Source organism: Trueperella sp. LYQ141 (assembly GCF_046599555.1).
In the GTDB taxonomy this organism is placed as follows: domain Bacteria; phylum Actinomycetota; class Actinomycetes; order Actinomycetales; family Actinomycetaceae; genus Trueperella.
Genome location: NZ_JBKIWQ010000007.1, coordinates 57,672 through 173,014, shown reverse-complemented (window position 1 = coordinate 173,014; position 115,343 = coordinate 57,672). Strand labels below are relative to the sequence as shown.

Annotated in this window: 83 protein-coding genes and 1 tRNA gene (2 of these 84 cut by a window edge); 46 read left to right on the top strand and 38 right to left on the bottom strand. The window is 55.0% G+C overall.

Going from position 1 to position 115,343, the window contains the following annotated elements; genetic code table 11:
- Positions 1-2,825 carry the 5' portion of a beta-N-acetylglucosaminidase domain-containing protein gene (locus ACLHIJ_RS06980; RefSeq protein WP_411298798.1) on the bottom strand. Its footprint begins 2,806 nt before the window's first position, so 2,825 of the gene's 5,631 nt are visible here — the first part of the coding sequence; it begins with the start codon at positions 2,823-2,825; the stop codon falls past the left edge of the window.
- 484 nt (positions 2,826-3,309) lie between these two features.
- Between ACLHIJ_RS06980 and ACLHIJ_RS06975 the strand changes: the two genes are divergently transcribed.
- The 6 genes from ACLHIJ_RS06975 to ACLHIJ_RS06950 all read left to right on the top strand — a co-directional run bounded on the left by ACLHIJ_RS06975 (position 3,310) and on the right by ACLHIJ_RS06950 (position 11,990).
- Positions 3,310-4,269 (top strand): sugar-binding transcriptional regulator, encoded by a 960-nt coding sequence (locus ACLHIJ_RS06975; RefSeq protein WP_411297556.1) that lies wholly within the window; start codon positions 3,310-3,312, stop codon positions 4,267-4,269.
- A gap of 518 nt (positions 4,270-4,787) precedes the next feature.
- Complete coding sequence (gene deoC, locus ACLHIJ_RS06970; RefSeq protein WP_411297555.1) at positions 4,788-5,429, top strand: deoxyribose-phosphate aldolase; 642 nt, start codon at positions 4,788-4,790, stop codon at positions 5,427-5,429.
- A 1-nt stretch (position 5,430) separates the two neighbouring features.
- Positions 5,431-6,816 (top strand): L-fucose:H+ symporter permease, encoded by a 1,386-nt coding sequence (gene fucP / locus ACLHIJ_RS06965; protein ID WP_411297554.1) that lies wholly within the window; start codon positions 5,431-5,433, stop codon positions 6,814-6,816.
- Between the two features lie 16 nt (positions 6,817-6,832).
- Positions 6,833-7,849 (top strand): aldose 1-epimerase family protein, encoded by a 1,017-nt coding sequence (locus tag ACLHIJ_RS06960; protein WP_411298797.1) that lies wholly within the window; start codon positions 6,833-6,835, stop codon positions 7,847-7,849.
- A 4-nt stretch (positions 7,850-7,853) separates the two neighbouring features.
- Positions 7,854-8,780, top strand: a complete 927-nt coding sequence (rbsK, locus tag ACLHIJ_RS06955) for a ribokinase (RefSeq protein ID WP_411297552.1) — start codon at positions 7,854-7,856, stop codon at positions 8,778-8,780.
- Between the two features lie 438 nt (positions 8,781-9,218).
- Positions 9,219-11,990 (top strand): DEAD/DEAH box helicase family protein, encoded by a 2,772-nt coding sequence (locus ACLHIJ_RS06950; protein ID WP_411298796.1) that lies wholly within the window; start codon positions 9,219-9,221, stop codon positions 11,988-11,990.
- A 211-nt stretch (positions 11,991-12,201) separates the two neighbouring features.
- On the opposite strand, the gene ACLHIJ_RS06945 is transcribed toward ACLHIJ_RS06950, so the two are convergent.
- Positions 12,202-13,410 carry an MFS transporter gene (locus ACLHIJ_RS06945; RefSeq protein WP_411298795.1) on the bottom strand — a complete coding sequence of 403 codons (1,209 nt, stop codon included), beginning with the start codon at positions 13,408-13,410 and terminating at the stop codon, positions 12,202-12,204.
- 71 nt (positions 13,411-13,481) lie between these two features.
- Here ACLHIJ_RS06945 and ACLHIJ_RS06940 point away from each other — a divergent pair, with 71 nt between their 5' ends.
- The gene (locus ACLHIJ_RS06940) at positions 13,482-13,697 is read left to right on the top strand and encodes a hypothetical protein (RefSeq protein ID WP_411298794.1); all 216 of its coding nucleotides are present in this window, start codon (positions 13,482-13,484) and stop codon (positions 13,695-13,697) included.
- Positions 13,698-14,658: 961 nt separating this feature from the next.
- Here ACLHIJ_RS06940 and ACLHIJ_RS06935 read toward each other — a convergent pair.
- On the bottom strand, positions 14,659-16,002 hold the full coding sequence (locus tag ACLHIJ_RS06935; RefSeq protein WP_411298793.1) for a hypothetical protein: 1,344 nt from the start codon (positions 16,000-16,002) through the stop codon (positions 14,659-14,661).
- Positions 16,003-16,250: 248 nt separating this feature from the next.
- Between ACLHIJ_RS06935 and ACLHIJ_RS06930 the strand changes: the two genes are divergently transcribed.
- Positions 16,251-16,781, top strand: coding sequence for a phosphoribosyltransferase (locus ACLHIJ_RS06930; protein ID WP_411298792.1), 531 nt, complete (start codon positions 16,251-16,253; stop codon positions 16,779-16,781).
- 422 nt (positions 16,782-17,203) lie between these two features.
- Here ACLHIJ_RS06930 and ACLHIJ_RS06925 read toward each other — a convergent pair whose 3' ends face one another.
- Entirely contained in the window at positions 17,204-18,298 is a 1,095-nt protein-coding gene (locus ACLHIJ_RS06925) for a TDT family transporter (RefSeq protein ID WP_411298791.1), read from the bottom strand.
- 2,076 nt (positions 18,299-20,374) lie between these two features.
- Positions 20,375-23,026 (bottom strand): helix-turn-helix domain-containing protein, encoded by a 2,652-nt coding sequence (locus ACLHIJ_RS06920; RefSeq protein ID WP_411298790.1) that lies wholly within the window; start codon positions 23,024-23,026, stop codon positions 20,375-20,377.
- A 326-nt stretch (positions 23,027-23,352) separates the two neighbouring features.
- Here ACLHIJ_RS06920 and ACLHIJ_RS06915 point away from each other — a divergent pair, with 326 nt between their 5' ends.
- Positions 23,353-23,673, top strand: coding sequence for an antibiotic biosynthesis monooxygenase family protein (locus ACLHIJ_RS06915; RefSeq protein ID WP_411296842.1), 321 nt, complete (start codon positions 23,353-23,355; stop codon positions 23,671-23,673).
- A gap of 470 nt (positions 23,674-24,143) precedes the next feature.
- On the opposite strand, the gene ACLHIJ_RS06910 is transcribed toward ACLHIJ_RS06915, so the two are convergent.
- Complete coding sequence (locus ACLHIJ_RS06910; RefSeq protein WP_411298789.1) at positions 24,144-24,293, bottom strand: hypothetical protein; 150 nt, start codon at positions 24,291-24,293, stop codon at positions 24,144-24,146.
- A gap of 197 nt (positions 24,294-24,490) precedes the next feature.
- Between ACLHIJ_RS06910 and ACLHIJ_RS06905 the strand changes: the two genes are divergently transcribed.
- Positions 24,491-25,105, top strand: a complete 615-nt coding sequence (locus ACLHIJ_RS06905) for a hypothetical protein (protein WP_411298788.1) — start codon at positions 24,491-24,493, stop codon at positions 25,103-25,105.
- Between the two features lie 425 nt (positions 25,106-25,530).
- Here the strand turns inward: ACLHIJ_RS06905 and ACLHIJ_RS06900 are convergent, their stop codons facing one another.
- Both ACLHIJ_RS06900 and murQ read right to left on the bottom strand, forming a co-directional pair.
- Positions 25,531-26,949 carry an alanine/glycine:cation symporter family protein gene (locus ACLHIJ_RS06900; RefSeq protein ID WP_411296845.1) on the bottom strand — a complete coding sequence of 473 codons (1,419 nt, stop codon included), beginning with the start codon at positions 26,947-26,949 and terminating at the stop codon, positions 25,531-25,533.
- A 522-nt stretch (positions 26,950-27,471) separates the two neighbouring features.
- Positions 27,472-28,392 (bottom strand): N-acetylmuramic acid 6-phosphate etherase, encoded by a 921-nt coding sequence (gene murQ, locus ACLHIJ_RS06895; protein ID WP_411296846.1) that lies wholly within the window; start codon positions 28,390-28,392, stop codon positions 27,472-27,474.
- 449 nt (positions 28,393-28,841) lie between these two features.
- Between murQ and ACLHIJ_RS06890 the strand changes: the two genes are divergently transcribed.
- The 10 genes from ACLHIJ_RS06890 to ACLHIJ_RS06845 all read left to right on the top strand — a co-directional run bounded on the left by ACLHIJ_RS06890 (position 28,842) and on the right by ACLHIJ_RS06845 (position 40,609).
- Complete coding sequence (locus ACLHIJ_RS06890; protein WP_411296847.1) at positions 28,842-30,521, top strand: ABC transporter substrate-binding protein; 1,680 nt, start codon at positions 28,842-28,844, stop codon at positions 30,519-30,521.
- Positions 30,522-30,594: 73 nt separating this feature from the next.
- Positions 30,595-31,590: an ABC transporter permease gene (locus ACLHIJ_RS06885; protein ID WP_411296848.1), complete on the top strand. Its 996-nt coding sequence runs from the start codon at positions 30,595-30,597 to the stop codon at positions 31,588-31,590.
- On the top strand, positions 31,583-32,665 hold the full coding sequence (locus ACLHIJ_RS06880) for an ABC transporter permease (protein WP_411298787.1): 1,083 nt from the start codon (positions 31,583-31,585) through the stop codon (positions 32,663-32,665). The genes ACLHIJ_RS06885 and ACLHIJ_RS06880 overlap by 8 nt, the downstream gene beginning before the upstream one ends.
- On the top strand, positions 32,662-33,564 hold the full coding sequence (locus tag ACLHIJ_RS06875; RefSeq protein ID WP_411298786.1) for an ABC transporter ATP-binding protein: 903 nt from the start codon (positions 32,662-32,664) through the stop codon (positions 33,562-33,564). The genes ACLHIJ_RS06880 and ACLHIJ_RS06875 overlap by 4 nt, the downstream gene beginning before the upstream one ends.
- Positions 33,554-34,384 carry an ABC transporter ATP-binding protein gene (locus ACLHIJ_RS06870; protein WP_411296851.1) on the top strand — a complete coding sequence of 277 codons (831 nt, stop codon included), beginning with the start codon at positions 33,554-33,556 and terminating at the stop codon, positions 34,382-34,384. Before ACLHIJ_RS06875 ends, ACLHIJ_RS06870 begins: the two co-directional genes overlap by 11 nt.
- A complete protein-coding gene (locus ACLHIJ_RS06865; RefSeq protein WP_411298785.1) occupies positions 34,381-37,056 on the top strand; it encodes a glycoside hydrolase family 3 N-terminal domain-containing protein in 2,676 nt (891 codons plus the stop codon). Before ACLHIJ_RS06870 ends, ACLHIJ_RS06865 begins: the two co-directional genes overlap by 4 nt.
- Positions 37,053-38,258, top strand: a complete 1,206-nt coding sequence (locus ACLHIJ_RS06860; RefSeq protein ID WP_411298784.1) for an exo-beta-N-acetylmuramidase NamZ domain-containing protein — start codon at positions 37,053-37,055, stop codon at positions 38,256-38,258. The genes ACLHIJ_RS06865 and ACLHIJ_RS06860 overlap by 4 nt, the downstream gene beginning before the upstream one ends.
- A gap of 103 nt (positions 38,259-38,361) precedes the next feature.
- Positions 38,362-39,273, top strand: a complete 912-nt coding sequence (locus ACLHIJ_RS06855) for a MurR/RpiR family transcriptional regulator (protein WP_411296854.1) — start codon at positions 38,362-38,364, stop codon at positions 39,271-39,273.
- Positions 39,274-39,431: 158 nt separating this feature from the next.
- Positions 39,432-39,641, top strand: coding sequence for a hypothetical protein (locus ACLHIJ_RS06850; protein ID WP_411296855.1), 210 nt, complete (start codon positions 39,432-39,434; stop codon positions 39,639-39,641).
- Positions 39,638-40,609 (top strand): acetylxylan esterase, encoded by a 972-nt coding sequence (locus tag ACLHIJ_RS06845; RefSeq protein ID WP_411296856.1) that lies wholly within the window; start codon positions 39,638-39,640, stop codon positions 40,607-40,609. The genes ACLHIJ_RS06850 and ACLHIJ_RS06845 overlap by 4 nt, the downstream gene beginning before the upstream one ends.
- 30 nt (positions 40,610-40,639) lie before the next feature.
- Here ACLHIJ_RS06845 and ACLHIJ_RS06840 read toward each other — a convergent pair whose 3' ends face one another.
- Positions 40,640-41,803 carry an N-acetylglucosamine kinase gene (locus ACLHIJ_RS06840; protein ID WP_411298783.1) on the bottom strand — a complete coding sequence of 388 codons (1,164 nt, stop codon included), beginning with the start codon at positions 41,801-41,803 and terminating at the stop codon, positions 40,640-40,642.
- Between the two features lie 259 nt (positions 41,804-42,062).
- Complete coding sequence (locus tag ACLHIJ_RS06835) at positions 42,063-43,382, bottom strand: SOS response-associated peptidase family protein (protein ID WP_411298782.1); 1,320 nt, start codon at positions 43,380-43,382, stop codon at positions 42,063-42,065.
- Positions 43,383-43,535: 153 nt separating this feature from the next.
- Here ACLHIJ_RS06835 and ACLHIJ_RS06830 point away from each other — a divergent pair, with 153 nt between their 5' ends.
- The 4 genes from ACLHIJ_RS06830 (at position 43,536) to ACLHIJ_RS06815 (ending at position 49,156) form a co-directional block, all read left to right on the top strand.
- Positions 43,536-44,258 (top strand): ABC transporter ATP-binding protein, encoded by a 723-nt coding sequence (locus ACLHIJ_RS06830; RefSeq protein ID WP_411298781.1) that lies wholly within the window; start codon positions 43,536-43,538, stop codon positions 44,256-44,258.
- A gap of 6 nt (positions 44,259-44,264) precedes the next feature.
- Positions 44,265-46,805: an ABC transporter permease gene (locus ACLHIJ_RS06825; protein ID WP_411298780.1), complete on the top strand. Its 2,541-nt coding sequence runs from the start codon at positions 44,265-44,267 to the stop codon at positions 46,803-46,805.
- A gap of 585 nt (positions 46,806-47,390) precedes the next feature.
- The gene (locus ACLHIJ_RS06820; RefSeq protein ID WP_411296861.1) at positions 47,391-48,464 is read left to right on the top strand and encodes an ABC transporter permease; all 1,074 of its coding nucleotides are present in this window, start codon (positions 47,391-47,393) and stop codon (positions 48,462-48,464) included.
- Positions 48,461-49,156: an ABC transporter ATP-binding protein gene (locus ACLHIJ_RS06815; protein WP_411296862.1), complete on the top strand. Its 696-nt coding sequence runs from the start codon at positions 48,461-48,463 to the stop codon at positions 49,154-49,156. Before ACLHIJ_RS06820 ends, ACLHIJ_RS06815 begins: the two co-directional genes overlap by 4 nt.
- A 75-nt stretch (positions 49,157-49,231) precedes the next feature.
- Here the strand turns inward: ACLHIJ_RS06815 and ACLHIJ_RS06810 are convergent, their stop codons facing one another.
- The 5 genes from ACLHIJ_RS06810 to ACLHIJ_RS06790 all read right to left on the bottom strand — a co-directional run bounded on the left by ACLHIJ_RS06810 (position 49,232) and on the right by ACLHIJ_RS06790 (position 55,636).
- Complete coding sequence (locus ACLHIJ_RS06810) at positions 49,232-49,666, bottom strand: hypothetical protein (protein WP_411298779.1); 435 nt, start codon at positions 49,664-49,666, stop codon at positions 49,232-49,234.
- Positions 49,667-49,820: 154 nt separating this feature from the next.
- Complete coding sequence (locus tag ACLHIJ_RS06805; RefSeq protein ID WP_411296864.1) at positions 49,821-50,204, bottom strand: lipocalin family protein; 384 nt, start codon at positions 50,202-50,204, stop codon at positions 49,821-49,823.
- Between the two features lie 770 nt (positions 50,205-50,974).
- Entirely contained in the window at positions 50,975-51,709 is a 735-nt protein-coding gene (locus ACLHIJ_RS06800; RefSeq protein WP_411298778.1) for a hypothetical protein, read from the bottom strand.
- 219 nt (positions 51,710-51,928) lie between these two features.
- A complete protein-coding gene (galE, locus tag ACLHIJ_RS06795) occupies positions 51,929-52,975 on the bottom strand; it encodes a UDP-glucose 4-epimerase GalE (protein ID WP_411298777.1) in 1,047 nt (348 codons plus the stop codon).
- 198 nt (positions 52,976-53,173) lie between these two features.
- Positions 53,174-55,636, bottom strand: coding sequence for a bifunctional metallophosphatase/5'-nucleotidase (locus ACLHIJ_RS06790; protein ID WP_411296867.1), 2,463 nt, complete (start codon positions 55,634-55,636; stop codon positions 53,174-53,176).
- An 823-nt stretch (positions 55,637-56,459) separates the two neighbouring features.
- Here ACLHIJ_RS06790 and ACLHIJ_RS06785 point away from each other — a divergent pair.
- The 8 genes from ACLHIJ_RS06785 (at position 56,460) to ACLHIJ_RS06750 (ending at position 74,864) form a co-directional block, all read left to right on the top strand.
- Positions 56,460-57,719, top strand: coding sequence for an MFS transporter (locus ACLHIJ_RS06785; protein WP_411296868.1), 1,260 nt, complete (start codon positions 56,460-56,462; stop codon positions 57,717-57,719).
- A 33-nt stretch (positions 57,720-57,752) separates the two neighbouring features.
- Positions 57,753-58,634, top strand: coding sequence for a TetR/AcrR family transcriptional regulator (locus ACLHIJ_RS06780; protein WP_411296869.1), 882 nt, complete (start codon positions 57,753-57,755; stop codon positions 58,632-58,634).
- Between the two features lie 390 nt (positions 58,635-59,024).
- Positions 59,025-60,038, top strand: coding sequence for a biotin--[acetyl-CoA-carboxylase] ligase (locus tag ACLHIJ_RS06775; RefSeq protein ID WP_411296870.1), 1,014 nt, complete (start codon positions 59,025-59,027; stop codon positions 60,036-60,038).
- Between the two features lie 2 nt (positions 60,039-60,040).
- Positions 60,041-62,053, top strand: a complete 2,013-nt coding sequence (locus tag ACLHIJ_RS06770; RefSeq protein WP_411298776.1) for a biotin carboxylase N-terminal domain-containing protein — start codon at positions 60,041-60,043, stop codon at positions 62,051-62,053.
- A complete protein-coding gene (locus tag ACLHIJ_RS06765) occupies positions 62,050-63,618 on the top strand; it encodes an acyl-CoA carboxylase subunit beta (RefSeq protein WP_411298775.1) in 1,569 nt (522 codons plus the stop codon). Before ACLHIJ_RS06770 ends, ACLHIJ_RS06765 begins: the two co-directional genes overlap by 4 nt.
- A 141-nt stretch (positions 63,619-63,759) precedes the next feature.
- Positions 63,760-73,644: a fatty acid synthase subunit beta domain-containing protein gene (locus ACLHIJ_RS06760; protein WP_411298774.1), complete on the top strand. Its 9,885-nt coding sequence runs from the start codon at positions 63,760-63,762 to the stop codon at positions 73,642-73,644.
- A 59-nt stretch (positions 73,645-73,703) separates the two neighbouring features.
- Positions 73,704-74,198, top strand: coding sequence for a holo-ACP synthase (locus ACLHIJ_RS06755; RefSeq protein WP_411296874.1), 495 nt, complete (start codon positions 73,704-73,706; stop codon positions 74,196-74,198).
- Between the two features lie 63 nt (positions 74,199-74,261).
- Entirely contained in the window at positions 74,262-74,864 is a 603-nt protein-coding gene (locus ACLHIJ_RS06750) for a biotin transporter BioY (protein ID WP_411298773.1), read from the top strand.
- A 78-nt stretch (positions 74,865-74,942) separates the two neighbouring features.
- Here the strand turns inward: ACLHIJ_RS06750 and ACLHIJ_RS06745 are convergent, their stop codons facing one another.
- The gene (locus ACLHIJ_RS06745; RefSeq protein ID WP_411296876.1) at positions 74,943-75,089 is read right to left on the bottom strand and encodes a hypothetical protein; all 147 of its coding nucleotides are present in this window, start codon (positions 75,087-75,089) and stop codon (positions 74,943-74,945) included.
- A gap of 155 nt (positions 75,090-75,244) precedes the next feature.
- Between ACLHIJ_RS06745 and ACLHIJ_RS06740 the strand changes: the two genes are divergently transcribed.
- Entirely contained in the window at positions 75,245-75,703 is a 459-nt protein-coding gene (locus ACLHIJ_RS06740; RefSeq protein ID WP_411296877.1) for a TM2 domain-containing protein, read from the top strand.
- Between the two features lie 121 nt (positions 75,704-75,824).
- Here ACLHIJ_RS06740 and ACLHIJ_RS06735 read toward each other — a convergent pair.
- The 15 genes from ACLHIJ_RS06735 to ACLHIJ_RS06665 all read right to left on the bottom strand — a co-directional run bounded on the left by ACLHIJ_RS06735 (position 75,825) and on the right by ACLHIJ_RS06665 (position 88,727).
- Positions 75,825-75,899 (bottom strand) — tRNA-Asn (locus tag ACLHIJ_RS06735).
- A 121-nt stretch (positions 75,900-76,020) separates the two neighbouring features.
- On the bottom strand, positions 76,021-76,899 hold the full coding sequence (locus ACLHIJ_RS06730; RefSeq protein WP_411298772.1) for a metal ABC transporter permease: 879 nt from the start codon (positions 76,897-76,899) through the stop codon (positions 76,021-76,023).
- Positions 76,899-78,227, bottom strand: coding sequence for a metal ABC transporter permease (locus tag ACLHIJ_RS06725; RefSeq protein ID WP_411296879.1), 1,329 nt, complete (start codon positions 78,225-78,227; stop codon positions 76,899-76,901). The genes ACLHIJ_RS06730 and ACLHIJ_RS06725 overlap by 1 nt, the downstream gene beginning before the upstream one ends.
- Complete coding sequence (locus ACLHIJ_RS06720) at positions 78,224-78,970, bottom strand: metal ABC transporter ATP-binding protein (RefSeq protein ID WP_411296880.1); 747 nt, start codon at positions 78,968-78,970, stop codon at positions 78,224-78,226. The genes ACLHIJ_RS06725 and ACLHIJ_RS06720 overlap by 4 nt, the downstream gene beginning before the upstream one ends.
- Before the next feature lie 96 nt (positions 78,971-79,066).
- The gene (locus tag ACLHIJ_RS06715) at positions 79,067-80,056 is read right to left on the bottom strand and encodes a metal ABC transporter substrate-binding protein (RefSeq protein WP_411296881.1); all 990 of its coding nucleotides are present in this window, start codon (positions 80,054-80,056) and stop codon (positions 79,067-79,069) included.
- Between the two features lie 422 nt (positions 80,057-80,478).
- Positions 80,479-80,826: a hypothetical protein gene (locus ACLHIJ_RS06710; RefSeq protein ID WP_411298771.1), complete on the bottom strand. Its 348-nt coding sequence runs from the start codon at positions 80,824-80,826 to the stop codon at positions 80,479-80,481.
- Positions 80,827-80,920: 94 nt separating this feature from the next.
- Positions 80,921-81,196 (bottom strand): LAGLIDADG family homing endonuclease, encoded by a 276-nt coding sequence (locus ACLHIJ_RS06705; protein WP_411298770.1) that lies wholly within the window; start codon positions 81,194-81,196, stop codon positions 80,921-80,923.
- 209 nt (positions 81,197-81,405) lie between these two features.
- Entirely contained in the window at positions 81,406-82,701 is a 1,296-nt protein-coding gene (locus ACLHIJ_RS06700) for a peptidoglycan bridge formation glycyltransferase FemA/FemB family protein (protein ID WP_411298769.1), read from the bottom strand.
- Between the two features lie 21 nt (positions 82,702-82,722).
- Positions 82,723-83,514, bottom strand: coding sequence for a type I 3-dehydroquinate dehydratase (aroD, locus tag ACLHIJ_RS06695; protein ID WP_411296884.1), 792 nt, complete (start codon positions 83,512-83,514; stop codon positions 82,723-82,725).
- Entirely contained in the window at positions 83,511-84,293 is a 783-nt protein-coding gene (locus ACLHIJ_RS06690) for a hypothetical protein (RefSeq protein ID WP_411298768.1), read from the bottom strand. The genes aroD and ACLHIJ_RS06690 overlap by 4 nt, the downstream gene beginning before the upstream one ends.
- Complete coding sequence (locus ACLHIJ_RS06685) at positions 84,290-85,318, bottom strand: vWA domain-containing protein (protein ID WP_411296886.1); 1,029 nt, start codon at positions 85,316-85,318, stop codon at positions 84,290-84,292. Before ACLHIJ_RS06685 ends, ACLHIJ_RS06690 begins: the two co-directional genes overlap by 4 nt.
- A complete protein-coding gene (locus ACLHIJ_RS06680; RefSeq protein ID WP_411296887.1) occupies positions 85,315-86,304 on the bottom strand; it encodes a VWA domain-containing protein in 990 nt (329 codons plus the stop codon). The genes ACLHIJ_RS06685 and ACLHIJ_RS06680 overlap by 4 nt, the downstream gene beginning before the upstream one ends.
- Entirely contained in the window at positions 86,298-86,762 is a 465-nt protein-coding gene (locus tag ACLHIJ_RS06675; RefSeq protein WP_411296888.1) for a hypothetical protein, read from the bottom strand. The genes ACLHIJ_RS06680 and ACLHIJ_RS06675 overlap by 7 nt, the downstream gene beginning before the upstream one ends.
- On the bottom strand, positions 86,752-87,663 hold the full coding sequence (locus tag ACLHIJ_RS06670; RefSeq protein ID WP_411296889.1) for a DUF58 domain-containing protein: 912 nt from the start codon (positions 87,661-87,663) through the stop codon (positions 86,752-86,754). The genes ACLHIJ_RS06675 and ACLHIJ_RS06670 overlap by 11 nt, the downstream gene beginning before the upstream one ends.
- 62 nt (positions 87,664-87,725) lie before the next feature.
- Complete coding sequence (locus ACLHIJ_RS06665) at positions 87,726-88,727, bottom strand: AAA family ATPase (RefSeq protein ID WP_411296890.1); 1,002 nt, start codon at positions 88,725-88,727, stop codon at positions 87,726-87,728.
- A gap of 263 nt (positions 88,728-88,990) precedes the next feature.
- Between ACLHIJ_RS06665 and ACLHIJ_RS06660 the strand changes: the two genes are divergently transcribed.
- Together ACLHIJ_RS06660 and ACLHIJ_RS06655 are read left to right on the top strand one after the other, a co-directional pair.
- Positions 88,991-89,641, top strand: coding sequence for a hypothetical protein (locus ACLHIJ_RS06660; RefSeq protein WP_411296891.1), 651 nt, complete (start codon positions 88,991-88,993; stop codon positions 89,639-89,641).
- Between the two features lie 9 nt (positions 89,642-89,650).
- A complete protein-coding gene (locus ACLHIJ_RS06655) occupies positions 89,651-90,499 on the top strand; it encodes a YwiC-like family protein (RefSeq protein ID WP_411296892.1) in 849 nt (282 codons plus the stop codon).
- A 256-nt stretch (positions 90,500-90,755) separates the two neighbouring features.
- Here the strand turns inward: ACLHIJ_RS06655 and ACLHIJ_RS06650 are convergent, their stop codons facing one another.
- The gene (locus tag ACLHIJ_RS06650) at positions 90,756-91,925 is read right to left on the bottom strand and encodes a histidinol-phosphate transaminase (RefSeq protein WP_411298767.1); all 1,170 of its coding nucleotides are present in this window, start codon (positions 91,923-91,925) and stop codon (positions 90,756-90,758) included.
- Between ACLHIJ_RS06650 and ACLHIJ_RS06645 the strand changes: the two genes are divergently transcribed.
- The 8 genes from ACLHIJ_RS06645 (at position 91,924) to pgm (ending at position 104,147) form a co-directional block, all read left to right on the top strand.
- Positions 91,924-92,340, top strand: coding sequence for a phage holin family protein (locus tag ACLHIJ_RS06645; protein ID WP_411296894.1), 417 nt, complete (start codon positions 91,924-91,926; stop codon positions 92,338-92,340). The genes ACLHIJ_RS06650 and ACLHIJ_RS06645 overlap by 2 nt on opposite strands.
- Before the next feature lie 66 nt (positions 92,341-92,406).
- Entirely contained in the window at positions 92,407-93,405 is a 999-nt protein-coding gene (locus ACLHIJ_RS06640) for a fructosamine kinase family protein (RefSeq protein WP_411296895.1), read from the top strand.
- A 309-nt stretch (positions 93,406-93,714) separates the two neighbouring features.
- The gene (gene purB / locus ACLHIJ_RS06635; protein ID WP_411298766.1) at positions 93,715-95,130 is read left to right on the top strand and encodes an adenylosuccinate lyase; all 1,416 of its coding nucleotides are present in this window, start codon (positions 93,715-93,717) and stop codon (positions 95,128-95,130) included.
- Between the two features lie 79 nt (positions 95,131-95,209).
- Positions 95,210-95,860: a DedA family protein gene (locus tag ACLHIJ_RS06630; RefSeq protein WP_411298765.1), complete on the top strand. Its 651-nt coding sequence runs from the start codon at positions 95,210-95,212 to the stop codon at positions 95,858-95,860.
- A 249-nt stretch (positions 95,861-96,109) separates the two neighbouring features.
- Entirely contained in the window at positions 96,110-96,340 is a 231-nt protein-coding gene (locus ACLHIJ_RS06625; protein ID WP_411298764.1) for a heavy-metal-associated domain-containing protein, read from the top strand.
- 238 nt (positions 96,341-96,578) lie between these two features.
- Entirely contained in the window at positions 96,579-98,975 is a 2,397-nt protein-coding gene (locus ACLHIJ_RS06620) for a heavy metal translocating P-type ATPase (RefSeq protein WP_411298763.1), read from the top strand.
- A 258-nt stretch (positions 98,976-99,233) separates the two neighbouring features.
- Entirely contained in the window at positions 99,234-101,951 is a 2,718-nt protein-coding gene (locus tag ACLHIJ_RS06615) for a flippase-like domain-containing protein (protein WP_411298762.1), read from the top strand.
- A 519-nt stretch (positions 101,952-102,470) separates the two neighbouring features.
- Complete coding sequence (gene pgm, locus ACLHIJ_RS06610) at positions 102,471-104,147, top strand: phosphoglucomutase (alpha-D-glucose-1,6-bisphosphate-dependent) (RefSeq protein WP_411298761.1); 1,677 nt, start codon at positions 102,471-102,473, stop codon at positions 104,145-104,147.
- 256 nt (positions 104,148-104,403) lie between these two features.
- Here pgm and ACLHIJ_RS06605 read toward each other — a convergent pair whose 3' ends face one another.
- A complete protein-coding gene (locus ACLHIJ_RS06605; RefSeq protein WP_411298760.1) occupies positions 104,404-105,435 on the bottom strand; it encodes a GNAT family N-acetyltransferase in 1,032 nt (343 codons plus the stop codon).
- Between the two features lie 91 nt (positions 105,436-105,526).
- Complete coding sequence (locus ACLHIJ_RS06600) at positions 105,527-107,101, bottom strand: 6-phospho-beta-glucosidase (protein ID WP_411298759.1); 1,575 nt, start codon at positions 107,099-107,101, stop codon at positions 105,527-105,529.
- Between the two features lie 165 nt (positions 107,102-107,266).
- Between ACLHIJ_RS06600 and ACLHIJ_RS06595 the strand changes: the two genes are divergently transcribed.
- Positions 107,267-108,394, top strand: coding sequence for a carbohydrate kinase family protein (locus ACLHIJ_RS06595; RefSeq protein ID WP_411298758.1), 1,128 nt, complete (start codon positions 107,267-107,269; stop codon positions 108,392-108,394).
- Between the two features lie 363 nt (positions 108,395-108,757).
- Here the strand turns inward: ACLHIJ_RS06595 and ACLHIJ_RS06590 are convergent, their stop codons facing one another.
- From ACLHIJ_RS06590 to ACLHIJ_RS06575, 4 genes are read right to left on the bottom strand one after another with little or no spacing between them, the layout of a single operon-like run.
- Positions 108,758-109,753, bottom strand: a complete 996-nt coding sequence (locus ACLHIJ_RS06590; protein WP_411296906.1) for an ABC transporter substrate-binding protein — start codon at positions 109,751-109,753, stop codon at positions 108,758-108,760.
- Between the two features lie 35 nt (positions 109,754-109,788).
- Positions 109,789-110,778 carry an ABC transporter permease gene (locus tag ACLHIJ_RS06585; RefSeq protein ID WP_411296907.1) on the bottom strand — a complete coding sequence of 330 codons (990 nt, stop codon included), beginning with the start codon at positions 110,776-110,778 and terminating at the stop codon, positions 109,789-109,791.
- Entirely contained in the window at positions 110,771-112,294 is a 1,524-nt protein-coding gene (locus tag ACLHIJ_RS06580) for a sugar ABC transporter ATP-binding protein (RefSeq protein ID WP_411298757.1), read from the bottom strand. The genes ACLHIJ_RS06585 and ACLHIJ_RS06580 overlap by 8 nt, the downstream gene beginning before the upstream one ends.
- Positions 112,295-112,296: 2 nt before the next feature.
- The gene (locus ACLHIJ_RS06575; RefSeq protein WP_411298755.1) at positions 112,297-113,313 is read right to left on the bottom strand and encodes a Gfo/Idh/MocA family oxidoreductase; all 1,017 of its coding nucleotides are present in this window, start codon (positions 113,311-113,313) and stop codon (positions 112,297-112,299) included.
- Positions 113,314-113,786: 473 nt separating this feature from the next.
- Between ACLHIJ_RS06575 and ACLHIJ_RS06570 the strand changes: the two genes are divergently transcribed.
- A complete protein-coding gene (locus ACLHIJ_RS06570; protein WP_411296910.1) occupies positions 113,787-114,539 on the top strand; it encodes a GntR family transcriptional regulator in 753 nt (250 codons plus the stop codon).
- A gap of 311 nt (positions 114,540-114,850) precedes the next feature.
- Positions 114,851-115,343, top strand: partial view of an App1 family protein gene (locus tag ACLHIJ_RS06565; RefSeq protein WP_411296911.1) — the 5' portion only. It continues 626 nt past the right edge of the window; only the first 493 of its 1,119 coding nucleotides appear in the window; it begins with the start codon at positions 114,851-114,853; its stop codon lies beyond the right edge, outside the window.

Sequence of the window (115,343 nt, the reverse complement as noted above, 5' to 3'; positions counted from 1 at the left end):
GACTTCGGAGAATCCGTCGATACCGGAGCAAAGACGGCCATCTCCTGCAAACGCCACCACACGTTCTTCCCTTGCAACAAGCGGATACGCACATATTGCGCTGTTGCATTGCCAGTTAGCGTCTGTTCTGTCACGTCGCGAACGTCAGCAAACTTCGTCCACAACGCGCCATCCGAGCTGACTTCCACAACCGCCTGCGAGGGACGATCCCCCGGCGCGGCCTTATCTCCGTGGGTCAGTTCAATCGAACCAATCGGCTTTGCCTCGCCAAGATTCAGCACAACTGCACCATTTTGCGGGATATTATCCTTACCATCCGCATTGCGCAGCCAGACGGCTGAATCCGTTCGCCCATCACTTGCCGCGGCAACCGCACCCGGCGATCCAGGGGCAACCACTAACCCCTCTAGCGTCACTGCGGTTACCGGATACTGCTGATGTGCCGGAGTCACTGGGATATTAACGTCAATCCCCTTGATTCCCAGCCACAAATCATCACCATTATCCTTCGTCGCGATAAGGCGGATGCCCTCCACATCGGTCAAGCCCAATCCGCTCGCCACGATCGGATCAGTCGAATTGCGCGGGCGTTCAAAGACCTGCCCTGATACGTCGGTCCAATCCCCACCAGCCTTCTTGACCTGCAACTTTGAATAGTAGAAATGATTCTTTCCACCCTCGAACGCAAAGCGCACCGAGTCAACCGTATGCGGTTTACTGAAAGTCACGCCCACGTAGTCGTTCTTGTACAAGAAGTTCGGATCCGTGAACGTCGCTACCGTGCCCAAATCCCCGTCAAGGATATTGTCAATCGTTCCCCGACTCGGCTTAGTAAAGACGTTACTGATATATGACGTCTGTACGGCATCTGGCGCGCTAACCTGCTGCACTCGACCAGCTACCCAGGAATCAAGATCGCGCAAGAACGGGACGATATGCTGCACCCCGACCTCAGCCCGCTCATAATGATCGACATAGAAGAACTGATGGCTCTGCGAAGCGCTAAATGCCGCCTTGGCATCCGCAGCTTTCGTCAGCAATAACGGCGTATTACCCGCTAATGCCGCATCCACCGCATCGAGATACGTCAGACCAGCCCGCATGGTATCGTCCCAGGAATCCATCCAGGGCGCCATCTGCTCATTCGCATCGCGAGCCGAATAATCCCCGCCAATATCGCCCAACAGATCCCGATTTCCGCTCTCGCGGAAGGTCCGTGCCGCCTGAGCCAGACGGGCAAACTGTTCGCGTACCTGGGCAACATCCTGCGAGGTGACGGTGTTGTCCTTCAGTTTGGCAGCTACCCCCGATAGCAGATCACGCAACTCCACTGATTCTTGGAGTACGCGCACTCGGCTATCCATCGCCTGATTAATCATGTGCTTCGACAGCTCATGCAGGGCATCTGAAGCGGGCGTGCGCAACGCAGAATTATGATCGACGAAGGCAAACGAGGCCTGCCACGCCCGATCTGCTTCCTCGGCAGTATCCCAAATATGCCACGAATACGCAGCATTACCGAAAATCGCCACCTTAGATGGTTCGGATTGCTGCATAGGGTTCAATACGATACCGCGAATATTCTCTGGGCTCACCGCAGGCTGCAAGAAATCCGCATAACCTCCCATAATCAGATGCCGCTTCGAGTTATCGGTACACGGCCAATTGATCCACATGTACGGGCCGCGCTTGGCATTATTCGTGAACGTATTAGTGAAGCCCTGGCTGACCTCACCCCAGATTTTTCCGCCCGTCATGACGATTTCTGTATTCGGCGGCATCTTCTGCATGTACGCCTGGTTTCCGACCCCGCCGTATTCCACCGGGCAGAACGGGATCGTCAACTTCAAATCTGGATACTGCTTCTGCTTTTCCTTTAACCATTCCGTTAAATCAGTAATCAGCCGGACGTAGTTATCGCCCCCGAAATTCGCCGCGTCATCAGCCAAAACCGCGATCTGGCGAACACCAGCGTCAATAACCTGGCCATACTTCGTCGTCAGAATCTTAAAATCGGCCTCATAGTTTTGATCGAAACGGATCGGAGAATTCATAAACGGATGCAAAGCATAGACGAATCGCGTCTTTGAGGCATTACCGGCGTCAGCCAGTGGGCGAATCTTCGTCTGGATTTCCTCTGGAGTGTAGAGTTCCCGCCAGTTGCGGTTGTGCTTTGGATCGTCCTTTGGCGCATAGAAATACGAATTCAGCTTGTAATATCCGGCCCAATGCATCAGGTTAATGCGGTCCTGATTCGACCACGGATTCCCGTAGTATCCCTCAATAAAGCCACGGCTAGCCACATCTGCCCAGTCATTGACGTGGAAGTTACGAATTGTGCGGCTATCAATCTGGGCAACGACGTGATAGAGGGTCGTCAAGCCGTAAAATGCCGAATCCGTATCCTTTCCTAAGACGGAAATGACGCCATTTGCCGAGCTGAGGTAGTAGCCGTCAATTTTATCGAAGGTCGCCGTATCGACCCCGCCTGCAGCCATAATGGCCTGCTCGGCCGGACCACCCGAACCATGCACGCCGACGTAGATCGTCGTTCCCGTGCCCGCTGTGGTGGACTGGGTAACCGGCAGTTTCTTCAACGCGGCAATTTCTTCAAGTCGAGCCTTCGTCGCCGCATCAATCTGCGGATCGTAAACGACGGTAATATCACCCAGAATATAATCGCCGTCATCATAGGTAAGCGATTGCGGCGTGGGATAAATGACGTACTGTGCGTTATCTGCGGGAGCCGCCTGGGCAACCGTTGGGATACCGAATCCCAACAGGAACACGCTGGCCATCGCGAGAACGATTATTCTCCGGATCACTTTCTATCACTCCTATGTGAACCTCGCCTGGAGTATGACAACAGGTCGGTGAGTGCCCGTTTTCTTCGTTGAGGTAACGAGCCGAAAAACACTGTCCCTCTTCATGCTACCTGGCGATGGGCGTATCTGCACTCCGCAAGCTAAAAGAGTGATATTGCATTGTGATTTACCGACGTGGGAGGGCGCCAGGATTTGCAGACCGGCAGAATTTACAAACCGTCAGGATTTGCAGGTGCACGCTTCTCTCTCATGCCCGCCACGATTCGCCACCCACAAGCACCTGGCAGGATTCGGATTCACAGCCTAACCAAACCGCCCGATTCCCCACCCAACCGCCAGATACCCCAAACAGCTAGTTAGGCTAACCAAACAACCAAGAAATACCCACACCGCGCGAGCGCATACATACGCCATACCCACCCGCAACGCCCCACATACACGTGCCCATAGCGTGAGCCCGCACCGCAATGGCACAATGGTTAGTATGGCTGGTTCTGGCATGTATCTTTCTCCTCGTGACGTCCAAGCCATTGACGCGGCCAAACTCTATTACGCGGGAATGAACCAAGCCGAGGTCGCCCAGCGCCTCCACGTCTCCCGCCCAACCGTCTCAAAACTCTTAGCCCACGCGGAAAAACGCGGATTCGTTCACGTCCAGGTGCTTGATCCGCGCGAACAAGACGAAACCCTCGTTGAGACCCTCACCCAGCGTTACAACCTGCTGGAACTCACCCTCGTCAATCCGGTGCGCAGCGGCGATGAAGCCCTGCGACGTGCCCTTGGGGAAGCTGGCGCTCGACTATTAAGCGGCTTAATCCGCGACGGTGACATTCTCGGGGTCGTTCCCTCCCGCACAGTTGCCGCAATCTCACACTGTTTAGAGCGGGTAGCCGGACGAGATCTCACTGTAGTTCAAGTCTCCCACGGTCTTACTGATCCACGAGCCACGTCCGGGCAGCCGACCACCATCCAACGCATTGCCGCCGCCTTTAATGCTGAAGCGCTGGCCATGCCGGTGCCCACTTTCGTCACCTCAATCACCGTGCGCAATCGGCTCATGCGCCGCCAAGATTTACGTCGCGTATTGGATACGGCTGCGCGGGCAAGAATTGTGCTCTACACCGTCGGTGATCTGGAGACTAATCGGCATCTCGTTGAACGTAGCCCCTTATCCCCTCGGGATCGCGCCACCCTTTTTGACCGTGCCGTCGGCGATATTTGCTCACGGTTTGTGGACGCAAACGGGCGAATCTGCCTGCCCGATCTCAATAGCCGCACGCTCGGAATCTCCCTGCCAGAGTTGCGACACAAGGAGCAAAAGGTACTGGTTGCTGGTGGGGCATCGAAAGCTGACGTCATCCGAGCCGCATTAGAACACGGCTACGCCAACCGCCTGGTAACGGACGTCAATACTGCCCGCGCGATCGTCTACGGCACGGTATAAGCGGCACACTGGGCAAAACGGACCGTCGCCATTTCGCCATAAGCATATTAATTTTAATAATCCGCCTGCCCACCCTCGCTTTATATTTTATATTTCCGCGTTCTTTTCTCACTGATAGCTACTGCTCTTGCGCGGTTATCCCACCGATATTCCATACGTATTATTACGCTCCCGATTCTGGGCTATGTTTACTCTGTATTCTCGCGCTTCTCGCTGTTCACCGCCCATCCCCACACCTCGACGCATTTTCCGATTGGCTTTCTTTATCCGCTAAAACATCGATCGGTAACCAGCGTTATCCCTCGCTGTTCCTGCGCAAAATCACCAGATTCACCCAGCGGCACAAATGTTCTCCCACGGCACGATCGATCAGATATTTCCCTGACAGCCTCCCAACAACAGCCACTTTTCTTTGAAAAGACGCCAAATCATCGCGAACATCCGAAAAATTGCCCCTCATTCTCATCGCAAACTCGCTTTGTTAGGTTGCTATCACCACGACAGACAAAGGAGTTGACGTGAAGAAATCACTGCTGATTGACCACACGTTATTGCGTGCAGACGCGACACGCGCCGAAATCGACGCCCTATGTGCCGAAGCTATCGACATACAGATGGGAACCGTATGCGTAAATCCATACTGGGTTCCCCGCTGCGTCACAAATCTGCGCGATTCCAACGTCCGAGTATGTACCGTCGTCGGCTTTCCCTTGGGTGCCACCCGCAGTGAAGTCAAAGCCTACGAAACCAGCCAAGCCGTTGAAAGCGGCGCTGACGAGATCGACATGGTTATCAACATCGGCGCAGTCAAAGATGGCGACTGGAACACTGTCGAACACGATATTCGCAGTGTCGTCGAAGCCGCAGGCCAGGCCACCGTCAAAGTCATCTTAGAAACCTGTCTCCTCACAGATGACGAGATCGTTCGAGCCTGCCATGCGGCTGTTCACGCCGGCGCACAGTTCGTGAAAACCTCAACCGGATTTTCCACCTCCGGTGCGGATGCGCACGCCGTTTCCCTCATGCGGGCCACCGTCGGTCCAGATTTTGGCGTGAAAGCCTCCGGCGGTATCCGAACTGCCACCGATTTCCAAACCATGATCGGCGCTGGTGCCAACCGTATTGGCGCCTCCGCCGGCAAGAGTCTCCTGGGAGAATGACATGAGCTCAACGAAAACTCCACAGCCCGCCCCCGCTGGCCTGGCGAATAAAACTTTTGGTTTCATCAAAGACCCATCGCGTCAGCTAGAGGACGCCTACCTCGATAGAACCCCTATCCTTCAATACATCCTGCTCTCCATCTGCTTCCCGATGTGGGGTGCAGCAGCGAGCTTGAACGATATTCTCATCACCCAGTTCAAATCCGTTTTTGAACTGTCAGATTTCGCCTCAGCATTCGTGCAATCGGCGTTCTACGGCGGATATTTCTTCCTGGCGATTCCCGCCTCCCGATTCATCCGCAAGTGGAGTTACAAGTCCGGTATTCTGATCGGCTTAAGCATCTACATCATCGGCTGTACGATGTTCTTCCCCGCTTCACACGTGGCCACCTACGGGGTATTCCTCGCGGCCTTGTTCGCCGTGGCAATTGGTCTATCCTTCCTGGAAACCTCGTGTAACACCTACTCGTCCATGATCGGGCCACGCCGTTTATCCACCTTGCGGCTCAACATCTCGCAAACTTTCTACCCCATCGGCTCAATTTTCGGCACATTACTGGGCAAATACCTGATCTTTGACGAAGGTGAAGCGCTCCACCAGCAGCTATCGAACCTCAGCGCCGCCGAGCGCAGCGAACTGGCCAACGCCATGTTGCAGCGCACCCTCGGCCCGTACCGCTTCATCATTATCGTCTTGGCGATCCTGCTCTTCTTCGTCGCCATCACCCAATTCCCGCACTGCAAGCCGCTGCGTGGCACCCATGAAGTCAAAGCCTCAATCCGCGAGACGCTCAGCTATCTGGCCCACAATGCGCGATTCTGCGAGGGAATCGTCGCCCAGTTCCTCTACGTCGGCATGCAAACCGCCGTATGGTCCTTCACGATCCGGCTCGCCCTGAACCTCGACTCATCGCTGAATGAACGCTCCGCCTCAAACTTCATGATCGGCGCATTCATCGCGTTCTTCGTTGGGAAATTCATCGCCAATATCCTCATGACGAGATTCAACGCCGACCTGGTCCTCATCGGATACTCTGCTGCGGGCGTCCTGGCTCTGATCTACGTCATCTTCGTTCCCAATATGACCGCGGTATATGCCGCCATCATCACCTCTGGACTGTTTGGCCCCTGCTGGGCAACCATCTACTCGCGCACGCTCGATTCCATTGACGATAAGCGTCACACTGAAACCGGCGGAGCTGTGATCGTTATGTCCATCATCGGTGGCGCCGTCTTGCCTGCCGTGCAAGGCTTCGTCTCTGACAAAGTTGGCTCAATGCAGACCGCTTTCTGCGTCTCCCTGTTCTGCTTTGCCGCCGTGCTGATCTATTTCATCCGCCAATATCGCGCCGGACACAACGATTCCTCCGTCAGTGCCACAAAGTAATCCAAAAGGAGAGATCATGCTTACTATCCCATTACATCGCGCGGATTTCACTGAGGGTGTGCGCACCTTTGCTCGCACCGACGAATTCAGCGTCACCGGAACACGCTACCCCAAAGGGATCGAATCCCTCACGATCACCAACTCCCGAGGATACGTGGAAGTTCTGCCCTATATGGGGCAAATCATCTGGGACGCCGAGTTCGATGACGTCAGTTTGCGCATGACGAATATGTTTAGCGCTCCACAACCCTGCGCAGAAATCTCTGATACCTATGGTTGTTTCGCATTCCATTCCGGTCTACTTGCCGGTGGCTGCCCCAGCCCTGAGGATACCCACCCGCTGCACGGAGAATTCCCCACTGCCAGCATGGATGAGGCGTGGCTGGAAATTGACGAAAACAGCGTCCGTATCGTCTCGTCTTATGAGTATGTGCGCGGATTCGGACACCACTATCGGGCTACCCCGTCTGTCGTATTGCGCAGCGGATCATCCCTGTTCGATATTGATTTGGCGGTGACGAATCTATCGGCATACGCCCCAATGCCTCTGCAATACATGTGCCACATGAACTATGCCTTCGTGGAAAACGGGGTACTGCACGAATCCATCCCCGCTGACGCTTTCCAATTGCGCCGATCGATTCCTGCCCATGTGACTCCAACTGAGCAGTGGACCCGCATCAACGAGGATATTCTTGCCGGGCGGATCGACTCTCACGATCTATCCGTGGCCACACAATTCGATCCTGAGATCGTCTACTTCGCTGATGATCTTTCGCAGTACGGACGCGAACTCAGCTTCGAGTTGGAACACCCCGATGGCACGCGCTTCGTAACGCGGTTCTCCTCCGAAGATTTCCCCTGTGCGACGCGCTGGATATTGTGTAATCCGGACCAGAAAGTGACCGCTTTCGTCCTGCCCGCAACCTCGCGCCCGGAAGGCTTCCTGGCTGCACAGCGCGCCGGCACACTGATCCACCTGGCCGCCGGTGAAACTAAGACGTTCCACGTCACGACGGGAATTAAGGAGTAAACGCATGGATATTGCAGTTATCGGGTCCAATATGGTGGACCTCATTTCCTACATTGAACGGATGCCCGCAGAAGGCGAAACGATCGAAGCGCCAGATTTCAAACTCGGCTGCGGCGGGAAAGGCGCAAATCAAGCAGTTGCCGCCTCTCGGCTTGGCTCGCAAGTGCTTATGCTGACCCGCGTCGGCAATGACATGTTTGCGGATAATACGATCCGTAACTTTGCGGAAAACGGGATTGATACACGCTACATACTGCCTACCGAAGCGACCTCCGGCGTTGCCCCTATCTTCGTCGATCCGGATTCGCATAATTCGATCATTATCGTCAAGGGAGCTAATGCCATGCTTTCCCCTGAGGATATTGCCAATGCGGCGCAGGATCTGGCCCAGTGTAAACTCATCGTTTTGCAACTGGAGATTCCGCTGGAAACCGTCTATGCCGCTATCCGATTCGGCAAAGAACACGGCATCCCCGTCCTGCTCAATCCCGCGCCAGCTCAACCCGATCTGGTGCTATCCGAGGTCAAAGACTGTGACTATTTCGTTCCGAACGAATCCGAGTTATCACTGCTGACCGGCATGCCAGTCGATAGTATCGACGACGTTCACAATGCCGCACTGGCACTGCTGGATTCGGGGATGAAAAACGTTATCGTCACCCTCGGGGCACGCGGCGTGCTGTGGGTGAGCAAGGATCAAGATGTGCTGTTGCCTGGTACGCCCGTCGATGCCATTGATACCACTGGTGCTGGCGATGCTTTTATCGGCTGCTTCAGCCATCACCTCGTGACCACCGGCGATGTTGAGCAGGCGCTGACGATGGCGAATATCTACGCAGCAGATTCCGTGACGAAACTAGGCACGCAGACTTCGTATGCCACCGCTGAGGAATTCCAGGCATTTATGCAGAAGAATTCTGGTACGGCCTGACGCAAACTGGCTCGGATCGCGTCTGTCGCTCGATGAATACGCCTGACGCGGGAAAATGAGCCTACCGCTGAAAGGATTAGTTGTGGTGGGTCGCATTCGGCATTCGGCTGTAGCTGAATGCCGAATGCGACCCACCACGACATGTGTAAAAGCAACAGAAACCGTAACAGCAGAATCCGGCGCGCTACGCTAAGGAGATAGGAAAATCGCACCCTGACCTAGCCTTCGCTGATTTCTCGGCGCTCATACGTCGGTAAAACCCCCAGATAGCACTTGCCAGGCAACGGAGCTACTCGCAGCCTCACACAATCCGATAGGAGCATAACCAGCCAAACAGTGCGCAGCTTTTCTCACCGCCCGCCCTTCCCCTCAACCTGGTAAAAACAGCCAGCCATCCCAGACGAAGTACCTCGTTATTGCACCGCGTAATATACATACATGGCTTTCTCCAGCACCTTTCCTTCCTACCAATTCACGGGAACATTTCGCAATTATCAGCAGCGGGTCCTCAATCGCATACCCCAACTTCTCGCTGATAAACGCATTCACGTGGTGGCCGCGCCGGGATCTGGAAAAACCATCCTCGGCCTAGAGATGATCTGCCGACTCAACCAGCCAGCCCTCGTCATCGCCCCTACTATCGCCATTCGCGACCAATGGATTGAACGCTTCCGCACCCACTTTGCCGCCCATCCCTCCAACACTCACGCTACAGCCAGCCATTGCTCATCCACCCTGCCTGGGCCCGCCGATTCCTCGGCGCCCTCCTGCGTCAGTTCCCCCACATCGTGCCCACCCGAGCACGTAAACCCGAGCACAACACATGACCTCCCCACGCCAAACGAGCTGTGCTCCACCGATCTACACCACCCTCGGGCGCTAACCGTCGTCACCTATCAGAGTCTCTACAGCGCATTTACCCGCTCACAAGATCCCGAAACCGGAGAGGATTTTGCTGATCTTGACGTCGTTGCCGCCATGCGCGACGCCGGCATCCACACCCTGTGCTTAGACGAAGCTCATCACTTGCGCTCCGCATGGCATCGCTGCCTCATCGCCTTTCGATCTGCTCTGAAAGACGTGACAACCATATCCCTCACCGCCACCCCGCCCTATGACTCCACCGTCAGTGAATGGGGAAAATACATTGACTTATGTGGACCAATTGACGAAGAAATCTCCACCCCAGAACTGGTCGCCACCGGCGATCTATGCCCGCACCAGGATTACATCTACGTCACCCAACCCAGCATAGAAGAATCCGCCCAGATAGCCGCCCTGCACCAGCCAAACGACCGCGCATTGGAAACCGTTATAAAACGCGGCCTTCTTGCGCACATAATGGAAGAATTGACCCGCGCCCTGGAAACGGATAGCGCATTCAACGAGGCACTTGATGACGAAGATAGCTTGTTGCACCTCGTCAATCTGCTCTATGCCGCCGGTTTTGACATCCCGCCCCGCCTCTACTCTTTCTTTCAGCCAGATAACCGCCAGCTTCCACAAGCGAACGCCTTGCAGTTCGTCATTTCGCATCCACATCTATTCCGTGAAGAGACGTACCAATCTGTTGTTGAGGCACTCCGAGCTGAACGCCTACTATCTGGAACCACGATCACCAATCCCCACGATAAGGACATTGCCCGTATTCTCACCTCCTCAGCCACGTTATTGCGGGCCAGCGCCGATATTGCCCAGGCCGAATACGCCGCCCTAGGATCAAACCTGCGCCTGGTGGTGTTAGCCGATCACATTCAGGCCAGCTACAGCAAAGCAATCGGCACTGACGAGCCACTCCTGCACAATGGCGTTATCCCCATTTTTGAGAAAATCCGACGCAGACTCCCACACGACGCCCCACTAGGAGTGCTAACTGGATCGGTGGTCATTGTTCCCGAGTCAATCCTCAATGCTCTGAACATTATCGCCGCACACTACCAGGAGGTAATCTCGAAGGTCACGCCCCTTAAAGCAGGATACGTACAGATCACTTTTGCTTCCGGGACGCGCGGTTCCGTTCGATGTATCACTCACGCTTTTGAATCTGGGCTGCTCATTGGGCTTATCGGAACTGCCGCTCTCCTGGGGGAAGGATGGGATGCTCCACACGCTAATGCTGCTATTTTAGCGACGAAGATTCGCGCCTTTATGCTGACGAATCAGATGCGCGGTCGAGTTATCCGCTCTGCTGGCAGCTCGGAGAAAACCGCCAATATTTGGCATATTGCCAGCTGCCAGCTACCAACTAACCTGATGGCAGAACTCTTCGGGCACCGCGACACCTCCGATGCGGTGTGGTCCTCCCCTGAGATTTCTTCCCTTGCCTCCCGATTCACCACTTTCGTTGCCCCACACGTCGTTGAACCACGTATCGAATCTGGCATCCAGCGCTGCTTTGCCAGCGATCTCTCCACGACGTATCGCAACATCACCAAAGAAAATAACACCATGCTTGCCCGCGCACAGAATCGTAAGGCGATGGCCCAACAGTGGTATCAGGCCTTGGGGAGCGCTGGTGGGGTGCAATTACCGTCATTACTTATGCGGATTCGCTGTGAATTTACTCCACGGATTCGAGTTGGCATCGTGAACTATGTAGAGGTCATTTTTGGTCTGATCGCCAGCGCACTCCTTTTCCTCGCCACGCAGACAACCCGCTTTGTTCGATCCTCCACCGTATGTATGGTCGTCATGCTCGTATGTGCCATTGCTTTTGCTGGGGTTTCCCTATTGCGCTGGTACGTCATGACCCATACATTAGATCCACATCAGCGCTTGCGCCGGCAATCTCACGCGCTTATTCAGACCTTAAAAGAAAGCCAGCTCGTCAGCTCCTATGATCTCGACATCGCGGTAACCAATACCTGCGCTTTCGTTGTTGGCGGCACGATTGCAGAGCGGCTGTTATGCGCCCGCGCCTTAGAACAGCTATATGGGCCGATTGGTAATCCTCGCTATCTTCTCAGCTTGACGCATCAGGGCATCCGGTACCGCACATTTTTCTGCCAAGCCGTACCCGATATTTTAGGGACGAAACGCGAATATGTTGATCTGTTTCTCGCCCATTTGCGCCGCCAAGGGATAGCGATGCAGGCAACGTATCTTCGCACCGATGCCGGTAGGGCTGCCCTTATCCGCGCCCGACGGTATTGCGCCAGTAATATCGCCACCCAGCTTATGCGGATGGTTCGCGAGGTGACCCCACAGTAACTCAGTAATCCAGTAGCTCAGCAGCTCATTAGTTGAGGCGCCCAGTACCTCACGCTAGCCCTAAGGGCTTAGCGGATGCTGGCATATTTGCTGGTGATAACGGTTTTCGACGGGGAGGCACGTGAATATAGCACTACGTGCATACGGCATAGTGGCGGTGGCAGCCTGCTGGATTACCAGCGACGCGCGAGGAACCCGTATGCGCATCTTGCTATTTATCCACACGGCTTATGGTGCGCACCTCGCGGGAGATCGCCGGAAGAATGTGCAGGATAACTAATCCGATCCCGCTGGCCAATAACACGGTGTGAATATCAAACACTGTGCCAACCCATCCCACCGCAATCTGAGAGATCGGAACAGATAAAAAGACGAAAAGATCGTCATAGGCCGCCACTCGAGAGAGCTTGTCGCGCGAGACGTGCGTTTGCAAAGTCGTCTCGTAGGTAATTCCCGATACGGTGAGCCCAACCGCACTCATAATCACCATCGGGATAACCACCACAAGCGAATCCGTGACGCCCAGGGCAATGAGTGGAAAACCAACTGCTGTTCCAAGGAGCAGCCCCACGAGCAACGGATTGCGGAAAGAAATCCTGACGAGTAGTACGCTGGCAACCAACTGGGCGACAGCTCGCACCGATAAAATCACGCCCCAGATCCCAATGCCGTGGCGTTGACGCAATACGTCCGGTCCAAGCACTTGCCACGGACCAACATACAGCAAGTTAATGACGGCATAGGCGATAGATAGCGTCCACACCCATCGCATAGAACAGAATGTGGACCAGCCCTCGATAAGACTGCGCCCAATTCCGGCGGGATTTTTCGCCCGAGAAACCGTCGGCAATCCCCAAAAGCATAGGGCAGCCAGGAGGAAACTTATCGCGTCAATCGTTAGCGCCCAGCCACCGCCAATACTGGCCACCAGAGCGCCCGCGAGCGCTGGCCCAATAATGCGCGTGGCATTGCGGGCGGTTGCCAGTAGTGCATTGGCCTGGTGTACCTGTTCAGACGCGACGAGATCGGGAACAATACCGCGTAAGGCTGGCCCGTTAAAGGCTCCAATCATTCCGCTCAGCGCGGCGCAAGCAGACATTAGCCCGAGGTTGAACCGCCCAGAAAACAGAATCGCAGCCATCGCACCCTGGGTCACTGCGGATAACAGGCAGGTCACCACGAGGATGCGCCCGCGCTCCCAGCGATCCGCAATTACCCCGCCAACCAGCATGAAAACAAGAGTGGGAAATACGTTTGCTGCCAAGACGAGGCCCATGGAACGCGGAGAATCCGTGGTTTGTAGGACGCTCAATCCGATTGCCACTGAGGTCATCGAACTGCCCGCGAGATCCACAACTCGCCCAAGGAAAAATCTAGGGAAGTGCCCCCGCCATACGTTTTCTGATCCAGTTGTTCTCATACCATCCTCGTCACGTGCTGTCTGTGCTGTGCTGTTATTTCGCTGCCCATTATTTTCGGTACGACTCTCGCATGAGCCCGTTATTACTGGCTATTACCAGCTATTACTTTATAGCTAACAAAAAGTTGCCGCTGATTGCCGAATTCCTGATTTTTGCACAGAAATCACTCACCGGCAAGCGATTCACAGAAATTTTTATTCCTACCTGCAGACGCGCGCGAGATCGAGAGTTTCCTCGCGTCGGTATTTTTAATACGACAAGCTGCGCAGGGCAGGGCGTTTCCTAAATTGTGTTTACGCCTTTTCCAGATTGTATTTTGGGTGGCTTTCCACGTGATATATAAGCCGGTTCCAGATTACAAGCAGGGGCTTTCCAAGAGGTTTCACGGGCTTTGCGAATCCCATGCCAGCCCTTCTCGCTTTGAATATAGCTCCATAAACCCGAGCACAAGCCATCCACGCGAGTTAAATATGGTGGCAACCGCGCAGGCACAGTGATAGCCATGCGAAACTTTAACTTCTCGCCACGGAGAAAAATATGTAATGGCATAACATGACGGAATACAGCGGAATATATGCCCCTAAATATGGCACAGAAGTTCTCCTCAGGCTATAGACTTAATATGCCCCGCGTCACAAAATAGCCGGCAAGGAGTGCCTATGAGAAAAGAGCTTTTATCGCCGCACAGCTCCTGAGGTGCAAACCGCACTTATATCACGTATGGAGCCGGACTAACAGAGAACTATGTGTAGAAGTAACATTCCGCACCAGTCCTCATCTAATTGGGTACAAAATCTTTAATAAGGCAGGTGACAACCTATGAACTGGCTAACAAGCACCTCATATCCTAAAGGAACGAGCTGGTTTATCCGGCTAGGGGTCCCAGTCCTTTCCTGCGGGCTAACGTCCATGATCATTGCCCTGTTTCTCCATCTCCCACCTATTATTGCTAGCGGAGCAACACTTGCCATTATCGGGATAATTTTCCTGGTCATAGGGTACTTCCGCACTAAAAAGAACAGACAAGATACCATCTAGATATAGTGAAAAGTCCGGCTACCGCTTGGGTAGCCGGACTTCTTATTACGCGCTTAAACGCATACCTAGGTAGGAGGCACACCAAAATACTGGATTACGTATCCTTGCACTCGCTAGTACACGCCTCGGTAATCGTAGCGGGAGGCAATAGGGCAGCCACGCCGTTCACACACGCGAACTACGGCGCTACCCCATGCCCGTCTCCCGATTTAGAAGAAGGAGACGTGATCGTATGCCGCGTCCTCAGAGTCATACATATTGACACTTAACAACCAGGTCTTCCCCAGACGTTCAACCGTCCCAGCCATATCATCGCGGAGCTTGAACGGATCACCCATATCCTCACTCCACCTTCCAACCGTCGGCTGGAACACGTACACCACCGGCACTCCGTCAATATCAGCCGTTGCCATGTAATAGCTATTGCCCGATATCGACTGCTGCTTGTACTGCTGCTGAATCAGGTAGGTATTGAAATCGTGACCATTGACCGTCACCTTGCCTAGATCCTTGCGGTCGTAATTCGATCTCAGCTCCCACTGCCCAGCCTCATTCTTATCCCAGTTTACGAATAAGAGATCCTCTGATAGCGCTGGAACCGTCTCACCCAACACGCCAGTAATCATCTTCGGATTGAAGATCAGATCAATGATCGTTGCCGGATCCCCGTTGTAATCCCCCTTATCTGGGCCGATCACAAAGAACGATTCCTCGTGCCTAAGCTCATTACCTAAACCGAAGTTAATGGTGTGGTTCGACGGCATATTGACGCCCAGCACTTTCGATCCCCACTTATCCGCCGAAACCGTTTTGCCATCATCAATAACGTCGCGCAAATTGGATTTCAGATCCGCAAAGCTAGATTTCCCGTCATAGGGCTTCATCGTCAATACCACGTGGCGCAATGCGGCTTTCACATCGTCTTTGCCGGGAATCCCCTCTTTCTGGCTCTCATCAGTAATCGAGGCGGGATCGATCCACGTAGAGGATACCGAAACGGCCTTGCCGTCAAACATGAAGTTGTAACCGATGATCGTCCGGCTGTATTTATCTCCCAAGAAGTTCTCGATGCTCTGCGGCGTCGATTCAAAATACACCGTGTCATAATCACCGACGGTGACGTCCTCCGTATTAGCAATCTCTAACGCGGGTTCCTTATCCTCATCAACACCATCGTAGAACCACGCCAGGCTGGGATCTTTGCGCTCTTTTACTAAATCAACCGGAAGCGTCTTTAGATCTTTCTTTCCGGTGAGGGAATGCTCTACCGCAATATCAATATTGCTGTAGTAGAAAAACCAAAAGCCTTGCAGGCTCGCGCGCAACGGAGAACCGAAAGTGGTCGCCTCGGCAAATGGTTTCGGGAAATCGTAGGTAGCATTCAGATCCAGGTCAATGTGCGTAAACGCGCTCTGCAGCGAACTCGTGGTTTCGCTAGCGCCGTTTTCCGACTCTGGGCTGCTCGAAGATCCCTCTGGTGACGACGAACATGCTGCCAGCGCACACAGTGCCGCAAGGCTGGCAGCAATCCTCCCTCGTAGGCAAAATCTCATTGTAAACTCCTCTAAAATGCGTGATGAGTAGTTAATGCCGATTGTACCGGCTGTTTCGCGAAGAATAGATTATTTTCCACTAGCTCCTCTCCTCCCCCCCTAATATCCATTTCCGCTGATTATGTGGACGCACAGGCCAAATTCTGCCGCCTTTATCACAACAGTTCCGAACAGCTCACGGTAGACTGACATCCATAGGCACATCACCGCGCCATTCGCCCGCTCATACCGCGAAAGACGATACAACCATGGAACATCCTGCTCTCGGCGATACCTCAACACCATCTCGCGAAACCTTAGATTGGCCGACGTTTGGGCAGGCCATGCGCGAACTTGCTCAAACAGTTATCACCTCCGGATGGATTCCTGATTTTGTTGTCGCTATCGCTCGCGGCGGGCTACTCCCCGCTGGCGCCATCGCCTACGCAATGGGGATCAAAGCCATCGGGACGATGAACGTCGAATTCTATACGGATATTGCGCAAACACTGCCTGAACCCGTATTACTTCCCCCGCTTATGGACGTCAGCTCCCTCGCTGGCCAAGGGGTTCTCGTCGTTGATGATGTGGCCGATTCCGGGAAAACCCTTCAACTCGTCATGGATCTCATCAGCACGCGCGGATTATCGCTAGACGGGCAGCAATGCATACCCGTTGATGCGCGCTGTGCCGTGATCTACGAAAAATCGCGCTCCATTATTAAACCGGACTACACCTGGCGGCACACCGATCTGTGGATTAATTTTCCGTGGTCTACCTTGCCGCCCATTGAGCGTTAGAACCTATGTGCCAATATCTGGCTGTAACTCCCATACGGATAGCGCGTTCAATATGGCGTACTTCCAATGCAGATGCTATATACCGACGGAGAACATAACAGCCATTTGCGTGCATGAACGACGCCCCATCATACAAAAGCCGCGTTTCATTTTCCGCTAGGCAAACCTTGGGAAAACCTTACGCGAGATGCATATCTGCTGTCTGCCGTAGATATGCGCACCAACTTCCCTCGCGCGCCGCCCGCAACTACCTCCCAGGCACCTAACAATCGGGTATCACTGACCTGAGAGCAGCATTGAACTCCTGATTAGCCGTTATCAAGCCACGCGGAATCGCGCTGAGCTGTATGCACAGCAATATCGGCGATACGCGGCTCTTGTATTGTGTCTTATCGCAAGCCGCTTACCCACGCTAAACCGGCCTAGAACGCCATACCCCGACGCTTAATCATGACCAGCGAACAGCACAGGCAGAAGCAGACCGTGCCAAACAAAACGAGGTTCGCGATGACGCCCAGCGCAGTAAAGAACCCGACGCCAGTTCCCGCACCGAGGTTATGTGCGCCAAGGGATAACGTGCCGATAGGGAAGGTTAGTGCCCACCAGCCAGGAGAAAATGGCATCCGACGCAGGAAACCTCGCACCGTGGTTATCGTCGCCCATAGTACCAAAGGCACACCCACACAGAACATTCCCAAACCGTACAGATTCGCCATTTGCTGCACCGCATGAGCCGTGGGATCATCGACCATCGTAATCGCCTGAGAAGCCATTGCCTGCGCGGCAGCCGTTGACTGACCCACCATACCCAAAGGAATCCAGGAGCTACATGAAGCAGCCAGCGCTACTGGAGAGATTCGCCAATGATGATGATAAGCCACCGCAAAAATCACCGTGCCCACACACAGCGACAAGAAGAAACATGCCACCGTTCCAACGAGGAGCCACACTCGCGCCTCGGCATTGCCGATATGTGGAACGAGAGCCGCCCCCGTCGTGGAAGAAACCATTGGACCGACAACCGCTAATCCCCATACCGTCGTCGGCGCACCTAAATCACTGCCGACGAGCCGCATAGCAAATAGCAGGGCGGCCACAACGCCAATCGTCGTGCCGATAATCCACAGCACTACGTTGACGCTCCAAGCCAGGTGGGTCAAGGACGTAAACCATGCCGGCACTACCGTGGCGGTGGCAGAGCCGACCGCTAAAAAGCCCATTGAGACGGTTCCCCACATCGCGCACTGGTTCGAATCGCGGAACGTTGACCACAAGGCCTTGCGGGAGCGAGCAATCCGAATGAGGAAGCCCGCTGTCAGTGACGTCAACACCAGCCACCCCACGATGAGGGCGATCCGAGCAACAATCTGAGCGCCAGGCACATACTCATGGTGAATCTGCAGGAGCGTACCTAAGATTCCCGTACCCATTGCCGCCGGATACCACGTCGGGCTAGGAGGCGGAAGCGGGGATGCCTTCTGCGGTTTCGTTGCTTGTGTTGCATAGGATTTTGCCATTGTGTTTCGTCCTTGCCAGTATCACGGAAAAGGGGCTTCGTGCGAGTTTACGGCGGAGTTACCCCGAGCATTAGCCACTATCTGCCGGATTCGGCAAAATCAGTTACGCCGAGGCATAGTATTGAGCCGATGTCACGCTATGCGCCCCGAAGAATTATACTCGCCGGTCTTTTGCCATCAGAAGCGCAGATATGTCTATCTGCTGACACTTATCCCCGCCACGTGCCCAATTTTCTGGTAGGAATAGGGGCTGCGACTAGGGAGGGGGTATAAGCTATCAGACCCAGCCACAATCAAAATGCTACCCACAAGAGTAGGCGCATTATCAGGCAAACGGCTATCGTGCACAGTTTCGAGAAAACGCTTTCTAACCGAACTCCCCGATACCCAGATAGTAGGCGGGAATCTTCATAGCAATCACAAAACCCGCAATCATCGGGCATAAAACAATAGCCAGACCCCTAAATCAAAACAGCAACCAGACCAACCACAAACAGCTATCCAAAAATAGCTTACCGGCTCACGCCTCATCAGCTATATCAGGGGGTAAATACGCCGAGGCCCCAAGCGGAACAACTGGCCTCCATCGCAAAAACTATCCAACCACGCGATCAGCACCAATGACCTGCGAATATCTGAGACTTCCCCACACAATTGCGTGGTTGCTGTAGAGCCTATACCCAGATACACCCATAGCCCTGGCACACCAGTCGAGCCCCGCTCGGGGTCCGTCGGCTGCCCGTGAGCTGTGCGCCAAATATAATTGCGTTGAATTTGGCGCACAGCGCGGGATGTGCTCTCCTCATCATCACCGATAAGCAGAGCGAATCCCGTCATGTCGTATTCACGACCACACGGAATGATGGCATTCCGACCGATCCAGTAGGAGCTGTTGATCCAACCGGAATCCCATCTTGAGGGATGTCCCAGATCGTGCTGGTGAGCGTGCGCGATCCAGACATATTAGTGGTGAGTACAGACGCCCTAGCGCTCCTCTCAACGCTAGAGTCGCCACAACTGACGCGATCCAACCAGCTACGCGATGTGCTGCATGATGTGATTAGACGTTGCAGAGTATTAGGAGTGGATAGGCACGTGAGAGACTGCTTAAATGCCGTCATAACATCCCTCCCGTGCTCATCCTCATGCTGACATCGCCGTGTGGTGAAACATCATCGAGTCGTTCTTCGCAGAATTCTTCGTAGAAGTTGCATCTCCGGTGTCGGGTGGTGAACGTGAGAATTCGGCGTTCCCCAGGTCCACTGCCTGCGACACCTTGAGCGTATCAAGAGAGCATTTGACGTGGTAGCAGCCATTTTTTGGCTTTCATACCGCCCGTCCCCATGAGGGCTTTCTCGGGGGGGGGGAGATCGAAGATAGAAAATAATTCGGCAGTTATCCCATATAAATCAAGAGATCACCCGCGATCACCCTCACCGTTTTCTACCCATATATGCGTGTGCAAACACAGCAATATAGCGCCTTTTGCCAGGTAGACCCAGTAAAAGGTGGCATTATTTGCCAGAACCTACCCACAGCGCCCCATCTTTACCCGACGGTTCACACGTAAAAATCACCCGAACTTCACCCGCCGATTCACCCAAAAGCACCCCATAAGTCACGTTATTGCGTGCCTGAAACCGATCGGCACTCAGCCCGGTATCACCGCGCAGTTACAGCTCCGGGCCTTGACGAGTATGCATACTGACGGTCAAAACGAGCTACCAGCAGCAGCAAGCGCCAGTACTAGCACAGTAGTGCACCGCCATTAGCTGGCATCAACACCAACATAGCTACATAATTAGCGCGCCTGCTAATTCCACATTCACACCCGCAAAACCGTTGCCATACCTCACGCGAAACCAACGAACATTGCCCGCGCATGAGCACATACCCTTTTACCGATCCAACACCAGCAATCCAGACGCTCGTCAGCGTATCCCACTGATCCCAGATATATCAGCGCCCACTAACGGATAGGCAGGAAATAACACCTCTACCCGCAACCAGCGCCAGCGAGAGAAAGCAAACCGAGCCACTCTGCCACCGGCTAACACTGAGCCAACCTGCACCGGCTCACACCGCGTCAATCAGGTGCATCAAGCGCCCCATCGCCACAGCCGAACGCCGATCGTGAACCCCGAGCTTACGGTAAATCCCCTTAACCGTTGAGCGAATCGTCTCCACGGAAACATATTGCCCAGCCGCAATATCCGCAAGCGTATCGGAAGAATCCAATAACGCCAGAACCTCCCGCTGCCGCGCAGTCAACTCCACCTTCTTCGAAATACCATCCGTTTTCACGCCCGATAGCCCGACGAGATCTTCCCGCACTGAGGGTTGGATGGCGGACGAGACGCGCTCCTTTGCCACATCAGAGAACATACACACGCTACTGAGCGAGGTATCCCAATTCACTGCCCCCATTAACGCCTGAAGTTTTTGTTTATCATCAGCGGCCGGGTTCGTCCCGATCATGACGCCCAACGCCACAAAACTCCAGCGGCGCGGCAGATTATCGAGAGAGATCAACGTCTGTGCAAGATCGTGGGCCACCTCAGCTTGCCCTTTTGCTTCAGCGATAACTGCCTGCAAAACCAATTCCACCTCGGCAGGCATCTCGTAGCGTTCCACAATGGATTCGGCAACCGCGATGCGCCCAATCCGGCACGCCACAATGGCACGCATATAGTCAATCGGCCACCAAATCCAGGATGGAGCAGTTGACCACGTGACGTAAGTGCGGCACATCGTCAGATACTCCCAGGCAGTGTTCATGCCAAAAACCAAAGCCAGACGGGTCGCTTCAGCACACATCGCCTGCGCAGAAAACGTCGTCTCCACAGCCTCAGGATGAACAGCCGGATCATGAGAAACAGTCCCGTTCGCACAGGCGATCTCATGCTGGGCAATCTCAATCAAACGCCGCGTCTGCTGACCCGGATTCATATACGCAGTAAATTTACGCCAGCCACTTTGCGAATAACTTTGCGCGACGTCAATTGCCCCCGCTTCAACAGCAACAAAAGCAGCTAAGGAATGAATGAGCAGACCAGCCTCCGCCTGCAACTCTCCACCGAGCACATCGAGATCATGGACTCGCAGCGCCGTGCGCGCATATTTTTGCGCAATCGCCATATTCCCAACAGATACTGCTGATACTGCGGAATACACCAACAACATGATGTACAAGATGATGTCGTCAGGATGGCGCGGGCGCATCTTGGTCACAATCGCGTCATAATCCAACCATTCGTAACGCTTTTCTAGATGCACACTCACCGCAGCCAGCCCTCGGTTCGCTTTCGCGGAAAAAACCGCTTTCAACTGCTGTTTAGCTTCTGCTGCTAAGGATGGCACCGGCGGGTTGGCGATACTGAGTAAGCGCACAAGCGGAGGAACATCTGTATAGTATTGCCCGTTTTGCTGTTCCGCTTCAGTTGACTGTTCGATAATGCTTCGCGCCTGGTTAATGCACTGCAACTGCGAGGGGACGTGCTCTGGCCACAACACACTCAGCCAGCGCCGCTCCCCATCTGATAAGGCAATAAGGACGTATGCGCTAGTGCGAATCACACGTTCCAGCTCAGACCAGGCATGCAGGGTGGTCAGCACGCGAACGCTCTCCAGCGCACTCAACTGCGGATGGTTGAGAGCCGCCAAAACCTTTCGTTCCCAATGGGAGCACTCGTGGGGATTTTCGTGCATGAATTGCCGTTGCAATTCCTTACAGAGGAAGTACGGGACGGCAAAGGTATTCGAGCTGACTTCCGTAAATACGCTACCGCGATAGACCTGTTGGATCTGCTCGGTGTTTACCTCACGCTGGTAGATCTGGCTGGCGATCAGGGTTGAAGATTGGGTAGAAACTCGCCCCAGCCACAGGTACAAAAACCGCAGCTCATCAGCGAGGAACAGTGGCAATACCCGTTCAGCCCACCCTTGTGCGATGACGGCAACCGTCGGCGCAGGTTCATCACAGCTAATCTGTCGGCATACTCGCATGGAGGTTGCCGCCGGAACAACAAGATTTGTTGACGACACCATCTCACCGCGCCGCTCGCCAGCGAGGTCATCCTGGAGCAGAGCCGCAACGAATGCCATTACACCGCCCGTGGAACGCAAAATGGCGTAGCGCACCCCATCGTCGGCGTGTGCTAAGGCCGATATTTCACCGAGTTCGCTGGGGAGCATCGTCATATCTCGATGCCCGATCGTCATCGCCCATGACAGGCGAATATCTGTTTCCGGTAATCCGCTATCGGAGGGCACGACGAGGATGACTTGCAGTTGCGGCTGTAAGGATTGGGTATTGAGGACGCGGTAGGCATCTTCGAGAGACATTGCCGGATGAGAGCTATCGGAAGCCGAGGCTTTCTCAGTTTTTTGGCTAGGGTCGGCGGGGTTTTCTGATTTCTGGCAGAGCGTATCGCATACCAGGATCAGTGGGCCATCATGCATGGCTGCGACGAGCATATCTGGGTGTGATTGCGATAGCCGATAGATACGCGGATCGTCTTGGTATAGATTGCGCATCACCGCCCGGGCGAGTGCTAATGGTTGATACTCTGGCGGGGCACAAAATACCGCAATGGGCTGCTGGGCGACGATGGGTGCAGTACGCCGTGCAACGATCTCACTGACGGTGGCCACGATATGTGCGTCAATCACGTCGGAGTATTCGGAGAATTCACCGTTGATTGGGCGCTGGTCACTTGCTGCTGTCATAGCTTCATTGTAAGAAAAAATGATAATACCTGCCCCTTAATACGACTTGGGGTTTCGAACTTGTGTTTCACACCGGAACGCTGTGCATCTGCTGTGCTGGCACGGTGTACCGATAGTGCTGCTGCGATGAGGCGTCGTGTGCTCTGTTCGTGTTGTGCGCTGTCACGCGCTCTTGCCGGTTCTTAGCTGCGCTTTTCTTCTGTGCCGCCGTTTTGCGGGCAAGCGCAGGTGGGGAATATCCCGACGATAACGAGGTGAGGGCAACCCTGGGGTAGAAGCTGTGGTTTTTCTGCCCGAGGCGCTCACGCGCAGATTAGACTCGCCCTATGAGCATTATTGTGACCAATGAAATTACTGTTCCTGCTGAGCGTGCCGAGCGCGTCGCCGAAAAGTTTGCTGAGAATTCTCGTCGGCTTTCTGATTTCGATGGCTTTGAAGGTTTTGAGTTGTGCCGTCCGACGGAACCTGCCGATGATCGGTGGCTCGTCATCACCCGTTGGCGTGACGAAGATGCGTTCCAGCAGTGGCTGGATTCCTCGCATTTCTCGCAGTCTCATCCAAAGCCTGGGGAGCCAACCGCGAAAGGCGTCGATGCGCGCGCGGTAATTCGCCGCTATGCCGTGGCGGTTACCGATACCGGAAACTGATAGCTACGGTTTTGCAATACATTGCAGCGATACTGCGAAATAGTGGTATTCCAACGCTGGCCTGTGGCAAAGGCTGAACGGTTGGGCTGTTGCGATGTAGCGCGGCATGTAGTGGCGTAGTGGTCGGGCGAGGTCGTGGCGTAGTGGTCTAAGGGGCATTGGCGCTGCGGCTCGTATTGCGGGTTTTCGCTTTGGCTACCCCGTTGGCGGATGTGCGCTGTTATAACGCATATTCATAAACGCTGTTACACAAAATATAGCTGGGTACGCGCTGTTGAGTGCGCGTCGTTGGGGCGCACTGCCAGGCGGGTGCTACTGGGCAAGAGGCGTCAGGGGGCGTCAGGGCGCGCTGGGTAGCTACGTGCCTGCTGTCGGTGTGCATGTGAGCCTTGCCGGCGCTCTCTATTCTCTATCGCATCTGGCCAGGTGTAGGCGGCAGTAGGTAATAATCGTTGCTTGAGGGTATTGCGTCAGCGTTCGGCAATAATGTGTTCAGCAGTAATGTGCTTAGCAATAATGTGCTCGGCGGCGATCGTTCGTCGGCGGCATGGTCGTCGGCGCGTGGTCGTCGGTGATTGATGCGTCGGCGATGTGTTGCCGGCGCATGTTCCTCGCGACACCGTTCACACCTCACCCGCGCCGTCCATAAACACCACGATCTTCTCAGCTCACCGCTTCACGCCTCACACGCGCTCCTGCTCGCGCGCTCTACTCATCTCACCGGCTTCACCCTAACTGTAACCATGAGATTTTCTGATATATCTGGCACGCTAGAGGAAGATAAAGCCGCAGGGCTCGGGCTCAAGAAAGGATACTCATGCGTCGCTCCATGTGGTTAGCCGGTTATGCCTGTGCGCAAGCTGGTCAAATAGCCCTGCTCTATATGCCTTTTCCCGCTCGGAAAGCACACGAGTCAGGAATGACGGCGGCCGCGCCTAGTAGTGCTGGCAATCCTGCCATATCTCACCCGCCCACCAAGAGCGCCAATCCTGCCGCTACTGACTCACCCGCACTCACACCATCTACCCCTACCCCATCGGGATCCTCAGATATACCAGCAAGCGGCCCATCGTCATCTGCAAAGGCAGATCACTCCGCCGCGCAAGCTACACCTGCCGGTACAGCTCTCCCCGATAGCCTGGCGGCAAGCCTGCGCGCAACCCTGCTACGAATTGCGCGCTGCGCTCCACCACATACCGATAAATTCGTTCACGGCACTATCTTTGCCGCAACGACGTTCACCGCCGCCTGTGCCTTTTCCTCCCGCAGGCAAGCCACTCGCGCAGTGCTCGGCAACGTCCTCCATGCTCTGCTCGCCGAGCACCTGCAAGCACGGATTCCTGGGCGCGGCTACGACCGTGCCGATACCTACGTTAATCTCATTGGGGTTAGCCTCGGAGCAGGCGGGGCGGCACTTATCTGCCGTCAATAAAATGGTGCGATCACCTCACGCAAGAGCGAAACCATTGACCGCCTCGAAACTAGCGCCCTATCTGCGGGTATCTGCTTTCGCTGCCGCCAGCTCAGTGCCACTACAAAGCGCGCCTACCAGGGCTAACGCCCATTAATCTCGCAATCGTACATGTGGCAGCACCCCTGGCGTAGAAAAACGTAATGTGCCTGGTTTGCTGGGGTGAAAATTGTTCTCACACCCCAGCAAACCAGGCACACAGGTGATTTACTACTTCGCTCTCTCAGTAGCGCTCTCGCCTCTCCGCTGCGTTCCTCACACAGCTTTGACTCCCTCGCTTGTGCATGAGCGGCGAGTAGCGCTCCAGCTACCCAGAAAACAGTGGCTATCCGCGGCGTATCTCCACCGCCTGCTTCTACACCATGTGCTTCTACGCTACGCCAGATTTACTTCCAGTAATCCAACGCGCCGGTATCCATGCCGATAGATTCCGCCGTAAAATGTGGATCTTTACCGGACTTGCGCTGGCGGTGGTAATCCTCGACTGCGCGCAAGGCGTGCTTACCCAGCAAGATAATAACCGGAATGTTGATGAGCGCCATCAGGCCCATGAGAATATCCGCGGTATTCCACGCCACATCGAAAGAGGCGAACGCACCAACGAACACCAAGAGGCAGGCCAAAGCGCGGAATGCGTAGATCTCTGCCTGCTTCGGCAAGCGCCCGAGCAGGTAACGGAAATTAATCTCGGCATAGTAGAAGTTGCCCAAGAACGTGGTAAAGCCGAAGAGCAGCAGGGAGATCGTCACCAGGTACACGCCCGCATGGCCGAATACCGTCTGCAAAGAGCCTTGCACAATCTCTGCACCGCTGGGATCCTCCCCTTGGTTTGCCCATTTGCCGGTGAAGAGCACCAGGAAACCAGTGAAGGTACAAATAATCATCGTGTCAATAAAGACGGAGAGCATTTGCACCAGACCTTGCTTGACCGGATGGGAAACCGACGCGGAAGCAGCGGCGTTAGGCGCTGAACCGATACCAGCTTCGTTTGAGTACAAGCCTCGCTTGATTCCTTGCATCATGGCCGATCCTGCGAAACCACCGAAGATCGCCTCAAAGTCGAAAGCACCCTTGAAAATAGCGCTCAACACGTCGGGAACTTTGTCGATATTAATCCCGATGACGATGATGGCAGCAACACAGTAGATGATGGCCATAATGGGGACAAGCACGCCGGTAACGTCAGCCAGTTTGCGCGTTCCGCCGAAGATGGACGCCGCCATCGCCAAAGCCAAGATTGCCCCAAGGAGGTACTTCGCCCAAGAGTGCTCAAAGAAGCTGTAGGCACCGAAAGAGCCGACCACGTTGTAGGAGGCCAGCATATTGAAGCCACCCATGTACGTCAGGATCAAAACGACGGCGAAAACTCCACCGAGCCAGCCTTGCTTCAGACCATGTTTGATATACCAAGCCGGACCTCCATAGGAGTGCCCGTCATCGGCCCGACGCTTGTAAATCTGGGCAAGGACGGATTCAATCAGCGCAGAAGCTGCACCGATAGTGGCGATAACCCACATCCAGAAAACGGCACCAGGACCACCGATAGCGATGGCCACTGCCACACCCACGATATTGCCAGTACCGACGCGCGACGCCGTTGACACCATAAGTGCCTTAAATGACGACAGCGATTCTTCCTCATGTGGCTTCTCCGCGATGACCTTAATCGAATCACCGAATAGCCGCAGAGGCGCGGCCTTTGTGCGAATGAAGAAATACAATCCGCCCAAAATCAAGAGAGCGATGAGGACGTAGGAATAGAGATAGGAACTAATCGTAGAAAGTGCTGAATTGATCGTTTCCATTGGCGTCCTTTCACTCAGACATTGCGGCACGCTACCGTGCCAGTCGGCGCCTACCGTCAATACCGTTACGTGGTAGTAGTGTCGCGATATTGATTTTGCCAATATAAAGGACTCTCCCCGCTCCTATCCACTCTATGGACGCGAGGACCATATATCGGACACCATGAATACCACCGTTGACATCTCTTCGTTTCTTCAGGCATCAGAACGCCCACTCATCGGCACAACCCTTCGCACCTGTTCACAAAGAGAGCCGTATTCATTAACATCCCAGCTCATCCGCACACAACACAAAGGGCAGGAGTTTTTACGCGCGGCTCATCCGTCAAGCATGTTGATAGGAAAACAGCATCTCCTGCCTACGTAGAGACGCAACGCCGGCACAATGTGTATGCATAATTCCACATAATCTTGACATAGAAAGAAACCGAAATACTCCGTATTTGAGTGAGAACACGCGACACAACCGACGCCCCACACACCTTACGCATCTAGCGGCGACGCATACCGAGATGCCGACGCTCACTGCGACGAAATTGCCGACCGCAAAAACCCGTCGGCACGCACCAGGAGCTCGCGAGCGCGACGCGGATCAACCCCGCGCACAATGCACACCACCGCCGTTTTCACGTCACCACCGCTTGACTCCAAAGCGCGAATAGCCTGCTCGCGCCCCACGCCAGTAATGCGCATAACAAGATTTTGTGCCCGCGCGCGGAGCTTTTCATTAGATGCCGCGACGTCCACCATTAAATTGCCGTAGGTTTTGCCAAGTTTGACCATTGTCAGGGTTGAGATCATATTGAGAACTTGCTTTTGCGCCGATCCAGCTTTGAGTCGGGTAGAACCAGAAATTATTTCTGGGCCAACAACTACTTCGATTGGATGGTCAACAAGACGGGATAATTCCGCATCGATATTTGAGGAGATTCCCACGGTAAGCGCGCCACATTCTCGGGCGTATTCCACAGCCGCTAACACATAAGGGGTGCGCCCTGAGGCGGTAATCCCAATCACTACATCCGTGTGATTGACTGCGCGTTCGACTAAATCCTGCCGACCCGCTTGTTCATCGTCTTCCGCACCTTCAATTGCATGAGTTAATGCGGAGAATCCACCGGCGATAATTCCTTGTACCACGTGCGGCTGGGTCGAAAAAGTTGGCGGACATTCCGAAGCATCAAGCACTCCTAATCTCCCTGGGGTTCCAGCCCCGACGTAAAACATACGCCCGCCACTTCGCACCCGTGGCGCAATTGCATCGATTGCCTGGCTAATCTCGCGCCCGGCACGGGCTACCGCCCGAGGCACTTCTTGTTCCGCCTCATTCATTGCCTGGACCATTTCGTATGTGGAGAGCAGGTCGAGCTCTGTGAACCGCGGATCCACCATCTCGGTGGTGTATCCGTTGAGCATATCGTGATGATCCGTCTGTGAATTCACGTTGCACTCCACTTCCATCGGTCATTTATCGCGGTAATTACCCCACTCCACGGCCTTGTGGATCGAGATATGACCGGATTTCACCCCTATTCGTAATGTAAATTATTTACATTACGAGTTCTCCGCCATTAAACATCAGGACCCTAATTCCTGTCAACGACTTTTTGTCAGCTCATCTATTTTTCCGATCGCGCACACATTCCCCTTACAAAATCAAACTTTTCTCCTTAAGGACGCATACCCTTTCTAGGTCGATGTAAATTTATAAACCAATGAAAGAAATCTACGTAAATACTTGACGCGATATATCTCACTCTCTAGACTCGTTTTTAAGGTCAGACATCGAGCGCGCAGTGCGTCAACGCCCAACAACCACGCACGACCACTGCACCCTCACAGCGCAGATCTACAGCGCGATCTAAGGCGCTTCATTTTCGAGAGGAACAAAGATGTTTTCGAGAAAGTCATGGAAAACGTTCATCCGCGCAATCGCAGCAACCAGCGCAGTCGCCATGCTCGCTGCCTGTGGCGGCGGCGATAGCAAATCCAACGACAATTCAGCAGATGGCCCCGCCCTCGCGATCTTCGCCGGCGCACAAACCCCCATCGTAGCCAACTTCAACCCCTATTCACCCACCTCCCTAGCAGGCACACTCGGCTCGCTATACGAGCCACTGTTCTACTACAACAAAGCAGTCGCGCAAGCCCCCATCCCGCTCCTCGGAGAGTCCTACACCTGGTCTAACGACGGCATGTCCCTAGACATTAAAATCCGCAGCGGAGTTAAGTGGAACGACGGGCAAGATTTCACCGTCGATGACGTCATCTACTCCTTTACCAATGACGCCGTAAAACTCGACTACATCAACTCCGTAACCAGTAAAGACGCCTCCACCGTCACGCTGACCTTCACAAGTCCCTCATACACCAACGAATATGCACTCCTCGGCGCTAACTACATCGTTCCCAAACACATCTTTAGCAAGCTGAGCGATCTCGTCACATTCGCCAATACAGATAATCCCGTCGGCACTGGCCCATTTATGCTTGATACCTTTACCGACGCTTCCTACACCATGAAAGCAAACCCGAAGTATTGGGATCCCGAGCGACCAAAAATCAACAAAGTCCAATACCTCGGCATTAACGGAAACTCCTCGGCTGAATCATTATTCAAAGCCCAGCAACTCGACTATTCCACAATGTTTGTACCCGACCCCGCTCCGCTTCAAGCAGACAACCGTCTCGGATACCTCCTCCTCATGTCTCCCAATCCTATTACCGTCCTGACCTGCTCGAACGCACAACTAGGGTGTACGGGTGCCCAGACCGACAAAGCTGTGCGCAAAGCCTTCTCACTTTCGCTTGACCGCAAAGAAATCAACGACAAGGCATACTACGGTCACGCCACTATCGACACCCCAACCTTCACCCTGCCTGGACGCGATGACCACTGGATCAAAGACGGCTTGCCAACCCGCCTACCAGAACATGCCGACGTCAACGCAGCCAAGAAAGTTCTCGAAGATGCCGGATATACCCTCGGTGCTGACGGCATCTACGCCAAAGACGGAGTACGCGCCTCCTTCAAGCTCGCCTCCGTCGAAGGCTGGGGCGATTCCAATGCGGCTGCCGAACTCATGGCAGCACACGCCAAGAAAGCCGGCATCGAAGTACACACCGAAACCGTCACACTCGACCAGTACACCGATATGCGTCAGGTCGGAAAGTACGAAATGATCGTCTCCGCGCTCTTCGGAACGCCGATCTCAGATCCATACACGATCTACCGCAACTGTTTCACAACAAACTACACCACCGCTGTCGGTACACCGCTTGAGCCCAAGCAGACAAACTTTGCTCGCTACTCCAACCCCGTCGTAGACGCGGCAATCGCCCGCGCCGCCCAAACAAACGACGAAGCAGTGAAGAAACAAGCCTACGGCGAGATCCAAGAAGCCATCCTGGATGACCTGCCCTACATTCCGATGTTCCACGGCGGCTCCCAGACCTTCTACAACCAAGCCGACTTCGACGGCTGGCCGACAAAAGATAACCTCTACGCCTTCCCCGCATCCTGGGACGGCATCTCGGCAAGCTACGTACTCTCGCACTTGACCTACAAGTAATCGCACTGCAGAGGGGTCTGCACAGCAGACCCCTCTGCGCGTATTCACCAGCGGATGTGAAAGGACTAAGACCGTGAAGTATTACCTGCGGCGTGTCACCTTTTACCTCATTACTCTTTGGGCAGCGGTATCCCTCAACTTCTTCCTCCCGCGTCTCATGCCCGGAGATCCGCGCAGCATATTCATCGAAAAACTCATGCTCCGCGGCGGCGAAATCACCCCAGCTATGGAACGCTCCATTGACCTCGTTTTCGGAACGAGCAATATGTCAATCTGGGATCAATACTGCCAATATCTGAACAATCTCATCCACGGAGATCTGGGCGTCTCCGTTACCAAATTTCCCGCTCCAGTCACAAAACTCATCGCCGACGCCTTACCCTGGACACTTATCCTCGTTGGCACCGCCACCGTCATCTCTTTCATCCTTGGCGTCGGTATTGGAGCGTATGCCGGATGGAAACGCGGCACAAAAGCCGACGCACTTATCCCCGGCATGACTCTTCTCCAATCTGTCCCCTACTTCTGGCTTGCCCTTATCTTCGTCGCCTATTTCTCTGTTGCATTGGGATGGTTCCCCATTATCGGCGGATATTCACTGCGAGATTTCCCCGCCGGCCCCGAAATGTCCTGGCCATTCATCCAATCAGCCATCTACCATGCGATCTTGCCCGCCCTAACCATCATCATCGCCTCCGTCGGCGGATGGGTACTTGGTATGCGCAATATGATGGTTTCCGCACTGTCAGAAGACTACGTCGTTACCGCCGAAGCAAAAGGACTGCGCAAATCCCGCATCTTCTTCTGGTACGCCGCCCGCAATGCGGCACTGCCCTCCATGGCAGCCTTTGGTATCAGCTTAGGATTCGTCGTCGCCGGCTCAATCGTCATGGAACAAGTCTTTACCTACCCCGGCATCGGAAAACTCATGATTAATGCCGTACAAGATAAAGACTTCGCCCTCATGCAGGGCGTATTCCTGGTCATCACCGTAACGGTCCTAGCTGCCAACTTCATCATGGACTTGGTCTATGGTCTGATTGATCCGAGGGCACGAAGCAATGTCTAACTACAAAAATTTCAGTACGCCAACTCCCGCGCCCGACACGACTCCAAGCACCAAGGAGAGGACGCATAGCACAACCGAAACTACTCACCCGCATACGGCTCACGCCGTAACAACCGGCACCCCTAAGCAGCAAACAAAACATCGCAAACGCCGATATGCCCGCCTCGATGTAAAACTCGGACTCGGGATCATCCTGACAGCATTCGTCCTACTATTCGCCATTTTCGGCGAATTCTTCACCCAAGATCCGCGCGACTACACCGCCGGCACATTCCTCCCCCCATCAGGCGAACACCTACTGGGCACAAATAACCTCGGAGCTGATCTACTGGCACAACTCGCTGAAGGCGCACGCGGATCAATCCTCGTCGGGCTCACTGCTGGCTTCATTGCTGTTTGCCTATCCCTCTTCTTCGGCATCGTCGCAGGATACACTGGCGGGCTTATTGACGAACTACTATCTCTCGTCACCAACATCATGCTCGTCATCCCAGGTTTACCCCTCGTTATTGTTATCGCCTCCTACTTGGAAAGTCGTTCCATGTGGATGATCGCCCTCGTTCTCGGATTCACCTCGTGGGCTGGATCGGCCGTCGTGCTACGACTCCAAGCAAAATCCTTAAGAAATCGGGATTATGTTGCTGCCGCACGAGTATCCGGCGAACACACCCACCGCATTATCCTCGTTGAGATCTTGCCAAATCTCCTACCACTACTGACCGCACAATTCCTCTCCGCAGTGGTGCTAGCCATCTTGTCAGAAGCAGGACTCTCTTTCCTTGGGCTCGGACCTTCCGGCGCAATCACATGGGGCACAATGCTCAACCAAGCCTCCGTACAGAACGCTTTCCACGTCGGAGCATGGTGGTGGTTCGTACCACCTGGACTCATGATCGCCCTGCTCGGCTGCGGGCTATCCCTTATTAATTTCGCCATTGACGAGACGATCAATCCGAAACTCCGCAACGCACCCCACGCGGTACGTCAAATTCGCAAAGCGGAAAAGCAACTGCGACGCGAGCGCAAAAATGCCGCACACGCGGCTCGCTCACTCACCTCTGGGAGGTCCTCATGAGTTACACCCCACTGACCACACCGGATCATGCGGAATATCTGGCCACCCGCACTCCAGTACTAACCGCAACCAACATCAACGTGACCTATCAAGTCGATCCACCCGTCCATGCAGTTCGCAACGTCGATGTCACGCTATGCCGCGGTGAAATCCTTGGATTAGCAGGCGAATCTGGTTGCGGGAAAACCACCCTTGCCTACGGCATGACTCGCCTTCTCAAACCTCCAGCCCTATTAAATAGTGGCGAGGTGATCTTCCACGACCAATCCGGCGAAGATATTGACGTCACCCGACTACTTGACGAAGAACTGCGCACCTTCCGCTGGGATAAAATCTCAATGGTTTTTCAAGGTGCAATGAACGCCCTCAATCCCGTCATCTCCGTCAAACGGCAACTCTTTGACGTCTTTTCCACACACCGCCCCCAGATGAGCAATGCCGAAAAACTGGCCTCCTCGCAAGAATTACTCCGACTCGTCGGCGTCGATCCCGCTCGACTCAGCGCCTTCGCACACGAACTATCCGGCGGAATGCGTCAGCGCATTATGATCGCAATGGCGCTGGCACTACACCCACAAGTCATGATTATGGACGAACCCACCACCGCACTTGACGTCGTGGTGCAACGTGAAATTCTGCGGGAAATCATGCGCCTGCGTGAACGATTCAACTTCGCCGTCGTCTTTATCACCCACGACCTGCCCATGCTCCTAGAAATTTCCGACCGAATAGCCATCATGAAAGATGGGCAGATCGTAGAGCTGAACACAGCCCGCAACATCTACGAAAATCCTCAACACGACTACACGAAGAAGCTCCTGCGATCCTTCCCATCCTTATTCGGGGAGCGTGGCGGGTTCGTTCGTAGCGGAGAAGAAGGAGGCAGACATGACGCTTAACGTGACCCATGTCAGTAAAGACTTCAAAATCCGGCAAGGATTGCGCTCATCAACGCTACATGCCGTCAAAGACGTCTCTTTCACTATAGAACCTGGAAAAACAATTGCACTCGTTGGGGAATCCGGATCAGGTAAATCAACAATCGCCAAAATGATTTTACGTCTGGAAAAACCCACTAGCGGTTCGATAACGATTGACGGGATTGAATCCACTGTTCACGGCAGAGCAGCAAATGATTATCTGCGCAAGGTGCAAATGGTTTTCCAAGATCCATTCGCTTCACTTAACCCGTTCCACTCCATCTCTCACCATCTAGAACGCCCGTTGCGGCTTCATAAAAAAGCACGTACCCGCAGCGAGGTTGAGCACGCCGTGGCAGAGCTACTCACTCGAGTTAATCTGGAACCAGCAGCCGATATCGCACGGCGTCGCCCCCATGAATTATCTGGCGGGCAGCGGCAGCGCGTGGCCATTGCCCGGGCACTTGCCCCCGGTGCGTCTTATCTCATTGCCGACGAGCCGGTGTCCATGTTGGACGTGTCTATCCGGTTGTCCGTTCTCAATCTCCTGGCCCGCTTGCAACGCGAAGAAAATTTAGGGGTTTTGTATATCACGCATGATCTAGCTACCGCACGGCACTTTTCCGACGAGATCATGGTGATGTACAAGGGCGATATTGTCGAATACGGTCCGTCTGACGAGGTCATCCTTCATCCACAACATGAGTACACAAAAACTCTGCTTGCCGCCGCGCCAGAACCGGCAAACCACGGCAAGCTGCGCGCCGAAATTGCTCACGAATTTGCGGGGCAATCATGAGCTCGCCAGTCGGAAAGGCACACGAACCGAACGGCAAGCCATCATCCGCCGCAGATTCGCTATCTTATGCAGCGCCAGATAGCCCCGACGTGGGCACTACCGGGCAAAAGTGCCAGCCCGATAATGCCCTCACGCAGCCGCCCTGCCCGGATATAAATGACTGGGAGCTAGCCCGCGTTGTTGGGCAACTGCTGTGCGTCTCCGTCGGCCATCATACGGATGGAGCTTATGGTTTTTCCGATAGCGTGGACGATGTTGCTGCCCTTATCAGCCAGCATCACATCGGCGGGGTATGTTATTTTCCGGTTGGTGACGCTGGCGCGCAACCCGAAGAAATCCGCCGAACACTTGCCACATTAGCCGCCAGCTCGCAGACGCCTCTCCTGTTCAGCATTGACCAAGAAGGCGGGCTTGTTACCCGAATGAGAGAGCCTGCCACCCGATGGCCCTCCGCGATGGCAGTCGCCGCTTTAGCCGACCTGGAACGCACCCGCTATCTGGCTCGCTGTTCCGGTGAGGAGCTACGTGCCGTCGGCATTAATCATGTGTATGCGCCAGATGCCGACGTTAACAGCGAAGCCCGCAATCCGGTTATTGGTTTGCGCTCCCCCTCCTCTGATCCGCATATTGTGGCCGATCAAGTAACCGCCGCTATTGCCGGTTATCACGACGCCGGACTCGCAACCTGCGTTAAACACTTCCCCGGGCACGGCCAGACCACTGTTGACTCACATTCACAGCTTCCGCAGCTCGTGACCACACGCGAGGAGTGGGAACGAGCTGCGGTCCTTCCGTTTGCCGCCGCTATTTCATCTGGCGTAGACGCCGTGATGATCGGGCATCTGGCCGCCCCAGCTCTGGATCCGCGCGGGGGTGCGGCCACGTTCTCCCGACCAATCATCACCGATATTTTGCGAACCCAGCTTGGTTTCACTGGCGTTATCATCACCGACGCGCTCGATATGGGTGGCGCCCACCTCCCAGGAAGCGCCCAACATCCTTGCGTGGAGGCACTGGCTGCCGGTGTCGATCAGCTACTCATGCCACGTGATCCGCTTGGAGCAATCACCGCAATTGTGCATGCGGTTGACTGCGGAGAACTGGATGAATCCGCACTTCGCTCCTCGGCTCACCGTATTATCCAACTCAAAAAACGACTCGGACTTTTCGCTGAGCCATCGTGTGCGATGCAGCCGCACACCCATCACACTAGCTACCCCGAAACCTTTAGCACATCGCAGACTCACGCAGAATCGGGCACCCAGGCAGATGAGCCGTACCGCATTTCCCACAGCCCATCTCAAGTAGCTCCGCCTACCTCAACCGACGTATCACTGAACAATCCAGCAACACTCGTTTCGCATACCCCGCCAACGGCACCTGCACTCAACCCAGCGGCGGAAATAGATACGCGCACAAAACATTCCCGAACAGCCTTTCGAGCGATCCGCGATGCTATCGCTTGGCGAGAACGCAGCGCACGTTTTCGGCTTGATCCGCAACGCCCCATCCATATCTCCCATGATCGGCTTCCACCGAGTATTGGTCGCGGCGTTGAAGACGTCCCCGCAGAGCTGTGCTCACAACTCAGCGCCGCTGGTTTCTCCGTCACCTGTCACCAATTCGACGACCCGATACAATCCGCCAACCAGCCGTCAGGCACTCACACGTCAGATCGTATTCAGCGGGACACCAGCCCACAACGCATTGTGATTATCCGCGATGCGTGGCGATGTGATGATGTCGCCGCCCAGGTGCAAAAACACATCGCAGCCGGAGTGGACCTCGTGATCTGTGCGCGCTCCCCCTACGACTCCATGCTCATCCCGCGCGGGATCCCAACCTTACTCACTTTCGGGGATATTCCTGCCGTGGCCCGCGCCTTATGCGATGTCCTCATCGCCGGCGCGGCGCTCGGATCCACCCCTGTTCAATTACCCACTCCCACTCTTGATCCCCGCCTCAGTGCCAGCCCCTACACAGCTCATAACTCGGCCGGCCCACTAAGCGAGGACACTACAGCACTCCTTGATCTGCAATATGGCGGCGATCCTCGCATACACATTCGCCCCTATCGGCACGCAGATCGAGAGGCGCTGGGCAATATCTGTATCCGCACCGGCGATTCTGGTTCTGACGCTACCGGCCTATATGTCAACGAACAGATTTTGCCCGATATATACACCTACCCCTACCTGGAGTACGCCCCCGAGCTAGTTCATATTCTTGACGTTGACGGTCAAGCTGTTGGGTATATCGTCGGCGTCGCTAATGTGCCAGACTTTGCCCGCTGGTGGGATACACATTGGATCGCATATTTGCGCCGCCGTTACGGTCTACCTAGCGCAGAGCTTCCCGCACGCGAGCGCGCACTCATCGCTAAAGGCTACGATCCACAGTCGATGGTAGCCCCCTGGCATACGGATTACCCTGCTGAATTCCATATCGACATGCTGCCCGTCGTCCAAGGTCGCAACTGGGGTTCAAAACTCATTGAATCATTCCGGCAAGCCGTTGCCCCTTTCGCCCCTGGTATCGCAATTGGAGTGGGCGCACGCAATACCCGCGCTGTCGCGTTCTATCGCAAACTCGGCTTCCACACCCTCCACACCCACGAAAGCGGCACGTATCGCGGATACACTATGGGAATTTCCACGAGAGGCACACTATGAGCCACGCACCGAAAATTCAGTTAGGTATTGACGTTCTACGCAGCGATCTACGCCAACTGCCTGGAACACGGTGGGCATTAGTCACCAACGATACGGCTGTAACGAGCGATCTCACTTTAACGTCTCAGGCATTATGGCAAGACGGCGCTCCACTGTGCGCACTATTCAGCCCAGAACACGGCTTACACGTCACCGCTCAGGCCGGAGAATCCGAATCCCATACCGTTGATCCACGCACCGGATTACCTGTTATTGATACCTATCACCTCAGCGCTTCTCAGTTACAAGCCGCGATCACACAACTAGATATTGATCTCCTCCTCATTGATCTGCCTGACGTGGGAACTCGCTACTACACCTACGCCTCAACCATGATTGACGTTATGCGCAGCGCTGCCGAATTGGGCCTGCCAATCGTCGTTCTTGATCGACCAAATCCACTTGGCGGACAGATAGACGGGCCAGGCTGCCAGGCAGAATATTCCTCGTTTATTGGGCGAGCGAATATCCCTATCCGACACAGCTTAACCATTGGAGAGATCGCCCGTTTTGTTGCTGCCTACGACACACAACTAGGACGACCCGCTGCCGATCTTCACGTCCTCACAATGCACGGATGGCAACGCAATATGCTGTGGAAAGACACCGGATTGCCCTGGGTCATGCCCTCACCAAATCTTCCTCATCCAACAAGCGCTCTCGTTTTTAACGGGACAGCGCTATGCGAAGGCACAAATATCTCCGAAGGACGCGGCACAACTCGCCCCTTTGAGCTAATTGGAGCACCGTGGGCAAGCGAGCAACTTGCCGAACAATTGAACGCCTACCAACTGCCTGGCGTGCGTTTTCGCCCTACATGGTTCACTCCCGTCATGAGCAAATGGGCCGGTCAAGCCATATCTGGCGTACAACTCCACGTCACCGATCCATATACGATCCACCCCTTGCGCACCGCCCTTTACCTCATGAGCCACTTAGCCAGCCACGACTTCGCCTGGAACGAACCCACCTGGGAAGACTCCGGCCCCCAAACGCCGTACTTTATTGACCTCATGTGGGGCAACAGCCATCTACGCAACCGTCTAGCAGAGATGAAACCGCGTGATATTGACGAATTTCTCCACGACGAACAACTCAAAGATTGGATTGACCCCGAATTATTACTCTATTCCTGCGACAAATACGCTATCTCTCATAGATAATGCCAATATCACGAGGCTATATGTGTTGGCTGACCATACCTAACAGCACAATCTGCGCTCACCGTCAAAGAAATAGCTCAGAAAAGAAAGAAGGGAGATAACTGTGACACCACAGACCTCCACCGAAGATTTCGTCAACAACCGCGTGCCACTCACCACCCGTATTCGTGGTCTATTACCCAGTATGCAACCAGCTATGGCACGGGTTGGCTCCCTCATTGTGGAACATCCAAAGAAAGCTGCCGCAATGACGATTTCTGAGCTGGCTGACGCGGTTGGCGTCTCAGAAACCACCATCGTCCGTTTTTGCCGAGAGATTCACGCTGGCGGCTACTCCCAACTGCGGCTGGCACTCGCCGTGGAATTGGGTGCCCGTTCCGAAGCCCAAGAGCGATTTCATGGTGATACCGATATTTCCCCAGAAGATACCCTGTTATCTGCTGTAGAGAAGATCGCCTATGCTGACGCGCGATCAGTGGAGGATACCGCGAAATCCCTATCCTTACCCACATTAGAGCGAGTCGTAGATGCCATGATTGCTGCCAACCGGATTGAGATTGTTGGGGTAGGAGCCTCTGGGCTAGTGGCCATGGATCTTCAGCAAAAACTGCACCGGATCGGCATGATTTCTTTTGCTTTTACTGATCCGCACCAGGCTTTGACTTCCGCTTCACTGCTGGATGAGCATGCCGTTGCCATTGCGATCTCCCACTCCGGCAATACTGCCGACACGATCGAATCCCTCACCGTCGCCGCCGAACGCGGCGCCTGTACTGTAGCTATCACTAATTCCCCCCGCTCCGCCCTTGCAGCTTTAGCCGACAATGTATTAACCACCGCAGCAATGGAAACGACGTTCCGCTCCGCCGCCACCGGATCTCGCCTCGCCCAGCTCACCGTTGTCGATTGCCTATTCGTCGGTGTCGCCCAAAAACGCCTCGAACAATCCCTCTCCGCTCTTGATGAGACACGTCGCGCGGTGGCCTCGAAGCGTTTTAATACCAAGGTGGAATAGGCACACTAATGTCTGCCACCGTCTTTCCTCCTCCAATCCGGCGCTTGTGGGCGGGCAAAGTATTTTGCTACGGCACACATCCACACGCTTCGTCCCCAATACAATTTAGCTACTTAATCGCCTATCTCTGGCACTGCCTCGAGATATTAGGAAACTATGTGACGCTCCGTTTTGGTAAGACCTTCGCGCGTGAGCAACCTTCGGATTGGGAAGCGCTGCGCATACCCGAACGCCGCTGCATATCTTTCAGCTATCTCACCATCACGGCATCCGTTTTCACGTATTCTCCAAAGACCTTATCCACCGTGACAGATCAGACTATCGCGGCATTGTTTCATATAACTGCAGATGAGGAGATATGCTCATGACGTTCTTTGATATGAGTCTCGATCAGTTGGAAACATATCGACCGACGGTGCGAGAACCACAGGATTTTGATGACTTTTGGCGGCGAACTCTCGCAGAAAACCCCTTCGATCCGCAACATATTCAGATAACGGATTACCCGAGCCGCCTACGTAGCGTGCGAGTGCGAGATGTGATGTTTCCTGGTTTTGGAGGTACACCCATTGCCGCATGGCTTATCACTCCCGTTACGCCTGGGCCTCACCCCGTCATCGTGCGCTTTATTGGGTACGGGGGCGGGCGCGGATTCCCAGAAGAGAATCTCATCTGGGCCAGTGCCGGCTTTGCGGAATTCATCGTCGATAATCGGGGGCAAGGTGGCGGCTTTGGCTCGGGAGGAAACACCCGTGATTGTGACGGCGGCGGGCCAGCAACGTCCGGATGTTTGACGCGCGGTATCCTCAATCCTGACGAATACTATTATCGTCGGTTGTTCACCGATGCTCACCACGCAGTCTGCACACTCGCCCATATTCCTGATGTTGATCCCCAACAGATTATTACTGCTGGTGGAAGCCAGGGCGGGGCGTTAGCGATCACGGCGGCAGCCCTGCATCCCGATATTCGGGCAGTTATGGCCGACGTGCCATTCTTATGCCATATCGAACGTTCAATTGGGCTGACGGGAGCTCAACCGTGGGCGGAGATCGTGCGGTTCTTATCCGTCAATCGCGATAGTCGCGAAGCGGTTTATCACACATTGTCCTATTTTGATGTGGTTAATATGGCTAAGCGAGCTACTGCACCAGCATTATTCTCAACCGCACTAATGGATATGGTCTGCCCGCCCTCAACGGTTTACGCCATGAAAAACTGGTACAACGGACCACATGAGATAGCGGTTTATCATTTCAATGGGCATGAGGGCGGGGGTACTTACCAGATCCGCCGGCAACTTTCGTGGTTGACGCAAACTATTCTTCAAAAGTAGTTGTCTCACGTTCTTCTTGCGCAGGCGGGCTTAGGAAAAGGGCGTATGTTCAGCTATCTGGGCAGTTAAAACCGTGCGATCTAGATGGCCTTCGGACGCAAGCTGTAGCGCCCCCACAATCGGCGGCACACTATCACATAGGTGAAGCCCCGGATACCGACGCAATAACTCTGCCGATAACCGATCACGAAGCGGTCCACCCTCACAGAGCAATCCACCCGTCAAGACCATATCCTCATTGCGCACCTCTGTGTCGCAAACGGCAGCGACGCTACGGCATATCCCAGTAATAGCCTGCGATACGATTTCGACACATACTGCGTCATCTACATGCTCACACACTATTGGCGCAAACTGACCAAATTCTGCTGGATTTACCTGATCGACGTAGGCAATAAGATCTTGCCTCAGATCCTGAGCATCCGCACCCGCGCCCATCGGCATATTAGCCTGTTTCCTCGCGCCTTGATCCGAGTATCGCTCCTGTTCACAGCGTATTGCTAGACAGTGGTTCAGAACCTCCTGAGTTAGCAGGGTCTGCGGTCCTCGCCCGTCCAATGCGGCGGCAACAGCCTGAAGTGCCTGGATCCCGATCCAGGTGGCTGAGCCAATATCGCCCAGTAGCCACCCCATTCCGTCACATCGTCTGGTCAGAGAAAAATTCTGATATTGAGCAACAACTGCTCCAGTTCCAGCTAATACGAGGATTCCATTTCCGCTCTGCGATGCTGCCGCAAAAGCGGTGTCGAGATCTTGGGAAATACGTATTGGGTCAAAGTGGTATTTGGGAGTTATCCCGCCGCCTGTCTGACTTTCCCTCGCAACAGCTAGTCGATTGGTGATCCCAGTGTTTAGCTCGGTAGCTAGTTGACTGTTTATCTGGGCAGCTAGTTGCTCCCAGCGACGCTGACATTCCGCATTGATATGTTCCCAGCGGGCCGGACCAGCCCCTGCAATCCCCAGGTGTGCGCCAAGAATCGTAGCGCCGGGGAGCGCAGCACATACGTCAGCAATTGCGTCAAAGATATTATCTAAAGCTCGCGTCCCAGACGAGCGAATATTACCTCCAGCACCGCGCGCGTAGGCACGTACCTGACCATCCTTCGATACCGCCACAACCTTCGAACTCGTCGCACCAATATCCGCACCAAGATACACCTCAACGCCACGTTCAGAAGCTATTGTCTGAGACATAAAAAGCACCTTTACCCTGCTCAGATGGCCAGCATGTGGTATCCACATTACTCTATGCGCCTCAAGGTAATGCGTTCACTCAGCACCCCTATTAATAACTGACGCACAGAGCGACATTCCAATATCTCTTTACACGTATGCCACTATGCAATATCTCCTTATATTGGGAAAGTGCGGCTGTGGCAACGGGTTGTAGCACTGGAACATACCCGCCGATATGCGCAGAATCTACAGCACATAGATCCCAAAAATATATTAATTACAACCCAGGAATCGTCTGCGACCACGTGCTATGAAAAATCGCATCGACGATAGGGCGGTTTGGCGCGAGCCAATCAAGATCGGAATACGTTTGCTCATCAACCCAGCGCAGCTCGATATGCCCGGAACCAACCTGCGGCTGACCATCTGCCTGAGCGCTCCACACCAACATTTGCCGACCACCGAGAATTGGCCATGCACCATCAGCGCTTTGCGGGCAGAGCACTCGTTCTTCAATGAACAATCCGCACCCGAGCTCCTCGCGGATCTCGCGTTCTAAGGCGCGATGAGGTTCTTCCCCTGGTTCTATCTTTCCACCCGGTAACTCCCACTTTCCGCGCAGTTCTTCTGGATAGGAACGCTGGGCGGCTAGTAGTTCGACCCTCCTGCCCGAGGTCGTATTTCGATGCCGCATAATTGCCGCTGCAACAACGCGGGCCCGCATAGCCGGATCACGCACCGCTTCTGGGGTGTTATAGGTAATATCGCCGATCTGCGGCGCTGCCAGGCGAGGTTGGAAAATTGGCTGCGGAATATCCGCTATTAAACGGCGTACTTCAATAAGATCCGTTTTCCTCGGGTCAAGCCACGAATCCCACATATACTGCGGAATGAGCAGCGGGCTACGTTCGTGGATGTGCCCAATCGCATCTGGTGCGGGTCTGGTTATGATTGCTGCCGTGCTCCGCCACGGCTGGTCTGGCCCACCTCGCCACACAGAACATACCCCAGCAAAAGCCAGTACCGGATCATCCGTTCCACCGGAAAGAAACCACGGGATTTTCACTGCTGAGCCGTGCGTCCCCTGCACCTGCCGCGTTGCCCGCTGCCATTCGTAATACCCGTTAGCTGGGATGAGGCACCTGCACAGCGCCGCCGCTTCTCTGAAAAATGGCTTTTCCGTCAGGGTTTCAGCGCGGGCATTTATCATGTTCCGAGTTTCTGGCTGTGCCCACGACGGGAGAAAACCCCAGTCCATTGCCCGCAGTTGGCGTTGGATTGTGCGCGATAAAGCCGAATTATTCGCGGGAAGGGTCGGATTATCCTGGTTGCCAACCTGGCTATTCGGGCCTGGAACCGAATTATTCTGGTTGACGGGCTGCTTATGCGAAAGACCAGCCTCAACAAACCTATCCACAATCACCGATATGTGCTGGCTAGGAGCAATATTCCACGAGGGCTGTGGGATAGGGTCAACCACGCGCTCCACGTCAAAGTGCGCACATATTTCCTCCGGCGCACTCCACAATGCATATCTGCCACACACGCAATCCATCCTAGTGCTCTCAACGTCGGCGCCCAAAGGCTGCCGTGCCACCGCATACTCCGCCGAGAGCAGCACAAGAGCTACCCCCCCCCATCCGCCTCAAGTCGCACATGCCATTATTTGGCGCCCAGCTCACGAGCCATTTTCCCGAAAATCATACCGACGGCGGAAAGTACACCCACATACCCGCCTTAACCTGGCGCTATGAGCACTTTTCCATACCCAGTATCCGCCGGATCCCAGCCGGCAATTCACACCATGAATCTGACCAAGGTCTACGGCAGCGGCGAGGCAACCGTCGTCGCTGTCAATAACGTCAATATTGATATTCGCAGCGAGGAATTCACCGCCCTCATGGGCCCATCCGGCTCAGGAAAATCCACTTTCCTCCACTGCGTCGCCGGTTTAGATGGCGTCACCTCCGGAAAGGTTATCGTTGGCGGTGAGGATATTACCGCGATGAACGATACCGCGTTGTCGAAATTCCGCCGCGACCGGATCGGTTACGTATTCCAGAGTTTCAATCTTTTACCCACTATGAACGCGCGGCAAAATATCGAACTACCTTTGCGTATGTCCGGCGCCCGTATTGATAGCGCCTGGTTCGACCAGCTCATCACCAATCTCGGTTTAGCTGATCGTCTCCACCATTTCCCACATGAACTTTCTGGCGGGCAACAGCAACGAGTCGCCGTAGCTCGCGCCCTGCTGAGCCGCCCTGCCGTCGTCATTGCCGACGAACCCACCGGAAATCTTGATTCCGTCTCCTCAAAAGAAGTCCTCGGGCTCCTGCGCAGTGCCGTTGACGAACTCGGTCAAACCGTTCTCATGGTCACTCACGATAGCGACGCGGCAGCGGTAGCTGATCGAATCATTCGGATGGAAGACGGCAATATCGTCTCCGATTCCGTGCCAGCCACGAGGTGATCTGCAATGAACAATGTGCTGTGGAGTAATCTGCGACGTAAACCCGGACGGCTAGTAGCCACAGTTATTGCAGTGGCAATGTCGGTCGCCTTTATCATCGTCACGCTGAGCTTATCGAACTCCATCAATAATTCCTTAGTTCAAGCTACGGCCTACCAGGTGCAACACACATCCGTCATCATGACCTGTGCAGATTCACCAAGTACCACCGATAACGACCCGCACTGCCTGCAATTGCCCGCAACTTTGCGAGAACACCCCGAAGTTTCCCAGGCTGATATTACGACGAGTTTAGGGGCAGAGCTGCGCTCAGCTCACGCTCTTACCTTTGCCGAGATTGGTAGCGTTATTAGCCCAGAACAACGCTGGCAAGAGCTCACCTCCGGGCAGATGCCTACGACCTCCGGAGAAATCGCCTTAGGATCTTCCACCGCAGAAACTCTTGAGGTTTCCATCGGGGATACGGTCTACCTTGAGGGCGCAGATCATTCGGCCAATACCTATCGGATTACCGGAATATATGACGATGACGTCCCTGGCATGTTGCCCTCGGCCACCATGCTCGATAAGGATATTCGCGCCGCTATTCCTGGATCTTTTTTCTATTCCAATATCCTCGTTTCGTCGAATTCCCTCAATGCTGAACAACTAGCGAGCTTCTTGCAGCAGCTACCGGAGATGCGCAGTTTTAATATCACTCCCGATAAGATCCAGACGGCAGCGCAATACACCGAAGATTCCATTAATAAGATGACGGGCAATGACGACACCCTGAAAACCGTGCTGCTCGGTTTTGTTCTTATCGCGCTGATTGTGGCCTCAATCGTGGTGAGCTTGACCTTCCACGTCCTCATCGCCCAGCGAACTCGGGATTTGGCCTTAGTTCGCTGCCTGGGGGCAACTCGCGCTCAAATTCGCCGAATGGTTATCAACGAGGCGGCTCTCATCGGAACTATCTCCGCTATTTTCGGCAGTATCCTCGGGGTGGCGGTGACGTTCATATTATTCCCAATGTTCAATCTCGCTCCGGATCTACACGGCTTAATGGGCTCTATCGTTGCCGCTTTTATTGTTGGTTTAGTGCTGACGGTGGTCTGTGCATTAAATCCGGCCCGACGGGCAACTCGTGTATCGCCGATGGCAGCCCTACGCCCAGTCGATATGGTTCGAGAAAACTCTCGGATCCGATACGGACGCCTGGCCCTGGCCTGGCTTTTCTTCTTCGCCTCCGCTGCCGTATTAGCGCAAAGTATTCGCAACAATATGCTCATCCCCGCCGTATTTTCTGGAGCATTACTGTTTATCGCGACGGTTATTGTGAGCCGGTACATCATTCCCGCTCTTATTCGCGCTACCGCCGCCATTGGGGGCAATCGTGGAACGACCGCGCGCCTCGCCGTATCGAATCTCTTGCGCAATACCTCCCGAACGGTTGCCACCGCAGCGGCCCTCATCGTTGGCATTGGGCTCGTGACCTGCGTTATCGTCGGGAAAACCTCAATGGAGGAATCCCTGATCCAAGAGTTGGATACTCGTCGGCCTTTTGATTTTGTTGTTACTGGCGAGGATCTCACGCCCGAGCAGTTAGCTCCGGTTGCGCATTTCGACGGGGTTGAGCGGATGCATATCACACCGGCTGCCACGGTCAGTGCGGTGGATCTATCGGAGAATGCTGCAGGTGCCATTGCGCCGCCGCAGATCGCCGATAGTACATCCACGGAATCCGAGCATGCCGCCGCGACCGATACGAGCAGCGCATTAACTGCTATTTTGTTGGCCGACGATACCTCCGTGACGAAACTGGCGCGCAGTTCGCTTCCCGTCCCTGAGGTTGGTACCGTCTTTACCTCAAATGCAGGGATTTTTGGGGTCGCTGACGGTCAGCAGATCACGGTCAGCCAAGGCGCAACGCAGGTTCAGCTTACCGTCCATGAACTGCGCGGTTTCGGTGAGAATATCCTGTGGGCAAATCCGCAGGATGTGGCGCGGTTCCACACCCACTCGGCGGCGATTCTCAGAGTCTCGGATTCTGTTACCCTCAGCGATCTATCCCAGCTATCGGCGCAGTTGCGCTCGCTTGGAACGGATATTACGTTGTCGGCAAGCGCGATAGATCGCGTGCATTACGAAACAATTCTCGACCAGTTAATGTTTATCGTTTTGGGGTTGCTCGGGGCTGCCGTCATTATCTCCATTGTGGGCGTATCGAATACCTTGGCACTGTCAGTTATTGAACGCCGACGAGAATCCGGGCTGTTGCGCGCCTTGGGATACAGCCGCCCACAGATGCGCCGGATGATTTCTGTGGAGGCGCTACTGACGGTTTTCAGCGCGGTTATTATCGGCGTGACGTTAGGGGTTGTCGAAGGCTGGGCCGGAACCTTCACGCTGACCCAGGGAGCGGAACTGCCGGCTCATTTCGTATTCCCGTGGCAGTGGATCCTCGGCATTATTGGGGTAGCTGGCGTGACGGCCTATCTTGCGGCCTTGCTGCCGGCTCGATCCGCTGCGCGGGTCTCGCCGCTCGAAGCAATCGCCGCTGAATAGCGGGGAAGGCTGCGAGGGCTGGCGCTGCTCGGTTCGGGGGTTAGCAGGAAAGAGATCCTGCTAACCCCCGAACACGTTTACCCCTTTTACACCCAGCCATATTTCCCGATCACGCGCGCCCAGCACGGCAGCTCGTATGGCGAGCATAGCCAGACATTGCGTGGGGTTCTCAACGGGGCATGCGAGAATCTGGCACGCCCAGAGCCTGCTATCGGCGCCTCTCGTATGGCGCCCTTTCCTACACGCCAACCACGTTGCCGAAAATACTGCAGCACGCCTTGCCCTGCCACCTATCCTCACTCAACACACGCGCTATCACTCATGCGGCAAACCATCTCCCCACCGCCCGCTACAGCCACCTCATCGCACACGCTGCCCACTTATAATCCATCCCCCCCCATCACACGCACTACCCGAATCCCGAGCCGAGCCACCCCAAAATCCATCGCGCACAGTGCAACCCACTAGCTCACGCCCCTACCGCACGCTGTCGGCGAATCGTGAGATACACCCTTGCCGCACCTCGAAGCACCCCATTATGCTCACGGTGTCCGGTTCATCTACTTTTGTAAGAATGGCGTTCCTGTGTTTCTAGCATTACGAGAAATCCGACATGCCAAGGTCAGATTCTTGGCAATTTGTGCCGTCGTCTTTCTGCTCAGTTATGTCGTGTACTTCCTTACCGGCCTGGCCTATGGGTTAGCCAGCTCCTACACCGAAGTACTCACCCGCTGGAATGCTCAGAGCATTACCCTAACTGAGGAATCCAACGCCAACGCCCTGGCCTCCCGAATGGATGCCGCACAGCTAGAATACGATCCCAGCTCTAGCGCACTGTGGCAAGTAACAGCCACTGCCGTTCCCGCTCTCGATAACAGCACAGATGCCCGCGTCAACGTCTATCTTTTCGCTACCGACGTTGACTCTTTCCTGATTCCCGAACCCAGCAGCGGAACCGCTCCTGCTAGCCCATCACAGGTGCTCGCTGATAGCACCCTGCAACGCTCGGGCTACCACGTCGGCTCCTCACTATCTATCCCCCATATCAGCACTCCCGTTACGATTTCTGGCTTCGTCGATCACGCTCGATTCCAAGCCGCACCCGTCATTTTCCTCAGCCCCGCACTATTTTCCCAAGCCGCACAGCTCCCCAGCGGCACGCGCCTGGTCAACGCAGTGGTAAGTACCGACGAAAATGCTGCCGTTCAGTATCACGGAAATGACGCACACCTGGTAACGCTGAGTACCAAAAAATTCATTGACGAACTGCCCGGGTATCGCGCCCAATATCTCACCTTCGGTCTGATGATCGGCGCATTGATCGCCATTTTGAGCTTAGTCCTCGGCATTTTCATGTATGTTCTGACCTTGCAAAAGAAACACGTCTTTGGCGTGATGAAAGCCCAAGGTATCCCGACGTCATATCTGGCCCGATCAGGAGCGATTCACACACTGTTGATTACTGTGGTCGGAGTCGGGCTCGGCTTACTTGCCGCCGTTGCCAGCGGGATTGCTCTGAGCAGCAAAGTTCCTTTCGCCGTCAATCCGCTGCTATTTACCGCCGTAAGTATTGCCTTTATCGTCTTTACCTTAATTGGCAGTATCTTCCCGATCTCCATCATCTCTCGCGTTGACCCCTTGGAGGCGATGAACGCATGAACCCGTCGAATAACAACCAATCCATGATTGAATTACGCGGCGTTACAAAAGATTTTCAGCAAGGATCCCAGACGATTCATGCCTTAAAAGAGACGCATTTTCAAGCCGGACGCGGGGAATTCATTGCGGTTATTGGCCCATCAGGGTCCGGCAAATCGACGTTCCTGACCATCATTGGTGGGCTACAAACCCCAACGAGCGGCGAAGTATTCCTCGCCGGTGAAAATATCACGACGGCAAACACCAAAGCCCGTAGCGCGGCCCGCTTCCGCAACCTCGGTTTCGTCACCCAATCCTCATCTTTGGTCCCATTCCTCACCGTGCGCGAACAGCTCCAACTACATGGGAAAGTAACCAAAGATCGGGCAGATAACGAGCGTATCCTTGCCATGCTTGACCAGCTCGGAGTGGCGGATCTGGCCGATAAATATCCTGCCGATCTCTCCGGTGGGGAGCGGCAACGAGTAGCTATCGCCGCTGCCCTCTTTCATCAGCCATCAGTAGTTTTAGCCGACGAGCCAACCGCCGCTTTGGATACCGAACGCGCACTGGCAACCGCTGAACTCTTGCGCGATCTAGCCCATGAAACGCAAGCCGCAATCGTCATGGTGACTCACGATACTCGACTCATCCCTTACTGCGATCGAGTCTACGAAATCCGCGATGGTGAACTGAGCGAAGCGACGGCTTAACCTGCGCCGAATAATACAATCTGGGCGTATGCCGTATCGCATACGCCCAGATGAGTCTGGAAATGACGTCAGAGATTACTTCTTTTTGAACGTCAACTGAAGATCATCTTCAACGAACGTTAAGGTACCATCCTTGAATTCACCACGAGATGTATTCCCATCCGCGGTCATCTCGAGTTCCGTATCAGAAAGAGCTTTCCAGGTGAATTGCACTGATTTACCTGAGGACTTGACGTTTCCAGTGCCGTCAGCCTTGATCTCAAGCTTGAATTGGTCAGCCTTCTCGCCAAGCGTCTTCGCATCGATCTTTTTACCGCCCTCAACGGCTGACTCTAATGCGTACACACCAACCATTTGTTCACCCGGCTTGGCGGTTTCCGCTGGCTCGCTGGTCTCCGTCTGCGTGCCCTTCTCAGGAGCGCTACCACTTTCATCCTTCGAGCTACAACCACTAAGCAAGAACGTAAAGGCAAATATGCACGAAAACAGCGCAAGAATCTTCTTCCCCATGAACAATCTTTTCCTTTCGCGAAGATAAAAATATGGCGCGCACAGAGTTCTCCACTATGCGCGCCACTACAGGTAAGCGTAAAGGATCTCGCAAAAACGAATGCACCAGATAATGGCGCACCACCATCCTCTAGCTCACCGCCGGAAGCTCCAATTACTTCTTCTTGAGCTTCATCTGCGCTTCAGCTTCTGCATTTTCTATTACGAGACGATCGTCTTTAAGCGTTGCGGTCTGTGTTTTACCTTTAACCGTAATATCAACGCTATCGCCAGATGCTTTCCAGGTCAGATCCTCCTTCTGACCCATTGCTGAGGCAACACCCGTGCCATCTGCCTTAAACTCAAAGCTAATATCCAGACCCGCTTTTTCGGCATCTTCGGCGGTCAACGTCTGACCGCTAGCAGATAGTTCATCTACCACCCACGTACCGACAATCTTCGCGCTATCGGCACCTGCGTCATCTTTTCCACCACAACCAGTAAGCAAGAATGACATTGCAAATACGCAGGAAATCAGCGCAAGAATCTTCTTCCCCATGAATAATCCTTTCCCAATTTGAAAAACAAAAGCCACAACACGTGCCACCGGGATCATCCATTAGACGCGCTGCACAGGGTAAAGCCTAAAGGACGCTAGAAAATAACACCAAACACACGGGGATTTCGCCTATCTGAGCGGTTCTCCGATCTGAAAGGATCTACTGCATCCGCTACTTCTTCTTAAGCACCATCTGAAAATCGTCGTTATAGTCAAAGCGTTTCACGACAGCGTTCGTGAATTCACCCTGATTTTAACAATACGACAGACAGCGACATTCTTTTCGGGATAGCTGGCTTGCGTTCTATCAGCAAGGATCAGTTCGATTTCCGTATCGGAAACGGCCTCCCATGTAAAATTCTTCGATAAGCCATCAAACTCCGCGCTGCCCGTACCGTCGGCTTTGATCTCAAAATGGATTTTTTGCCTCTCTCACCTATATCTTTTGCAGTAAACGTCTTGCTACCTTCGGTGATTGATACGAGTGCATAGTCACCGGCTATATTGTCTTTCGAGCTGCAAGCACTGAGCAGGAACGTAAAGGTCAATATAGACGAAATCAGGGTAAGAGAATCTTCTTCCCCATGAATAACCATTTCTTTCTGTACGAATACGTCACAACGCACACAAGATTACACACCCGGCATGCCACATGCGTACAGCGCAGCCCGACTCAATGGCATCACCAAGTAAGAAAAGCGCTATTTTGCTCTAGGTTAAGGGGATTGCGTGCTGCGCATGTCACTCAAAGTGCGCTGGGCCAACAACCGTTACTTCTTGGAGTACTGGAGGCTGCGCCCAGAATCCTGGGCCACGATAATTTTATCCCCAGTTACGTAAGCAGCCTGCACCATTTCCTCGACGTGCTCTAGCCCACTATTCGCCCCACTCGTGCTCTTAGGCTGATCGTTTTCTTTCGGATTGTAAAAATCGATGATAGCCACGCCATCGGTCGCTTCCCACACAAAATCCTTACTGCCAGCAGAGTTAGAGGCGATGCCCTTGCCATCTTTGTGGAATTCCAACGTCGTATAGTCAGACTCTATTGGGTCATAAACACGTTCGGACTCTCGCTCAGCTTCTTGCTCAACTTCCCACGTACCGAGGAGGCTATCTGTAAGGGCGCTATCGGCATCCGCCCGCTTCAACCACACTTCAACAGTTCCCTGTGAATTTGAAGACGTAGCTGAGAGAAGACCATCTTGAAACCTAAAAGTCATTTCATCGTCGCGCTTTTCCCAAACTGTTATGCCATCAACAGATTCTTTCCACGAAAAGTCCTCCACATCAAGGTCTCCATGATCAAGCTCTATGAAAAATCCCGTTCCGTCTTCTCTAAAGTCCGCATACCCAAAGAAATCCATATTTTGGTAAAAATCGGCAGCATGTGTTTTTCCATCTTCAACATCATGATCAACAACCCAGCCACCGACAACTTTTCCGGTACTCAGTTTCTTCACGGTATCTTCCGAAAAGCCACACCCGGCAAGTAATACGATCGACATGAGCACAGAAGAAACCAGTGCTAAGCCCCTTTTACCCATATCCGCACCATCCGATCCTCAATATCTATGACATTTAATGAAAATAACCGTTCAACTGCGACTTTGGGATCAAGTATATAGCCACAATTGCGAACTAAGATCACAGAACGGGCGTATGAATATTTTACCCCAAGAGGTTAGCTATTCTGACGTGGAAATTGCCAGCTTTACGGCAGAAAACTAGCTACCCGCGAGAATCCGTGGCAGCCTCTCACTCCAGCTCACAGCATCCCGAATCCCCTGCACCACACTCAACTCCGCCTGCCATCCCAAGAGATCACGAGCTTTATCAGTGCTCGTCACCGTGCCAGCGACATCACCCAAGCGCCGTGGCGCATACTCCACCGGCAGTTCAACCCCCATTGCTTCGCGAAACTCATTGAGCAACTCAAGAACAGTCGAACCGCGCCCAGTTCCTAAATTAATAACGTCAAAACCCCGAGCCTGGCTCTGAGCCATGACCCGATCAAAATGCGCCAACACTGCTACATGTGCCCTGGCAATATCCCATACGTGAATATAATCGCGCACCCCAGAACCATCGCGGGTGGGCCAATCCGTGCCGGTAACCTGGAACACCTTATTCTCGCGATAGGCCTGAATCATCTTTCCTAAGGCATGAGTTGGATATGGATTTTGTAAGCCAGTACGCATAAGCGGATCAGCTCCGATGGGATTGAAATACCGCAATGCCACTGCCTCCACCTCGCCAGCAGCCGCCGCATCCGCTAACACCCGCTCATACATATATTTACTCGCCGCATACGGGCTAGCGGGAGAAACCGCCGAGGATTCATTCACACACAGATCCGCATTATCCGCATAGAGGGCAGCCGTTGAGCTAAACACCACCCGACGCACACCGCACTCAATTAGCGTCCGCAATAACACGATGGATTTAGCAATATTTGTCTCATAGTATTCCACCGGATGCGCCACCGATTCCGGCACGACGGTTTTCGCGGCGCAATGGATCACTCCCCAAATCGGGCCATGTTCCGCAATAATCCGGCGCACGAGATCACGGTCGGCAATATCCCCCTGGTAGGCAATACGCCCCTGTGTAAACTGCGGTAAGCCAACGCTAAAATCATCGACAATGATCGGGGTGATGCCGTGGTCGAGGCAATAGGACGCAATGGTTGATCCAATAAAACCGGCACCACCCGTAATAAGAATTCGCGGGGAGGATGCGGTTAGATCCGTGCCGTCCACTTCGCTGTACACGCCCAGGACTCCTTTCGCCTGACAACATACATCTCAAGAGTAAAGGACAATGCCCCTGGATAAGACGACATCAGGGCGGGAGAAGAATTCTCCCGCCCTGATGTGCTAGTTCATCTCTCGCAGTACGGTATCTGCCGAACGAGGCTATTGCTAGCCGCTGGCACTACCAATACCCGAGAACGTATGCCGTAGCGTTCCTTATGCGCGACGGCGGCTGACACCCGCAGCCACAGCACCTGCGGCAATGAGGGTGAGCGCAGCAATGCCCATTCCAGCAACCGATGCACCAGTGTGTGCCAGCGGCTTACCCGGCTTGACCGGAGCAGGCTTCGAGTCGATCGGCTTCGTCGGTTCCGGCTTGACGCCGTTATCCCCGCCTGGCGCCGGAGCCGGTGCAGCCTTAGCGCACTCAACCTTGACACCCATCGGCTCGTTCGTGCCGACCCAGTAGATCCGCAAGTTTTCCTTCTCAGCTTCCGAGAGGGAAACATTGCTATCCGGGTCGAGACCCATAAGCGGAACATTGATTACTTGCCCCTCATGACCCTTACATGCCGTCTCAGCCTTCATCGTCACCGGAACAAGCGCCTGACCAGCACCGTCGGTGGTGATAATAGCCTTCTCGTTCTCCGAATTCGGATCGTAAAGCGAGTTATTAATATCAGCAGTGCCCTTATCGTCAGAAGCGAAATACACCGTCACGCTCTTGTACGCATCCTTGAGCGGACCTTCGGAGAAAGATAGACCGCGCAGAGCAACGTTGATGGTATCGCCCTGCTTAACGACTTCCGTCGGCAAGGTCACGCCGATGGAGCGCTTCTCTATCGGCTGGCTGTACGGCTTCTCCTTCAAGTAACGAGCGAATACATCACGATCAAGCTTGGAAACGAGTGCCGGCTTGGTTCCAGTCGTCAACGCCGGGAAGGTATCGCCACCTTCAAGGAGGAATACCACCGAGGCAACCGTGTACTTCTTGGCAAGATCAATAGGCTTACCGTCAATCTCAATTGCCGTGATGCGATCGCCAATTGGGCGGCTCGGATCGTAGATGTAGCCGACATTATCGGATACCGCGATCTTCAACAGCGGGCGGGAATTCTGAGTGGAAAGGTTCGTCTTCCACTGCTGCTCAAGCGTATCCTTGAACGCTTGACCCGTGATCTCTACATAGCCAATATCGTTCGAGAACGGAAGAACGTCGTAGACGTCGCGATAGGTAATCTCGCCCTTATCGTTCGGAACGAGATCCTCGCGCAAGCCACCAGCATTCATAATGCCAATATCGATGGTCTTGCCAGCTTCCTTGCCTACCTCAACGCGCATTGCGTCGGCAACAATATCTCCGAGGGTAGATTCGATACCGCGGTTCGATCCAGGAGTGGTGACCTCATCGGGGTTCTTTGCGAAAACACCGCGATAGTAGGGGTACTTCGAGGTGGCAACGACTTCCTTGCCCTTCTCATTGGATTCAACGACGGCCTTTTCAACAACGGCCTTAACGTCAGCCTGATCGCCACACTGTGCTACCTCAGAAGCCGGGATAAGGATCGCGTCGGAAGAGACGACCTTGCCCGTCTTCTTGTTGAAGGTAAAGCGCAAATCGCCGAGGTTATCGGTGTACGAGCCCGAGGCAACACCGGAGAGCTTGTTACCCTCTGCGCCGTTGACCATATCGAACTCGTATGGCACGTGGGTATCGCCACCCATCAAGCCATCAATTGCCGATCCCATCTTTGGGTAGTTCACCTTGACGTCATCATCCAGCATCGCGATGACGATATCGGCTTCCTTATCTGCCTTGATCTTCTTTGCCAGATCGTTGAGCGGCTTGGTCGGATCGTTGAAGGTCAAGCCAGCAACCGCACCAGGAGAAACCTTGTACTCCACGTCGTTAGCAATCGCACCGATGAAAGCGACCTTGACGCCGGACGGAGACTCCCACACTTTGTACTTGCCCAAGTACGGGGTGCCGTCAGCCTTATTGCCCATACCCTCAACATTCATTGCCAGGTAGGGGAAGCCAATCTTGGTGAATCCATTGGTGCCATCAACGCGATCCTTGAATTCCTGGACGCCGTTATCCAGCTCGTGGTTACCAAGCGTTGACGCAATAGGCTTGAGCAGATTCAATGCCTCAATCGTCGGGTTATCCTTCAACATGCCAGAGGCGAATGTAGAAGCACCGATGTTATCGCCCAACAGGGTGAAAGATGAATCCGGGTTGGTCTGACGAGCCTTGTTCAGGTAGCAGCCCATTGCAGAAAGACCAGCTTCAGTGACCTTACCCTTTGACTTCACCTGCTCGATATGACCGTGAATATCGGTCAACATGTACAAATCCAGAGTGACAACCTCGTCACCATTGACCGTCTCCACACTGCGCGGGCTCACTGACTCAGCCGCCGGAGTTGCTCCTGGAGTGGAATCGGTAACGGGTGCAGCTTCAGCCGGTGCCGCTTCAGATCCACCATTGGAATCCGTTGCCGCCGGGGCTGCTGGCGCAGGAGCCGATTCTGCCTCGGCTACTGTGCTCTCGGATACTACCGCAGCATCTCCTGATGCCGGCGATGTTGAATCAACATCTGCCAATGCCACCATTGGCGCGGTAAACAGCGAAAATGCGGCAACACCGCCGAATAGGGCGTGCTTAGGTAGCTTCATTCGCGTTCTCCTCTTGATTAATTTGAGTGCTAAAGATCGTGACGTGACGCACAATCACGAACAAAGTCTACCATAACGGGCACTGATTCACCCCTGCTTTTGCCAATTAACCCGCACTATACCCCAAAGACCACCACCCAAACAGAACGCCAGATAGCAGCCTCACCCACCTGTTTTCCACATTCCCTTCTCGACACATCCGAACACATGACGAGCAGCCTTCGGCACATATTGTCACGACGCGATTTCCAACACACCTGCCCGCAATGTGCATACATCTACCCAACGCACAATTCTCGGCAGGCAACCCGTCACAATAGATCCTGGATGCGCAATTCCTATGCAATTCCTGCATAACCCCTCCGCATACCCCTGATAGATAGCCCTACCGCCGCGCACTCCCCGCCAACAGGCAAAAAGAAGAGCGCCTATTACCTACCGCCCCTGACGCCTGCCTCACAGCCTTAGCGGGCAACTCTCCTCGCATAACCCCTGGCATCCCGCTCATAACTGCCGGCACACAATCTTTCAGCACAAAACTACTGGCAACACAACTACGTCAACGCACAAGGCAAAACAAGAAAAGAAATAAAAACGGATAGAGCGCACGCACAATGATGCGCTCGGCATGCGCAAAGCCATCTGAGCCTCCACGCGCAGCACTAAACGTAACAGGATGATTTCGTCGGCACACTCTGCATTAGCGGAGTACTGAAAACAGCACGGCGAAACTGCACCTCAGCATGTAGGCACATTCCCTGCCTTACCTACGATCCGGTAACCTGTTACCTTAACCGTACCGAGAAGCACAGAAACATATCGCATGACCCACAGCCGCACACCCGCTGACCCACACTGGGTTCGCCACGTAACCTTTCTCCTTGCCTCCCAAGGCATTTCCCTTCTCGGCTCAGGGATCGTTCAGTTCGCCATCTTGTGGCATCTGACCCTCACCACAAAATCTGGCACCATCGTCGCCCTCGCCACCGCGAGCGCCTTCCTGCCACTCGTCGTGCTCTCCCCTATCGCCGGAGTATGGGCTGATCGTTACAACCGTCGGGTCATCGCCGTATGCTCCGACGCTTTCGTCGCCCTCATCACCCTCGGCATCTTCCTGGCCTTCCTCACCGATCACGCCTCGCTCCCACTACTCATCGGCGCTTTAGCTGCCCGTGGCGCTGGCGGAGCAATGCAACGACCTGCTATCCACGCCATGCTGCCCGGATTCATCCCCGAGGAGAAACTCCTACGCGTCAACGGAATCGCCGGATCGGTCACCTCGTTAACAGATATTTTGTCGCCCGCACTCGGCGGAGCAGTCCTGGCGCTATGGCCAATTCACAGTGTGTTCCTGATCGACATCGCTACCGCCATCATCGGCATCGCCTTATTCTGGATCTTTGTTCGCGTCCCCAGCGCCATGCCAGAACCAAAAGAGCTCAACGCATGGCACACAGAAATGCTGAGCGGCTTGCGCTACGTCCGGCATCACGCATTCTTTTTGCCATACCTAATGCTCATGGGTCTGTCGATCTTCGCCATCTCCGCTCCCGGAATGCTCTCCAGCCTCTACCTCGTACAAAAATTCAACTCCGACACCAGCCAGCTCTCCATCATGGAAACCGGCTTCGGCGTAGGCGCTCTGCTGGGCGGAATCGCCGTCTCCCTCTGGCCGATCTTCCGTCGCGAACTATCAACCATCGCCCTGGCAACCACCACTATTGGCGCTATTACTATTTGCCTGGCACTCGCCCCGAACTACGGGGGATTCGTCATCTTTATTGTGCTGCTTGGCTTCACCCTGCCGTATATCAACGCCCCCGCAATAACCTTGTTCCAACGCTCCTGCGATCGGGCACACCTGGGCAAAGTGATGTCCCTCGTCATGATTATTAATGGCGCACTCATGCCCCTTGGAGCTGTTGTTTTCGGGCCAGTGAGCGACCATATCTCGCTGGAAACGATCATGATTATCAGCGGCCTGCTGCAATTTATCTCCGCTTTCTTAACCGTCTCGCTTCCTCAATTACGACGAGTATCTGCCCCGCAACACATCGCCCCGCCAGCCGCAAGTGTCCACTAGGCTAGAAGCACGACAGCAACGGAAGGGTGCGTTATGGCCAATCGGTTTGATACCCAAGATAAACTCATTGCCGCCACTCGCGAACTGATCGTCAGCGCGGGAATTGAAGGATGCACGCTGGAGAATATCTGTGCCCGTGCCGGATTTACTCGCGGCGCGTTCTATTCCAACTATTCGTCAAAAGAATCCCTGCTAGCTGCCGTCGCCCAGGACGAATATGCCAACCTGATCGAGGTGCTCCGCGCAAAGGTTGACCACTGGGAAAACGAGGATAGATCCGCCAAACAACAAGAAGCTCCACAACTCGAAGATCTGCTCTTTGAAGCAATCGACGCCATTGGCATGAACCGCGAGCTGTATATCCTGCACTCTGAAATGCTGGCCCGTTCAGTGCGTCACCCTGCCTGGGGGTTGCAATTAAAAGATCTCAACAACGAGTTCATCCACTCCCTTGGGGACGTCCTGGAGCATATTTTGCAAGCAGTTGGGCGCGAACCGACGGTGCCCATGTATCCCCTGACCCACGCTGTTATTGGGGTTGTTATGCGCGGGGCCGGAATCGAAGCCTGGCGCGGGGCAATGGACGCATACGCTGACGAGCGAGCTGCCCAGCAGGCCGCTCATGGGATAGCACCTGGCGGTGCTGCCAGGGCTGGTTACAGCGAAACTGCTGGCAGTAGGGCTACTGCCGAGGGATCTGCGGGCACTATCCCGAATAAGGCAACTATCTCTTCGGCTGTTATCAGTGGAACTTCCGCTAACGGGCTTTCCCCGGAAAGGATTTCTTCTGAGGGGCTCTCCCCCGAAAGAACTGCTGTGGGCCGCCCACCTAGTAGGCGCAGTTCCCTCGCCCAAGACATCCTGGATTTCGTCCTCGTCTTGCTGCGCTCCTCGTCACGGCCAATATCCGGCTAGCCTGGCGAACAGCCAACAAAGCTCGGTAAACATCCCGCCGCCCATGCCATATTCACTTCATCTTGGTTAGCTACTTTTATCTGTTACGCTCTCGAACGCACCCTGATACGTCGTAATATGCGCATGGGGGCTGGCACGTGCTAGCCCCATCAACAACCTACGCAATTGCGTTTGGGCAATATCCACCGATCAGCACTGAAACACCAGCCCTCCTCCTTATCCTGGCAAGCTCGCGTTTATATCAACTCGGCGCACCACGAAACCACTGCGCATCCCCACCCGAACAATCTCTCACAATCACTGTTTTCCGCGATATATCAAGCAATACTCAGCCTGCATATCCATCTGGATACAAAAGTGTATTTCTCATTGCTCCGCATCCTTTTCAAGATGGCTGCGATGGAAGAAATCACGATTGTTCGTCTTGCTGACGTCGATTCGACAAATGACGAGGTGCGCCGCAGACTTGCCGCTCACCCGAATACCCCTGCCGGATGGACAGTCTGCGCTGACCACCAAAGCGCCGGGCGGGGACGCTACCAACGCCAATGGCTTGACGAACCTGGGCAATCGCTACTGTTTTCCACCTGGACAACTCCCCAACCTCACCTGTTGAATTGGGTCAGCCCCAGTGCCGGTATCGCCTGCGTGCGCACCCTACACCGCTGGGGATACCGCAATATCTCCCTCAAATGGCCCAACGATATCCTGCTGCGCACCGACACCGGATATGCCAAAGCCGGCGGAATCCTCTGCGAATTCCACGAACAACCCGAGGGCGTGATCGTCGGAATCGGAATGAACTGGCACAGCGTTCCCCGCTCATGCCTCACGGCCATAACCAGCCACACCACATCTGCTGACGGGCCGACGCCCACCCACACTCTTGCCAATAGCACCACCAGGCATGCTGGCTATCGCACCGCCGATAGCCACATCACAGCAGAGATGCAAACAAATGAGCAGAACCACGCTCACCCTCATATCCGCACCCACGCGAAAACACACCACCATCTCGACATCACTCACACCCACCCGCTATCGGGACCCGCTGCCGCCATCTGCGCTACAAACCCCTCCCATAGTGGCGTAATTAATGCCCCCGCCCCCACCGTCATGCCTTCCCACCTCCACCCCACCGCCCTTATCCCCGATATTCTTCACGAGCTCCACGCCCTCATGCACCACATGACGCCATCGCAACTCCACGCTGCATATCGCCAGCACCTCACCGGCCTGGGGCAACCCCTGAAAATTGCCCTCGCCTCCGGCAAATATCTCACCGGAATTGCACAGGACGTGGATGAGGCAGGCGCACTCATCCTCCACACCTCCACCGGATACCAGCGAATCACCTGTGCGGATGTCTCCTTACCAGATTCCGCCACAACCCCTGGGAGCTAGCCATGAAGAAAATCCTTGTCGCCAATCGCGGCGAAATTGCAGTGCGAGTCATCCGCACGGTACGCGAACTGGGATACCAGAGCGTTGCGGTCTACGCCGAACCAGATATTCACACCCTGGCCTGCGATCTTGCCGACGAAGCCTATTCACTAGGCGGGCACACTGCAGCCGATACCTACCTCAACCCTGCCGCCATTCTTCAAGCTGCACGGCGCTCCCACGCCGATGCTATCCATCCCGGATACGGATTCCTGGCCGAGGACGCCGACTTCGCCCAAGCCGTCATTGACGCTAACCTCACGTGGATCGGCCCCTCGCCCCAAACCATCCGGCAACTCGGCGATAAAATCCAGGCGCGGCAACTCGCTGAATCCATTGGCGTTCACACCATCCCCGGGATCTCTGACGCAATCTCTGATCCCGAGGCGGTAAGCGAATTTGCCACCCAATACGGCTACCCGCTCCTTATTAAACGGGCCGACGCTGGCGGCGGGCGCGGCATCACCCGCATCGACAACGCTGCAGACCTCATCCGATTCTTCACCGAGCAACTCGACGCCACGCAAACCTCCCCATATTTCGTTGAGAAGCTCGTCGAACATGCCCGCCACGTCGAAACCCAATGTGTGCGCGATAGCCACGGCACATTTTCCGTCGTTTCTACCCGTGACTGCTCAGTACAGCGGCGCAACCAAAAGGTTGTTGAGGAAGCCCCCGCGCCCGGATTATCCGATCAGCTTCAGGATCTCCTGTACCAGTGGTCCAACGATCTATTCGCTGCAGCACACTACGTCGGCGTGGGAACATGCGAATTTCTCGTCAGTGCTGACGGACAGGCGTATTTCTTAGAAGTGAACCCACGCCTACAGGTCGAGCACACCGTCAGCGAAGAAATCACCGGCATCGATCTCGTTGCCGAACAACTACGCATTGCATACGGGCAATCTGCCAGCCCGATTCCACAGCCGCGCGGGCACGCCATCGAAGTGCGGGTCACCAGTGAAGATCCCGCGAATGATCTCATGCCAGCCTTAGGGCGTATTCATGCGACGACCTGGCCAGGCGGTTTAGGGGTGCGCGTCGATACCTTTATTCGCCCCGAAGATGAAATCGGCGGTGGATTTGACTCCCTCATCGCCAAAATCACCGTCCGTGCCGCAGATCGCGATAGCGCACGAGCACGGTTACAGCGCGCCCTGGAAGAACTATCCATCCTCGGATTGCCCACCTCTGCTCCGCTGTTGCGCCACATTATTGCCCATCCAGATTTTGCTGGGCTGGGCAGGTCGGACGCAGGCAACTCGGTGTACACCAAATGGCTTGAGGATAAGGATATTCTTGGGGAATTTGCGCAGATGCTCGCAGCCCAAAACGGCGACACCTCCTCAGGCATAGCGCCGGTGGCCGCCGCCGGATCTTCTTCTCATCCCTCTACCAATGCGTCGGCGCCGAGCGCACCCACTGCCGCTGGTATGCCATCCGGCTCTCCGGCAAACTCCGCCTCGGCAACCCCATCACGGGAACACGCTACAGTATCGCAGGCGAACAACCGCGCTGCTCGCAGCTACGTCATTGAGGTTGATGGCCGACGTATGCGCCTATCTCTGCCGCCGGATCTGACGTTAATGCCTCACGTCGGGAATGAATTTTCCCCTTCCGCTGCGCTACATGCCACCACTATCAACGCTGCGAGCAGCGCAAACGCCACATCATATCGCCCGTTACAGCGGTTAAAGAATCGGCGCGTTACCACCACCGAATCCGATGAGCAGCGCGCCGGAGAGATCACCGCTCCTATTCCAGCCACCGTTGTTCGCCTCGCCGCCCAGGCAGGCCAGGACGTCATCGAGGGCGAGCTTCTCATCGTTCTCGAAGCCATGAAAATGGAGAAATACCTCTACGCCCCCTGCTCTGGAACACTTGACGAACTCCACGTCAGCGTCGGCGATAGCGTCATGACGGGGCAAATCTTAGGTCATATTTCTCCTACCGAATCGCAGGAGGATTCCCAATGAGCACCCTTGAATTCACCTCCGACCAGATCGGACGCGAAAATTTTGCGGAACGTGCCGCCGCCATGCTGGAGGCTGCCGAAGAACGCGCTCGCAGCCGGCAACATCCAAAAGGTCGGCTAACTGCGCGCGAACGAATTACTCGCCTGCTTGACCCCAACACCTTCCACGAGATCAACCGTTTCCAAGGTGGCGATATTGACGCCGGATTCCTTGGCTCTGCGGTAATTACCGGATTCGGCACGATTGACGAACGCATGGTCGCCGTCTGGGCGCAAGATTTTTCCGTCCAAGGCGGCACACTCGGGCAAGTCGAAGGAGAAAAAATCGTCCGGCTCATTGAACAGGCCCTCACCTTGCGTATCCCTATCATCTCCCTGCTCGATTCCGGCGGGGCTCGCATCCAAGAAGGCGTTACTGCACTGGCAGAATACGGTCGGATCTTTAAGGCAACCTCCACAGCCTCCGGCGTAATCCCGCAGATCTCCGTGATTCTTGGCCCATGTGCCGGTGGGGCCGTCTACGGCCCAGCATTGACCGATTTCATCATTATGACGAAGCGTTCTTCCTACATGTTCGTCACCGGCCCCTCCGTCGTTAAAGCTGCCACCGGCGAGGAGATCTCCTCAGAGGATCTCGGCGGCGGCGATTTACACAACACCCAATCTGGCGTCGCGCACTTTTTAGCTGAGGATGAGGACGACGCCTTAGAGTACGCCCGCGCCCTCATGACGTATCTGCCGTCAAACTGCCAGGATTCCCCGCCCCACTACGCGTTCGATCCCAGTTGCATACCGGCGGCTGCCGCCCGCGTCGGCGATCTCGTCCCAGAATCGGCCAAACAGCCCTACGATATGGTCAGCGTGGTTGAAGCGCTCGTCGATCACGGCGAATTCCTGGAGGTGCAGAGCCTTTTCGCTCCATCCATCGTCGTCGGCTTCGCCTGTTTTGAGGGGCGACCCGTCGGAATCGTCGCTAATCAGCCCCTACATGACGCTGGCACGCTTGACGTCAACGCCTCAGAAAAAGCTGCCCGTTTCGTCCAGTTCTGCGACGCTTTCGGGCTACCCATCGTCACCCTTGTTGACGTCCCTGGATACCGCCCCGGCTCCGAGCAAGAACGCGCTGGCATTATCCGTCGCGGCGCCAAGATGATTACTGCTTATTCGTCGGCCACCGTCCCGCTCATCACCGTTATTATCCGCAAAGCCTACGGCGGGGCGTATATCGTCATGGGCTCGAAATCTCTTGGTGCTGACGTGAATTATTCCTGGCCCGCCAGCGAAATCGCGGTGATGGGCTCTGAAGGTGCTGTCGATATTCTCTTCCGTCGCGAACTCATCAAGGCCGGTGAGGACGGGAAATCTGTTGCCGAACAGCGCGCCAAATATCAGGAGGAGTACGCCAAACAATCCGTCAATCCCAATCTGTCACTAAAAAAGGGGGAACTCGACGCCTTGATTGAACCCAGCCAAACCCGATCCGTGATTTGCCGTTCCTTATCCGTGCTGCGCACCAAGCAACGCGAATGTCACTCCCCGCGTATTCATGCCAATGCGCCGCTATAGGAACACATAGGAACACAGGCGCCGCCTGCTATCCCGCCTATTTACCGCAATAACTCAATCAACATAAAGAACATTCTCATCGTCACTGTTTAACCACCATCGGGCTTCAACACAAAGCCCTAAACCTCGTAGGAGATCCTGATGACTCGTCCTTTCTTCTCCGATCTAGCTTCGCGCTATGCCTTAGCTTTTGGCGGGCAAGGAGCATATTGGCAGCCAGCCCTGCGCAATGCACTGCTTGATCCGCAAACCGGCCCGGAATTACGCGCCTGCTACCAGCGAGCCTGGCAGATTTTGACACCCGTTCGCCCGGATCTTGTGCTGAGTGTGCCCGGCGCATACGAAGAGCTGGATCGCGTGATGAAAGGTGAGGCCGATGCGGCACTGAATCTGCCCACCGAAGCAGCTATCTCGTTGCCCGCCATTGTGCTGACCCAAATAGCACAGTTGATTAACCTCGAGCACACCGACCTGGATCTGGCAGCTAATCCGCCCACAGCCTACCTCGGGCACTCTCAAGGAATTCTCGCTGCTGAATTAGCCCGCCGTATGTATCAGCCTCGCGGTGTTGATAGCGAAGATCAGTCGCAACACACATTGGCAGCACAATGTAGCGACGCCAAGTGCGAGCAGGGCACACCACAGGGCGCCAATACCCGCACACAAAGCCACTCATTGAGCGGCGCAAACTGCGAAAACCCTGATTATCGCTGTGAACTGCGGGCCTCCATACTAGCTGCCGCTCTAGCGATCGGCTATGCCGCGAGCGCAGGCACGGCCCAATACAACTGGTCACAGCCGGAGGGCAGTTCCCCCATGCTCTCGGTACGCGGCGCAATTACTCAACTACCCATCTCTATTCCCGCCGAGGTGTATCCGGCCGTCACTAATGGCCCGCACTCACAGGTATGGGCAGGCAGCCCGCATGAGCTGACGAGATTCCGCGCGGATCTGGAACAGGCCGCCGCCCAGTACAACGCGGATTTAGCTGCCCGCAAATTTGGCGGATCACCAGCCCATTTACAGTGCGATTTCTTATCTATCAGCGCGCCGTTCCACACCGAACTGCTCGCTCCTGCCCTCAGGCTATTAACCGAATGGGCAGATCGGGTATGTGCTGCCAGTGCCGATACGACCAATAACGCTGATAAAGCTGACAAGGCTGGTTTTGGTGACGGTTCTGCTGAGGCTGGCAGCGCTGGTTCTAATACTGGTTCTAGTGGCTTTGGTGACGCCGATAATGCTGGCAGCGCTGAGGACACTGCCAATGCTGGTAATACCTGCCACCTTGGTAACACTGGCAATGGCAATAACGCCGATAGCCTGAATAGTGCCGATTTTACGCATGACAGCACCGCCACCGAAAACGGCACCGCCGCTGGGAATTTTGGCGTATTAGAGCCCGCTACCGTGCGCAAACTCGCCGAAGAGATCCTCGTTTGCCCAGCGCAGTGGCCAGAACATATCACTCGCGCCCAGGAAGCCGGAGTGCTCTGGTTTATCGATCTTGGCCCCAGCGACGCCCTGACCCGTATGAGCGCCCCACTCGTGCAGGGCAGCGGCACTGGATTTATCGACGCCTCCACTGCGGCAGCTATGCAGGATCTCGATACCGCAGGCGTGGAGATTCCCGAACCGCGCTCTTATACCGAATATCTGCCTCGGCTGGTGACCTTACCCGACGGTCGCACTGTCCTTGATACTGCTTTTACGCGACTAACTGGGCGTTCACCCATCATGCTGCCAGGTATGACCCCGACGACCGTCTCTCCCGAAATCGTTGCCGCCGCCGCTAACGCCGGATTATGGGCAGAAATGGCTGGCGGTGGGCAATACTCCGAAGAGGTCTTTACCGACAACAAGAACGGCCTATCCGCACTCCTTGATGCCGGACGCACTGCCGGATTCAACACCATGTTCTTCGACCGTTTCATGTGGAACCTGCAATTCGGCGTCAACCGGATTGTGGCAAAAGCCCGCCAAAACGGCGCACCTTTCGATGCGGTGACGATCGCAGCCGGTATCCCAGAACCTGATGAAGCCCGCGAACTGCTGACCTCACTCCATGCCGACGGCTTCCGTCATATCAGTTTCAAACCCGGCACAACCGAACAAATCCACGCAGTCCTCAATATCGCCCGCAGCAACCCCGAGCACGACATCATCATGCAAATCGAGGACGGACATGCTGGAGGGCATCACTCCTGGGAAAACCTGGATGACCTCCTGCTGGCCACCTATGACGATATTCGCGCAACAAAGAACGTCGTTTTAGCCGTTGGAGGTGGCATCGGAACACCCCAGCGAGCAAGCGACTATCTCACCGGACGCTGGGCCTACGCCTACAACAAGCCCGCCCTGCCAGTGGACGCCGTTTTCGTCGGAACTGCTGCTATGGCAGTAAAAGAAGCCCGCACCTCCCCGCAGGTCAAAGAGCTACTGCGCGATACACCCGGAATCACCGAAGGCTGGATCGCACAAGGAGAAGTCGCCGGCGGGATTACCTCTGGGCTATCACACCTGAGCGCGGATATGTACGAAATCGATAACGCCTCCGCGCGGGCTTCACGACTCCTCCATGAAATCAACGGCGATCCCGAGGCGCTCACTGAACGTCGCGAAGACATCATCGCCGCATTGGCACAAACCGCTAAACCTTACTTTGGCGATGTTGCCGAGATGACCTACGCGCAATGGATCGAACGGGCTATCGAACTGAGCTACCCCTATGCCGATTGGACCTGGCAGGATCGCATCTTTGATCTGTTCCACCGGATCGAAGCCCGCCTGAACCCCACCGATCATGGGCAGATTCCAACCCTGTTCCCCACCTCGGAGGATATTGCCGACGCTCCAGCAGCCCTTGCCTTGCTTCTTGAGCGCTATCCGGAGGCTCGCACGCAGATCGTCCACGCCACCGACGCAGCCTGGTTCGTGGAACTATGCCGCAAACACCATAAGCCGATGCCTTTCGTGCCCGTCCTGGACGGCGATTTAGCGCGCTGGTGGGGAACGGACACCCTCTGGCAATCTCAAGATCCGCGATTCTCGGCTGACGCTGTGCGCATTATCCCTGGACCAATTTCCGTCGCCGGTATTGATCGGATTGACGAACCCATTGGGCAGATGTTTGCCCGCTATGAGCAGGCCGTCGTCGCTGATGTGCAATGCGCAGAAGGCGCACCGGCTGTATTCTCGCGCCTGGCAAACGCCGCCGACGCCGAAGAGTACCTCCGCAACACACCGTTCCTATCCTGGAATGGCAACCTCATGCCTAATCCGCTTGTCAGCCAGGCGGATAGCACTGAGATCTGCACCGACGAATCCGGCATGACGATTCGCGTCACCTGCGATACCTACTGGGATGACCTCACCACAGAAGCCACCTCTGATTCGCAGCCCTATGCAGTGCGCGCTATTGATATTCCGATCCTGCTGCCAGAATCGTGCCACACTGGCGGGTATCCGGTAGTGGATATGGAACGGCTATCCGTCAGTGCCTTTGATCTATTAGCAGGCGCTGCCGGAGTGGGTTCCGTATCTGCTACGACGGCAGACGCGATCACAGAGCTACCTGCCGTCCAGATAACCGACGGGGATAACGCCCCCTTTGGTCGGGTGCATACGACATTCACTTTTGCTCGCGATCTCGGCCCGATTCATCGCCGCGCCACTGGCGAGGCCTTACATCGCACACCTAGCACGCAGCGCCCGGAACAGCTTGCCTCTTTTGTTCCTGACGCGCTCGTTGGCCCGTGCTGGCCAGCCATTTATGCCGCGCTCGGTTCGGCGCGCTACCAGGGATATCCCGTCATTGAGGGGCTTATCAACGCCGTTCATCTGGACCATACCGTCCGGATTGTCGGGCAGCTCCCTCCGGCTGAGGCGAATATTGATGTGGAAGCCTGGTGTGCTCAGTTGAGTGAATCCTCCTCTGGGCGCGTGGTGCGTGTGGAACTTTTATTGCGCCATGACGGAAAGGTCTGGGCCGAACTGACTGAACGTTTCGCCATTCGCGGCCGCGTCACCTCTGCCCAACCTCCTGCTGCCGCACCGGCACTGAGTAGCGGCGAGGCCATGATAGATACCCCGCGCAGCTTTATTCGCCGGTGGCGAGTGGGCGCGCCGGCAGATATGACTGCCTTTGCGAATATCTCAGGGGATTTCAATCCGATCCACACCTCCTATGCGGCCGCCCAATTAGCTGGGCTGGAGGCGCCGCTGGTGCACGGCATGTGGCTCTCCGCTACCGCCCAACATGCCATGTCTGCTCAACTGATCCCCGATCCGACACTCTCGGCAAACGCCACAACCGGATACCGTATTGAACGCTGGTCATACCAGATGTTCGGCATGGTGAATCTGCGCGATACCGTGGATATTACGGTTGAACGAATCGGGCGGATCGCTGGCGGATCGCTAGTTTTCGAAGCAACCTGCCGTATCGCAGATGAGATCGTCGCTATCGGGCGGGCACACGTCGCACCGCTGCGAACCGCTTATCTCTATCCTGGTCAGGGAATCCAACGGGCCATGATGGGCTTGGAATCCCCCTCGCCGGTAGCTCGCGAGATTTGGCGGCGGGCCGACCAGCATACCCGCACCCAGCTCGGTTTCTCCATCGAAGCTATCGTGCGCGAGAATCCCACCCAGATTACCGTCAATGGCGAGGTATTGCGCCATCCTGACGGGGTTCTCAACCTCACCCAGTTCACGCAAACAGCGTTAGCTACCTTGGCTTATGCTCAGACGGAGGATCTGCGCTCGCGTGGACTCCTCGCCCGCGATGCCTTCCTTGCTGGGCATTCCCTCGGCGAATACAACGCGCTATCGGCCTATGCCCAGATTTTCCCCTTAGAAAAGGTGCTGGAGATCGTCTATCAGCGCGGATCAGCTATGCATCATCTGGTTCCCCGCGATGCTGATGGACGTTCCAACTATCTACTTGGTGCGCTCCGCCCGAACCAATTTGGCGTCAGTCATGACGAAGTGGACGAGTACGTCGCTGGGATTGCTCGCACTACCGGCGAATTCCTAGAGATCGTCAACTACAATCTCGCTGGATCGCAGTATGCGGTTGCCGGAACAGTTGCCGGTATTCGCGCGTTGGAAGCCGACGCGGGGCGGCGCGCTGAGGAAGCCGGTGGGAAACGTCCGTTCATGCTGATCCCTGGCATTGACGTCCCGTTCCATTCTTCTGCCTTGCGCTCTGGCGTGGACGCATTCCGGCACACCTTAGATAACCTGCTACCAGAAAATGTGGATTATCGCCCACTACTCGGGCGTTACCTGCCGAATTTGGTGGCTCGCCCCTTTGAACTGACGCAGGAGTTCGCTCAGTCCATCCTTGACGTCGTGCCCTCCCGTCTAGTTGCCGATTTAGTGGCACAGTGGGATCAGGCGATCGCGCAGCCACAGGCGACCGCACGGACTCTGTTGCTCGAATTATTGGCCTGGCAGTTCGCCTCTCCCGTGCGCTGGATTGAGACGCAGAACTATCTCTTCCGTGATGCCGACGCTGATCCGGCTGGAGCTGGCGTCCAGCAGGCCATTGAAATCGGCCTCGGCTCAGCGCCCACCTTGGCCAACTTGGCAGCAAAGACCTTAGCCGCTGACGAGACTGCTGGTCAGCATGTGGTGATCTGGAATGTTGAACGCGACGCAGCCCGCGTCACCTATACCGATTCGCAGGCAGCGCCCGAGGTATTGGACGCAGCTAGCGATAATCCAGCAGATCGTGGAAATACCGAGAACGAGGCACGTCTTTCTGCTGCGAGCCCTGCCGCGGTAACGGAAAATGCCGAGGTTAACGCCGAAACACATGCCAGCTCAGCAGCACCAGAAACCGCACAGTCGGGGGCGGCGCTACCCAATAGTGCGGGCGTTCTCACCAGCGATTCCTCCGCCGCGATTGCCGCCAGTGACGCCCCTGAGCTGCCTTTGCGCGCCTCGCATGCCGTGGAAATTCTCTTGGCCTACGCTAATCGCATTACCCGCGAACAAATCAGCGCTGAGGATACCGTGGAATCTTTGACAAACGGAGTTTCCTCCAAGCGCAACCAGATCCTCATGGATATGGCCGCAGAGCTGGGCGTTCCGTCCATTGACGGGGCAGCCGAGGCAACGATCAGGACGCTAGCTCCGCACGTTGATAGCGTGGCGGGGACGTACCGCACCTTAGGGCCGGTCTTGCGGGAAGCCGTCACTGCCCGACTGCGAAAACTGCTGGGCAGTGTCGGTGTGAAACCGAGCCATATCTCCGATCGGATAACGAGCACCTGGGGGCTACCTGCTAGCTGGGTCGATCACGTACATGCGGAAATCCTGCTCGGATCGCGCGATGGCGATTCGGTGCGCGGCGGGGCGCTGGCCACACTGCCGCTATCCGTCAGTAGCGCTGCTGATCTGGATGGGCTCATTGATAGTGCTATCTCCTTGGTGGCGGCGCGGCATAACGTACACGTTGCTCCACCACACAGCGGGGCAGGCAACACTAATCAGGTAATTGATTCTGCTGCCTTAGACGATCTCCGTCGTCAGCTATTCGCCGAAGATGGAATTCTCGCTGGTCATGCCCGCGATCTGCTGGCCCGCCTGGGGATGACGCCTAAGGCAGCCCAAGCCGTGGCGTATCTCCACGATCAGCAAGAATCTCTCGGGGCGCTAGCGGAACTCAATACCGCTATCGACGCCGAACTTGGCCCGCGTTGGCTGGAATCCATCACGCCGCGCTTCGTCCGTGAACAAACTGTTTTATTGGATGATCGCTGGGCCAGCCTGCGCGAAGATTTGGCACAGATCTACGCTGGAACTCGCCCGTGTGACGTCCCCCAAGAGCATTTCCGGGGCAGTGGTCACGCTGTGGCAGAACTTGCCCGCTGGTATGCCCGTCAGGACGCTTCCCCACACGCCGAATATTTCCTGGCCGTTGCCGAGCAGGCAGAACGTCCGGCAGATGAGCGCGAATCCGCGGATATTGCGCTGGTTACTGGCGCTGCCCCGAATTCCATTGCGGAAGCTGTGGTCGCCCGCCTACTAGGCCAAGGGGCAACGGTTATTATGACCGCTTCGCAGATCACTCCGGCGCGGCTCGCATGGGCAAAGCGCCTGTATCGCCAGCACGCATCCGTTTCGGCAGCGCTGTGGCTCGTTCCAGCAAATCTGAGTAGCTTCCGTGACGTCGATGCGCTCATTGAATGGATCGGAACGCCATACACCCAAGCCGTCGGGGCAACGACGAAAGTTCTCAAGCCGGCACTACTTCCCACTGTGTTCTTCCCCTTTGCCGCACCTCGGGTGCAGGGCATGATGGGCGATAATCCCAGTGAAGCCAGTGGGCAGATGCGGCTGCTGCTGTGGAGCGTTGAGCGGGCTATTGCCCAGCTTGCACAGCTCGGACGCACGACTGCGATTTCACATCGCGTCCACGTCATTTTGCCTGGCTCACCGAACCGAGGGACATTCGGCGGAGATGGAGCCTACGGTGAAGCGAAAGCCGCTTTTGACGCCATTATGAATAAGTGGTCGGCAGAGCGCTCCTGGCCCGATCGTATTTCCTTGGTTCGCGCCCAGATCGGGTGGGTGCGCGGCACTGGGCTGATGGGAGGCAATGACGTGCTCGTTCCGGCAGCTCAGGCGGCTGGGGTACACGTGTACTCCACCGACGAGATTGCCGAGGAACTGATTGCGCTCACTGACGCGGAACACCAAGCGGCAGCCAGCCGTCAGCCGCTTGATGTCGATCTGACCGGCGGTTTGGCCAGCGCACGCCTCAACCTTGCCGAGCTGGCCGCGCACGAGCGCGCCTCCCAGCAGGCACAACAAGCCGGACAAGCGGGACAATCCCAGCAAACCCAGCAGCACTTTGGTCAGCACAGCGCCGAGTATGCTGGCGGGCAATTCGGGCAGGTATCGGATACGGGCAACGCTGGCAGGCAGCTATCGTCAGCCAATGGGCAGTTATCGACAACCACTGCTCAAAATAGCGGCGCCCACCTCGGTATTAGCGCAGTTCCACAACCGGCACAGATCGCGGCACTGCCCACCTTGCTGCCAGCTACCATAGCGCCACAGATGCCGTGGCCATCGGTGACAGCGCGCCTGGATGAAACGATCGTTATCGTCGGAATCGGCGAAGTCAGCGCCTGGGGATCGGGTCGAACCCGTTTCGCTGCCGAATTCAGTGAGAATTTCGATCTAACCGCCGCCGGAGTTTTAGAGCTGGCCTGGATGATGGACCTGCTCACCTGGAACGATTCGCCCGTCGCTGGCTGGTATGACCGCGAGGGCAATCGGGTTGCCGAGGAAGATATTTATAAGCGCTTCCGCGATGAGGTGATTGCCCGCTGTGGAATCCGCGAATTAACCGATACTGAGCACATCATCGAAAGCGGATCGAATGACGTGATAACCGTCTATCTCGAATCCGATCAAGAGTTCTCAGTTTCTGACGAAGCCGAGGCAGAGCGATACCGCCTAGCTGATCCGGACTTCACCGAGATATTCCCTCTCGACGAGCGGGATCTCAACAGTGAATGGATTGTGCGCAAACGAGCTGGTGCGCCGGTGCGCGTCCCGCGTCGGGCAGCATTGAGCCGGCACGTCGCCGGTCAACTCCCTGAGGGATTCGATCCGCGTAAGTGGGGAATCCCGGCCGCTATGGTTGACTCCCTTGATCCGGTGGCTGTATGGAATTTAGTGACGGCTGTCGATGCCTTCACTCATGCTGGATTTAGCCCAATTGAGCTACTTCAAGCTGTGCATCCAGCCGAGGTATCCTCCACGCAGGGCACCGGAATCGGCGGGATGAACTCCTTGCGCAAGGTGTTCCTCGATCGTTTCCTCGGTGAAGATCGCCCCCAAGATATTCTCCAAGAGGCACTGCCTAATGTTGTGGCTGCTCACACCATGCAGTCCTTTATCGGTGGATATGGGCAGATGACTCATCCGGTAGGGGCATGTGCCACTGCGGCAGTGTCTATCGAAGAAGCTGTCGATAAGTTGCGCCTGGGCAAGTCGCAATTTGTGGTTGCGGGCGGTATTGACGGGATTTCCGTCGAATCCCTCACCGGATTTGGGGATATGAATGCCACTGCCGATACGGATGCCATGCTGGCGCAGGGGATTGAGCCGCGCTTTATTTCGCGCGCGGGAGATCGCCGTCGGGGCGGATTCTTGGAGGCAGAAGGCGGCGGAACGATTTTGCTCACCACGGCAACGGTAGCGGCAGATCTGGGGTTGCCCGTCTACGGGGTTATCTCCTACGCTCAGTCCTTTGCCGACGGAGCACATACCTCTATTCCGGCTCCGGGTATGGGTGCGCTCGCTGCTGGCCGCGGCGGATCAGCTTCTCACCTGGCCCGTTCTTTGCAGGCATTAGGGCTGACGCCAGATGACATTGCTGTGGTATCGAAGCATGACACGTCTACCCATGCGAATGACCCCAACGAAGCGGAACTACATGCCCGCCTTGCTCGCGCTTTGGGGCGAAGTGACGGCAATCCGCTGTACGTCATTTCCCAAAAGACGATCACTGGGCATGCCAAAGCAGGAGCAGCCGTATTCCAAATCGGCGGCTTGTGCGATGTATTCCGCACTGGGCAGTTACCGGCCAATCAGGCGCTGGATTGCGTGGATCCGGTCATGCGCGAGCACGCCCCACTGGTGTGGCTGCGTGAGCCGTTGACGCTACGCGAGCCAGTTCGCGCCGCCATGTTGACCTCATTGGGATTCGGGCATGTGGCAGCGCTCGTCGCCCTTGCACATCCGAGTGCCTTTATGGCGGTTTTGGCGGCAGAACGTGGGAATGAGGCCGTGGCGCAATGGCGGAATTGCGCCCAGAAACGACTGCGCCACGGGCAGGGGCGCTTCGAAGCCGCGATGACGCATGCTGCCACCTTGTTCACGCCTATTGCGCATCGGCGTTTTGATCAAGCAGATGACGCCCACGAGGTTGAGGCAGCCCTGCTTTTGGATCCGCAGGCGCGGCTCGATAGCGACGGCGTCTTTCGGCAACAGCGGGCGTAGCCACCCCGCACAGGGTTTCTTATCCTCTGCAATAGCCACATAGAAAGGTATCTATACAAATGAGACGCGGTATTGGCATCGATCTGGTTCATATTCCATCTTTTCAGGCACAGATGGAACAACCTGGAACTCAGTTCGCTCATGTTTTTACCGCACGTGAGCGGCGTGATTCTGGACTTCATACTCAATCACGCCCCTCATCACCCCCACCTGCGCGCACCTATGCTTCTTTGGCAGCTCGTTGGGCTGCTAAGGAGGCAGCGGTTAAGGCGTGGTCCGATTTGCTTTTCGGCGAACCACCCATGATTGCGCCGCAGGATTTTTCTTGGAGCGATGTTGAGGTGATCCGTGACGCCTGGCATCGCCCCCAATTGCGCTGGCATGGGCAAGCAGCCGCCCAGTTGGAGGCCTTAGCGACGCAACGTATGAGCCGTTACTGCTGGTCTGTGTCTTTAAGTCATGACGTGGACTATGCCGTGGCCTGGGTTGCCGTCAGTGAAGAAGACGCCAGCGGGCCTCTCCCTACTCACGATCCGAGTTTTCCGCTCACATAACCTCATGTCCCGAGGTACGCAATATCCCTAACTTGTCACCTGATCCGCTCAAAGGAGAAAGCTATGACTGTTTTATCTATCCGACCTGTTCTTGCCGATACCTGGGTTCCCCGCGCTTCGCTGGTGCGCGATATTGCTCTCAGCGTCACCGGCGCTATCGCAGTGGGAGTTCTTGCTCAGGTCAGTGTTCCCGTCTGGCCGGTTCCAATCACCGGGCAAACGCTCGGCGTAATGGTCGTCGGCGCAGCTCTTGGCGCACGCCGAGGAGCACATGCACTGTTGCTGTATCTTCTGCTAGGGCTGGCAGGAATGCCGTGGTTTGCTAATTTCACTGGCGGGGTGGCAGCGATTGTTAAACCGTCCTTTGGCTTCATCATTGGATTTATTCCGACGGCTTACGTCATTGGCCGGCTGGCAGAACACCGGTGGGATCGCCACCAGTGGCTATCCTTTGCGGCTTTCGGAATTGCCTCGGTTATTCCGTTCCTGTTTGGCGTGCCGTATATGTGGTGGATGCTGCACCAGGCGGGTACGACGTTGAGCCTGGCAGCAACCCTTAACACTGGAGTCACTCCTTTCATTCTTGGCGGGGTTGTCAAAATGATTCTTGGCGTGGCGATCATCAGCGCACTGTGGAGATTTACCACACCGACGCATCGACGATGATCTTTCTGGTAGGAACGCAGGCAGCGAGTAGGCTTACTCGCTGCCTGTTTTTATCTATCTGCTCATATCCCGTTACTATCACCGTATTCCCGCGCCATATTCTCCCCGTTTTTCGTCGCTTTCTATTTCCATCTGGAATCCGGACGCCGGTTTTACTAATTTGCTGGCAGTGCCAAGACTCCATCCGGCAGGAATATTCGAATGAGCGGCAATTCTGCGGAGCATACAAGATCCTTTCGCGTTTATCAGTGGAGAGTTTTCTGCTGCTTCCTCTCCTCGCCGCGCGGATTACCTCGCCCTGCTTGTTGAACATGCCCGAGCTGCTCGTCGGTATTGCTAGAATCTAGCCATAAATTCCCTATCGCATTGAGGAGCTAAATATGAGCGATTCAACCTCCCCCCCCCGTAACGTAGCCGGAGATGGCAACGGCGGCTATCTGCCAAACTCAGCCGCGCAATATCCTCATTCCGATCCCAACTTTTACAGCGCGTCTACCAATCAACAATCTGGCTACTATCAATCCGCGTCTGCACCCTATGGTTATCCTGCCCAGCAAACCTCAGTGTATGGCTACTCCCAGGGTTCGCCGGCGTTTTCAGAGCGATCTAAAGTTGTGGCCGGGGTTCTTGGAATTCTGATCGGGGCACTCGGCATTCATAATTTCTATCTCGGCTTCAAAAGCAGGGGGCTTGCTCAGCTCCTCATCACCGTTCTTTCTTTAGGGATTCTCTCCATTATTTCTGGTATTTGGGGCTTAGTGGAGGGTATCTGTATCCTCATTGCCAAGCCTGGAGATCGGGCTTCTTTCGATGCCGACGGGCGAGTGCTGCGCTCCTAGCTGCATCTGATTGCGTTGCGGCAGGTTACGGCGATGGGCCACCTACTCCAGCGAGCCGTATAACAAAGAGCCATATAACAAAAACCCCTAAGCTCATCATCACGATGACTTAGGGGATCTATGGCTCCCGCGGTTGGACTCGAACCAACAACCTGCCGATTAACAGTCGGACGCTCTGCCATTGAGCTACGCGGGAATGTGCGTCAAAGACGAATTAAGACTAGCAATAAAAGCCCGTCAGGAAAAGTTCGCAGTTGCGAGGCTAGTCACAACCGCAGACCTACCAGGTGGCATATTGACCACTCCTCCGCCCGATACTACCGGCTCGCCTGGCGGTATGCCCGCGCCCGAACGAATCGTTGACGCACCTGCACCCCAAGAAACACAAGGATGAAAACGCACCCATAAAACACCGCCATTCCCGCAGAAGTTGCCGCCCCCGTCCAGTAAGCCACCCAGAACCCGCACACCGCTCCACCGCCCGCGATGACGCCAGCCAGAACCACCATGATGCCGAGTCGGCAGGTCAGGAGATAGGCGGTAGCTGCTGGCACCACAATCAAGGAAATCACCAGGATTGCCCCTACCGCATGGAACGCCGCCGTAACCGTCAGGGACACCAAGAACATGAACATTCCATTGAGCACACCAGAACGCATCCCCAATAAAGTGGCGAATTCGTTGTCGAATGTTGTTATTTTCAGCCGGTGATAGCACACCGCGATAAAGCTAAGATTCACCGCTAATACGCCTAACATGACGTACATATAGCGCGGTCCATACGAGGTTCCGTTAATCGTCAGTTGATCGAAAGAAATCAGATTCAGATCACCGACGAGGACCGCGTGCGTATCGAGATGAACATTCGCAAAATTCAGGGTAATCATAATGACGCCAGCGGAGAAGAGCGCCGGAAAGATGAGGCCCTGCGGCGCATCTCCCGTCAGCACCCCTAAACGGGCAAGATATTCACTGCCTAATACGACGAAGACCCCAGCAAGCGTTGCCCCCACGATTAACAGGGGCGAACGCAGATCGTGTGTGAAATAGTAGCCGACGACAATCCCCGGCAATACTGCGTGACCCATGCCGTCAACCAGCATGGAACTGCGGCGCAACACGACGAACACTCCAGGAATAGCGCACGCCACTGCCGTCACTACCGCCAAAAGCAGCGTCCCCATAAGAAAACTCATCAGTTTTCCTCCTCTGTGCTACCGGCGGAACTGAACGAAGAATTGAATGCGGAACTGAAGGCGGGCGGGCTCACGGTATCTTCAGAAAAATCCTGCTTGCCTGATCTAACAGCAGCCGGTACGCCCACGTGGGAAGGTACCTGGAGTGGCGAACAGTGGTCAGACCTCGCCGCGTGCAGTTCGGAACCAGCGGCATATTCCTCTGATCCGGCGCTATACCCCTGAGAACTGGGCAGGTGAGAATCCACAGAGGTATCCGGTTGTGCCGAGCAGGAGTCGGTATGTGCTGTTAGATCTTGAGACCGATATATTGAGGGCAAGGCGTCCACTCCCTCCTGCAGCACGCCGCGAAGGCTTTTCGGCTCAGAGCCGGACGCATTTTCTGCCGTCTGCCGCATAGCAGCCGAACGCTCTGCTACCACAGCCCGCATAAGTTCCTGACGCGCCCGCCACCGATGGATCATCCGCACCACAACCGAACGCCCCGGAGCGCACACAATCGACACCAGAAAAATAACAAACAGTACGAGCACGATAAGCGGTCCGGTGGGGATACGCCCCATCCGTATGGATAGATATGCTCCTAGTGCACTGCCCGTCGCTCCCAGTAAACCGGCGAGGAATACCATTGTTCCCACTCGTTTCGTCCATTGGCGGGCAGCCGCCGGTGGGGTGACGACGAAAGCCACCATGAGCACTAGGCCCACTGATTTCACCCCGATCACCACTGCCACCGCAATCGTCGTAAACATCACCACGTCAATTAGTTTTCCTGGCATCCCTAACACGTGGCAGTACTGCGGATCGAACGAGCGCAAAGTGAACTCTTTCCAGCACACTAGCGTTACCCCGATGACGATTACTCCAACAATGATGCAGGTGTAAAGGTCCTGATAGGTGATAACGGAGGCGTTACCAAAGAGATAATCCTGAATCCCGCCTTTTCCAGGGTAGGCGCCATTGGCAATAATTTTCATCAGTAGCATGCCCGCCCCGAAAAAGGTGGAGAGCACTATTGCCATCGCGGTATCAATGCGAATTTTTGAATGTAGTTCAATCATATTTGCCAGTACGACGGCCAGCGTTCCAATAACCACTGCTCCGATAACAAGCCCGAGGATATTACGCCCATTAGCCCCGAAATTGACAAGTACGAGGAACGCCAACAGAGTCCCAGGCAGAGCCGAATGTGAGATGACGTCGGAGCTGAGAGATTGTTTGCGCAGATAAGCGAAAGAACCAAGCATTCCGGAGATGAAGCCGATAATCGTCGTGCCCCAGAACACCATTCGGAACGTATGGTCGGCAAAGAATTCCCATATACTCACGACGCAAACCTCACGAAAGCGTTGTCGTGACCGCTGACCTCGTAGGCTCGGCGGATTGCTTCTTTGGTGAAGGCGCAGGCTGCTGGACCAGAGGACATAATCGTGCGGTTAATGAGGGTGACGTAATTGCAGTAATCGGTTACGGTTGCCAGATCGTGATGCACAATGATGACGGTTTTTCCTGCGTGGGTTAAGCCGTGCAGGACACTGAGGATCGCAGCCTGGCTCTTCGCGTCCACCCCTTGAAAAGGCTCATCCATGATGTAGAGGTCGGGTTCTTGGACGAGAGCACGGGCTAGAAAAACGCGCTGGCGCTGCCCGCCGGAGAGTTCCCCGATCTGGCGTCGAGCCAAATCAGCGATGCCGACTTTTTCGAGTGCCGAGTGTGCCAGGGCTTTGTGCTTCTTGCCGGGGCGTCGGAAAAAGCCACATGAACCATAGGTGCCCATTGTTACCACATCGAGGACGGTAGTCGGGAAATCCCAATCGACGGTATTGGATTGCGCCATATATCCGACGCGATGGCGCACGCGATCCAGTGGTTGCCCGAAAAACTGCACCTCGCCGGCAAGGGGTTTAACCAGGCCCAACATTGCCTTAATCAGGGTTGATTTTCCTGCTCCATTCGGGCCGACGATTCCCATGACGACTCCGACGGGCACCTGGAAATCTACTGACTGTAGTACCGGATCGCTCCGATAGGCTACTGATAACTGCTGGGTGCAACAGGCAATATCAGACATCGCGGGTGATAGGCCTTTCAATGTGATGATGTGTGGGCGAGGAGGGGTGCAGGCGGGGCGGCGCGAGTACCATATTTTACTCGCGCCGCCTGCCCGCTATTTCGTAGCGAGCGCTTGCGCGATTGTTGTGACGTTGTGTTCTAGCACGCCGAGGTAGGTGTTCACCGGAGCTGCCTCCCCCAGGGAGTCTGCGTATAGTTCCGCGTTAGAGATCTCTACTTTCCAGCCGCGCGATTCGACGGCTTCTTTCAGCGAGGCAATTGCTTGCGGGTTGGCGAGATTATCCTGGAAGATAACCGGAAGTTTCGCTTTGGCGATGGTATCGGCGAGCGCGGATAATTCGGCCGGATCGAGTTTGGCTTCTGAGGAGACGAAGTCCGTCGCGTGTACTTCTAGGTTGAAATACTTACCGAAGTAGTTGAATGCGTCATGCCCGGTGATAAGTATGCGTTTTTCTGCAGGGATAGCTGCCAATTTTTCTTGTGAGGATTTCGCCAGGGCATCGATTTTGGCGTTGTATGCTTTAGCGTTGTCCTGGTAGGCCTGCGCGTTATCGGGATCGTATTCGGCAAATTTATCGGCAACCATATTCACCACGAGTTGCCAGCCTTCGGGGTTGTTCCAGATATGTGGATCGTGCAGTGGTTTTCCATGTGAATCTGTTTCTGGCCACGGCAGTAGGTACTTTTCGGGCAGTTGATCGCCGACGGCAAGCTGTTTATCTCCGAGGGATTCGAGCTGGTCGATCATCATTGCTTCGAGGTGAAGCCCGTTCCAGAACACGAGGTCGGCGTTGTGGATTTTTTCAATGTCTTGCGTGGAGGGCTGATATGTGTGGGGGTCACCGCCGGGTCCAACCATTGTGGTGACTTCTGCTCCTGGCGCGATATTGGCAACTGCGTCGGCCAAATATCCGGTGGTTGCGTAGACGGAAACTCCTGATCCGACTTCTCCTGTCGTGCTGTGTGAGGAGCTTGAGGTGGTCTGCTGTTGTGATGATTCGTTTTCTGATCCAGAGCACCCGACGAGCGCCCCGAGGGCGAGGGTGACTATTGCGCAGAGTGCGGCAGGTGTGTGACGCGACATGCTTTTCCTTTCGTGAGCTGCGGGGAACCGCAACCTCTCGTCGTAAAAAGAAAAATCTATCTTTCTTAATTAGGTTAGCCTAACCTTTATCAGAGCGTACTGGATGACAGCCAACTTGTCTACTACGCACCCACAAAACCTTGTCACACGGCGAAAAATCAGGAATTCCGCCGCAAAACCCAACATCACCCAATCGCCGCGTATCGAGAACGCGAGAATAACCCGCACGCCGAAATAGCAACTCAGCCTCTACACACAGCCCTGCCCAAAACCAGCAGGCACAACTAAAACCTGCTCACCCACCGCGCCAATAAGAACACCCAATAAGAACCGACGCCTACCAGCATCTGACTTAGAGCGGCATACAACAATCCCCTACTACCAACTGTTCATCAAATAAAAGTAGCAATGTAACTAATCTTCTACATGTCCTCCGGGTCAACAAGAACATAAGGAGATTCATACGGCTCATCATCTGCTATCTCATCAAGAAACCCCATAACCTCCACCATGTTCGTAGACGTAAACTGTGTGCGCCCCGGATTGGAAGCAAACAAGGCGGCTAACGCACCAATGGGATCGCTTTCACTAGCCTCAATCGTATAGCCAAACACTGGCACAAGATCACCACATAAAGCTGCATATTTTGCCGGTTCAGCAATCTCTCTATCCCCAGTGAGAGACACGTTGCCATTGCCCCTATGACGAGTCCACGCCGCTGTTTTCTCGTCACATTCCACGCAGATAATGTCAAACTCGTCGCTTGCCATGAAAGAGCACTCCTTCTTAACGCTACTTTTCGTTATCTAATACGACATCTTTTAGTAAAAGCAATAACGGAAAGGCATAATCCGTGCCATGAGATTACCAATACATACTCTTATCCACGGCATACCTGGCACTGGCAAAACGGTGAGAATCATAAGCAGTCAAAGCCAATGTCCAATGCTTACGACCATACTTCTTGTTAACCTTGTCGTAGACGACTGACGGATAACCTAAAGAGCGCAGCAGAAGTTGAACATCGTCAATAAGCCCGCGCGAAATAGAGCCATAGTTTGCAGTGCCTTTAACCTCAAACCAGCCACCGCCCAATCGCCGCGTATCAAGAACGCGAGAATACCCGGCACGAAAACGCACGCAAAACGCACAGCCAGCTAACAGCAGCGCTGTATAAACCGCCTGTTAACCAGCACACCACATAGCACTAAACAGCCAGCAATACACGAGGCAACTAGCCACCGATGACCACGCCCAATAGCCACAGCGCACCAACAGCAAAAGCAAACCCCGCGCTACGCCCCAGGGCACGCCACCACATCCGCAACTATTAACATCAGCCCAATAATTTAATGTGCGCCACCAACCATCCGCGACATCAACGGGCGAACCGGCAGATAGTACGTCCCCACAAACTCTTCGACATAGCCACGCAAAGATCTCTTAAACGCAATCACCGGCGCATCCGGAGCCGAATCATCCCAAATCCCCGAGACGCCAAACGTATTATAAATATCCATCTCCCGCTCACAGGAGTACTTCAAAATCGCCTGCTCAATAGGGTAATCACGAGTGAACTTAAAGAATCGCTTATCCATAGCACCAAGCATCTGGATTACTTCACGATCAACAATAAACGTCACCGAACAAGCAATCGGAATTTCGGCCCCATGCTCCGCCAAAACCTCCTGCGCCTCAGTCTGCTGGCCAACCAACGAATCCCACTGCTTATCCAGCTCACCCAACAAGCGCTCATTCTTTGCACTCGACGGGCGAGCCATAATCTGCTCCCGCTTTGCCGCCAATTCATCCATCAACTGCGCAATTTGCTCCAAATACACCTGAGGACGCAAAAATGCCACCGCAATCATTGATGACTCCGGCCCCATCTCCCGCATAAGCTGCGGATAGAACGTATGCATATCCTCGGTGTATGCACTCATTCCTGTGCGTTCAATCGTCCCGCCCAGTAGCTGTTGAAAAATTGGCCACGCCGCGGCATCTAAGAAACGCACCTCGATACCGTACTGACCTTCCCGTCGGAACCGACGCCGAATACCCTTCGCCAAAGAGGCCACCGCCGCCTCATAATCCATCCCGGAAATATCTTTTGAATAGATAAAACGGATAGGAACAGCCGGATCATCGTAATATTCAGCCGTTTCTCGCTGCGCCCCTAACTGATCCATCACCGCCTGGAAATGCTGAGCCTCCGGCGTGACCTCCTCACTAATGCGCTCAATATCTGCATAGTGACACTTCGCAATAAGCGGGTTGACAATCAACTCCAACACATTGCCTTGGCGGCGCAAATACTGGCGTAACTGGAGGAAAAACTCCCGCACAACATCCGGCTCATTCCACGGAGCAAGCGGACCATACGGCAAAGACGCCCCCCGAAAGAACTTCCGCCAACGCCGGTACGTCACCACACTGGCCGCGCGAATCTGCCCAGAAGCATCAACCAGACCCACAACATCAACGTGCGCCCCACATGCCCGACGCGCCCGCACATACGGAATCGTCTGCGTCTGAAACCGCCGCCCATAATGCTGGGCAAACTCTTCGAACTGCGCCTCCGTCAGCTCAACTAACTTCATCTCGCCCACTGCAACGCTCCGCTCCTCATTAGCCTGATACGCCATCGTGATGAATGACCCCTTGAGTTATACCCGACCCAAAGATTGCCGCAACTGCGCAATATGTAATTGGCCGGGAGCCGTCTGTTTATCAATAGCAGCAAAAGTTGCCACTGAGCCATACTGCCACCCTTCCACCCGAGAGCGAACCCCAGCTTCACCCATAGCGATGCCAATTAATGGACGCCCCGAAGCCGCCGCCACCTGGCGTGTAACCTCCAACAACCGCTGAGTATCCTCCGGCGAATGAGCCATCACCGCAAGCTTCACCACCGCATTATCAATGGCCAACATATCGTCATACAAGACGTGCATAACCTCATCATCTGGAGTCTCTCCCCATTCGTGATGTGAAATCACCGGAGTAAAACCCAAGGAATGTGCCCGAGCAGCCAAATCTGGCGTTGCCGCAGAATGAAACTCCAAATCAATTCCGATGCGATCAGCCGGTAATTCTTCTTGCATCATCAGATCAAGCACGGTGGCAAGCATAACCCGATAGCGGAACTCCGACAGATCAACCTCGCCGCCCTCCGGTCCAGTGCGCACAGTAAATAACACCGGAATCTCAATCGTCTCAAACAGATCCCGCAACAGCTCTCGACCCATTGCGGAAAAAGTTGTCTCAGGATGGGCGCCAATCATGTAATCCGCCCGAAACTCCACCACATCCGCGCCAGCCTGCTCAGCCTCCTGCGCCGCCTGCAACAAAGTCTGCGGAGTCGTTGCCGTCAACGGAACAATGATCGCCGGCTGCGAGCCAACCACCCGCTCCTCACACGCATCAGAATCTACGCCGTTTATTACTGAGAAAATCACCAGTTCACCTCAATATCTCCGGTTGTACGCTGGTTAAAATCGCTGTTTACTCGCTGTCGATGTGCGCGCAACGCCTCTTGCGTGCGCCGCTGCAACTCTTGCTGGCGCAACTGTTCATCCGTCATATTCTCCAATGGATTCGGGCGTGCCTGCTGAGGTGATCCATTCGTCGGATTCTGCGAATGCCCTGACGGATTTTCGACATTAACCGACGAGCGCCCCGCATCGCGTTGCCGCTTCTCATCCTCCGTTTGCTGCTGCTTACGATGCGCAGAATCGCGTTGCTCCTGCGCCTGACCGTGTGCCGAGCTGCACTTTTCCACCATAACAGAGGCTTCGCGATAGGTGGAGATAGCCTGGTCTAATCGGCCAGCCGCACGCTGGTCATCACCCAACATCTCCAAACCAATACTGAGATTTATCCGCACCTGACACTGCGCAGGTATCTGCGAAGTATCCTGCGTATCTTCCGAAAGGTAATCGGCTTGCGCGTCCAGCGTCGGTGCAACTGCCAATGCATGGCGCAACGTCTCAACACCAGGCTCTATCGCACCGGCCCGTAACTGTGCCGTCCCATAGCCGAACAACACATCCCATCGGGCATAACGATCCGGAAAAACCATTGCCGCAACTCGGTACGCCTGCGCCGAATCCGAATCCCGCCCACTGCGATAGTAATGCTCCCCCATGTTCATGCCATACACCGCGAGAGCACAAAAGACGCTGACACATGCACAAAGCACCGCCAGCACAAGCGACAATACCTGATGCACTTTCATCTGTGCCGCCCCCGCTTCACCCCAGAAGAACGCCCCATACCGCTAGCGCGCAGCCGTGGCATCAAGGAAACCAGCTCCCAGGCCATTAACACAGTAAAAATTGCGGCAATAGGCCAGATAACTGCGGCAGATAGCTCCGAGGTGCTTTCCTGTGTCTCGTAAGAAAACCTCGATAGCGCCTCGGTTACCTCGCTGATCCCCGCCGGAGTGCTCCGATGAATATACGTTCCCCCAAGCTGGCTGGCAATAAGCCGCAAATTCCCCTCATCAATACGGGAAATAGCTGGAGTACCTGCCGGGAACTCTACATAATCTTGCGCGTCAGCCCACGTCTCATTCAGCTTCATCTTCCCGCCAGATTCCGTGCCATAGCCGAGAACAAAAGCACCTTCGATTTTTCCGGCAAGTAAACGATAATCCGGCTCAGTCGCACTAGCTTCCGTGTGATCTGACGCCCCCGTAGTCGCCCTGGTCTGCGTCTCCCCGTCGGACATCACAATCACAACCGGACGATACTGATGCGTACTAGGACCTCGATCCAGTAGATGCGCCACCACGTCCACCGGCAAATTAAGGTTCGAGCCCCGAGAATAGCTGGAAAATTCCCGATCAAAGACGGCTGCCCACGAACGCACCGCATTTCGATCACGAGTCAGCGGTAACTGGACAGACGCCGACGCAGCAAACTCCACAATGGCATAATGCGCCGCCGGCAGATCTTCAACAATTCGCGTCATATCCTCGCGTACCCCCACTAACCGTGGGTGATTCCCGTCGTAATCTTCCGCTGCCATAGAGCCAGTCCCGTCCACCACAAAAATGATGGCCAGATCCGAAACAATATGATTAGCTCCGACCACGATTGCCGGAGTTGCCGCCATAAGACTCGCTAACACCAGCAAGGCTATGCGTCGTATCCACATAATCGGTTGGGTCCGACGAATTAACGCCACAATACCTATTGCGCCGCCAAGGATTAGCACAGTAAAAACAACAACTGGCGGAACGCTCCACATCCAGGTCATATCCGGAACCTCCCCGCCATCACAAGAAAGACCGCCAGTGCCGCTAGCACAATAGCGGGCAGTGGGCCCACCTGGTCAATCTCCACAGTTTGCGACATCGCATCCAGATCAACCGCTTCTTGACGCTGGATCTCATCGACAATATTCGCCGCCGCAGATGACGTCGCCGCCGGATAAAAATGCATCCCTGCGGCTGTCAAACCTCTCTCCATTGCCTGCACATCGGGAGAATCCTTACTGCCAGCCGCAATCCCGTAGAGGTTAATATGATGCTGTTTTGCCAGGTCAACCGCCTGATTGAACGGATAAATCGGAGCCCCAGAAAGCTCATTATCCGTTGCCAAAATAATGGAACGTGAACGCGCCTCTTCCAGCGCATCAAAACTGAAAACACATGAGGCCAAACCGTCACCGATAAGTGAAGAGCCAAACATATTGCTCCCCACCCAAGTTCCCTCAAGCAAATGCAACTCGTCTGCCTGAAGATCATGCGGGCTATGCAATACCTGAGAAAGATACGTCAATCTTTCCTGAATAACCTCATAGTCGTCAGTCAGCGGGAACACCAGCAAAGAATCCGAATTAAAAATCGACAGGGCCACACGTTCCCCTTGAAATTTCTCTGCTATCTGTGCGAACCGATCTAACAACTGCGAATCCACATCCGCCATTGATTCTGAAACATCTAGACACAAGACGATGTCCCGCGTGGCCAAGGGGCTACTGGCCGTATCAAAACGAACTGGGCGACCAGCCAGGATCGCCGCGCTCGCCCCCATCACCACAGCACATCCCACCATCGCCAACAAAGCAATCCGCCAAATCAGCAGCCGCGCGCGAAAACGTGGGTGCCGCTGCGCGGTAGCAGTATGCGCGACCCATGCACCCTCACGTGAGGTGGCTGTGGGCGTCCGGCGCACCCAGCCCAACAGCGCTGCCGCCGCTAAGAGGCACCCTAATACGATGGCGACTATCGGATTCACCATGCGCGGACCACCTCAATCGCCTTATCCCGCGCAGCCCATACATCTGCAATAGCCGAAGCAGCAAAGGACGGTTTCTCCCACTGCGCAATGACCTCAGCCGCCGCAACAAAATCTGGGACTTGGCTCAATGCCGCAACCGACCAGGATTCAACTGAGACGCTACTGCGTTCGGACATCATGCGACGCAATGCAGCCGCTAATTCCAAATGAATCTGACGCCCTTGCGGATCAGCCGGATCGTAGCCATCAACGATTTCACGAATCTGGCGGATCCATCTCTCTCGCTGAGTACGAGCAACTGCAGAAAGGACGACGCTGCGCGGGCGCGGGCGCGATCCGCGACGATACGAAAAGACCGCCCACCACAGGCATACACACATCAAGATCAGCGATACCACCAGCACAATTACCCACAACACCGGCGCTGATGGCGGGGCAATGAGACGATCACCTGGCATGGCGACCTCGCAACAGTTCAAACAAAGCCGGCACGACGTGATCCATCGCGTCAACCCGCACCGAACGCACCCCGAAAGATCGCAACACCACCCGCGTATAGGCTTCCCGCTGGCGCTGATCACGTACCAGATCCTCATGGAGCACCCGATCGGCTCGCAAGAAAGCCGGAACGGAGAAATCGTGGTCAACATCGTGCATGTGCGCAATACTCGGCTGAGTGAGAAGCATATCGGCAACCTGCACCACGATCAGTTCGTGGCGGGTACGAATCCGCCGAATAGCAGCAATATCGAACTGATTAGCTACCGCAGGAAAATACTCATCCGTTATCGCGACCACTAAGGAACGCGGCTGTGGCAAGCGAATCAGCTCATTAAAAAGTACCGCGCACGCACTTTCTCCGGCACTGCCCATCTCCTCAGCGCTATTTGCCATCTGTGCCCGCACAGAATCTAAGGCGTAATCCAGATGTGAATTGCCGTGCCGCGCCGGAATACGCAGATAGCCTCGATTATCGCCCGCCATAACAGCCAGCCGATCGCCGCGCTGAATTGCAAGATACCCCAACAAATCCGCCACACATAAGGCAATATCTGCTTTTCGTGAACCATCGGGAGCATCTGCACACATCTGACGCCCAGTATCGACGACAATCTGCATAATAGTTTCAGATTCGCGTTCAAAACGACGAATAATTGGCATGCCAGCTCGCGCCGAGCTTTTCCAATCAATATCGCTTACATCGTCACCAAAACTGTATTCAACCAGGTCTTTGAAATCGTGACCGTGGCCGGTGAGTACCGAGGTATGGCGACCTTCCAATACCCCCGATGCCCGACGGATGACCGGAAGCGATAGGCGCGCCCGCACCAAAGCCATCCGCGTCACATTCGATCTCATCGTTGTATCCTCACCTGCGTTCGCTTCGCATTATGCCGCACGGGGCGTCTTGTTTGACCACTTTAGGGGATCGGAACAGCGTGAAAAACCGCGTCGATAATAGACTCCACCGACACATCATTCGCCAGTGCCTCGTAAGTGCGCACAAAACGATGGCGCAAAACGTCATAGCGCAACTGCAGCACATCATCTGGGATGACGTACTCACGCCCAGCTTGCACGGCAAGCGCCTGGGCTACCTGCAATAACGCCAAGCCACCTCGCGGTGAGGAGCCGAGCCGCACGTGCCGAGAAAGATCTGGAACCGGCCGCGGCCCACGCCCACGGGTCGTATTGACAATATCCACAATGTATTTCTTGATGGACTCATCGACATATACCCGTCGGGCAACTTCCTGCATAACCATCACATCGCTCGGGGTAATCGGCTCAATGCCGGCAGGAGCAGCAAAGTGCCCCTGAGCAAAGCGGCTGAGAATCTCCAGCTCCTCCGTCGGCTCTGGATAACCAATCACAACTTTGAGCAAAAACCGATCCATCTGAGCTTCCGGCAATATGTATGTGCCTTCTTCGTCAATCGGATTTTGGGTAGCTATCACCATGAACGGCTCTGGAAGACGATAAATCGTTCCACCAATGGAGGTTTGCCGTTCCTGCATAGCCTCCAGCATTGCCGATTGAGTCTTTGCTGACGAACGATTAATTTCGTCAAGCAACACCATATTGGCGTGTACTGGGCCTAACTGGGTGCTGAATTTGCCTGTCTCATACGAATAAATCTGCGTGCCGACGATATCTGAGGGCATCAGATCGGGAGTGCATTGAATCCGCGCAAAGCTGCCAGATATTGCCTGGGCTAAGGTGGTCGCCGCCGTCGTCTTTGCCAATCCTGGCACAGATTCTAGGAGCACATGACCACGGGAAATAAGGCACGTCAGCAGGGCTTGCGATAATCTGTGCTGCCCAACGAGATGACCGCCAAGAATCGCCCGCACCCGACCTAACAGCTCATGAACATGGCAAAGTTCCTCGTCAGAAATCTGACCGCTCGCGGCGCTGCCCATCTGCCCTCCCTGTTTTCCTCGTGCTAGCCCATCGCGTCTCCGCTCACCTCGGGTAATTATCGGGTATGCGCACTGCTTGTTCCGCTATCCTTGCACATACTTTCACGCGATACTGTTCCCAGTTTAGAGAATCGTTGAAATGAATATATCCACCTGCAATGGGAGACAAAGCGAAAACTCCTCCCCTAGGATAGAGAGGCACAGTGAAGTTTCTCCATTTGGTGAACCTTTCATAGATTCTCTGAATAACGATAAGGATCGAGATGAGTGACCAGTGGCTTCCGAACGGGGCGTTCAACACTCCCCCGCGCCCGCGACCAAGCTCCTCACGGGGGCCGCTATATTTTCTTCTTTCTGGCGCGGCCACTCTCTTTATCGTTCTTATCGCCATCTTCTTCTATCTGATGGTCAACCACGGCAAAGAACTCGGAGAGCTTCCTCAACACGAGGCAGAATCAGAGCAGACGACAACGGCCACCGATAAGCCCACCCCGGAGCAATCCCCGGTCGCATCGGATGATTCCAGCGCTGCTGCCCCCAGCGCCGCCCCAGAACCAGCAGCACCGGCACGTCCTGCCCCTGCGGGCGCTCTTCCGGCAACGCTGTTCACCACCCCAGCGCAAAATATTATGTGCCAAATCAACGCCGATAACGTGGAATGCACCATCCACGTCTACGATTACCCCTCTCCGGGTCAGTGCGAGGGAATCGCGGCAACATACGGGGTTAAAGCTGACGGTCATACCTACGCTGGCTGCGATCATCACATCAACCAGGCGCAGGTCTACCCGTATAAGACTGCCGTCGCCAGCAACGGATTTGCCTGCACCTTAGAGGAAAGCTCGGTAACGTGCTGGGAAGAAAAAACTGGTCACGGATTTGAGCTGAAGCGTTCGGCGGAACGTCTGTTTTAACTCATTTTTATGTCTACCTTGGCTTCACGCGGTTGGCTGCCGAATTATCACGGCGCGTGGGCGATGGTCACATTGCCCATTCTTTCCGGCGTCGTACTCGGCGGCTGGCGCTGGCCCCATCTTCTCCTGTTAAGCACCTGGTGGTTGGGATATTTCGCATTCTTTGCCACCGGGCAATGGCTGCGTTCGCGAGGCAAGGCGAGGTATCGACCCGCCATGTTCACCTACCTAGGGATCAGCCTTCCGCTAGGTGGAATGTTACTCTTCCTTGAGCCCTATCTTTTCCGCTGGGCACCTATATATCTGCCACTTATCCTTATCACCGCGTGGTGTTCTTACCGTCGGGCTGATCGTTCCATGACGAATAATACCGTTACGGTTATTGCCGCATGTTTGACGCTGCCTGTTGCCTACGATCTTGCAACGAAAGGAAGTGGGAGCTGGTGGGGGTTAGCATTCATCAGGGATTCGGTCGAGCCAGGTAATATTCCTAGCGCTTGCCCTTGCGAGCACATACTGGGATGGTCTGGGATTTGGCTGATGACGCTCATATACCTCTGGTATTTCCTCGGCACGGTCTTGTACGTCAAAACCAATATTCGCAAGCGTTCCCACTCGGGGTGGCTTCGCGCGTCCGTCGTTTTTCATCTGCTGGGCTGGGCGGGGGTTTGCCTCTGCGCTTTGCGTGGCTGGGCGAGTTGGTGGCAGGTGGGGCTCTGGAGCGTCATTGTGTTTCGCGCATTTTTTGTGCCCTGGTATGGGAAAAGGTACCGCTGGGTAGCGCCGCGCATTATCGGTATCGGGGAGGTTGTTATCAGCCTGTGCCTCGCACTTGATTTGTTGCTCTATTCGTACTAATTCCGGGTTTCTTCGCGCTAGGTTTTCAGTTTTTCGCGACGCGACGTTACACCAGGTAGACGGCGGCGATTCCCACAGCTCATTGCCACTTTGGCTGACGTTATGCCACGTTATTTTTCCACCGGAGCAACCGCATTAGCTCTTTCATACGTCGCAGCGTCACGACCACTAATTTTTCCGTATGCCACTGCTGTTATTTCTGTGAGATTGCCTGACGCGAGTGCATAGCGTTATTTGATCGCCGCAGCTATCTGAGTCACCGATTTTCCTCCGCATTGCTGGCGCGGAATGCCTTGTATGCCCGCACTAACCGCAAGGATGCCTCAGGCTCAGCGACCGTCACTCGTACTCCCTCATCACTGAAGGCACGAACAATAATTCCTTCCGCACGGCACAGCCGCTCAAAGCGAGCAGTTTCTTCACCTGTGGCAAACCAGAGGAAGTTACCCTGCGGCGCCGGACCTTTCCATCCTAAGGCCCGCAAGGCGGCTACGAGCTTATCGCGTTCAGAACATATCACCTCACAGCGTCGCATTACTTCTTCGCGCTGTTGGAGTGCTGCCACCGCCGCGCTTTGAGCAAGCATATTGACCCCAAAGGGCGTACCCACCAGATGTAGCGCTCGGATGAGTTCGTGCGCTCCGACGGCATACCCGACTCGAATTCCTGCTAGCGCGTATGCCTTAGAAAAAGTCCGTAAACTCAGCACGTTTGGCGCATTGCATGCCAGCTCGATACCGCGAACCGGATCATCCATTCTCAGGAAATCACCATAGGCCTCGTCGATAATCACCGGAATATGCTCAGGAACAAGGCGCACGAATTCCGCTAACTCGCTGTGCGTCAGGGCGGTTGACGTCGGGTTATTGGGGGTGCAAACTAACACGGCTCGGGTGCGATCGGTAATCGCCTCAGCCATACGTGGTAAATCTAAACGGCCACCATCTCGTAAAGGCACTCGCACGGCCTGCGCACCGGCCACCTGGATCGCAATCGGATAGGCCTCAAAGGAGCGCCACGGGATAACGACCTCATCGCCTGGCACGCATAGGGCCGTCAGTACGTCTTCAATCAGGGCTGTTGACCCATTGCCCACGACCACGCACTCTATTGACACCTCGTGGTGCGCCGCAATCGCTGAGCGCAGCACCTCGTTAGCCATATCCGGGTAGCGATTCAACATGCCAATTCGCTGGGTAATTGCTGCTGCCACCGCCGGAAGCGTCGGAAAAGGCATTTCGTTTGAGGCAACTTTAATCACCGCAGGATCAAGCGCCGGCTGACCTGCCACGTATGCGGGTAGGGAGCTAAGATCTGGGCGTAAAAATGAATGGCTCATGGCGTTATTGTCCTCCGATTTTGCCACTAGCGCACCCCTTGCCCACAGCCCGAACACTGCCATACCCTCGGCGTATGATCGAGGCATGAAGTTTCTTATCACCTCAGCAATTAACGCGGTTGCCTTGTGGCTCACCACTCTTCTGGTTTCTGGCATACGGCTGCAGGCGCACGGTAATAGTGACTATATTTCCGGGGCATTGGGTCATGACGGTGGACGGATTGTGTACTTCCTGATCGCTGGCGTGGTGCTCGCCCTGGTTAATCAGTTCATCCGCCCGGTCGTGAAGTTCCTGTCTTTGCCGTTTTATTTCTTCACTTTGGGGTTGTTCTTCTTAATCGTCAACGCGGGGATGTTGATGTTGACCTCCTGGATTACTTCCGTCTTTGATATGGGGTTGACGGTTGATGGCTTGGGATGGGCTATCGTTGGTGGGGTGTTCGTTGGATTCTTTAATTTCGTTATTGGTCTGATCGTTCGCCCTTCCCGTTGGGAGCATTAATCCGTCATAGCTACAGCGGGTGTATAGCTTCAGAACAGGTATATATCTTCAGGATCGGGGTTTTTCTTGGCGAACCATACAAAATCTGGATCAGCAGCAGCAATTGCTTTTGAACGTGCTGGTTTGCGCGAGTTATCGCAGGCTGCCCGGCACGGGGGAGCGCCGTGCGTGCAGATCACTGGTTATGGTGCGCACAGCATTTCCACTGCCCATCTGCCCACCCAATATCCGACCGCTCGTGCCGCGTACCTTTTTGGTCAGGAGCTTGCGCTCACCCATGCGTATTGCCCTTCAGGTCAGCGGGTATATGGGCAAGCCCCAGCAGGATATATCGAATCGTGGGGAGCGACGGGGAACATGGGGCAGGCCGCCCTTGGGCTCGTTGCTGCCGATTCTCCCTCTCGTCGTTTTGGCGAGTTCTACGCCGCAGATCGCTTGCTCCCGTATCTGCCTGAGGCTCGGGCTAATGGGTCAATATCGGCGGCGGATGTGCGTTGTATAGAGCGGGTGGCAGAGCGCTTACGCGATGGCGTATTTGATGCGCCGCAACCGCAGGCCGTTCGTACACAAGCCGCCCTTATTCATGGAGATTTATGGTCCGGCAATATTTTGTGGACTCATTCAGATGCTCGCTACGTTCGCTCTGACGCTTCACCGACGTTTCATTGTTCGTCGCCTATCTCTGCCCCACTATCTAGTAATGCTCAGCAATATGAGGAAGTACCGACTGTCAGCGAGCAGGGGAATTCCACTACGTATCCTATAGATCCTCCCGTAGACCCGCATGGTCTATCCTTTGGTACGTGTGATGAGCCCTGCGTCGGGGTGTTGATTGATCCGGCTTGTCATGGTGGGCATGGCGAATCTGATCTTGCACAACTGCACGTTTTCGGCGCCCCGTTTATCCATGAGATATATGCCGGATACCAGGCTGTCTCGCCGTTAGCTTCTGGTTGGCAAGAGCGTATTGGCCTGCATCAGTTACATATGCTTATTGTTCATGCGGCGCTTTTTGGTGGTAGTTATGGTCGAGAGACGGTTGCTGTTGCCCGCGCATACGTGTAATACGTACTGATAGCTGATAAGTCGCTAATACGCGCAATAGTTTGCCTCGCTATCGCCCTATATCGTCGGTTTTAGGCAGCATGGGATTTTCTCCGACGCATATTCGGTTACTTCTGGTTATCGCCGGTTATCCGGTAGCTTGCCAGACGGGGCGGCTATTGCGTCAATAATAAATTTTCACCTGTAATTAGCCTTTAGTCCGTGACGGCGTTCCTCTGCGTCCTCACCGTGAGGAATAGTTCTGTTGCCGGCGCGTCCACAATCATTGGCAAGCGGCCGTCGTCTCTTGGAATATGACACAATGACCACATGGCTCACTCTGCTCATCACTCAACATTTGACGCCCCGATCAGTCCGCTTGACGGTCGTTATCGCCATTTCACCGCCGAACTGACTGCGTACTTCTCAGAACCTGCGCTAAATCGGGCGCGAATTGAAATAGAAATCGAATGGATGATCTTTCTGTGTGATCGCCACATTATTGATGGTTTACCGACGTTGAGCCAGGCAGAACAGACCTATTTGCGTTCCCTCGTCGATAACTTTGATACTGCCGCTATTGAGCGGCTGGCCCAATACGAACAGCAGACTGTTCATGACGTCAAAGCCGTCGAATATCTCATTAAAGATCACCTGGATGCCGCCGCCGAATATCTGCCCGATACTTGCCTGCCGGCTTTGCGGGAGCTGGTTCACTTATTTGCCACCTCGGAAGACGTCAATAATCTCGCCTATGCCCTGTGTGTCCAGCGCGCTACGCGCCAGTCTTGGCTGCCAGCGGCCCGGAAAGTGACGGAGAAATTGCGCGAAGCGGCACGTCAATGGGCACAGGTCGCCATGTTGGCGCGTACCCACGGGCAAGCCGCCACTCCTACTACCGTCGGGAAAGAGCTCGCCGTCTTTGCTAGCCGAATGGAACGTCAGTTGCACCGCATTGAACAGGCGCAATATGCCGGAAAGTTTAATGGGGCGACGGGAACCTTTGGCGCACACAGCATTGCTTGCCCGGAGGTGGATTGGCCGCGAATCGCTCGCGATTTCGTCACTGAACGGGGGCTCGATTACACCGCGTTGACCACCCAGATCGAACCGCATGACTGGATGATTGACTTGTACGCTGATATGGTCCACACCGCGCGGATTGCCCATAATCTTGCCACCGATATGTGGACGTACATCTCTCTTGGATATTTCTCTATGCGAACGGAATCTGCCAGCGCGGTTGGCTCTTCGACTATGCCGCATAAGGTCAATCCGATCCGTTTTGAAAATGCCGAGGCAAACTGCGAACTAGCTTGTGCGGTATATGAGCAGCTAGCTGCCTCACTAAGCACCTCACGAATGCAGCGCGATTTATCCGATTCTTCCGTGCTGCGCAATATCGGGGTGGCTTTCGGATACTCCCTGGTGGCTTTCCAGAATTTGGCGCGCGGGCTAGCACAAATAGACGTTAATCTGCCCGCTCTGAAAGCCGATCTTGATAACGCCTGGGAAGTCCTCGCAGAGCCAATTCAACAGGTATTGCGCGTGGCCAGTATTCACGGTCGCAGTGCTGTAACCAACCCGTATGAAAAACTCAAGGAGCTGACTCGCGGCCAACAGATTGACGCCGCCACTTTGCGCCAATTTATTGCCGATCTCGACCTCCCAGAGGAAACAACTCGGCGCTTGATGGATCTCACCCCAGCCAGTTATACCGGCTGCGCAGCGCACCTCGTAGAATAGACCTCTGCGGTGTAATACGGCCGGCATGTGGCGCGCATTCGCGAGCCCAGCCGCCCCTTTCCTGGGCAAGGCAGAAACGATGACTTTACTTCTTAGCGCTACGCAGAGCAGTGCCGAAATCAGCGGTATAACTGGCTGGGCTGTCGATACCGTCGAGGCTCTCGGCGGTATCGGAGTGGCATTGATGATCGCCTTAGAAAACGTCTTTCCGCCGCTCCCGTCAGAAATCATCTTGCCACTGGCTGGATTTACCGCCTCTTTAGGCACTACCTATTCGCTCGCCGGAGCAATCATCTGGGCGACGTTCGGATCGCTCTTGGGCGCATGGATTCTCTATGGGCTAGGGCGTTGGTTTGGCCGCGAGCGCACGCGCGCTATCTTCCAGCGCCTGCCCCTGGTTAAGATTTCCGATGTTGACGCCACTGAAGCCTGGTTTCACAAGCATAATCAGTCCACAGTTTTCTTTGGTCGGATGCTTCCGATCTTCCGATCCCTCATTTCTCTACCTGCCGGCGTCATTAAAATGAACATGGTGTTGTTCACCGTTTACACCGCACTCGGTTCGCTGGTATGGAATAGCGTCCTTATCTGCGCCGGCTATCTGCTGGGAGAAAAGTGGAACGTCGTTAATCAGTACGTCGATATTCTCGTCAAAATCGTTGTTATCGCCGTGATATTAGCCCTTGCCGTGTGGGTGATTATTCGGATTCGTGCGCGGCGCCGCGGATGATTCTCGCTCATAACGAAACCGCTTAGTGTAACGCCGATGTGGCAGCTAGATTGAGAAGTACTCACATCGGATTTCCGCACACAAACGGGCTGATAAAAAGGCATTTTACCGCCTGTTTATATTGCCGCCCGTCACGTCGCGCGATGCACACTTTTGAGTTCTGCGCGAGATGGAATACGGCAATTGGCGGGCGATAGGCGCGGGATTCCCAGATGAAAATCGCATACGAGAATCAGAATTGAGGATGCTATGTTCCGCTACACCGTGGACGTCACAGGAATGACCTGCCAGCACTGCGTCAGCCACGTCACCGAAGAACTATCTGCATGTGCCGGTGTGCAAAACGTCAGCGTCGCATTAGAGCCGGCTGGCCTATCGCAGATCACTATTAATGCCGACGCCCCGCTCACCGACGAGGTCATCACTCAAGCTATTGACGAAGCTGGCGATTATCCGGTGCAGGCGATCCGTCAGGCGTAGTTCTCGGTAAAATCTGCACTTAGGTTTCGCTGGGTTCGCCTGGGATTTCCAGATACAGATACTTAGAACTCATACTTCTTTGGTGATTATCTAGGTTCTGTTACTCTTTCTGCGCCGGATATGCCAGCTCACTGCGCCTTTGCCGATCCGGCATTTCTTCACTATCAGGCATGCTCTCGTTCTTGTAATCCTTTCTTCCCGCTTTGTCGGGCGTCCTCGCTAGAAGGGTGCTTACCCCGTGGATTCCTCAGCAAATACCACCTCGCACGAACCCATCACTGCGCGCGTCGATATGGCCGTCCGTGGCATGACGTGTGCCTCCTGCGTAGCCCGCGTGGAAAAGAAATTAAATAAGGTTGACGGGATCGCTGCCGTCGTCAATCTCGCCACCGAGCGTGCTCACGTCGAACTGCGCGGTCCCAGCGGAGATTTAAGCAATGACGATCTCGTCGCTATCGTTAAACGCGCAGGTTATGACGCCTCTATCATCCAACGCACTGAGTTATGTGCCGACGGCAGCCAACAGCAAACCCAAGCGGATGAGGGCGATATTGAAGCGCTTATGGAAGCCGCCGCCCGCGCCCGAGTCCACGATTTATGGCGGCGTTTCCGCGTCTGTGCAGCGATAAGCGTCCCCATTATCGCGTTATCCATGATTCCTGCCCTGCAATTTACCGGATGGCAATATGCCGTCGCACTGGCCTCACTGCCCGTTGCAATATGGGGCGGATGGCCTTTCCATCGGGCTGCTTTCCAAGCTGCACGGCACGGATCATCAACCATGGATACGCTCGTCAGCCTTGGCGTTATCACAGCAATGGGATGGTCGTTATGGACGCTCGCCACCACCCATGCGCGCCACCTGGGATACACCATGCGGATGAGTGGTATCCACGGTATCACCGAGGATCATCACCCTCACCTATACTTCGAATCCGCGGCAATGATTATTACATTCTTACTCATTGGCCGCTGGCTAGAAGCGCGATCCCGCCGCCACGCCGGCGATGCCTTGCGAGCGCTACTGCGCCTTGGCGTTGCCGAGGTTTATCTCCTCACTCGCGCCGACGGCACAACAGCTAACACCACAATCTCCACTCGCGACCTGCGCGTCGGCGATATTTTCCGAGTATTGCCTGGGCAGAGTATTGCAACTGACGGGGTGGTCGTCTCAGGTGAATCCGCCATCGATGCTTCCCTGGTGACGGGCGAATCACTGCCCATTAACGTTGCTCCTGGCTCCTCAGTCATCGGAGCGACCATGAACACCCACGGCTCCCTTGACGTTCAGGCAACTCGGGTTGGCGAGGAAACAACCTTAGCTCACATGGGCCGGCTGCTCACACAGGCACAGACCGGAAAAGCTCCAGTTCAACGCATCGCTGATCGCATTTCCGCAGTTTTTGTTCCCGGCGTTCTTCTCATCGCCGCGCTCACCTTTGCAATCCGGCTCATCCTCATGCATAACTCCGCCCAAGCTGCTGTGGCTAGTGCGATTACCGTTTTAGTGGTGGCGTGCCCGTGCGCATTAGGGCTGGCTACCCCAACGGCTCTACTCGTCGGCTCTGGGCGGCTATCCCGCCTCGGAGTGCTTATTCGGGGTCCAGAGGTCCTGGAAGCGGCACATCATCTCGACACTATCGTCTTTGATAAAACGGGTACCCTCACTACCGGTCAGATGCGCGTTGATGACATCATGTTCTTCCCGGAATCACCCTCGCAGGATCAGCCGCTTTCTCAGATAGATTCGGCATATACACTCGCGTCTGATCTTTCAGCACCACTCAATCACACCCAGCTTCTAGCTATTGCCGCTGGCTGCGAAGCCCATTCGGAACATCCACTCGCCCGCGCAATCGTTGAGCACACCCAAGCACAGCACATCAACGTGCAACCAGTAAACGAATTTCGCAACCATGCTGGTCACGGCATAAGTGCCCGCCTTGCGCAGGGGGCGTCCGTCCTCATTGGTCGGTTAGAATGGCTGACCAGCCAGGGTGTTGATGTGAATTCTGCTGATACTGCCCAGGTACACGAGCGCGCTATCGGGGCAAGCATTGTGGCAATGGCTGTCGATACCCACCTTCGGGCAGTATTCTTCATCCGCGATACTGTGCGCGATCATGCCAATGAGACGATTGCCCATCTGGCATCCGCTGGTTTGCGTCCATACCTGGTTACTGGTGACAATCCAGCCAGCGCTCAGGCTGTCGCCGCCAAAGTGGGAATCGAGAATGTTCACGCCGGAGTACTACCGAGCGATAAGGTCCGTATTGTTGACGAGCTACAACGTGCCGGCCTGCGGGTTGCCATGATTGGCGATGGCGTAAATGATGCCGCCGCACTCGCCGCCGCTGATTTATCTATCGCAATGGGTTCTGGGGCTGACGTGGCCAAAGCTGCGGCCGATATTACGATCGTCAATTCCGATATTCGCACCCTCCCAGAATCTCTGCGGATTTCCCGAGCGACCCTGCGCATCATCCGGGAAAATCTTTTGTGGGCTTTCGGCTACAACCTCATCGCAATCCCTACTGCCGCAGCCGGAATTATTTTGCCAGGGTTGGCAGCCCTCGCGATGGCGTCGTCATCTATTATCGTGGTTCTCAATTCGTTACGCTTGCGCTCGATATAACGTTTTAGCTGACGAGAACGCCGAGGCGCTCGGCGGCTATCCGTATTGGGTATTGGGTATTGGTAATGCGGATAGCGGGCTGTAGCTGGCTACGGTCACGCCGAGATATTCCCAAATGCTACATACTGCGGTCATTTAGTCTCTGCTCGCGCACCCTCCTTGCCCCGCTCTGCGTGGAATTTGCTACTACGCCGCATAAACGCCAGGTAGTCCCAAGGTTTTAGCTGAAAAGCACGCTCGATAGGTAGGATCAGTGTTGTGAGCACCCACGAAGAACATGACAGCAACGCGAAACCCAGCGATTTCCCACCTGAAGTCGCACTGACTTCCGTGCTCGAATCAGATCATCCTGAGGCTATCCCCAGGTCATCTTCTGTCACCCTCGTCGATAGTGCTCCCCGATGGACGCGCAACCCAGCCGATCTCTTTGGCGCTATCCTGACTCTTATTCTGGCAGTCTTGATGGGCCTTTTTGCGGCGTATGCGCAATCTACGTCCATCGCCGTCGCTTTGGATTTCCAACGAGTAACGGGCACCATTTTCGACACTATTGTGGCTTTGCCAATCAACGCACTGGAGGGCTTACTATCCTTTGTCTTGCCCATCATCCTGATTGGCGAAATGCTGTTCCGACGCCGGTGGCGCACACTACTAACCGCAGCAATTGGTGGTGCACTAGCTATTGCGGTAGCGAACCTCGTCTTAATCGTTATAGATAAGTGGTGGCCCCAATCCACGTTTGCCGACCAACTCTCTAATGCCATTGAACAGCAGTCACATATCGTGCTCGTCCCGTATGTTTCGCTGGTCAGCGCCCTCCTCATTGTCTCCGTCACCTCCCGCGCCTCAAAGATCACCCGCTGGGGTTGGTGGCTCCTCATTCTCGTGTCATTCTTTGCTGTGTTGCAACGCAATCAAACCCTGCCAGCCGCAACCATTACCATCCTTATTGGTATCTGCTGTGGGCTGCTCGCCCGTTACGCCATCGGCGGCTCTCCCGCCCGCGTTATGAAAACCGACCTCATCGCGCTGATTCGCCGCGCCGGAATTGACGCCACCGAAGTCATTCGCACCGACGATCTCAGCGATGACGCCGAACTGCAAGCATGGACGGTATCCAGCCCTGCACCCCTGGGATACTCCACCTTTTCTGCGCTATCTCAGCTCCACAAGCTCATGGCGAATGATTCAAATAAATCGACACCCGCCATTGCTCCGGCCGCGCTCTTAGAACATGAAATATTTCCGCAGGTTGGTCGCCTGGAACGGGCTGATATTGACCCGATGGCCACCTACTATGACGCACGCAAGACGTATCCGGCTACCCAATCCCACCTCGTCTCGCGAAACTATCTCGTCCGAGATGTCACCGGCCACGTCTACCACGTGAAAATGTTAGACAACGACCGTCAGATTCTCTCTTTTATTGACGATTTATGGGCACGGCTGACGCTCAAGCAAACAATCCGCCAAACTCGGCACACCTTGGAAGCCACCGCTGAACAAATGGCGCTATCCGCGTTACGAGCGGAACAAATCGGCATTAGCGAGCCACTCTTTCACTCTCTTGCCCAGATGGGCCCCTCTATACTCGTCGCCGAAAAAGCAACCCGCGATCCCCTGCTCAGCACCACGGATCCGGCAACCATCAGCGACGACGCTCTGGACGCATTATGGCAAGAGATCGGACGGGCACACAGTGCCGGTATCTCACACGGAAATATGGATGCGTCATATATCAAGGTCACGCCCACGGGCTTACACGTGACGACCTGGTTCAATGGCTCGGTTATCTCCTCAGCTACCTCCCGCCAGGTCGATCTTGCCCAGACAGTAGCAATGCTTGCGGGATGCGTCGGTGTAGAACGCGCTATCGCTTCCATGCAACGCTCACTATCCGATGAGATGGCCGCTTCTGTAGCGCCTTTCTTGCAAAATACGATATTGCCGCGGAACACCCGCGAAGCCTTGAAACCACAACGTCAGCTCGCCACGTTACGATCTGCTCTGACGACGGTGATCCCGGATTCCTCTGATGTGCTGAATGTGGATTACAAACGCTTCTCCATCAAGACGATTATCACCGTCACGATTGGCGTCGTCGCAATTTTCATCCTGCTCGGCTCGCTGAACTTTGACGATCTGCGCGATACGCTACAAGCGGCTAACCCGCTGTGGATGCTCGCGGCCTTCGTTGCTGGTCTTGGCACATACGTCGGTGCGGCTATGACGTTAAAATACTTCACTCAAGAACCGCTACCGCTTATCCAAACCACTGTGGTGCAAGTGGCCGCCTCCGTTGTTACCCTCGTCGCGCCAGCCGGTATCGGACCCGCCGCACTCAACCTGCGATTCCTGCAAAAGCGGGGAGTGGGCACAACTCCAGCAGTGGCAACCGTATCCGTCGTTCAAGTTGCACAGTTTATCGTCACTGTCGCCCTGCTTATTATTCTCTCGCTGTTAACGGGCGATCTTGGAAATCTGTCATTACCCTCCTCAACTATCCTCATTACGCTGGCAATCGTTGCCGTACTCGTTATCGTCGTGGCGGGAATACGCCCACTTCGCCAGTGGATTATGAAGAAGATTCAGCCGACTTTACAGCAGGTATGGCCACGATTTGTTTGGCTGTTTACCCACCCTGGGCGGCTAGCGTTGGGCGCCGCCGGTTCCATATTCATGTCTGTATGCTTCATCGGGTGTTTCGGGTTGTCCTTACAGGCATTTGGGTATCAATTACCGTTGATTACCTTAGCAATCACGTATCTTATCTCTAACTCAGTCGGCTCTATTGTGCCCTCGCCCGGCGGTATTGGTCCGGTTGAAGCAGCCTTAACAGGCGGTCTGGCAATTGCTGGAATTCCTTATTCTATCGCCTTTTCCACGGCAATCCTTTATCGTCTTTTGACGTTCTGGGGGCGCGTGCCGCTGGGCTGGATCGCTCTGCAAGTTGCCCAAAAGAAGAACATGATTTAAGTTGCCGCCCGCAAGATGGGCAGGGTGGGCAAGGGTCAAGAATATGACTCAGCGATAAAAAGCTGGTGGATCATCGCCTGCCGTTATGCCCCCTCGGACCGCAGCGTTGCACCATCCTTACCCTGCCCTGCCTGTGCGTTCTGTGTTTTATGAATATTCTGGTATTTGCACGTCATGACGGGCAGCCATCTACGAGCGCCAAAGGCACACCGATCCCTAAAGATGCTCTAAATACGTGCGTTTTCCTTGCCGGCTACAGCCACGAATCGTATGTAGGTTGGCTCTATCTAAAACGTTGATGCGCAGTACATCAACATACCGGCAGTTGCCAAAAGTTCGGTTTTCACGCCGCCTTCACCTATTAACCCGTGTTCTCTCCGGCTCCTCTGCCAAAGACCACCTGCCCTTTCGTCTGCTTTCACCAGCTTTCACTGCTTTTTCATTACGCAACCTGTAACTATCTGCCCGACCTTGTGTAAAGACATGGAGCGTCGCGGGGAAAAATGAGAACATGATTCTATGAACGAACGTGCTGGCAGCCTTGCCCAAGAAGAAGATCTTATTGATGTCGATGCGCTCATCAGCGCCTACTACGATATTGAACCTGATCCTAGTAATCCCGATCAGGCAGTTGTTTTCGGTACATCGGGTCACCGCGGCTCGTCTCTAGATGGCGCATTTAACGAGGCACACATTGCCGCAACGACGCAGGCAATTGTGGAATATCGCGCCTCGCAAGGCATTGATGGCCCACTGTATATCGGGCGAGATACCCACGCCCTATCGGAACCGGCTGAACGCACAGCTCTTGAAGTGCTTGCCGCTCACGGGGTTGAGGTCCGAATCGACGCACGCAACTCCTGGACGCCCACTCCGGCCGTTTCCTTAGCAATTTTGACAGCAAATGGCGCAAATACCGCTGCCGGAGTTCGCACCCACGGCCCAGGTTTGGCAGATGGTATCGTCATCACGCCATCGCATAACCCACCGCGAGATGGCGGATTCAAGTACAACCCCCCGCACGGCGGTCCAGCAGATACTGACGCAACCTCTGTCATTGCTGCCCGAGCAAACGAGATTCTCCGTCAGGGGTGGAAATCCGTTAAACGGATTCCTTACGAGCAGGCCCGCAACGCGCAAACGACTCGCGGGCACGATTACCTCAGCGCCTACGTTGACGATCTCGCCACCATGATTGATTTCGACGCAATCCGCACCGCCGGAGTGCGCATTGGGGCCGACCCAATGGGTGGTGCATGTGTGGAATATTGGGGCGCAATCGGGGAACGCTACGGATTAGATCTGACTGTTGTCAATCCGGACGTCGATCCAACCTGGCGTTTTATGACGCTCGATTGGGATGGAAAGATCCGAATGGATTGTTCTTCTCCGTATGCGATGGCATCTTTACTGGAGCGGATGAAGCCCGGATCTGGCACGTCTTTTGATATTGCCACAGGTAATGACGCGGATTCTGACCGGCATGGCATCGTGACCCCAGACGCCGGATTAATGAACCCTAACCACTATCTCGCAGTAGCAATTAACTATCTGTTCTCTCATCGCCCCCAGTGGTTGCCGACGGTCGGCGTCGGAAAAACCCTTGTCTCTTCTTCCCTGATTGACCGAGTCGTGAACGGTATGGGTAAGAAACTCGTGGAAGTTCCCGTCGGATTCAAATGGTTTGTTCCTGGGCTGATCTCTGGGGAGATTGGATTCGGCGGCGAAGAATCCGCCGGTGCGTCTTTCTTGCGTAAAGACGGCACTGTGTGGACGACAGATAAAGACGGCATCGTCATGGATCTGCTAGCTTCTGAGATTTTGGCGGTGACGGGGATGTCCCCCTCGGTTTTACATCGGCAACTGACGCAAACCTACGGCGAATCTGCCTATGCGCGTATCGACGCACCGGCAAATAATGAGCAAAAGGCAAAGCTGAAGGCGCTATCCCCGAGTGACGTTGCCGCAACCGAGCTTGCCGGTGAAGCAATCACCGCGCGTCTCGTCGCTGCTCCGGGTAATGGCGCGGCCATTGGGGGCTTAAAAGTAACGACGGAAAATGCCTGGTTTGCCGCTCGCCCATCCGGCACAGAAGCGGTCTACAAGATCTACGCAGAGTCCTTTAAGGGCGAAGAACATCTGGCTCAAGTTCAAGCCGAAGCACGTGAGGTCGTCTCGGCAGCATTGGGCGCCTAGCCATCTGACCGGCTACCCGCCTAAATACACGAACTCCTGCCAAGAGCTCTGTCAGTGACGGCTGTGAGAGGGGAGAAATTTTCCCTCTCACAGCCGTCACCTTATCTATCCGCATTTGTCTTTCTTCTCTATCTTTATAGTCTCGCCTCTCGCGTCATCCTCGGTTTCCGTATCTGTCTGCGCCGCCCACAAAACGCACCACAGCTCACCAGGCTTTCCCCAACCGCCCTAACACGGTCACTTCGTCGTCGTAAAATCAACGGCCCCGCACATACTCAACTAACTGGCATACCGGAGTAAAACCCAAAGCATTATTAATCGCAAGCATCCACGGATTATTTACCGCTGTTTCCGTTTCTATCGCCGGATTCTTCACCCCACGCAATAGCAGCTCCCGCACCAATTGGGCCTTGACCGCCAAACCGAGGCGCTTTCCGCGATGAGATCGTAAAACTCCAGTTCCTCGCACCCGCATAACCCGACGAGAATCTGCCGGCACTTCGACTCCGGTAAATCCCACGACGCGTCCCTCGTGAACAGCAACCGTCTCCAGCAAGGTTGCACCACACCCTACTATGTCTGACACAAATTCTGCATAATATTCGCTACTCCACGGCTCGGCACTAAATTCAATCTCGCCGCTGGGCGCTTCCGCGTCCATTTGCCCACGCAACACCCCGAGAGATTCTTGTAATTCCAAGGGCACACCGTTTTCGTAGGTACGAAGTTCATATCCATCAGGAACTGCTGGCATGACCGCGTCCACATCGGCCAGTGCAGGCGGCCACGCTAAACGAAGCGTTTGATCTATCTCCGTCAGTTTCCACCCAGCTTTCTGTGCCCAACGAGTGATCGGATGAGTGGTCACATCTACATCGGCCGGCATATAGCTCTCCATAAAATACTGTTGAGCTGGCCAATCTGCCGGGCAACAAGATCGAACCGCCGCCTCTAGCGCGCTACCAATCCCCTGACCACGCACATCTTTCGCCACGCTGATGGTGACGTACATCGGATCTTGCGGGTGCGGCACACAGTAAGACAACATGCCCCAACCGAGAACCTTGCGCTGTTCGTCATCAGTTACTGCCACTACGTAATGGGGGACCCAATTACCTGAGTTATCGCGCAGATGACGTAAGAAGCTGTCTGGACTTCCAGCAACATAATCTGGTTGAACTTCTTGCTGGCATGCTATATCAATCTCCCGGCACGCCAGGGCACGCTCGGTATCAGTGACGTCCAGTGGCTCAATCCGATAGCGCACGGCCTTCTCTTCCTTCGTCATACGCACACCTCTCCCGTATCAACACCTGCCGTAAGGTATTTAGTAATCAATCAACTACAGCTCAACAATAACAACAACGACAACAGATCCCTCAGTCAAAAACCTCAGCAATATCTGGATTTACTTGCAGATAACCAGCCAAAATCTCGTGAGCCACCTCAACGGAATCCACTGTGGGATGCGCCGCGAGCGCCCGCCACGCCAAAGCCTTACTTCGCCGATCTACCGCCTCAATTACCAGTTCTTCACAGGCCTTGACCTGTTGGATAAGCCCTAGCTCTGGCCCGTGAAGCGGGCGTGGGCGTTGCGGATGTACACCCGCCGCATCGACCACGCACGGAACTTCAACAACCGCATCCGCTGAGAGCTGCGGGATCAGTAGTTCCGGGTAAGTAGCCGATGCTCGGCCCTGCGTCTGTAATGCGCTGTGTTCTGCTACTTCGTCACCCGCTACCACTGCCTCCCTCGGGCAAACGACCGATCTATCGGGTAGCATCTTTGAATTCTGCACAGTTGATGCGGAAACGTTCTTTTGGCTATTAATACCCGACGCGAGTACCTCAGCGCCCTGATCGGCGGGCTGTGGGTACGTTAGCTCTCCCACGGTATTTGGCACACCCAGAATCATCCGTGCTGGCACTCCCGTTGCCAAAGCCCGCATGAGATCGTATGCCACCTGTTCGTAGCCACCTGCCAAGCGGTCTTCTTCAGTGCGCTGTTCATCCGCCGCACGGGATTCTGCCATGTAGGTCGCTTCTCGTTCCTCATGGGCCGCCCGCCACAACGCCCCTGCACCGCTCCCATCTTTCGCTTGCGCCACCGCCTGGTAGAACGCGCCTTGTTGTTCATGCAGAAACTCGCCTCGGGTGCGCTCACGGGCAAGTTTTTGCGTGATTTCGCGATTGTGATAGTAGAAAAAGAGATATTCATTGGGGATCGCGCCTACCGCCTGAATCCACTCTGCCCCGATCGTGCGTCCTTCTTCTAATCGTTCCAGCATCTGTGTGTGCCCTAAAATCTCTGGTAAACGGTCCACCCCATCCACCACAAAATTGCGCAACCACCCCAGATGATTCAGACCGGCATAATCATAGGAAATTCGGGCATCGACCTGTGAGACTGCGTTCATGACGTCAGGCCCGCCTAAGAGATACCCCACCCGACGAACTAGGCCGATCGGCGTATCACAGATCCCCACCACCCGTGGATGTACTCGACGCATTGCCTGCGTAATAATCCCGGCGGGGTTCGTAAAATTAATGATCCATGCCTGCGGGGCAAGCTCAGCAACCCGCTCCGCCAGGTGCATTGCCCTCGGAATGGTACGGAAGGCGTAAGCGTATCCTGCCACCCCGACCGTCTCTTGCCCCAGCACTCCCCGCGAAAGTGCTTCCCGTTCATCGCATACCCGCCCGCACGTACCCCCTACGCGCATTGCGGAAAAGACGAAATCGGCTCCAGATAGCGCGCGGGAGAGATCCGTCGTGGCACTCATACGCACCCGATCGGCATACCCCAGATCCTGAAGCACCGCGTGCATGGCATCAAGCCGCGCAACATCTACGTCGTATAGGCATACCTCGTCAATCAGCCCGTCATTTGGCTGCACAACCGACATCACCTGCGGAACGCGAAATCCTCCGCCACCAACGATAACGAGCTTCATAAGGGCACCTCGGCTTTCTACGATTTATTTCGGCTGTCTCTTTTTCGCATGCTTTCTTGCTGTTTTACTGTTTTGCGATGCCTTCGCGTCGCCCCGTTGCCGTTAAGCCTACCCCGTGCATACCGATTCCTTGCCCATCTTGGCAAGGAATCGTAGGCTCACTATATGACTCCCCATGACCCTCCTGTAGCCAATCCTCAGCCCACCTCTTTCGACACCCCTGATAACACTGATATTTCTCCGATAGCTCCGCACCCGCGTTCTTCCGCTCCGCTCCCATATTCTGATGTGGCGCCGCTGGGGATTCATGGTGACGGTAGGGAGATTGACGTCTGCGTCGCCGGGCCGGTCTTTCTCGATGTGATTATGCATGGTTTGGCTCATGAGCCGCGCGCTGGCGAAGAACAATGGGTTTCAGGCGCAGACGTGATGGCCGGAGGGGCTGCCAATCAGGCAATCTGCTGCCAGCGTCTCGGATTACACACGGCGTTGTTATGCGAGTTAGGCACTGATCCCGCCGGATCGTGGGTGCGTGAATTACTTGCTGGTGAAGGTCTTGATCTGCGGGCAGCACACGATAGCGCAAAGCAAAATATCACCGTCGCATTAGTCCATGACGGCGATCGTTCTTTCACTACTGCCGGTTCGCCGCATGTGCCACTGCCCTCCCGCGATATGCCTGCTCCTGGCGTGCTCGCCTGTTCTTTAGATTTTTTGGCTACAGCGGCGCAACAGATTTCTCATTGGCGTGCCCGCGGAAGCATCGTCATCGCCGATTCCGCTTGGGATGACAGCGGATGCTGGGCTCACGAGGATCTCCTATCCCTACAATACGCCGATTATTTCGTTCCTAATGACGAAGAAGCCATGCGCTACACCCGCACCGCAGACCCGCACGCCGCCGTACTCGCCCTGCGTGCGTACGTCCCCCATGCCATTGTCACCGGCGGGGCAGCCGGAGTGTGGTGGTCAGCCGCTACCGAAGATGTTGCAGGCTCTCCCGTCGTTCATCATCATCCTGCTATCGCCGTTTCTGCCGTGGATACGACCGGAGCTGGAGATTCTTTCACTGCGGGGTTGAGTTTCGGATTGCTCGCTGGAGCTACGCTCGAACGCAGTATTCGCCTTGGCATGGTGGTTGCCGCCTGGATAGTGCAACACCTTGGCGGTTCCGCTTCAGCTCCTCACCGCCGCGAGCTTATCCACTGGCTAACCCACGAGCAGATACTCTCCCCAGCAGAATCTGAACAGCTGGTGGCGATACTCCGCACAGATCTGCCGCCCTGCGCATAACCCTATAAAACTATTAGTTCGCATAGCCGCGTCATATTATGCAGCATTTTGGCTGTTAACCCAGAATGCCTGTACGGACGCCCGTCGCTCATCCGAAGAGGTTTCAAACCATAAGCGCACGAGGATCCTTTTATGCCTGACGATAACCATCAAAGCACATACAGACAGCCCCAGTTTCGCTCCGGTACATCCGGCTAATTTTGCTCCGCAATCCCATCTGCGCAATTTAGCTTCCACTAATGTAGCGCCAGGTGATTTCCCTTCCGCCAAGGCAGCACAAGATGCGTATCTTTCCCAGCAGCTCAGGATATGCCCGACCGCGGATTCTGCTATCTCGCCATTATCTGAGTATCGCCATTATCCCTACTCGTACAGGGCTAACTTCACGTCCGGATCATCGAGATTCTTCGCGTCATACCAATAGAAACCCGAATCTATCACCGGCTCAACCTTTTTTCCGGCAATAACATCGAGCGCTGTTTCCACTGCCCGATACCCCATCTGATACGGATTTTGCGTCACAGAACCGGCCATAACTCCGCTGCGAATCAGCCCAATTTGCACAGCACCTGAATCAAAACCGATGATTTTTGCGCTCGACCCCGAACGTTTTGCCGTCTGCGCTGCCGCCACGGCACCGTCGTCATCAGTGGCAAAAATACCCGCTAATTTCGGATGCGCCTGGATAATCGCCGAGGCCTGCTGTTCGGCTTTCGCCTGGTCAGAATCGTTGTACTGAATATCGACAACTTTAAGATCCGGAGCATGTTCCGCTAAATAATTGACGAAACCATCACGGCGATCAATACCCGTCACCGACGTTGAAGAGTGGCACAACACCGCCACTTCACCGCTACCGCCCGTCAACTCAATCATGTGCTTAGCGGCTTCAGCTGCAGCAGCCTTATTATTTGTTGCCACCGTCGTCACCGGAATATCCGAACCAGGAACGCCGGAATCAAACGCAATAACCGGAATTCCAGAATCGACGAACTGCTGTAAGGCAATAACTGAAGCGGAAGAATCCAATGCAGCAAACACCAAAGCGTCAGGGTGCTGAACATGCGCTAAATTAATCTGATCGACCTGGCGCACGACATCGGATTCACTATCCGGCCCATGAAAGGAAACGTCTACCCCGAAATCATTTCCGGCAGCCATCGCTCCAGCTTTCACCGTCGCCCAAAACGGGCTGGCATACCCTTTGGCCACCACTGCAATATCAATGCGACCGTCCGAATGGGATACCCGCTCGCCAAGTCCGGCACATCCGGCCAGCACGCTCGCCACCATCCCAATCAGGGCGATGAAACGTAGCCGCGACCTGCGCGCACGCATCATCGTGTCACTATTTCGCATGGTCGTTCTCTTTTCTTTCCGGCTGGATCGGCTCGTCATTTCGTCACTCGCTTGGGGCGGCGACGCACATCCAAATACACCGCCAATAGCACAACAATGCCCAGCAAGATCTTTTGGTTTTGATCGGATACTCCCAGGTGTACTGCGCCGTTGCGGATAGTGGCGATTAAAATTGCGCCAACTACAGAGCCAAATACGCTGGCCCGACCACCAGTGAGCGAAGCTCCACCAAGCACGGCGGCGGCAATGGCATACATTTCGTATGATTGGCCGACGTCAGGCTTCCCAGAGGCTAGACGCGAAGCCATGAGCACGCCCGCTAATCCGGTGAACGTCCCCGCGAGCGCATACACCTTCCACTTCCAGGCCGTGACGTTCACGCCGGAAAGCCGCGTGGCTTCTTCGTTTGATCCCATCGCGAGCGCATAGCGACCAATCAGGGTGTGCTTCAGGAGGAAGTGCGCTGCCACTGCCGCGATGATGCACAAATAAATCGCATTCGTTAAACCGAAGGTCTTACCGTTTCCTAGGGCGAGGAACGGGGTGTAATCGTTGAGTGGGATCGAGGAGGTGCCGGTGATCGACAGGGCCGCTCCCCATGCCACCAACATCATTGCCAAGGTGGCAACCATCGGCTGCATTTTTAGCCGTGCCACTAAGAAACCGTTAACCGTACCCAGTAGCGCCCCAGAGATCACGCCCACTAATACGCCCGCCAGAATCGCCAGCCACATAGCGCTGTGGAGTTTCGTCATGACTAATGCCGTCATCACCCCAGTAAAGGCCATACCAAAACCGGGCGTTAAATCAATCCCGCCGGTTGCGATAACAAAGGTCAACCCGAGCGCCAGCAGAATATAGACGGAGGCGTCCAACAGCAAGGCCGAGATATTCCCCAGATCGAGGAAGTACGGGCTAGCTACCGCGAACACTGCAATCAGGATGATCTCTGAGATGACGATGAGTACCTGGGCCGGATGCTTGCGATACCAGGTGCGCGGGTCAAGGGATACAGATTTAGGCATTGCTCTTGTTCTTTCTCGTGCCAGATTCTTCCTCGTTGCTCACCACGTCAAAGCGGGTCGCAAGATTCATGATTTTTTCTTGGGTAGCTTCCTCATTGCGCAGGATTCCAGTTAAGTGCCCGTGGCACATCACGCCGATGCGATGGCAGACGCGCTGTAGTTCTGCGATTTCTGAGGAAATGACCACCAGTGTTTTGCCGCGGGCCGCCAGATCCTCCATCAGCCGGTAGATTTCATCTTTTGCGCCAATATCGACGCCGCGGGTCGGTTCATCAAACAGTAGTACTTCGCAGTCGCGCGCCATCCATTTAGCGAGGACGACTTTCTGCTGATTTCCACCGGAAAGGAGCCGCGTCTTTTGGAATACCGACGGGGTACGAATCGCCAACATATCGGTGTACCGATCAGCGACTGTTTCCGCGCTGGAATCGTCGATCACGCCCGCAACATTTGACCACATATCAAGTGAGGGCAGCGCAACGTTATCCACCACGTCTTGCTCTAGCAGTAATCCATACTGTTTACGATCTTCGGAGAGGTAGCCGATTCCGGCCTGCACTGCCTGCGTAGGGGTGTCAGTGATAACCGGCTGACCGTTAACTTTAATATCGCCGCTGTCTTTTGGATCAGCTCCGGCCACTGCTCGGGCGAATTCTGTGCGCCCCGCACCGACGAGCCCTGCCAAGCCAAAGATTTCACCGCGATATACCTGTACGGAGACGTCGCGAACGAAGCCTGCACTCAATCCGGTTACTTCTAACCCGAGTTGATCGCTTGGGGTGGATTCGGGACGCTGCGAGGTATCAATAGCCCGCCCCACCATTAAGGAGATCATATCCTCGCGGGTGAGCTCGGCTGCCGGATGTGTTGCCACATGCTTACCATCGCGCAGGACGGTAATGTCAGTACATAGCTCTTGGATCTCTTCTAGTCGATGTGAAATATAGATGACGGCGCGATCTGGATTAATGAAATCGCGCACCACGGCGAAGAGTTTTTCGACTTCATGGGAGGAAATCGCGGCGGTTGGCTCGTCCATGATGAGCACGCGGGCGTTCATTGACAGCGCCTTGGCAATCTCAACCATTTGCTGTGCTGCGACGGTGAGCGAGCCGACTAACGCATCGGGATCAATATCCACATCGAGGCGTTCCAAAATCTCAGCGGAACGTCGGCTCATTTGGGCATCGTTAATATAGCCACGGCCAAGCTCTCGCCCAAAAAAGATGTTTTGTGCCACCGTCAGATCTGGCATGAGGTTGAGTTCTTGGTGAATAACCGCGATCCCCGAGGCGAGCGCATCAAGTGGCCCAGAAAAATGAACTGGCCGACCATCGAGGTACACCTCGCCAGAATCTGGCTGGTAAATCCCGCCAAGAATTTTCATCAGCGTCGATTTACCTGCACCATTTTCTCCGATCAAGGCGTGAATCTGCCCGCCCGATACAGCAAAATCCACCGTATCGAGGGCGCGAACGCCGGGAAATGTTTTCGTGATATGTTGTGCGCGAATCATAGCTACCGTATTTCTTCGAGGCGAACGGGACGATGTTCCCGACGGGAGAGGTCACAAGCAACCGCAACATACAAGGCCGCTAGCGCGTCACGGGCAGTGCAGGGACTCGGCCCGTGGGTATCGAGCATGTCCAAGAAGGCGGATAGCTCGCGTTCGTAGCAGGGTTGGAATCGTTCGATGAAATCCGTCCACGGGGCGTGCGGCGGAAATTCCACGCCGTCATCCATGACCACAAGGGGGACTCGCGCATCATATCCCACGTTGACAGATCCGCGTGTTCCCGCCAGATCAAGGCGAACGTCATAGCCCTGCCCGTTATATCGTGAGGCATGGACGGTGCCAATCGTTCCGTCAGCCAGCGTGAGAATCGCGGCCGCTTCTGAGGGGTCATTGTAGGCGGCGAACACCTCACGCCCTCGGGTGACTCCGGTGGCATAGACCTCAACTACCGGCTGTCCCGTCACCCAGGCGATGATGTCGAAATCGTGAATATTACAATCGCGGAATATCCCACCAGAGGTAGGAATAAATGCGTCATCGGGTGGGAATTGATCCGCGGTAAGCATGTGGAATCGGTGGACCTCGCCGAGTGCTCCGTCGCGAACTGCTTGGCGGGCACGGCGATATCCGACGTCAAAACGCCGCTGAAATCCAATGTGGTGCGGGAGCTGTGCTGCCTCTACCGCCTGGCATGCCGCTTGCGCTGATTCAATATCCATCGCAAGCGGCTTTTCGCAAAATGTTGGCAAGCCGGCCTGGGCGGCAGCAATTAATCCAGCCGCATGTTCGGATGTAGGAGTGGCAAGAACGAGCGCATCGATGCCCAGCGGATTGCCGGAGGCATACACCTGTTCGCTGGAGGCGACGTCAGCATCGAGTTGAGCGGCTAATAGCTCGGCCTTCTCAGTATTGGTATCGCAGACTACGATGCTTTCTACCCGAGATTGCATGGCGCGCAAAAGAAAACCATGCATTGAGCCAATTCTTCCGGCTCCCATAAGGGCGATCCGGTATCCCATGTTTCTCCTGATATTTCCTCGCTCAACAGCGTCTTCTGATGAGCTGTGCGGTGAGTACATAGCTCATAATATGTCAGGACAAATAGTGGGTCAATGACATTTTCTACTGGGTGACAGGTAACATAGAAACAGAACATAGGGATGTCTGCCCGCACTCGCGGGATGCCCTGGCTGATTCGACATGGAACCCCAGCGCGCTCTGCGCCACGCGATCTTCGATCTTCTTACCAGGCACCTCGCGCATACGGAGAGGCTTCTGTATGTATCCACAATCCGGATATCGACACCAGATATCCGAACCGGCACCATATCCGACGGATAACCCGCCGTATCTCGACCACCGCCGTCAGCACCAACAGAAAAGGAATGACGGCAGATCGCAAAAGCACAGCAAAACACAATAATCTAGTAGGGTATGGACCACCCTAGCGGGGTATATACCGCCTCCACGGCAAATTCAATAAGGAGTAAGCATGGGACTCTTTGAACCTGAGATTACGGTCAATCGCTCAAGCACCGACCCCCTGCACGTACAAATCTCCGCCCCCATCGAACGCGCTATCCTTGACGGCGCTATCACCCCTGGCACTCGCATCGAAAACGAAGTGTCCATGGCTCAGCGCCTGAACGTCTCCCGCCCAACCGCCCGCCGCGCCCTGCAAACTCTCGTCGAAAACGGTCTGCTGTTACGCCGGCGCGGAGTGGGAACCGTGGTTGCCCCGCGCCCTCGGCATCTTCCCGCCAAACTGCCATCCCTACATGAAGATCTCGTTGCCTCTGGTCACACGCCCACCACGGAAGTCCTCCAATACAATTTCAAACGGGCAACGGAAGCAATCGCCGAAAAACTCGACATCCAGGTTGGCGATCAGGTTGTTGAGCTGGAACGTCTGCGTAAACGCGATGGTGTTCCGGTAGCTATTTTGTACAATTGGCTTCCGCTTGCTTACGCTCCCGCCCGAGAGCTTCTGGAAGAACGCGGGCTGTACCAACTGATTCGCGATTCTGGTATCGAAATCGCCGCTACCACCCAATCCGTCGGTGCTGAACGGCCAGACCGACGCGAAGCCCAATTACTTGCCATTTCTACTCGCCAGCCCGTCCTCACTATTGACCGCACTGCATTTGATCCCGCGGGAGCAATCATCGAATGGGGCCTGCACTGTTATCGGGGGGACGCCTACCGCTATGAATCTACCGTCGTTGCCCACGGGCATAAGCCGTGAGAATCTGCGGATAATGCGGGCTGACGGTTAAGCCCGATAGCCATCAGCTAGCTATATAGCGGGGTGGATCTAATAGCTAATATGCCCTGAGGATAGCCCACCCCGACGGCAAATCCCCGAGCGAGCAGCGACGTCTACAGATTGCGTCGATCTGCCAGTTATGCTCGATTCTGTCAGATCACAATAACTGCCTCCCGCACCTATACAAACGCAGGATAATTGCGTTGATTGCGCTGGCGGAAAACTTCGCTACCGGCTAAGGAAACCCAAGAAACCTGCATAAATCCGCCAGTTTCAGTACGCTGATGTGTATGTCTTTGGCAAATATTGCTCGTGCTACCGAAGCCGCGGTGAACCGGCACAATATCGTGTGCAAACGCCGCGCCGGCTGGCTACCTCGGCTAACCGGCTACGCCGGATACGGCTCGATTCATGCTGCCAAAGTCCTTGCCCGCGCGATTATGGCCGATCCGCAGGAAAACACCAAGCCGTTCCAGCTTCCGTTCCTACCGGCCTCTATGCACTCGCTAACCCCACAAGGCATGCGCGATCTAGCGCAATTTGCTGCGGAACATGCCGCAAAAGCCCAACGCGGCTGGCGGCAATTCTTCACCACCCAAGTCGGCTTTCTGCCCTGCACTGTGGAGTTGGGCCGTCGGCGCTTACACACTCGTACGGATCGTTCCGGATACGTCGATATTCTCGTCGAAGATCACGGGCTAGAACCTGGCTGGCATGAAGCGCGCATCACTCCGGCAGCCGGTGAAGCGATCACCGCTCCCGTCATGATCGTCTCGCCAGAGG

What these genes read in the sequence shown, in the direction of transcription:
- ACLHIJ_RS06975 (WP_411297556.1), top strand. Translation starts at nt 3,310, where the DNA reads ATGGCTGGTTCTGGCATGTATCTTTCTCCTCGTGACGTCCAAGCCATT.
- fucP (WP_411297554.1), top strand. Translation starts at nt 5,431, where the DNA reads ATGAGCTCAACGAAAACTCCACAGCCCGCCCCCGCTGGCCTGGCGAAT.
- ACLHIJ_RS06960 (WP_411298797.1), top strand. Translation starts at nt 6,833, where the DNA reads ATGCTTACTATCCCATTACATCGCGCGGATTTCACTGAGGGTGTGCGC.
- rbsK (WP_411297552.1), top strand. Translation starts at nt 7,854, where the DNA reads ATGGATATTGCAGTTATCGGGTCCAATATGGTGGACCTCATTTCCTAC.
- ACLHIJ_RS06950 (WP_411298796.1), top strand. Translation starts at nt 9,219, where the DNA reads ATGGCTTTCTCCAGCACCTTTCCTTCCTACCAATTCACGGGAACATTT.
- ACLHIJ_RS06945 (WP_411298795.1), bottom strand. Translation starts at nt 13,410, where the DNA reads ATGAGAACAACTGGATCAGAAAACGTATGGCGGGGGCACTTCCCTAGA.
- ACLHIJ_RS06940 (WP_411298794.1), top strand. Translation starts at nt 13,482, where the DNA reads ATGAGCCCGTTATTACTGGCTATTACCAGCTATTACTTTATAGCTAAC.
- ACLHIJ_RS06935 (WP_411298793.1), bottom strand. Translation starts at nt 16,002, where the DNA reads ATGAGATTTTGCCTACGAGGGAGGATTGCTGCCAGCCTTGCGGCACTG.
- ACLHIJ_RS06930 (WP_411298792.1), top strand. Translation starts at nt 16,251, where the DNA reads ATGGAACATCCTGCTCTCGGCGATACCTCAACACCATCTCGCGAAACC.
- ACLHIJ_RS06925 (WP_411298791.1), bottom strand. Translation starts at nt 18,298, where the DNA reads ATGGCAAAATCCTATGCAACACAAGCAACGAAACCGCAGAAGGCATCC.
- ACLHIJ_RS06920 (WP_411298790.1), bottom strand. Translation starts at nt 23,026, where the DNA reads ATGACAGCAGCAAGTGACCAGCGCCCAATCAACGGTGAATTCTCCGAA.
- ACLHIJ_RS06915 (WP_411296842.1), top strand. Translation starts at nt 23,353, where the DNA reads ATGAGCATTATTGTGACCAATGAAATTACTGTTCCTGCTGAGCGTGCC.
- ACLHIJ_RS06905 (WP_411298788.1), top strand. Translation starts at nt 24,491, where the DNA reads ATGCGTCGCTCCATGTGGTTAGCCGGTTATGCCTGTGCGCAAGCTGGT.
- ACLHIJ_RS06900 (WP_411296845.1), bottom strand. Translation starts at nt 26,949, where the DNA reads ATGGAAACGATCAATTCAGCACTTTCTACGATTAGTTCCTATCTCTAT.
- ACLHIJ_RS06890 (WP_411296847.1), top strand. Translation starts at nt 28,842, where the DNA reads ATGTTTTCGAGAAAGTCATGGAAAACGTTCATCCGCGCAATCGCAGCA.
- ACLHIJ_RS06880 (WP_411298787.1), top strand. Translation starts at nt 31,583, where the DNA reads ATGTCTAACTACAAAAATTTCAGTACGCCAACTCCCGCGCCCGACACG.
- ACLHIJ_RS06875 (WP_411298786.1), top strand. Translation starts at nt 32,662, where the DNA reads ATGAGTTACACCCCACTGACCACACCGGATCATGCGGAATATCTGGCC.
- ACLHIJ_RS06870 (WP_411296851.1), top strand. Translation starts at nt 33,554, where the DNA reads ATGACGCTTAACGTGACCCATGTCAGTAAAGACTTCAAAATCCGGCAA.
- ACLHIJ_RS06865 (WP_411298785.1), top strand. Translation starts at nt 34,381, where the DNA reads ATGAGCTCGCCAGTCGGAAAGGCACACGAACCGAACGGCAAGCCATCA.
- ACLHIJ_RS06860 (WP_411298784.1), top strand. Translation starts at nt 37,053, where the DNA reads ATGAGCCACGCACCGAAAATTCAGTTAGGTATTGACGTTCTACGCAGC.
- ACLHIJ_RS06845 (WP_411296856.1), top strand. Translation starts at nt 39,638, where the DNA reads ATGACGTTCTTTGATATGAGTCTCGATCAGTTGGAAACATATCGACCG.
- ACLHIJ_RS06840 (WP_411298783.1), bottom strand. Translation starts at nt 41,803, where the DNA reads ATGTCTCAGACAATAGCTTCTGAACGTGGCGTTGAGGTGTATCTTGGT.
- ACLHIJ_RS06830 (WP_411298781.1), top strand. Translation starts at nt 43,536, where the DNA reads ATGAGCACTTTTCCATACCCAGTATCCGCCGGATCCCAGCCGGCAATT.
- ACLHIJ_RS06825 (WP_411298780.1), top strand. Translation starts at nt 44,265, where the DNA reads ATGAACAATGTGCTGTGGAGTAATCTGCGACGTAAACCCGGACGGCTA.
- ACLHIJ_RS06815 (WP_411296862.1), top strand. Translation starts at nt 48,461, where the DNA reads ATGAACCCGTCGAATAACAACCAATCCATGATTGAATTACGCGGCGTT.
- ACLHIJ_RS06810 (WP_411298779.1), bottom strand. Translation starts at nt 49,666, where the DNA reads ATGGGGAAGAAGATTCTTGCGCTGTTTTCGTGCATATTTGCCTTTACG.
- ACLHIJ_RS06805 (WP_411296864.1), bottom strand. Translation starts at nt 50,204, where the DNA reads ATGGGGAAGAAGATTCTTGCGCTGATTTCCTGCGTATTTGCAATGTCA.
- ACLHIJ_RS06800 (WP_411298778.1), bottom strand. Translation starts at nt 51,709, where the DNA reads ATGTCGATCGTATTACTTGCCGGGTGTGGCTTTTCGGAAGATACCGTG.
- ACLHIJ_RS06790 (WP_411296867.1), bottom strand. Translation starts at nt 55,636, where the DNA reads ATGAAGCTACCTAAGCACGCCCTATTCGGCGGTGTTGCCGCATTTTCG.
- ACLHIJ_RS06785 (WP_411296868.1), top strand. Translation starts at nt 56,460, where the DNA reads ATGACCCACAGCCGCACACCCGCTGACCCACACTGGGTTCGCCACGTA.
- ACLHIJ_RS06780 (WP_411296869.1), top strand. Translation starts at nt 57,753, where the DNA reads ATGGCCAATCGGTTTGATACCCAAGATAAACTCATTGCCGCCACTCGC.
- ACLHIJ_RS06775 (WP_411296870.1), top strand. Translation starts at nt 59,025, where the DNA reads ATGGCTGCGATGGAAGAAATCACGATTGTTCGTCTTGCTGACGTCGAT.
- ACLHIJ_RS06770 (WP_411298776.1), top strand. Translation starts at nt 60,041, where the DNA reads ATGAAGAAAATCCTTGTCGCCAATCGCGGCGAAATTGCAGTGCGAGTC.
- ACLHIJ_RS06765 (WP_411298775.1), top strand. Translation starts at nt 62,050, where the DNA reads ATGAGCACCCTTGAATTCACCTCCGACCAGATCGGACGCGAAAATTTT.
- ACLHIJ_RS06760 (WP_411298774.1), top strand. Translation starts at nt 63,760, where the DNA reads ATGACTCGTCCTTTCTTCTCCGATCTAGCTTCGCGCTATGCCTTAGCT.
- ACLHIJ_RS06755 (WP_411296874.1), top strand. Translation starts at nt 73,704, where the DNA reads ATGAGACGCGGTATTGGCATCGATCTGGTTCATATTCCATCTTTTCAG.
- ACLHIJ_RS06750 (WP_411298773.1), top strand. Translation starts at nt 74,262, where the DNA reads ATGACTGTTTTATCTATCCGACCTGTTCTTGCCGATACCTGGGTTCCC.
- ACLHIJ_RS06745 (WP_411296876.1), bottom strand. Translation starts at nt 75,089, where the DNA reads ATGCTCCGCAGAATTGCCGCTCATTCGAATATTCCTGCCGGATGGAGT.
- ACLHIJ_RS06740 (WP_411296877.1), top strand. Translation starts at nt 75,245, where the DNA reads ATGAGCGATTCAACCTCCCCCCCCCGTAACGTAGCCGGAGATGGCAAC.
- ACLHIJ_RS06730 (WP_411298772.1), bottom strand. Translation starts at nt 76,899, where the DNA reads ATGAGTTTTCTTATGGGGACGCTGCTTTTGGCGGTAGTGACGGCAGTG.
- ACLHIJ_RS06720 (WP_411296880.1), bottom strand. Translation starts at nt 78,970, where the DNA reads ATGTCTGATATTGCCTGTTGCACCCAGCAGTTATCAGTAGCCTATCGG.
- ACLHIJ_RS06715 (WP_411296881.1), bottom strand. Translation starts at nt 80,056, where the DNA reads ATGTCGCGTCACACACCTGCCGCACTCTGCGCAATAGTCACCCTCGCC.
- ACLHIJ_RS06710 (WP_411298771.1), bottom strand. Translation starts at nt 80,826, where the DNA reads ATGGCAAGCGACGAGTTTGACATTATCTGCGTGGAATGTGACGAGAAA.
- ACLHIJ_RS06700 (WP_411298769.1), bottom strand. Translation starts at nt 82,701, where the DNA reads ATGGCGTATCAGGCTAATGAGGAGCGGAGCGTTGCAGTGGGCGAGATG.
- ACLHIJ_RS06690 (WP_411298768.1), bottom strand. Translation starts at nt 84,293, where the DNA reads ATGAAAGTGCATCAGGTATTGTCGCTTGTGCTGGCGGTGCTTTGTGCA.
- ACLHIJ_RS06685 (WP_411296886.1), bottom strand. Translation starts at nt 85,318, where the DNA reads ATGACCTGGATGTGGAGCGTTCCGCCAGTTGTTGTTTTTACTGTGCTA.
- ACLHIJ_RS06680 (WP_411296887.1), bottom strand. Translation starts at nt 86,304, where the DNA reads ATGGTGAATCCGATAGTCGCCATCGTATTAGGGTGCCTCTTAGCGGCG.
- ACLHIJ_RS06675 (WP_411296888.1), bottom strand. Translation starts at nt 86,762, where the DNA reads ATGCCAGGTGATCGTCTCATTGCCCCGCCATCAGCGCCGGTGTTGTGG.
- ACLHIJ_RS06670 (WP_411296889.1), bottom strand. Translation starts at nt 87,663, where the DNA reads ATGAGATCGAATGTGACGCGGATGGCTTTGGTGCGGGCGCGCCTATCG.
- ACLHIJ_RS06665 (WP_411296890.1), bottom strand. Translation starts at nt 88,727, where the DNA reads ATGGGCAGCGCCGCGAGCGGTCAGATTTCTGACGAGGAACTTTGCCAT.
- ACLHIJ_RS06660 (WP_411296891.1), top strand. Translation starts at nt 88,991, where the DNA reads ATGAGTGACCAGTGGCTTCCGAACGGGGCGTTCAACACTCCCCCGCGC.
- ACLHIJ_RS06655 (WP_411296892.1), top strand. Translation starts at nt 89,651, where the DNA reads ATGTCTACCTTGGCTTCACGCGGTTGGCTGCCGAATTATCACGGCGCG.
- ACLHIJ_RS06645 (WP_411296894.1), top strand. Translation starts at nt 91,924, where the DNA reads ATGAAGTTTCTTATCACCTCAGCAATTAACGCGGTTGCCTTGTGGCTC.
- ACLHIJ_RS06650 (WP_411298767.1), bottom strand. Translation starts at nt 91,925, where the DNA reads ATGCCTCGATCATACGCCGAGGGTATGGCAGTGTTCGGGCTGTGGGCA.
- purB (WP_411298766.1), top strand. Translation starts at nt 93,715, where the DNA reads ATGGCTCACTCTGCTCATCACTCAACATTTGACGCCCCGATCAGTCCG.
- ACLHIJ_RS06630 (WP_411298765.1), top strand. Translation starts at nt 95,210, where the DNA reads ATGACTTTACTTCTTAGCGCTACGCAGAGCAGTGCCGAAATCAGCGGT.
- ACLHIJ_RS06625 (WP_411298764.1), top strand. Translation starts at nt 96,110, where the DNA reads ATGTTCCGCTACACCGTGGACGTCACAGGAATGACCTGCCAGCACTGC.
- pgm (WP_411298761.1), top strand. Translation starts at nt 102,471, where the DNA reads ATGAACGAACGTGCTGGCAGCCTTGCCCAAGAAGAAGATCTTATTGAT.
- ACLHIJ_RS06605 (WP_411298760.1), bottom strand. Translation starts at nt 105,435, where the DNA reads ATGACGAAGGAAGAGAAGGCCGTGCGCTATCGGATTGAGCCACTGGAC.
- ACLHIJ_RS06600 (WP_411298759.1), bottom strand. Translation starts at nt 107,101, where the DNA reads ATGAAGCTCGTTATCGTTGGTGGCGGAGGATTTCGCGTTCCGCAGGTG.
- ACLHIJ_RS06595 (WP_411298758.1), top strand. Translation starts at nt 107,267, where the DNA reads ATGACTCCCCATGACCCTCCTGTAGCCAATCCTCAGCCCACCTCTTTC.
- ACLHIJ_RS06590 (WP_411296906.1), bottom strand. Translation starts at nt 109,753, where the DNA reads ATGCGAAATAGTGACACGATGATGCGTGCGCGCAGGTCGCGGCTACGT.
- ACLHIJ_RS06585 (WP_411296907.1), bottom strand. Translation starts at nt 110,778, where the DNA reads ATGCCTAAATCTGTATCCCTTGACCCGCGCACCTGGTATCGCAAGCAT.
- ACLHIJ_RS06580 (WP_411298757.1), bottom strand. Translation starts at nt 112,294, where the DNA reads ATGATTCGCGCACAACATATCACGAAAACATTTCCCGGCGTTCGCGCC.
- ACLHIJ_RS06575 (WP_411298755.1), bottom strand. Translation starts at nt 113,313, where the DNA reads ATGGGATACCGGATCGCCCTTATGGGAGCCGGAAGAATTGGCTCAATG.
- ACLHIJ_RS06570 (WP_411296910.1), top strand. Translation starts at nt 113,787, where the DNA reads ATGGGACTCTTTGAACCTGAGATTACGGTCAATCGCTCAAGCACCGAC.